This window comes from Haloactinospora alba, assembly GCF_006717075.1.
Classification (GTDB): domain Bacteria; phylum Actinomycetota; class Actinomycetes; order Streptosporangiales; family Streptosporangiaceae; genus Haloactinospora; species Haloactinospora alba.
In genome coordinates this window covers 1-114,683 of record NZ_VFQC01000002.1, presented here as the reverse complement: position 1 = coordinate 114,683, position 114,683 = coordinate 1, and the positions used below count along the sequence as shown (strand labels likewise).

Here is a 114,683-nt window from a genome sequence, read left to right as displayed (position 1 = left end):
GCGGTGCCCGGAACGCCGCGACCGGAGCGTTCCGGGACCGCGCTGACCGGTGACACAGGAAAGGGGGCCGGTGATGCGGCTTGACGGACGGACGGCGATGGTCACGGGAGCGGCGCGGTCGCTGGGACGCGCGCACGCCCTGCTATTCGCCCGTGAGGGCGCGGACCTGCTGCTGGTGGACCGGTGCGCCACGGAGGGTCCCTACCCTCTGGCGGGCCGCAAGGAGCTGGAGGAGACCGCTGAGGAGTGCCGCCGGCACGGCAGCAGGGTGGTGACCGCGGTCGCGGACGTGCGGGACCGGGAGGCGGTCGATGACGCGGTGCGCACGGGCGTGGACACGTTCGGCCGGATAGACGCGCTGGTGAACAACGCGGGACTGCTCGCTCCCGGCGGTGTCCCCTCCCACGAGCTGAGCGAGGACGAGTGGAACCTGGTCATCGACGTCAACCTCAACGGTACCTGGCGGTGCTGCCGGGCGGTGCTGCCGCACATGGCCGCCCAGCGGTTCGGGACGATCGTGAACACCGCCTCGACGGGCGGCAGGGTCGCGTTCGAGCTGTACTCCAACTACGTCGCCGCCAAACACGCGGTGGTGGGGCTGACGAAAGCACTGGCACTCGAGTACGGCCGCTCCGGCATACGCGTCAACGCGGTCTCCCCCAGCACCGTGGCCGTCGGCGACGGAACGGACGCGGTGAGCACCACCGCGGTGGCCCGAAGCCTCGGCTCCTCCTTGGCCGAGTACGAACGCGCCTCCTCCACCCAGCACGCGACCGGGCGCCTGGTGACAGCGGAGGAGGTGGCCGCGGCCTGCCTGTGGCTCACGAGCACCGAGTCGGGAGGGACCACGGGCACGGACCTGCTCGTGGACGGCGGTTTCACCGCGCGCTGACCGCTCCCGGTCCGCCCCCGTCGCAGAGAGGAACGCAATGACCGAGCAAGGCAGCCCCACGCCGGACGGTCGTAGCCTGGAGCAGCGGATCGCCGCGCTCACCCCCGCACAGCGCGACGTGCTGGACCGCCTCCTCGCGGAGAGCGGTGGCTCCGAACCGGGGATCCACCGGCGCCCGCGGACACACGGCCGGCTTCCCGTGTCGTTCGAGCAGGAACGGCTGTGGTTCATGAACGAGCTGGTCCCCTACCGCGCGATCTTCCACGTTCCCCTCGCGTTGCGGCTCCGCGGCCGGGTGGAGGTCGACGCGCTGCGGCGCGCGTTCGCGCGGCTCACCGAGCGCCACGAGGCGTTGCGCACGGTCTTCCAGGACGGGGAGGACGGCCCGTGCCAGGTGGTGCGCGAAGGGATGGCGGTGGACGTCACCGTGCACGACTGCCGGGACGCTCCAGACCCGGAGCTCGCGGCGCGCCGTCGGGCGTCGGACTCCGTTGCCGCCCCCTTCGATCTGCGTTCCGGTCCGCTCCTGCGGTGCGACCTCTACACGATCGGCGCGGAGGACCACCTGTTCCTCCTCACCCAGCACCACATCATCTCCGACTACTGGTCCCTGAGCATCCTGCTGGAGGAGCTCGGAGCGCTCTACTCCGGTGAGCTCGGGAACCCCACGGACCTGCGCCCGCTGGACCTGCACTACCCGGACTTCGCGTACTGGCAGCGCCGCGCGAAGAACCGCACCGCCCTGGAGAGGCAGCTCACCTACTGGAGGGACCAGCTCGACGACATCCCGGAACTGCTGGAGCTTCCCACCGACCACCCGCGTCCGGCGATGCGTACCAGCCAGGGAGCGTTCCACCACGTCGAGTTCCCGGCGGAGCTCGTGGCGCCCATGCGCGAGCTCGCCCGGGAGCACGCCACCACCCTGCACGTCGCGTTCCTCGCGCTGTACGCCGGGTTGCTGTCCCGACTGACGCGTCAGGAGGTCCTCGTCATAGGCGTCCCCGTGGCCGGACGCTCCCGCCCCGAAACGCAGCGCATGGTCGGCTACTTCCTCAACTGGCTGGCGATCCGGGTGAGTGTGGCGGACCGTCCCTCGCTACGGCAGCTCGTGCGCCGGGTGGGACAGACGCTCACTGACGCGATGGCACACCAGGACGTCCCGTTCGAGATGCTGGTGCACGAGCTCCAACCAGCGCGCCAACCCGGGGTCACCCCGATCTTCCAGACCTCCTTCAGCCTGCGGGACGGCGCTCCGAACCCCCCGTCGCTGCCAGGACTGGAGGTGAGCTTCGCCGACCTGGACGGCGGGGCGACCCACTTCGACCTCATGGCGGAGCTGTGGTGCGAGGAGGACCGGGTCGTCGGTTACCTCCCCTATGACGACGACCTGTTCGACGCCGCCACTGTGGCGCGGTTCGCCGACTGGATGCACCGCCTCCTCGCGGCCGGTACCGCGGACCCGGACCGGCCCGTCGCCGCGTTGCCGCTCCTTTCCGCGGAGGAGCGGAGACAGGCGGTCGGACAGGGGCCGTCGGACCTCGGCGCGGCGGACACCCCCGTGCACCAGCGGTTCGCGGAGCAGGCGCGGCGCCGACCGGAGGCGACGGCGCTTTCGGACGAGGCCACACACCTGAGCTACGGGGAGCTGGAGCGTCGGGCCAACCGCGTGGCGCACGTGCTGCGGCGGCGCGGTGTGGGCCCGGGAGCGTTCGTCGGGATCATGCTCGACCGCAACGCCGATCTGGTGGCCGCGATCCTCGGCGTGCTCAAGTCCGGGGCCGCCTATCTTCCGGTCGACCCGGACAGTCCTGCGGCGCGCACCGCCCACCAGTTCACGGAGTGCTCGGTCGCGGCGGTGCTGGTCGCCACCGACCTGATGGACCGGCTTCCCGACGCTGGGCCTCCGGCGGTACCGCTGGACTGGTCCGCTCCGGAGCTCGCCCGGGCGCAGACGACCCCGGTCGACGTCGACGTCCCGATCGACGCGCCCGCGTACGTCATCTACACCTCCGGTTCCACCGGCGCGCCGAAGGGGGTCGTGGTCTCGCACGCGAACGTCGCCCGTCTGTTCACCGCGGCTCGGCGTTACATGGAGCTGGGCGCGGACGACACGTGGACCTTGTTCCACTCCTGCGCTTTCGACTTCTCGGTCTGGGAGATGTGGGGGGCGCTCGCGCACGGCGGGCGCCTGGTCGTGGTCCCCCGCTGGGTGACACGCGCTCCCGACGCGCTGGTGGAACTGGTGCGGCGGGAGCGCGTGACCGTCCTCAGCCAGACCCCTTCGGCCTTCCAGCAGTTCTCCCGCGTCCTGGGAAACAAGGACGCCCCCGACACGCTGCGGCTCGTGGTGTTCGGCGGAGAGGCGCTGGAACACGCGGCGCTCGCCGAGTGGATGCGCGCGTTCGGTGACGAGCGGCCTCGGCTGGTCAACATGTACGGGATCACCGAGACGACCGTCCACGTGACCTTCCGCCGTGTCACCGCCGAGGACCTCACCTGCCACGACTCCCTGATCGGCCGCCCCTTGCCGGACCTCGCGCTGTACCTCCTCGATGGGGAGCTGTCACCGGTCCCCACCGGCCTTCCCGGGGAGATCGTCGTCGGCGGGGCGGGGGTGGCGCTCGGTTACCAGCGCTCCGGCGGGATGACCGCGGAGCGCATGGTGCCGGACCCCTACACCCCGGTGCCGGGGGCGCGGATGTACCGCACCGGCGACATCGGAGTGCGTCGTGACGACGGGGAGATCGTCTACCTCGGCCGTGCGGACGAGCAGCACAAGATCCGCGGGCACCGGGTGGAGCTCGGTGAGGTGCGGGCCGCTCTCGACGCGCTGGACGAGGTGGCCGAGAGCACGGTGCTGGCGGAGCGGGGACGCACCGGCCACACGGAGCTCACCGCCTACGTGGTGCCGGCCGCCGGGCGGGAGACCACCCCTACCCGCGTGCGCCGCGAGCTGGCACGGCACGTGCCCGACTGGATGACGCCCTCCTCGGTGGTGCTGGTCAACGCGCTTCCTCTCACCCGGAACGGGAAACTGGACCGGAACGCGCTGGCGGAGCTTCGCGCGCGTCAGCGGGACGACCGCTCCTCCCGCACACCCCCGGAGGGGGAGACGGCCACCGCGCTCGCACGGATCTGGTCCGAGCTACTCACCACGACGGATGTCGGGGCGCAGGACGACTTCTTCGCGTTGGGAGGCCACTCCCTCATGGTCGTGCGGCTCGTCGCGGCGATCCACGATCGTCTGGGAGTGGACGTCCCCATGGAGACGCTGTTCCGCTGTCCGCAGCTGCAGGAGATGGCGGACGCGCTCGACGCGTTCGCCGCGGCTTCCCCCCGAGGGGGGCAGGAAGAGCTCCCCGCCCCAGAGCCGGCGGAACGCGACACCTCCGCCGACATCGCGGCGGTGCGGGCCGAGATCGCCGCTCGCGTCGCCCCGCCCGACACGGGCGCGGACGCGTTTTCCCCGGCCACGGGGGACACGGTTCTGCTCACGGGAGCGACCGGTTTCGTGGGTTCCTTCGTCCTCGCCCACACGCTGGCCCGGGGCAAGACCGTGGTGTGCCTGCTGCGCGGCGGCGCCGAGCGGCGAGACGCGCTGGTACGCGGGCTGCGGGGACTCGGAGAGTGGCGGGAGGAGTACGAGGGACGGATCGAGGTCGTGGACGGCGACGTCGGCGAGCCGCACCTCGGCATGGACCCCGACACCTACCGGGACCTGGCCGGCCGGGTGGGCGACGTAGTCCATACGGCGGCATGGGTCAACCACGTGTACCCCTACGCGCCCCTTGCGGACGTGAACGCGCACAGCGCCGCTGGCGTTCTCGGATTCGCCGCCACCACGCGCCGCAAGAGCGTCACGCTGGTCTCCACCAGCGCTGTCGTCGACTCCTCCGGCTACCCGGAGGGGGCGGAGATCGACGCTGCCCCGCTCACCGCGCTACCGGCGGAGAGCAGGGGGTACGTGCGTTCCAAGGCCGTGGCCGAGCTGTACCTCGAGCACGCCCGCGCGTTCGGTGTCCCAGCGGTGGCCGTCCGGCTGCCCACGGTGATGGGGGACCGGCGGGGCTTCCAGGTGAATCCCGCCGACGCGCTGTGGAGCTGGACCTCGGCCATGATCGCTACCGGCAGCTACCCCGAGAGCTTCGCCGACCCCGAGAACGAGCTGCTGCAGGGGCTCCCCGGAGACGCGGTGGCACAGGCGGTCTCCGCGGCGGCCCCCGCGCGTGGCTCCGAACCGGGCCACCGGATCGTCAACGCCGTACCCGACGTCGTGTGCGGAACCCGCACCCTGCTGGACGGGCTGCGCGTATCCGGACACGTCCTCGCACCAGTACCGGACCGGGAATGGTACGAGCTGGTCGGCGGCCTCGACCCCCAGAGGGTGTGGGTGGCGGGCATCGCCCGCCACATCGCCCGCCAGCCCGGCGACGAGGCCCAAAGGCGGCGGCTGTTCCGTTTCGTGGCGGACGGCGACCCCGAGGTGCACCGCATCGTGAACTCCCAGGCGATCTCCTCCCCGGAGGAGCTCGCGGGCTACATCGACTCGCTCACGCGCGGCGACGCGTCCGCACGAGGAGCGGCTTCCTGACCACTCCCGCAGGGGAGCACGCGGACGAGACGGATAGGAGTGTCTCTTGGATTCCGACGGACGGACGTACCACGTGGTCGTCAACCACGAGGAGCAGTACTCGATCTGGCAGGAAGGCTGGGACATCCCGGCGGGATGGAGAGCTGAGGGGTTCAGCGGGACGAAGGAGGAGTGCCTCCACCACATATCCGGGATCTGGACGGACCTGCGGCCGTTGAGCCTGCGCCAGCGGCTGGCGCAGGGCGCGGAAGGGAGCGTTGAGGAGTGACGGAACACAACGACGGCGACGCCATCGCGATCGTCGGGATGAGCTGCCGGTTCGCTCCCGACCTCTCCTCCCCGGAGGAGTTGTGGTCGTTCCTCGCCCACGGTCGGAGCCACGTCAGCGACATGCCGGACAAGCGGTGGGACCCCTACACGGCCGGCAGCCCCGACGCGACAGCGATCCTGCGCCGCACCACCCGCAAGGGCGCCTTCCTCGACGACATCGAGGGGTTCGACGCGGAGTTCTTCCAGATCACACCACGCGAGGCGGAGTACCTCGACCCGCAGCAGCGGATCACCCTGGAACTGGCCTGGGAAGCGCTGGGGGACGCGGGCGTGCAACCACTCGCGCTCGGCGGAACCGAGGCCGGGGTGTTCGTCTCGGCGAACTCCAACGACTACGGCCGTAGGCTGCTCGAGGACATCTCCCGCACCGGCGCGTGGGCGGTGAACGGGACGACGTACTACGGCATCGCCAACCGCGTGTCGTACTTCCTGGACCTGCGCGGGCCCAGCATGGCCGTGGACACCGCCTGCGCCGGCTCCCTCAGCGCTCTGCACGTCGCCTGCCAGAACCTCCGGCTCGGGGAGAGCTCCCTGGCCATCGTCAGCGGCGTCAACATCATGGCAACCCCCGCTCTCGTGGTGGCACTGGACGCTGCCGGCGCCACCTCCCCCGACGGGCGCAGCAAAGCCTTCGACCGGTCCGCGGACGGTTACGGCCGGGGTGAGGGCGCGGGCGTGATGGTGCTGAAACGCCTCGCCGACGCCCGCCGGGACGGCGACCGCGTACGTGCGGTCATCCACGGCAGCGGAGTCTTCCAGGACGGCCGCTCCGACGGGATGATGGCTCCCGACAGCGGCGCCCAGGAGAACATGCTGCGTCAGGTGTACCGGCGCGCGGACATCGATCCCGCCACGGTCGGGTACGTGGAGGCGCACGGTACCGGGACATCCCTGGGCGACCACGCCGAGACCCGAGCGCTCGGCCGGGTCCTGGGCGAAGCCCGGCAAGGGGACGACCCCCTGCTCCTCGGCACTCTGAAACCGAACATCGGCCACGTGGAGGCCGCGTCCGGCATCGCCGGTGCGATCAAGACCGTGCTCGCGTTGGAACACGGCCGGATCCCTCCCAGCCCGCACGACCAGGTGAACCCGGAGCTCGACCTCGACGCCTCCCACCTCCGCCTGGTCGCCGAGACCACCGAGTGGCCGCGGGGCGGACACCCCCGCCGTGCGGGGGTGTCCAGTTACGGCGTCGGCGGCACGATCGCGCACCTCATCCTGGAGGAGGCACCCCCTGAGCTGGCCGAACGCCAGGACGGTGGGCCGGAGCGCGAGTCCCCCCGCGTGTTCCCGCTGTCGGCGGCCTCCGAGAGCGGGATGCGCTCGCTCGCCGGCGCGGTGGCCGAGTGGGTCCGCGCCACCGCCCGCGTCCCGCTCGACGGGGTGGCGCACACCCTGACGCGCCGCCGTTCCCATCTGGCGGCGAGGGGTGCCGTCGTCGCCTCCTCCGCCGAGGAGCTGGCCCGGGAGCTGGACCAGCTCGCCACCGGCGGCCGGTCACCGCGGGTCGCCACGGGTAAGGCCGATCCCACCCGACCGTACGACGCGGTGTGGGTGTTCTCCGGACACGGCGCCCAATGGTCGGGGATGGGGCGCGAGCTGCTGCGGACCTCTCCCGAGTTCGCCGCCGCCATCGACACCCTGGCCGACGTGTTCCGGGACGAGCTCGGCTGGACCCCACGGGAGCTGATCGAGTCCGGGGGGCCTTGGACCGTCTCCCGGACCCAGGCGATGACCTTCGCGATGCACATCGCCCTGGCAGCCGTGTGGTCCGCGCACGGCGCGCGTCCCCAGGCCGTCATCGGCCATTCGGTGGGCGAGATCGCCGCCGCGGTCGTCGCCGGCGCGTTGGACACGCGCGACGCCGCCCGGTTCGCCTGCCGCCGCGCCGCAGCGCTGGAGCGGGTCGCCGGCCAGGGCGCCATGGCCATGGTCGGGTTGGGATTCTCCGAGACCGAGGGGCGCCTCGCCGGACGTGGCGACGTGGTTCCCGCCATCTCGGCCAGCCCCGACGCCACAGTGGTGTCCGGGGACAGCGACGCGGTGGAGCGCCTGGTGGAGGAACTGGCGGCGGAGGACACCGACGCGCGGCGGGTGAACACCGATGTCGCCTTCCACAGTCCGCACGTCGACGCGGTTCTGCCCGAGGTCGCTGAGGCAGCCCGCTCCCTGACGGCGCGAACCGCACGTATCCCGCTCTACAGCACCGCGCTGGCGGACGCGCGCGCCACGGACGCGCGAGACGGGGACTACTGGGTGACCAACCTCCGTCACCCCGTCAGGTTCACCGAGGCGGTACGTGCCGCGCTGGCGGACGGCGCCCGCGCCTTCCTCGAGGTGTCCTCGCACCCGGTGGTCGCGCACTCCCTCACCGAGACCGCGCTCGACGCGGGTCAGGGGGACACGGTCGTGGCCGCCACCCTCCGCCGTGACCAGCCGGAGCGCGAGACGCTCCTGGCCAACCTCGCGCGGCTGCACTGCGGCGGCATGCGCGTGGACTGGCACTACGAGGGAGACCTGGTCACCCTCCCCACCGTCCACTGGCAGCACCGTCCCTACTGGATCTTTCCCGAGCACGCCTCCGAGGAGCGCGGCGGGGGGCACGACCCGGACAGCCACACCCTGCTCGGTGGGCGTACGACGGTGGCGGGGGCACCCGCCCAGCACGTGTGGCAGACGCACCTGGACATGTCGAACCGTCCCTACCCGCAGGACCACAAGGTCGTGGGAGTGGAGACGGTCCCGGCCTCGGTCGTCATCAACTCGTTCGTCGCCGCTGCCACCCGCGACGGGAGCCGCCCCGGCCTGTCCGACATCGTGCTTCGCACGCCCCTCGCGTCCACACCGCCCCGGGTGGTGCAGGTCGTCCTCGACCGGAACCGGGTGTGGCTGGCCAGCCGCATCCGGCGGGAGGAGGACACGGACACGGCCACTGGCCACGACCACGAGTGGATCACGCACGCTACGGCCACGGTGGACCGGTCCGCGGCGGTGTGTCCGAGCCCCGTGGACGATATCGCCGCGATCCGCGCTCGCTGCCCGGAGGAGTGGACATGGGACCGGGTCGATGCCGTCTTCCGCGCCATGGGTGTGGACGGCTACACCTTCCCCTGGGTGGTGGAGGAGCTGCGCCGCAACGAGACGGAGCAGCTCGCGGTCGTGACCATCGACCGAACTCCCAAACTGCACCCGAGTAGCTGGTCGGCGGTCATCGACGGCGCGCTCACCATCAGCGGCGTCCTGGTCACCGCGGAGGACTCGCGGACGCTGCGCACCTCCTCGCATCTCGACTCGATCGTGTTCCACGGGGAGCCCCCGGGCCGCGTCGTCGTGCACACCACCCGTTCCCCCAACGCGCCGGAGACCACCATCGACGTCCGGGTCGCGGACGAGGACGGGAACGTGGTGTGCGAGGCGAGCGGCCTCCGCTTCACCCAGGTACACGACCAGCCGGGAAGGGCCCTGCCCCCCAGCCAGCTGGTGCACCAGCTCCAGTGGCGCGCCCTCGATACCGCGGAACGGGAGGATGACGCTCTTCCGCAACGGGTACTGCTGCTCGGGGACGAGGCCGTGACTGCCCCGTTCGCGCGTCACCTCGGGCAGTGCGACGTGCCGTGCACGCGCTTGGCGCGAGCCGCGGAGCTCGCGGAGGTCCCCGCCGGAGAGGAAGGAGCCCTCGTCCTCGCTCCCGAGCCGCAACGCCCGACCGAGACCCCGGAACAGGCGGCCGAACGGTGCGCATGGGAGCTTCTGGAGACTGCCCACCACCTTGGCGCCCGTTCCACCGGGCAAGGCGGAAGGGCGGCCTCCCCCATAACACTGTGGTGCCTGGTCCGCGGCACGCGGGCTCCCCGGCACGAGTCCAGCCTCGCCCACGCTCCGCTGTGGGGTGTGTCCCGGATCATCGCGGGAGAACGCTCCGACCTGTGGGGAGGCCTGGTCGACCTCGGCGACCCCGCCGAACCGTTCGGCGCCGACACCGCGGCGTCGCTACTGCGCCTCATGGCGGAACTCGACGGAACCGAGGACGTCGTGTCCCTCACCTCCGACGACACCCACGCGGCGCGCCTGACCCAGGTGGAACAGCTGGCCGACGGGCAGCCCCTGGAGTGCCGTCCGCACGGTACGTACCTCATCACCGGAGGGTTGGGCGCGCTCGGTCTGGAGGCCGCCCGCTACCTGGTCGACCGCGGAGCGCGTCGGCTCGTCCTCGTGGGACGGCGCGGTCTGCCGCCGCGGTCCGAGTGGGAGCGGGTCGAGGATCCCGCCCTCCGCTCGCAGATCGACGCGGTGCTGGCACTGGAGGATCTGGGCGTGAGCGTCCGGGTACTCGCGCTGGACATCACGGACGCCGACGCCGTCAACGCGGCACTCGCCCCCTCGGCGCTGGGGTTTCCCCCCATTCTCGGGGTGGTGCACGCCGCTGGTGTGGTGTCGGACGCCCTGGTGGACAAGACCGAACGCCGGGACCTCCAGATCACACTGGGAGCGAAAGCCCAGGGAGCGATGGTGCTGCACCGCATGTTCCCCCCGGGCACCCTCGATTTCCTCACCCTGTTCTCCTCGTGCGGCCAGTTCGCCAGGCTGACCGGCCAGGCCAGCTACGCGGCGGCCAACTCGTTCCTGGACGGGCTCGCGGCGCTGCGGCACGCGGAGGGGCACACCGAGACCGTCAGCCTCGCCTGGACGCAGTGGCTTGGTACCGGTATGGGAGAGTCCACCGCCGACACCACCATCATGGAGGCCGAAGCACGGGGCCTGGGAGGCGTCTCCCCCGCTGAGGCGCTCCGAGCCTGGGCGTTCACGGACCGCTTCACGCTGCCGTACTACGCCGTTCTGCGCGTGCTGCCGGAACGCTCCCTTCCCGTGTTCTCGGAACTCGCTGACGCTGGCGACATCGATGCGGACGGTGGCCTGGCGGAGGGGATCGACTGGCCAGGGCTGCCCGACGCGGAGCTTGACGACCGCCTCATCGCCGAGGTCCACGAGGCAGTGGCCGCGGAGCTCAACCTGGTGGCCGCCGATATCGGGGTCGACCGTCCTCTCGTCGAACTCGGGATGGATTCCGTGATGACGGTCGGCCTCCGGGTGCGGCTGAACCGTCGGGTCGGCATAGACCTGCCTCCGACGATCCTGTGGAGCAGTCCGACGGTCCGCGCGGTGGCCGGTTTCCTGGCGGACGAGATCCGCCAGGCGCGACCACTGGCCACGGAGGCCGCGGACGAGCCGACGGAATCCACCGTCCCTGCCTAGTACCCCGGTCGGCGGGCTGTCCGCGAGGCGCGGCACTGGATATGCGCGCGGTGGAACAGGTACCCGCCGACCGGGTCCGGACCCCCGGTCCGGGGCGGGAGACGCGGCCCCGGACCGGAACCGATCACGAACCCCTGCGCTCGGAAGGGAGACGCGCGGTGAGCTGGCTGGACGTGCCCGGGGCGCGGTTGTACTACGAGACGTCGGGATCCGGGCCGCTGCTGTTGCTGATCGCTGGCGGTACCGACGACGCTCGCGACTTCGCGGGAGTCGCTCCCCTTCTCGCGCCGCACTTCACCCTCGTTGTCTACGACTGCCGCGGCGTATCGCGCAGCAGCGCCACGCGTCCGGAGCACGATGTTCCGATACCGACCCAGGCCGACGACGCGCGGCGGATACTCCAGGCGGTCGGGACCGAGCCCGCCTACGTCTTCGGTAGCAGTAGCGGCGCGCAGACCGGACTCGCCCTGGCCGCCTGCCATCCGGAACACGTGCGGGCCCTCGTGGCGCACGAGCCTCCCGCCGTCGGGCTCCTGCCCGACGGGGACCCGCGCCGTACCGTCCTGGGCAAGGTACGTGACCGGTACCGCCGCGAGGGGGTCGGCGCGGCGATGGAGACCTTCGTCGCGGGGACCGGACTGCGTGGTGCCGGTGATCCCGGCAAGCAGGTTCCGGAGAGCCCGGAAGCGGCCGTCCGCACCCGGGAGAGACTGGAACGGGTGGAGCGCAATCTCGACTTCTTCCTGGCGCACATCGTTCTGCCCACGGCCACCTACCTGCCCGACACCACCGCGTTGCGCTCCTGCCGCGTACCGGTGGCCGTTGGTGCCGGAGCGGCCTCGGAAGGCCAACTCGCCCACGACACCGCTCTGGCTCTCGCCCGTGACCTGGTGACGAAACCCGTGCTGTTCGCGGGTGGCCACACGGGCTTCGTCACCCACCCCACGTCCTTCGCCGCGACCCTGCGGGCGACCCTGCGCGGTCTTGCCCCCTAGGTAGCCGAGCGGTCGCGGCACCCCGCGCCTCCGTGCTCTGCCCTGGGAAAGCCCCTCCAGGGAGCGGGCTTTCCCAGGATGCGACCCTTTGCGGTCCGCGGCGGGCGCGCCCGCCGCGGATCCGCGCGCTCAACGCTGGAGGCGTACCCCGCAGGAGGCGGGTAGCTCGGTGAGCTGGATCTCCTGCAGCCGCGAGGTGATCTTGCGCATGCGCTCGTCGTCCCCGACCGGGACCCGGGCGAGTTCCTCGGGGAGCTCCCAGGCCTCCTCGTTCTCGTAGCGCCCGAAGTTGACGGTGGTCTGGCGCTCCTGGACCGGCAGCCGGAAGAGTCGTAGTAGGTCCAGGGGTGTTGCTGATCTGGCGCTCGTTGTTGATGATGTGGTTAATTAATCGGTCCAGTTCCCTGTGCTCCGGATCGCGTACCCGGGAACGCGCAGTCCCGAGGCCAGGGACGCTGCCGTGTAACCGTGGTAGACGTCGGGCCGGCCCCGCCAGACCACCGAGGAGGGCTGGTTGTCCGCGCCGAGCTCGTGGACCCAGTTTCCCCGGCCGTCGACAAGGTGCGTGCGGATGTGGTCCCACCAGTGCTGGGCGAGCTCGCGGTAGCGCTCCCGGCGGGTCCTGCGGTGCAGCACCTCGGCCGCGGCGGCCGCCTCCGCCGCCACCCAGTGCATTCTCAACCGCACCACGGGCCGGTCCGACCAGTCCAGGGTGTAGCAGAAACCCTCGGCCCCGTCCCGGGACCAGGAGTGGCGCACCGCCGTGGCGAACAGGTTCTCGGCGTGGTCGAGCAGCTCCCCGCCGGGGTCGGGCAGTGCCGCCTCCAGGTGCACCAGCAGCCGCGCCCACTCGATGGAGTGGCCGGGTGTCCACCCGTAGGGGCGGAACGGGTCGTCGGGCCGGTCCCGGTTGTACTCCGGGAGCACCTGCCAGTCCGGGGTGTAGTGCTCGGGCAGCCGGTAGCCGTGCGCACGGGCCTGTTCACCGATCAGGAAGTCGGCGATGCGCGATGCGCGTCGTGCCCACGCGGTGTCGCCCGTGGCGGCGGCGGTAGCGAGGAACGCCTCCACCATGTGCATGTTGCTGTTGGCCCCGCCGTAGGGCTCCGCCGCCCGCCAGGAGCGGTCCCACGACTCGCGGCACAGGCCCGCCTCCCCGTCCCAGAAGTGGTCGAGCACCACCCGGCTCGCCCGGTCGAGAAGCTCATTCGCCGACGGCACGGCCGCCGAGGTCGCGCTCGCCGCGGCCAGCAGCACGAACGCGTGCTCGTAACCGGCCTTGTCCGTGCTGACGGGGGTGCCGTCAGCGGCGATCCGGGCGAACCACCCGCCCTCCTGGTCGTCCCGCAGGGAGTCGAGCAGGGCGCGCACCCCGTGCTCGGCCAGTTCGCCGGCCGTGCTGTCCCCGTGCAGGTGGGCGAGCGCGGCGACGTGCGTCGCCCGCGCCGTGATCCACGTCTGCACGCCTTTCTCCCGGTCGGGAACGCCGTCGTCGTCCAGCCACGCGAAACCGTGCGGCTGGCGCGCGCGGTGCGTCCACCGCACGAGGGCGTCCCGTTGCCCGTCCAGCCACGGTTGTTCGGGACTCGGGGACGCCGACCGGGTGGTGTGGCTGCTGTTGTGCGCCATTCTGACTCTCTCCAGGGGGAATGCTGGTGTCGGGCCGCTGGAAGGCGGGCTTGTGCGGTTCCTGGAACCTCGTTGCCGAGGGCGAGGCGTACGGTGTTGGCTCCCGCCCGTCGGCGTTGGCACCGGTGGGGGAGAGCGCGGGCGCGGCGATGGGAGCGCATGAGTACACCCCTCCAGAGTGCTGGCCCGCCCGGGGATCGGGAAAGAGCTCCCCAACTGTCATCGCCAGTGGCTCCGGCCAGGTCCGGTTGCCCCTCAGCGCTCAACCGGTTGGCCGGGAACGTATCCCGGCTTCCCACCGGCTACCACGGGGCGGCTACCTTCCCGGGCGGCGTATGCTCTCCTCCCGACCCCGCGGGGATGGAACCGGCCCCGCGTCTCCGGTCCGCTCCGGTGCCGGTCGCGGGCGAGGGATACGTCGCCCACCGGTGCGGGTGCGAGGATGGGGCACGAGCCGAGGGCGGCGGCCGCCGGCGCGGGCGGAGAACGCCGGCACGGGGCGGTTCCCCGGCCGCCGAGCGGCCCCTGGGGCCGCCGTTGTCGAGGAGAGTCCGCGGGCGTGCGGCCGACGGTCGGCGCCTGGGAGGAAGGAGTTCTGGTGATCGTTGTCGGAGGCGAGGCCCTCGTCGACCTCGTGCCGGAGGACCCCGTTCCCCCGCCCCAGCTCGCACCGCTGGCCCCCCGGCTGGGAGGCGGCCCCTACAACGTGGCCATCGCCCTGGCCCGGATGGGGTCGCCGACCTCCTTCCTCTCCCGGATCTCCCGCGACCGGTTCGGTCAGGCCCTGCTGGAACACCTGCGCGAGTGCGGTGTGGACGTGTCGCTGGTGCAGCGGGGGGAGGAGCCCACCACGCTCGCGGTGGTCGCCCCGGAGCCGGACGGGTCCGCGCGCTACAGCTTCTACACCGACGGGACCGCGGACCGGCTGGTGGCCGACCCCGGCCCGCAGGACGCCCGGGTCGGTGCGCTGTCGTTGGGAACCCTGTCGCTGGTGCTCGAACCGGGCGCCACCACCTACGAGAGGATGCTGCTGCGGGAGTCCGCGCGGGGGGTGTTCGTGGCGCTGGACCCGAACGTCCGCGGCGACCTGATCGCGGACCCGGCGGCCTACCGCCGGCGGTTCGAGAGCTGGCTGCCGCACGTGGGGCTGCTCAAACTCTCCGTCGAGGACGCGCGCTGGCTCGCCGCGGACGGGGAGAGCGACCCCGTGTCGCAGGCGCGGCACTGGGCGGAACTGGGCCCGGCGGCGGTGGTGCTCACCCGCGGTTCGGACGGGATCTCCGTCCTCACCCCGGACGGCGCGCGGGTCGACGTCGCGGGCAGACGCTCGGAGGTCGTCGACACCATCGGAGCGGGCGACACGGTGCAGGCTGCCCTCCTGCACTGGCTCGACCGTCACGACGCCCTGGACGCCGCCGCTGTCGCGGAGCTCACCGCCGAGGACTGGCGCGCGGCCCTGGACTTCGCCGCGACCGCCGCCGCGATCACCTGTTCCCGTCCCGGAGCGGACCCCCCGTCCGCCGCCGAACTCGGCGCTGCCTGACTCCCGCGTCGTGGTGGGACCCGCGGGCGCGCGGGGAGCGCGGTGGTCGGTGTTTCCGCGGCGGAACTACCCGCACCAGGAGTTTCACGCGTGAACGCGGGCCGGCCGGTGCGTGCTGTGACGTCACAATGGCAGGGCACCCGGCGCATGGCCAATACTCACCCGGAAATTCCCATTGCGCGTGGTACCAATGCCGGCCGCCCGTACGTTTCTTTGTTTCGCGCGTGGAATAGCCCGTGAACGAAGGGGCGGGCCGCCCCACACCCGCGCCCCGTGCGGTCGGCCGCGAGCGGGGACCGCCCCAACGGCGCGGTATCCGGGGTCGCGCACCCGCCGCCGAGCGCGGACGGTCCCGCGGAACGCCGATTCGGTGTCCTCGGGGAGGAAACGCGGTCGGTTCCCTACGAACCGGGAGTACTGCGAAAACGGGTGCGTCACTCCTCGTGCGACGAATTCTCCCGGCTCAATAGGTGAATACAAAACTATCTCCCCGGGTTGCGCAATATCCGGAAATTCCGACAGACTTCATGGCGGCCTTGGGGCGCGGGTGAATTGACGGACGAAAACCCGTGCGCCGGCCAGGTTGTCGATGAGGCGCAGAGGACGGTGCTCGCATGCCCGACCCCCATGGGAGCGCTTCGGCCTGCGGCTCAGGTTCCCCTCCCCCCGATCCCCACGGAGCCGCAACGCGATGCCGCACCCGAGCCAGCATCCGAGCGACGCCCTCCGACTCGACGATCCCGAGGCGTTCGCCGACCCCCAGGCGCTGTGGGACCGGCTCCTGGAGCGCTACCCCGGAGGGCTCGCGCCCGTGTTCCTGTCCGAGGGGGTGCCGGCCTGGCTCATGCTCACGCTGGAGGTGCACCAGCGGGTCCTGCAGGACCCGGAGACCTTCGCCCGCGACGTCGACCACTGGCGCGACTTCCACAACGGCGTCATCCCGGAGACCTCGCCGCTGCGCAGCATCTACACCAAACGGCGCAACGTGTGGAACGTCGACGGCCCCGACCACAGGCACTATCGGGACATCGTCGTCCGCGCCCTGTCCAACATCTCGCAGACCCGGATCACGACCCACATCGACGAGGTCATCGACCGGGTCATCGACACGTTCTGCACCGAGGGGCGCGCCGACCTGGTCACCCGCTACGCCAGCGTGGTGCCGCTGCTGGTGCTGTGCCGGCTGTACGGCATGGACGCCAACGAGGGTGTCGCGGTGTGCTCGGCCCAGCGGCGGGTGTGGGATGGTGCCGAGGACGCGCTGCACGCCCACGCCCAGCTGCAGCGGCGCATGACGGCCCTGGCCGAGCCCCGCCGGGCGTCGCCCGGAGCCGACCTGGTCTCGGAACTCGTCGCGGCCGGGCTGGACGACGAGGAGATCCGCGACCACCTCACGTTCATCACCGCGGCGGCCCACGAACCGACGGCGCACACCATCGCGCACGCCCTGTGGCTGCTGTTGGGCCGCAAGGGCGAGCGCGTGCAGCTGCACTCGGGCCGCACGGTGCACGAGGCGGTCAACGCGAGCGTGTGGCACTCGCCGCCGATGCACACCCTCATCGGCCGCTTCGCCACCCGCGACGTGGAGGTCGGCGGCTACACCGTGGCCGCCGGCGACTGCCTGGTGATGGGTTTCGGTCCCGCGCAGCAGCTGCTGCGGCGCGACGAGCGCCTGGACACCGAGACCAACCGGTCCTACATGGTCTTCGGCCTGGGACCGCACTCCTGCCCCAGCACCGGACGCGACCTCGGTCTGGCGCTCGCCGAGAAGGCCGTGCAGCTGCTCGACCGCCGCCTGCCCGACATGGTCCTGGTCGACGAGCAGTGGCAGGGGGTGGCCGAGGGCCGACTGAGTGGCGTGGAGTCCCTACGCGTCGAGTTCACCCCCACCGATCGCATCTACGAAGGAGCCCCGTGGCAACTCAGCGCATCGCAATCGACCCCGAAGACCCCGACAGAGACGCGACCGCGCACGCCCTCCATGCGGCTGGGCCAGTGGCTGAGGTGGTTCTGGCCGAGGTGAGGGCTCTGGCCGTCACCCACCACGAGGCGCTGCGCACCGTGCTGGCCGACCGCACCGGCACCTTCGTGCGGGGCGGCGCCCGGCACAACTGGCGGGCGGTACGCGAGGGTGAGGTCGACCCCGACAGCGCGTTGGTGCGCCTGGTCGGCGGCTCCATCGGAAGCCTGCTGACCAGCAACGGCGCCGAGCACTCCCGGCTGCGCAAGCCCATGCAGACCCACTTCACCCGGCGGCGGGTGGAGGCGCTGCGGCCGCGCGTGGAGAAGCTCGCCGACGACCTACTGGACGGGATGGACGGCGCGTCGAGCGTGGACGTCAAGGACCGGTTCGCCTGGCCGCTGACGGTGGGCGTGCTGGCGGGCCTGCTGGACATCGAGGAGGAGACGCCCGTCCTCGGCGACATCGCTCGGCGCGTGTTCGAGCTGAGCGACCCCGGCGTCTACGCCGAGGCGAACGCCTTCCTGCGGGAGCTGGTGGCCAAGCGGCGGGCCGATCCCGGCGACGACCTGGTCAGCGCACTGGTGGCCGCCGACGACGCATGCGCGGAGGCCGACCGGCTCGGTGACGTCCAGATCGCCGCCAACCTCCTCCTGCTGGTCATCGCGGGTTTCGAGACCACGATGGGCACCCTGGCCAACGGTGTGCGGGCGCTGCTGACCCACCCCGGCCAGCTGGCGCGCGTCACCGGCGGCGAGGTCCCCTGGGAGACGGCGGTCGAGGAGGTACTGCGCCGCCACACGTCGGTGAGCCTGCTGCCGGCGGTGTTCACCACCCGAGACACCGAGGTGGCGGGTGTGCCCGTCCCCGAGGGGGAGATGCTGCTGCTGGCCTACGGCGCCGCCGCGCTCGACCCTGACGCCTGGCAGGACCCCGACACCTTCGACGTGGGCCGCGAGACCCGCGGTCATCTGGCGTTCGGCCACGGCCCCCACCTGTGTCTGGGCGCCCCGCTGGCGCGTCTGGAGCTCGGTGTCGCCCTGCCGCGCCTGTTCGCGCGCTTCCCCGAGCTGGCTCTGGACACTGGCCAGGAGGCGGCCGGAACCGCGGCCCCGGTGGAGAGCTGGATGATGCACCACCCCCAGCAACTGTGGGTGCGGCCGCGGGAAGCGCGCGAGTGACCGCTGCGGCACACGGTTTCCGTTCCCACGGTACGTTCGGGCCGTGCGCCTGACGCGTACGCGGCCTGCGTAGACCCGAGCGTTCCGCATGCTGACTCGCACCGGTTCCCCTGGGAGGCGGGTTGGAACGCTAGAGTCGCGCTGCTCTCGGACGGACTCTCTTCCCAGGAGACCTCATGTTGGTCGCTATGCTCTTCCCCTTATACAACTCCATTCTCGGTGTGGTCGGCGTTATCCTCGCCTTCCGGATGCGTTCGGGGCGGTGGCTGGTCATCGGGGCCATGACGCTGTTCATCCTGCAGAACCTCACCACTCACGTCCTGAATGCCGTAGAGCCAGCGATACTCGAAGCGGGACGCTACAACCAGGCCGACACGCTCGATTTGGCGCACGTCATCATCCAGCCGTTGCTTTATATCGCCATGTGGGTACTGATTCTCACCGCTCTCCTGCGCTGCGGATCCAAGGCGCGGGCTCAACGATCGGAGTAGCCCGGCAGAGCGAGTGAGACCACGGTACTGATCTCGGCAGCGGAGTCGAGGAGGGCCTGGGAGCGGGCGGTGATGCTCGCCTCCCGCTGCGCCAGCGCGTCCGCGACGGTTTCCGAGCGGTGCGCGCGCGGCAGGTGCGGTACCAGGGCACGCAGGGGGCCGATGCGGTATCCGGCGCCGCGCAACTGGTGGACGATCCGGGCGTCTTGCACCTGGGCCGGTGAGTACCGTCGCGTCCCGCGCGCGGACACGCGGTCGGGAACGACGAGTCCCTCGGCGTCCCAGTGCCGCAGCGTCGACGGGCGCACCCCGAGCGCGGCGGCGAGTTCGGAGACGCTCATCGCGTCCGAGGGGCGCACGTCGTCGAGCGGTTCGGTCGAGATCGCCGCGATGGCCTCCCTCGCGTGTCTGAGCCGCTCGCGCTCCCGGTGGAGCCGGGCGTGTGCCGCGTCGAGGAGGGAGAGCGCCTCCGGGCGCGGGCACTCGTGCACCGCCCGCAGGATGCGCTTCGCCTCGACCGGACCCGTACCGGCGGCCAGGTTCCGGTAGGCCAGTGCGGAGCACAGGTGGATCCGACCGTAAGTCCGGTAGCCGGAGGCCGTGCGCGCCGCCGGCGGCAGCACACCGTCGCGTTCGAGGTTGCGCACCTGCTGGACGGAGTAGCCGGCGCCCCGCGCCACATCGACGGTGCGCATGACCGGTGAGTTGAGGGTTCGCACCCTGGTCGTCCTCCACAGCGGTACCGAGGTCTCCATAAGCACTCTAATGTGACGCTGAAGGTATGACCGAGGACGACATCATCAGTTTCGTGGACGGCATCGACGGTGTCCTGACGGTCCGGCCGGGCCCCGAGGACGGGTGGTCGCCGGAGATCAGTTGGGGCGACACGTTCTTCTTCCACTCACCCGAGGGGGTCATGCCGGAGGCGACACAACCCTTCGCGACGATCGTGACCAAGAACTACCCCGGCGACGGGGAATCGCGACTGGACCTTCCGGACCGGTTCCGCGTCAACATCGCCGCCGGGAAGGAGGCCTTCACCCGCTGGACCGGGCACGGGCCGCGTGAACCGGCCACCGGCCCCACCCCCGGCACCACCGACACCGTGTTCGCGCACCCCGTGTACGGTTCCGTCGGCTTGCTCGCGGTGGTGAACCCGGGACCGCGAACCGACGCGGCCGTCCGGGAGCTGCTGCGCGAGGCCCATCGCCGCGCACGCGCGCGCTACGAGCGACGCGCCGGAACAGCCTCGGACTGACCGGAACGCGGTTACCGGCGGTGCGGTGCGGCCCTCTGGCGCTGCTGCGGACCTCGTTCCGCTTTGAAGATCTCGCGGAGCCCCAGGAGCAGGAATCCGATGCCGAATATCGCCGCGAGCGACAGCGGCAGGTGCGAGAGCGGCCAGTACAGGACGAACAGGAACCCCGCGATGACGAGGTACCAGGCAGCGGAGAGGACGTGGGCCATGCGGTAGAGACTCGGGGACGCGGGTGCCTCCGTGGGCTCCTCGGATCGTTGCTGGTGGAGGCGGTGCGGTCGCCTCCGGGTGCGCGTCCCGTCCGTCCCGTTGCGACGCGCCACGCGGGGAGCCGGATCCCCGAGAGCCCTCGGTGTTCTGTGGGTCCCGCCTCCCCGCGGCCCCGCCCGGTCGTCCTGCGACACCCACCCCCAACAGAGCTGGCCGGTCAGGGCACTGAGACGCCTTTCGAAAACCTGAGTAAAGACCGAGCAATCACACAGGGAAACTGTTTTGTTCTGTTGGGTTGATACACCCACGGTGGGGGTGGCGTAGTAGACGTATGAGAGGAGAGGGGCGTGCGAAGGACGTTCGCACGCGCATCCGCCACCGCTCTGGCTCTGGGGGGCGGCTGTCCTGGTCGGTCCGCTTGCCGCGCCCGCGGCCGCGAACAACCCCGAGGAGGCTGACGAGGATGTCGAGGAGATCTTCGACGATCACAGCGAGCGGCAGGAGATCAGCGGGACCCTCGGCATCCCCATTGAGGACGTGATCCTGTGAGCGGTTCCCGGTAGGGGCCGCTGCCGCGGTTGGTTCCCCTGGCGAACCGTCTCCGGGAACGGCTGTTGGCAGCGGATAGCCGTCGTGCGGTCCGGTACTTCCCGGGGAGGAGTACCGGACCATGTTTCCGGGCAGCACACGTTCCGCCACCAGCGGCGCCCCGACGGGAGGGGCGGGGTCGCTGGCGCCCGGGGCCATCCGGTCGTTCCCGGAGGCGCCTCGCCGTACCGGTCACCCGGGGCAGCGGGTTACTCGGCCGGGCTGACCGCCGCCGGAGTGAGCATCGCTCGTCGCGTCTCCACCGTCCGGAGGGTTCCGGTGACGGTGAACCGGTCCGACAGCCGGATGTCCTCGCTGGATCGGCCCACCGCCAGCGTGAACGCTCCCGGCTCGACGACGCGGCGGCCCCCGCGCCCGGTGAACGACGTCCGGTCGGCGTGCAGCCGGAACCGCACCCGGCATGCCCCGCCCGCTGGGATCTCGGCCCGGACGTAGCCCACCAGCTCCCGGTCGGGGCGGGTGACCTGGGCCGTCTCGTCGGACAGGTAGAGCTGCACCACGTCGGCCCCGTCCCGACTGCCGGTGTTGCGCACTGTCACCGCTGCCTCCAGCTCCTCGTCCGCGGGGATCGAGCCGGCACTCAGCCGCAGATCCGTGTAGTCGAAGGAGGTGTAGGACAGACCGTGTCCGAACGGGTACAGCGGCGACGGGTCGAGGTTGGAGATCCCGCCGCTCGCCCGCCCCAGGGGCGGCACCAGGTAGGGGGTGGGCTGGCCGCCGGGATGGTGGGGCACCCCGATCGGTAGCCTCCCGCCGGGGTTCACTCTCCCCGAGAGCACCCCGGTGATCGCCGCCCCACCCTCCTCGCCGGGCAGGAACGCCTGAACGAGCGCCTCGCACCGGTCGGCGAAGGCGCCGAGCGCGTAGGGCCGTCCGGACACGCAGACCAGCACGACGGGAGTGCCGACCGCCAGCACCGCGTCCACCAGCTCGCCCTGGACACCGGGCAGCGCCAGGTCGGCGGCGTCACACCCCTCGCCGGATGTGCCGCGGCCGAAGAGTCCGGCCAGGTCGCCGACCGCGACCACGCACACCTCGGCGCGGGCGGCCGCCGCTACGGCGGCGGGGATGCCGGAACGGTCCTCCTCCAGCACCGGAACCCCGTCGGTCTGCTCCACTGCGGCGCCGGGGAACTCGGCGCGCAGCGCCTCGGCCAGGGAGTCCACGCGCACCCCGGTGCTGTGGTCCCCGTAGCGGGACAGCACGTGGTTGGGGAAGGAGTAGCAGCCCAGGAAGGTGCGCGGGTCGCCGCCGCACGGGCCGACGACGGCGATCCGCCCGGTCGCGGCGGGGGACAGCGGGAGGAGGCGGCGGTTGTCCAGCAGCACCACCGACGCCTCGGCGACCTCCCGCGCCAGCGCGCGGTTGGCGGGCGGGTCCAGGTCGATCTCCTCCCCAGCACCCGGTTCCTCGGGTGCCGCCGTCCAGCCGGGGTCGAGCAGGCCCAGCTCCGCTTTCTGGCGCAGTACCCGGCGGACGGCGCGGTCCACCGTCCGGATGGGCAGCGCGCCGGAGGCGACCGCCTCGGCCAGGCGCGGGTAGGCGTCACCCTCGGGCAGCTCGACGTCGATTCCGGCGCGCAGGGCGAGCTCCCCGGAGGCGGCCCGGCCCGCGGAGACACGATGGGTGAGGTCGAGGAACGGGATCGACCAGTAGTCGGACACGACCGTGCCGCTGAACCCCCACTGGTCCCGCAGCACACCGGTGAGCAGCCCCTCGTCAGCGGCGACGGGAAGCCCGTCGATGTCGCTGTAGGAGTTCATCACCGAGCGTGCGCCGCCTTCGCGCACCGCCATCTCGAAGGGCGGGAGCAGCACGTCCGCGAACTCACGCGGCCCCATGGGGACGGGCGCGTGGTTGCGGCCCGCCCGCGAGGCCGAGTACCCCGCGAAGTGCTTGAGGGTGGCGACGACTCCGTTCTCCTCCAACCCTTGGACGTAGGCGGTTCCGACGGTGCCCACCAGGTAGGGGTCCTCGCCCATCGTCTCCTCGACGCGGCCCCACCGCGGGTCGCGGGCGACGTCCATGAGCGGGGCCAGGCCCTGCTGCACGCCCAACGTCCGCATGTCGCGGGCGATGGCCGCGGCCATGCGGTGTACCAGCTCCGGGGAGAAGGAGGCTGCCCAGGAGAGCGGTGCCGGGTATACGGTCGCGCCGTAGGTGGTGACCCCGGTCAGGCACTCCTCGTGGGCGATGGCGGGGATACCGAGCCGGGTGTCGTCCGTGAGCGGTTTCTGCAGACCGGCCAGGTGGGCGCGGCCCTCCTGCGGGGCGACGGGCGCGCTGCCGAAGACACGGGTGAGGTGTCCCAGCCCGTCCGCCGCCGCATCGCCGTAGTCGCGGTGCCCCCGCTGGAACGCGTGTTCCATGGGGGCGACCTCGCCCTCGGCGCCGGAGCCTCCTCCGGACTCCTGCCCGGGCTCCTGTTCCGGGCGCGGCCAGTACGAGGTGAGCTGGGCGAGTTTCTCTTCCAGGGTCATGGCGGTGAGCAGGGCCTCGACCCGTTCCTCTTCCTCTCCGGAGGGAGAGGGGACGCGCCGCGGAGTGTGCTCGGGCATGCTGCTCCTCTTTTTGTGGTGTTGCGGTGAAGGGGGCCGCGGTGGTTGCGGTCACCGGCCGAATCCGGCGGTCAGTCCGGCGACGAGCTGGCGGCGGGCGACCACGTAGACGGCGGCGACAGGCAGGACGGACAGCACTACCGCGGCCAGCAGGCCGGGAACGTCGACGGAGAAGGAACCCTCGAAGACCCACAGCGACATCGGAAGCACCCGGGTGCTCTGGCTCTGCGTGAGGACCAGCGGGAAAAGGAACCCGTTCCACACGGTGAGCGCGTCGTAGACGCCCACGGTCACCAGCGCGGGGCGGGTCATGGGCAGGGCCAGGCTCCACAGGATCCGCCACTCGCTCGCGCCGTCCATGCGCATCGACGCGAACAGGTCCTCGGGCACATCCCGCAGGAAGTTGACGAGGATGAGCACGGTCAGCGGGATGGCGAAGGCGATGGAGGGCAGGACGAGCGCGGCCAGGGTGTCGTAGAGACCCATCTGCACGATCAGGTAGTAGACGGGGACGACGGTGGCCTGGATGGGGATCGCGATCCCCAGCAGCACCAGCCGGAACACCCGCTGGGCGAACCGGGTGCGGCCGCGCACGACCACGTAGGCGGCCATGAGGGAGACGGCCAGGGTTCCGGCGACCGCGGCGGTCGTGACCACCACGCTGTTGGCGAAGTAGCCGAGGAAGCCGGCGTCCAGTACGCGCCCGTAGGCGGCCAGGGTCGGGTTCGAGGGCAGGGAGAGCGGGTTCTCGGTGTGGTAGTCGTCCTGCGGACGCAGGCTGGTGACCACGATGTAGTAGACGGGCAGGAGCGTCACGGCCAGCCACAGCCAGCCGCCGAGCGCCCCCGCGACGTTGCGCCGCCGCGGGCCGGATCGGATGGACGGGGTCATCACGCTCCCTCCTGTCGGCTCTCCATGCGGTTCGCTCCGGACATCCGGTTCAGACCGAGCGCCAGCGCCAGACCGACGGCGACTAGGACGACTCCGACCACGCTCGCTTTGCCCATGTCGTAGGAGCGGAACCCGGTCAGGTACATGTCCAGCGGGAGGATGCGGGTGGCGTCTCCAGGGCCACCCGCGGTCAGCACGAAGATCAGGTCGAAGTAGGTGAGTGAGCCGACGAGCATCAGGGTGGAGGAGGTCACGAACGTGTACTTCAGCTGGGGAAGGGTGATGTGCGTGAACTGTGCCAGGGGGCCGGCGCCGTCGATGCGCGCGCTCTCGTAGAGCGAGGCGGGGATCTGCCGGACGCCGGCCTGGTAGAGCAGCGTGTGGAACGGGATGAAACACCACCCGATGACGAAGACGACCACGCCCAGCGCCAGGTCGGCGTCGCCCAGCCAGTCGCGGGTCAGGGCGGGGACGTTCAGCGCGGCGCCCAACCCGAAGTTCGGGTCCAGCAGCCCCTTGAACGTCAGCGCGACTGCGGCGGAGCTGAACAGCAGCGGGAGGAAGTACAGCACCGCGAGCGCCTCGCGGTGGCGACTGCGGGAAGCGGTGTACACCCCCAGCAGCAGGCTGACGGGCGCCTGGAACAGGTAACTGAGCACGGTCAGTTTGACCGTCAGCCATACCGCGTTGCGGGTCACGGGGTCCCCGGCGGCGCGCATCCAGTTGTCCGCCCCGGACCACCGCGGAGTGCCCAGCCCGTCCCAGGAGGTGAAGGAGAGCAGCACCACCCCGGCCAGGGGGACCAGCGCGAACAGCCCGAACACCAGGAGCGCGGGGGCGGCCATCCAGGGGGTGGGCCCGCCTCGGGCGGGGCGGGCCCGTGGTCTCCCGGCGGCCCTCACAGCGTCTGGTCCATCGTCGCGCCGAACTCCTCGGGGGTGATCTCGCCGAGGAACAGCCGACTGAGGTTGGACAGCAGCTCCTGGGCCTGGTCGGGCGGCAGCGCCTGGTCCCAGGAGAGCTGGAAGTGCTCGGCGTCGCGCACCATGCCGTAGGTGAAGTCGAGGTGCTCGGAGTCGTCCTGGGCGGCGATCTCGTCCTCCAGGCCGGAGACCGGCGGAACGCTTCCCAGGTCCAGCAGCGACTGCACGTTCTCCTCGTTGTAGACCTGATCGTTCAGGTAGTCGATGGCGGTCTGCTGCTCCTCCTCGGAGGCGTCGGCCGACACCGACCAGAAGTTGGCCGGGTTGCCGACGATGTTCGAGGGGGAGCCGGATCCGCCGTCGACCACCGGGAACGTGGTGTGGCCGAGGTCGTCCCCGACGAACTCGGGGGCGTCCTCGGCCATGTTCGGGTAGACCCAGCTCCCCTGGAGGAGCATCCCGGCCTTGCCGGTGTGCAGGAGAGCGGTGTCGGCTCCGCTGTCGGCGTCCACGGAACCGAAGCTGTCGCCGAAGGCGCCGGCCTCGACGAGGTCGGCGATGGCAGTGGCGGCCTCCATGACGGCCGGGTCGGACCAGGCGCCCTCCTCACCGTCCAGAATGCGCTGGAACGTCTCGGGCCCGCCGATGCGGTCGGTGAGGTACTGGATCCACATGAGTTCGGGCCAGACGCTCTGCCCGGCCAGGGCGATGGGTACCACACCCTCGCCTTTCAGCGCCTCGACGGCGTCCGTCATGTCGTCCAGGGTCTCGGGCGGTTCGACCCCGGCGTCGGCGAGGACCTTCTTGTTGTAGTAGAGGACGATCGGTTGGGTCTGGTTGTTGGGGACGGCGTAGAGCCCGTCGCCGGTCTCGCCGTTGGCGGCCACCGAGGGCAGGACGTTCTCGGTGAGCCCGTCTACCTGGCCGGACAGGTCCACTACCTGGTCAGCCTCGGTGTAGTCGGCCAGGGTGCCACCGGACCAGTTGAAGACGAGGGTGGGGGCGTTGCCGGCACCGACCGCGGTGCGGATCTTCTCCTTGTAGGCGTCGTTGGCGAACCACTCGACGTTGATCTCGCGGTCGGGGTTGGCCTCGTTCCAGGAGTTGAAGGAGGCCCGGAAGGCCTCCTCGGAACCGCCGGTGAGAGCCCACGCGGTGGCGCCGTCGGAGGAGGACCCGCCTCCGAAGCCGCCGCATCCGGTGGCTGTGGTCACGACGAGGGCGAGGGATGCGGCCGTGAGGGTGCGTCCCGCTCTGCTCGGTCCCATGAGGTGTGTCCCTTCCGCCGGGCTCGGGAGGGAGCGAGCCGCGGCAGATAGTAGAAACTTTTTCGTTCAGTTTCCGGTTTTTTCTGTGAGTTGTTTCACGCTAAAGAGGAGGTTATTCCGTGTCAACGCCCTTTTGGGGCATTGATTTCGCCTCGGTTGAACGAAAAAGTTTCAGATAGGGTGGTCGGTAAGTGGGGCCGGCGGAGCGGCCCGCGAACGGACGGGAGGCGGACGGTGGAGAGTGAACGGCCGACTCTGGATGCGGTGGCCGCTGCGGCGGCGGTGTCGAAGGCGACAGCCTCCAAGGTGCTCAACGGGCGGCCCGGGGTGGGCGAGGAGACCCGGGCACGAGTGCGCGAAGCCATCCGGACTCTGGGCTACGCCCCGACCACCGGGCCGCGCGACCCCGACCCGGCGCCGTCGGTGCACGTCGTCTTCGACACCATGGTCAGCCTCTACGCCCTGCACGTCCTGGACGGCGTACTGTCCGCGGGCCGGGAGCTGGAAGTCGAGGTGGTGACCAGCGCGCTGGCTCCGGCCGGGGCAGCGGAGCCCGCGCCTCTCGGCGTCGACCTCATCGAGCGGCTGGCTCAGCGGCGGCGGTCCGGGCTGATCGTGGTGACCTCCCAACTCGCCGAGGAGGAGGTCGCCGCCTGCCGCCGTCTGGGGCTGGGGCTGGTCGTGGTCGACCCGATCAACCCCCTGGACGAGGGGGTGGTCAGTGTGGGCGCCACCAACTGGGCGGGAGGCGTGCAGGCCACCGAGCACCTGCTGGCCCTGGGCCACCGGAGGGTCGCGCTGGCCGGCGGGCCAGTGGGGTCGGTCCCGGCGCGTGAGCGGCTGCACGGCTTCCGGGAGGCGATGGAGTCGGCGGGGGCGGAGCCCGGCCCGTCGCCGGCTGCCCCGGCAGCGTTCACCGTGGAGGCCGGGCGGGACATGGCCGCCGGGATTCTGGACGCCGACGAGCCGCCGTCGGCGATTTTCGCGGCCAGCGACACCATCGCAGTCGGGGTGCTCCAGGAGGTGCGGGCCCGAGGTCTCTCGGTTCCGGAGGACCTGAGCGTGGTCGGCTTCGACGACACCCACGGGGCGCTGTGGACCGACCCCCCGCTGACGACGGTGCGGCAGCCGCTGCACGAGATGGGGCGTGTGGCGACGCGTACGGTCATGCAACTCGCCCGGGGGGAGGCTCCCGATTCCCACCACGTACAGCTGGCGACCCGGCTGGTGGTACGGGAGTCGACCACGCGCCCGCAAACGAGTGGGTGACCCCTGATGGCCGTCACCGTTCAGGAAACGTGTGACAGTGTTCCCGAGCCGTCGCCTTGCGGCGCGGCGTTGGCCCCGGCCGGTTGGGTCGGGGTCTTCCCGCGGCGATACCCGCCGCCAGCCAGGCTGGGCTTACGTGGGTTTCCAGCGGGCTCGTTTTCCGCCGCCCCGCAACTCGGGGAGGACGCCAGGCCCGCGAGGTTGGCCGCCGCGTTGCCGTCGCGGTCTGCGGTGTAGCCGCAGGACTCGCAGGTGAAGGTCCGCTCGGACAGGCGCAGCCTGGCTTTCACCGCACCGCCCTTCGCCCGAGCGGCCACTGAGGGGGTGGTGCCGGGACCGGGATGCTGGTACACAGTCTCCGACCGGCAGGCAACGCCGCGCCGCGGCGCCCGGACGGGCGGCCGTGCCACCAGAGGGGAGTCCGCGTGAGGTCGCTGAGTGTCGCGGTGGCGCAACCGGAGTGTCTGGCCCGCGATGCCGCGGCCAACGCGCGGGCCCACGCGGAGGCCGTCCTGGCGGCGGACGCGCGGGTGGTGGTGTTTCCCGAGATGTCCCTGACGGGCTACGAGCTGGACGCCGCGCCGGTCGCTCCGGACGACAGCCGGCTGCGTCCGATCTCCGAGGCGTGCGCCCGGACCGGGGCGCTCGCCCTGGTCGGCGCCCCTGTTCCCGGGCCGCGCATCGGCGTGTTGGCGGTGGGGGAGGACGGCGCGCGCGTGGCCTACGGGAAGGTCCACCTCCACCCCAGCGAGGCCCGGTACTTCGTTCCGGGCGAGCACGCCGTGCTCGACGTGGACGGGTGGCGGCTGGGGCTCGCCGTCTGCCGCGACACCGGCATCCCCGAGCACGCCGCGCGGACCGCCTCGTTGGGTATCGACGGCTACGTGGCGGGGGTGCTCGACGCCGACCACGAGGCCGAACTGCACGGTGAGCGGGCCCGCAGGGTCGCCGCGGAGCACGGCGTGTGGGTCGCCAGGGCGGCGTTCGCGGGGCCGACCGGTGGCGGGTTCGACCGCACATCCGGCCGCTCCGGTGTCTGGTCCGCCTCGGGAGAGCTCCTCGCCGAGGCCAGCGCCGAACCCGGTGACCTCGCGCGGGCTGTTCTCACCTCCGGTTCCTAGTTTCCCCGGTTTCCCGGCACGGGAGGCGGGCGTACGCGGATCAGGGGGTTCGGCTCCCGGGAACCGGCACCCGGGGTCGGGAGAGGTGTCGAGAGGGCTCGGCGGCCGCGATCCTCCCGTGCTCGATCCGGATGCGGTGGTCGGCGCGCAGTGCCGCCTGCGCGTCGTGCGTCGCGTGGACGACCGTGGTGCCGTTCGCGCTCACCTCGTCGAGCAGGGCCGTGATCATGGCGTCCGCGTCCGCGTCCAGTCCCGCTGCGGGCTCGTCCAGCAGCAGGAGGTCGGATCGCTGCGCGAGTCCCTGCGCGATCAGTGCGCGCTGGCGCTGCCCCCCGGAGAGCGACCCCAGCGGGCGTGGCGCCAGGTCGGTGATACCGAGGCGCTCCAGGCACTCGTCGGTGACGGCCCGGTCCGCGGCTGTGGGGCGCCTCCAGGTGCCGAGGCGGGCCCAGCGCCCCATGGCCACCGTGTCGCGCACGGTGACCGGGAGCGTGTCGGGAACGGCGCTGCGTTGGACCACCAGGGCGGGCCGCTCGGCGTGGGTGCGCTGCACGGTGCCGGCCATGGGGGTGTGGATTCCCGCGATGACACCCAGCAGGGTCGACTTTCCCGAGCCGTTCGGCCCGACGAGCGCGGTGACGCGGTGGGCCGGGACATCCGCGGTGACCTCCGTCAGCACGGTGGTGCCTCCGTAGGCGGCGCGGAGCCCGCGGAGTCGGACAGCGGCCGGTGTGGGGCAGGTCATACGCTTCCCTCCTGAAAATGACAATGATTTTCATTGTATATTCTTGGGCATGGATTGGCTGTTCGCCCCGTTCGAGGTCTCCTTCGTCGCGCGGGCACTGGTGGCAGGTGTGCTGGTGTCGGGTATCTGCGCCCTGGCCGGCACCTGGGTGGTGCTGCGCGGCATGGCGTTCCTCGGCGACGCGATGGCGCACGGGATGCTGCCCGGCGTCGCCCTCGCCTCGCTGCTCGGGGGGAGTCTGTTCCTGGGGGCGGCCCTGAGCGCTGCCGCTATGGCGCTCGGGGTGAGCGCCCTGACGCGATCGCCGCGCATGTCCCAGGACACGAGCATCGGGCTGCTCTTCGTCGGAATGCTGTCGTCGGGCGTGATCATCGTCTCGCACTCGCAGTCGTTCGCCGTGGACCTGACCGCGCTGCTGTTCGGGGACGTACTCGCGGTGCGCCCGCGGGACCTGCTCGTGCTGGCGGCCGCGCTCGCCGCGGCCGTGGCGGTCTCCCTGGCGGGACACCGCGCTTTCGTGGCGCTGTGCTTCGACTCCCGTAAGGCCCTGACCCTCGGCCTGCGGCCCCGTCTCGCCCACGCCGCGATGTTCGGGCTGGTGACCCTGGCCATCGTCGCCTCCTTCCGCGTGGTGGGCACGCTGCTGGTCTTCGGGCTGCTGATCGCCCCCGCGGCGGCGATGGTGCTGTGGGCCCGGCGGATCCCGGTGATCATGCTGGGCGCCGCGGTGCTGGGCTCCGTGTCGACGCTCGCGGGACTGCTCGTGTCGTGGCACACGGGAACCGCGGCCGGAGCCACGATCACGGCGATCGCGGTCCTCCTCTTCTTCCTCTCCGCGGGGGCGGCGTACCTGCGGGGCCGCCGCCCGCCGGCCGAAGCGGCCGCCGCGGACGAACACCCCGGAAAGGAGCTCGAGTACACGCGATGAGGATCGGATACGGCGCCGTGCTCGCCGGAACCACAGGAGCACTGGTGCTCACGGGATGCGGCGCGGGCGCCGGGCAGACAGCCGACGACCGGGAGGCCGCGCCGCACGGCTACGTCGAGGGCGCCGAGGAGACCGCGGAGCCCCAGTGGCGCCTGGTCATGGCCGACACCGGCACCGGCGCGCTGCACATGCTGGACCCCGCGGCCGAGGAGGTCACCGAGGTGGGGGAGGTGCCCGGGGTGCGGGAGGCCACCACCGACGGCCGGTTCGTCTACCTCGGAACCGGTACCACCGCCACCGTCTTCGACAGCGGTACCTGGACCGTCGACCACGGCGACCACGTGCACTACTACCGCACCGAACCCGGCACGGTGGGCCAAACCGACGCCGGGAACGGGCTGCGCGCGGCCGGGGACTCCGCCGTCACGGCGCTGACCTCCGGTGACGGCACCAGCGTGCTCGACCGCGACGCTCTCGCGGACGACGGCGAGATCACCGAGATCGCCTCCGTGGACGGCATCGCGACCGTGCCCCTGGGGGAGCGGCTGCTGGTCGCCGGCGCCGGCGGTCCCGCGTCCGTCCAGGTACGGACGCGGGACGGGGAACCGGCAGAGGAGGAGCTCGGCCAGGACTGCCCCGACCCGCGGGGGCAGGCGTCGACCCGGCGCGGAGCCGTACTCGGGTGTTCCGACGGCGCCCTCGTGGTGACCGAGGAGGACGACGAGGGGCTCGCGGCGACCCGCGTCCCCTACCCCGACGGCACCGGCCCGGTGCGGTCCCTGGACCACCGACCCACCGCCCCCGTGCTGGCGGGGGAGAACAGTGACGGCGAGGTGTGGGTGCTCGACATCGCCGAGGAGAGCTGGACCCGCCTCGACACCGACGATCCCGCCCTCGCCGTGAACGCGGCGGGCGAGGACATGCCCGTCCTCGTCCTGGCCGAGGACGGTTCGCTGCGGTCCCACGACCCCGAGACCGGGGAGGAGACCGCGCGGACCGAGCTGTTGGAGAACCCCGACGGCGACTTCCCTAATCCCCGCATCCGGACCGACACCAGCCGCGCCTACGTCAACGACCCGGCGGACCGCACGGTCCACGAGATCGACTACAACGACGACCTCCGGGTCGCGCGCACCTTCGACCTCGGATTCCGACCCGACCTCATGGTCGAGACAGGGTGGTGACCGCCATGCCCCCCACACACTCGAGCGCACGCGCCGCGACCGCTCTGTTGGCCACCGCCTGCGTGACCGCGCCCGCCGCGCTGACCGGGTGCGCCGCCCTCGGCGGCGACCGTTCCGGGATCGTCGTCACCACCAACATCCTCGGCGACGTCACCCGCACCATCGTCGGTGACGAGGCCGAGGTCACCGTGCTCATGAAACCCAACGCCGACCCCCACTCCTTCGGGATCTCGGCCCAGCAGGCAGCCGGTCTGGAGGAGGCCGAGCTCCTCGTCTACAACGGGCTCGGCCTCGAGGAGGAGGTCCTGAACAACGTGACCGCCGCGGGAGAGGCCGGCACGCCGACCCTCGCGGTGGGGGAGAGCGTCGACCCCATCGACTACGGGGAGGGCGGTTCCGAGGGGGAGCCCGACCCCCACTTCTGGACCGACCCGCTGCGCATGGCCGACGCGGTCGACCACATCGCCGACGCCGTCGTCGAACGGGTCGACGGCGTGTCCGGGGAACGCGTCCGCGCCAACGCCGGGGAGTACCGCTCCCGGGTCGAGGAACTGCACGAGGAGACCGCCGAACGCTTCTCCGAGATCCCCCCGGAACGCCGCGACCTCGTCACCAACCACCACGTGTTCGGCTACCTCGCCCAGCGTTACGACTTCGAGGTCATCGGAGCGGTGGTGCCCAGCGGGACCACCCTGGCCTCACCGAGCAGCTCGGACCTGAAGTCGCTGTCCGAGGCCGTCGAGGAGGCCGGGGTTCCCGCCGTCTTCGCCGACTCCTCCCAACCGGACCGCCTCGCCGAGGCCATGGCCGAGGAGGCCGGCATCGAGGTCGAGGTGATCACGCTGTTCTCCGAGTCCCTCACCGAGGAGGGCGGGGGAGGAGCGACCTACCTCGAGATGACCCGCTCCAACGTCGACTCCATCGCAGCGGGTCTCACGGACGACTGACCCCCGACGGCAGCCGCGCTGTGCTGCCGCCCGTCACGATCCCCCACCGAACAGGGAGCAAGAGAATGGGACACAGGAACACGCCCCGGCCCGCGGGCAGGCACGCGGCCCTGCCGGTGCTGCTCGCCGCGGGACTGGCGGTGAGCGCGTGCGGAGGCCAGGGCGGGACCACCGCCGAGGAGGTCACCGATGCCCTCGTCGCCACCTACGACGGCGGGATCCTCGTGATCGACGGCGAGACCCTGGAAGTCGCCGAGGACATACCACTGGACGGGTTCAACCGGATCAACCCGGCCGGCGACGGCGAGCACGTGCTGGTGTCGACCTCCTCGGGTTTCAGGGTCCTCGACGCCGCGGGCGCCGAGCTCAGCGGCGACGAGTTCGAGGCACCCGAACCCGGGCACGTCGTGCACCACGCGGGAAGGACGGTCCTCTTCTCCGACGGGACGGGGGAGATCACCGTCTTCGACCCCGACGACCTCGGCGACGGGCTGCCCGATGCCGAGACGCACAGCACCGAGCACGCCCACCACGGTGTCGCCGTGGAACTGGAGAACGGCGAACTGGTGACGACCCTCGGTGACGAGGAGGAACGGCCCGGGATCCAGGTGCGCGACGCCGACGGTGCGGAGCTCGCCCGCGCGGAGAACTGCCCCGGTGTGCACGGGGAGGCCGCAGCGCGGGACGAGGCCGTGGCCGTCGGGTGCGAGGACGGGATGCTCGTCTACCGGAACGGAGAGATCACCAAGATTGACAGCCCCGACGACTACGGCCGTATCGGCAACCAGGTCGGCGACGAGGAGTCGCCCCTCGTGCTCGGCGACTACAAGACCGACCCCGACGCGGAACTGGAGCGTCCCGAGGAGGTGTCCGTCGTCGACACCGGGAACGGGGATCTCGAACTGGTGGACCTGGGCACCAGCTACAGCTTCCGCTCCCTGGGACGCGGCCCCGACGGAGAGGGGCTGGTCCTGGGCACGGACGGGGCGCTGCACGTGATCGACATGGAGGCCGCCGAGGTCGCGGACTCCTTCCCGGTCATCGACGAGTGGAAGGAGCCCGTCGAGTGGCAGGAGGCCCGCCCCACCCTCTTCGTGCGCGGCGGCACGGCCTACGTCACCGACCCCCGGGAGAACACGCTCCGCGCCGTTGACACCTCCTCGGGCGAGGTGCGGGCGAAGAGCGAGCTTCCCGAGGCGCCCAACGAGTTCACCGGGCTCAAAACCGGCTGACAGCTGGACACACCCGGACAGCGGAGCCCCTCGACCCCGCACCGCGCGGCCGGGCGGGCTCCGTTCGCGGTCCCTGACCCGTGGAGCCGCGGTGTTCTCCGACCGGGCGAGGGGAGCTGGCTAACCGCCGCACGCTCGCAGCACACGAGTCGCCGGTACCGTAGCCGGGCCTGTCACTCCGTACCCACGCGTTCGGCGGATAGGGGATTCGGTACACAAGAGCCTGGTGGCCGCGCCCGACTCAGCGAGGGTTAGTTGCCGCCATCAGGTGTGATGACGGCAACGCCGCAGGATTCGCGTGCGTTGCGCGGGTCAGGTCGCGGAAGCGGGTCCGGGCGGCAGGTGGACGGTCATGATCAGGTGGCAGGTGCCGGTGCCCGCTCCGCGGTAGGTATGTGTGGTGTCGCCGTCGAACACGGCGGTCTGCCCGGTCTCGACGGCGTGTTCGGTGCCGTCGACGACCAGGGTCATCCGGCCGGAGGTGACACTGACGGTTTCCACGACTCCGGCCTGGTGGGGGTGGCTGGGATACTCCTCGCCCGGCTCCAGCTGCCAGCGCCAGACTTCGGTGGGGGCGGTCCCTGAGGTTGTCAGCATGAGGCGTGCCTGGCTGCCCTGTTCCCCGGTCCACAGCGGCGCGACGGTGTCGGCGGCCACGACGCGGACGCGGTCTTCGGATGTTTCCTGTGTCAGGGCGGACACCGACACGCCGAGGGTGTCGGCGAGCCGGACCAGGGTGGCCAGGTTGGGGTTGCCCTCGGCTTTCTCGAGCGCGACCAGAGCCCCCTTGCTGACCTGTGCACGCCGGGTGAGTTCATCCAGGGACAGGCCCGCACGGATGCGGGCCGCCCGGACGTTGGAGGCGATTGCCCGGAGAGCCGCCGCCGTCTCAACCATGTGATCACCACTCCTACAGCGGGCCATTCGAATGAACAGTATGGTCGTTTTGTTGACCCAGCGGTCATTATATCGTACTGTCTGGTCGTTCTATCGACTATCAAGGGGTGTGCTGTGATCGCTCTGCTGCTGGCTCTCGGCAGCTCGCTCGCGTACGGGTGTGCCGACTTCCTCGGCGGCCTCGGCGCCCGCCGGGCACACGTGCTGCGGACCGTGATGATCGCGGCCCCGGCCAGTTGCGCCGTCGAACTGTTGCTGTGGCCGCTGCTCGGCGCCTCGTTCAGCACCGCGACCGTGGTCTGGGGCGCCGCCTCGGGGGTGGCCTCGGCCGCCGCGTTCGCCCTGCTCTACCTCACCCTGGCGGTCGGTCCGATGAACGTGCTCTCCCCGGTGACCGCGCTGGTCTCCGCCGCGCTGCCCGTCGGTGTGGGGCTGCTGCAGGGCGAGCACCTGGCTGCCGCCGGAATGGTGGGGCTCCCGCTCGCGCTGGCGGCGGTGGTGCTGGTCAGCGCCGGTCCCGGCACGGGCGCGGCGCGGCCCTCACGGACCGCGCTGCTACTGGCGTTCGGCGCGGGCGCCGCCATCGCCGGCCAGCTGGTCTTCCTGCACCAAGCGCCGGCCGACAGCGGAGTGGCTCCGCTGATCATCGGCCGAGCGGTCTCCTCGGCGATCACCCTGGCCGCGGCGGGACTGATGCGGCGCAGGCTCGGTCCCGAGCGGCCCGCGTACGCGATCTCGGCGACCGCGGGGGCACTGGACTCCATAGCGAACCTGCTGTTCCTGCTCGCCGCCCGCAGTGGCAACCTCAGTGTCGTCGCCGTGATCGTCGCCCTCTACCCCGCCGGTACGGTCCTGCTCGCCTGTGGCGTGACCGCCGAACGTATCCACCGCGGCCAGCTCGTGGGCTTGGGCACCGCCGCCGTGGCGGTGAGCCTGCTCGCCGTGACCTAGCAACCGTTACCCCGCCGGACGAAGGAGAACAGCATGTTGGTGCATCCCTGGGACGCGACCCTGGACGAGGACGAGTGGCAGAGCTGGATCGCCGAGGGCCACGACTTCGGGCAACTGGCTGTCAACGGCTCACCGGGCCAGCCGCCCGTCGTCGTCCCGACCCACTTCACCTGCGACGGTGGTCACCTGCTCGTTCATCTCGCCCGGCCCAATCCGGTGTGGGAGGCGATCGAGCGCGACCCGAACGTCGCCTTCACCGTCGTCGGCGACTACGCCTTCATCCCCGGTTCCTGGCGGGCCAAGGCCGGCACCCCGCCCTCTGAGGGGGTGCCCACCAGTTACTACACCACGGTCCAGTTCACCTGCCGGGCCAGTGTCGTCGACGACCCCGACGCCAAGGCCGAGCTGCTGCGCCGCCAGATGGCCCACTTCCAGCCCGACGGCGACCACGCTCCCATCGCCGCCGACCAGCCGCCCTACGGCCGGATGCTCTCCGGTATCCGCGGCCTGGACCTGCAGGTCACCAATGTGGCGGCCAAGTTCAAGTACGACGACCAGAAACCCGTCGAGCACCGCGCCGCCGTCGCCGAGGCGCTCACCGAACGCGGCCAGGGACTCGACCTACCCGCCGCACGCCAGCAGCGCCGCCGCCTGGACCGCATCGGGTCCTGGAAGCCCTGACTTCCGAGGCGCGGTGCATCGCTCATGAACGTGGCTCAGGCCGCTGACGAGCTGAACCGCGGCGATCAAGGCTTCGATCCCGCCGTCCTGCGCGCGTGTTCAGCACGATCAAGGTCCCACGAGCCTTCTTCGGCTTCTTCATGAGTTGAGGTCCGCGATGATCTCAGCTACAGCCCGCTCCGGGCGGCGCCCGGAACGTATCGCTGCTACGCGGGCGACCGCCTCTCCCAGCCACGCTGGGTCCCCCAGACGGTGCGCCGCTTTCGCCTCGGTCGTCTTCCTGAGCAGTATGTCCAGGAGGGAGATGTGAAGGAACGGATAGCGGCGCTCGTGGTGAGTGTAAGTTATCAGCACGTCCTCGTACGGATGGCGCAAGTATGCCAAAACGGAGCAGGCGCGAGGGCCAGCGACCGTCCGCGTCGCGAGAGTGTCGAGTAGTACGCCCGCGGTGCGGGTGGCCGACCACGCTCGTGCGGTAGCCCATACGCTTGGGCCGTCCACGAACCTGGACCACGGGATGACGGCAAGCGGCTCTGACGCGGCGAGCTTGTGATGCTCCATGCCGTCGGCGGTGAGAACCAGGCACGCTCCCTCTCTCCGGTAAGGATCGCCGATGACCCATCGATCCCCGACCAGCTCCAGCGGACCCAACGGCTCGGTCATGATCTCCCTTCGGCTGTACTCACGATGGATCCGTTGACCCTACTCCCGGGGCGATGTCCGGTCGGAGGCGGCACTCTCATCGCGGTTCCCGCCGACGACACCGAGACCGGGGCCGTGCCGTCCACCCGGTCCATCCTGGTCCGCTGGTGCGGTGGGGTATGTGTGAGGCGAGGATGTGGTGAACCAGCCCCAGATTCGCGCTGGACGGCCGCGCGAGTACGGGCGCCAGCGCACGTGACGTGACCTTATGACCGTTGGTCATGGGGCTGCGCAAGAGTGAACTACTTGGGATGGTCCGTGACGGGGTTGACCTCAACAACGCTGACCTGGACGTGACATGGCAGTTGCGCAGGGTCCACCAAGGACTCCTGCATGACCAGTCGCTCAAGACCGAGGAATCGGAAGACGGGCTTCCCATGCCAGGGCTGTGTGTCCGTGTACTGCGTGAACGGATCGATCGCCAGGACGAGGAACGCCGGGCGTCCGGAGCGGAGTGGGTCAACTGGCGAGGACGGAACCTGGTATTCACCACACGCATCGGCACCCCGATCGACCCACGCAACTTCAACCGATACTTCCATGACCGGTGCCGCAAGGCTGGGGTGCCCGTGATCCGGGTCCACGAAGCGCGTCACACGTGCGCTTCCTTGCTGGCCGCCCTGAACGTGCATCCGCGTGTGGCTCAAGCGATCCTGCGCCATAGCCGCATCTCGACCACGATGGAGGTCTACACCGAGGTGACGTCAGAGCAGTCTCGAGACGCGCTACGACAGCTCGGGGAGAGCCTCAGCGATTCCGGAGACGAATCCCTGGATCCCGAGGACGGGACTTCGTCGGAGTGATGTTGCAGTACCTCACTGGGGTACGGGAATGAGTGAAGGCCGGTTCTGAGATCAGTCCTGACCGCACAAGTTAAGGCCCCGGCCTGCTCTCGCAGGTCGGGGCCTTAACTCCGCTGTCTCAAGGCGGTGCGCTCGGGAGGACTCGAACCCCCAACCTTCTGATCCGTAGCAAGCGGTGGATTGTCCAGTTCCATCCAAGAATATGTGTTGACCTGGGAGAAAACCGTTAGTGCGGTTCGCTGGTTCCAGGGTTATCCGGTGCTGTACGCAGCCGTTGTTAGCGCTCGTGTTAGCACTGTGTGGGATCAAGATCGCGGTTCGTTCCTGGCACTCCACTACGGACCTGTACCGGGGCTCTTCCTCGGGCCTCCCCGTTTTTCTTGTGTTCCCCTGTTGTTGCCGCGAGCCTGCCGAGAGCGGTGCGGGCCGTCAAGGATGACGCGTAGCGTCACCGCATAGCGGCGCGAACAGCGTCCTTGACGGCCCGCACCGCGTCGGCATGATGGAGGGCGGCAACAGGGGAACGCCGCCCTGGCGCGTTCGTTGGTGCCGGCGGCACCGGGCGGTGTGTCACTCTTGCCATAGGCCGGTGCTGGGGGCCGGTCGGGACCGGGCGGCAGCCCGCAGCTCGACCGGCCCCCACCTGTAGGTAAGCGGCGGCGCGAAGCGCCGCCGCCTTGATCCCATATAGCCCAATTCGGCAAATTATTACTCTAGGAGATCAGATGAAATATGAAGACAATAAAGAAGGGGTTTATGAATTTGGAGAAACAAATCAAGCATTTAAATTCCATGAAGGGAAAATATGGATAGACGGAGTGGAGTTCAACAATGGACTAATTGAAGCTAGATGGTTTCCTAAAAAAGAAATTCGCTGGTTTGCTGAAGAACCAAAAAATTCCAAAAATAATATAATTCCAATTTTTGATTTGGAAGATAAAGAATTAAATATTTTAGATTCCAAAAATAATTATTTTTCTCTGTCAGCAAAAATAACTTCAACAAACCCACCCAGCGGATACATTCCTGAAATAGAAATCGGAGATTCAAAACACCCTCTTAAAAAAGTAATTGCTCATTGGATAAACGGGCCAAATATAATACCAGGAGAAAATGTTATTTTTCATTATAAAAATCGCACGTCTTACCAAAAAGGAAGGATTTCATTTTCAGGGGCAGGATACAATATATTAATTGATCCTCGTCCGCATCTAAGCAAGGAGATAAAAAAAGCAAAAGAATGTGGAGGTTATATTCTTAGCCATGCAATGGAAATTACTCGTGAAGATGGAGGTTCTTTTACTGGCAAGGAAGCAAAAGATTTGCTATATGCATTACAATTAGCACTTTCTTTTGCGCGAGGAAATTTTACTTCACCCAATATTCCTACTGGATTTGATTTTAATAATGAAATTATGTGGCAAAACTGGAGTATTAAGCATGCTGAAAAATATGGAATTGGCGTGAGTTGGTGGGATCCACATACAAGTGAGGATCTAAAAGATTTTTTGAATTTATTCCTCAATAAATTTGTAGATTCCGATCCGGATGCATGGAAAACACTCAAATTTATAACGCAATCTGCATTAGCATCAAACAATGAAGGTTTCATAGAACAAAAAATAGTAACTGCATTTTCTGCCCTTGATCATTTGTATTGGTATAAATACGTACTAAAAGGAGATGGCAAACTTAGCAAGAAAAGGAAATATGAAGACCAAAGAATTAGAAGAATGATCTTTGACATATCGCATAAATATCAAGTTCCAAAAGAGTTAAAAACTCTATCGTACTGGGCAAAAACCAAAATATAGACTCACCAGAAATCATAAGCCAGGTTAGAGATCAAATCGTACACCCTAAGAAAAATGAAACATGGGACTGGAATGATATTCTTGTTGATACTTGGCTTTTAATAACTTATTATCTAGAGCTAAGTATACTGAACTGGCTAAATTACAAAGGAAAAATATCCCCAAGGATATATCCCGACAGATATTCAGGACAGTCCGAATGTGTTCCCTGGGTTGATAATTAAATAATTATCAACTATGATAATAAATTTCTGCTGTTTCCCATACGCGCTCGAAGCTGTCTAGGTAAGTCGCTGCCATCGCGTGATTTACCTGGTCATCGATATGCAGCACTGGAGCTGTTGATGCTGGTACTCCATAGATGTGCTGGTTGACGAACAGTTCGTCGTCTGCGCGGTAGATGGAGCTGTAGAGAACGGTGTCGTGTAGGCGCAGCTCGACACCGTCTGTTTTGAGGAGCGGCTGGTAGAGGACGAGCGCGTTGCGGATCTTGGCGGGCATCGCCTCGCCGATGTCCTCTTCCACGCCGCGTTGTTGTACGTGGGGGCTGTCGGGGTTCCCCAACAGGATGCGTACCGATACACCCGAGCGGGCCTTGCGTTCGAGAAGAGCGCGTATTCCGGGATCGTCGGCAAGGAACAGGCCGCTGTAGACGAGGATGCTGATCTCGTGCTGGGCGGACTCGAAGAGTCTCCACCATTCTTCGTGTGGGACGGCCCACCGGTGTGGATAGATCCGGCGAACTTCTGTGGTGGTGGCTGCCTGTTCCTGAGGATTCCTGTGCTCTGGCCAGAGTTCGTTTTCCGGGACGCCGACAAGGTCGGCTACTGCCCAGCGATGGCGCGGGTGTGGTTTCTGTCCGGAGATCCACCGGCGGACGGTCTTAGGGTCCACGCCCACCTGTGCGGCGACATCGGTGTCTGTGAGCTGCGAGTGGGCCAGAGCGCGGCGCAAAGCCTCGTTCACGTCGTTGACCTCCGGGATGGGATGTCAACGACGATAACAGAAGACGTCCCTAGACGTCCCTCGGGAAGTCCGATACGTGGTACACATGTCCACCCGATCAGAGGAGAGTTTCCGCAGGTAAAAACGGCCCCGCGAGTGCGGCGAACACTTCGGGGCACGGTCCCAACCTGGCAAGGCAGGTGGAACATGCGGAACACTATCGCGCGCTATCTCCGCAACCCGGGGCACCGGGTAGCTAGGCATGCGGCGAACAGCCCAGAGCGGATCCGTATCGAGGTTCCCTTAACGCCCGCCCCGGCTTCCTACCTCGTGCCGCCCCAAGCGGCCTTGGTTCGCCCCTACGTGCCGCGTCACGAGCACTCCTGGGTGAACAGCTGCGACAACCGGGCCGGTATGGCGGTGCTCCTGGAACTCGCTCGTTCCGTGGAGGTGGCCGCATGACAGAGGACAAAGCTCCGCTGCTGCGGCTACTGCAAGAGCATTACGGGCACCGGTGGCGCATTCGTTGTACAGAAGAGCTGTGGATCGCGACTGTTCTCGATACGGACACTGATAGCGCTCCAACAATCATCGAACACGAGATCGAAAAATTCGTGCGACAACTCGAAAACCCTCCTCATAGCGCTGGACAGACTTCGTTTGCCGCGCGATGGCTCCAGTCGGAGCTCGAATAACTCAAACCAGGCCCTACAGCTGCCCGGCGCCTGATCTGGACTGCTGTGTGGCCAGTGCGTGTTACGTGCCGTACTGGCCACGTAAGGTATTCAGCTTTCCTGTGGAGGCAGGGGGCGCCTTCAATATTTGCCCAATACGAGGATTTCCCCTGCTTTGAGTTGGTCCTTAAGGTCCTTAAGGAATCTGGGATCATGGTCAGCGCTAGCACTGTTACAGCGCTAGCGCTGCACAACTGCTAGTGGAAGGAACACCTGGTGAGTCCACGCGCGACCCCGTGGCGGACCTACACGCGGATCGCTGACACGCTGCGGGAACGTATCTCCAGCGGTGCGCTCACTCCGGGGGCGGCACTGCCCTCGGAGGCCGCGTTGGGCGACGAGTTCGGGGTAGCCCGCACCACGGTGCGGCGTGCGCTGGCCACGCTGGAAGCAGAGCAACTGATCCGGTCCGTTCCGGGAACCGGTCGGATCGTATGCACACCGGGAGAACAGGGCGAACGTGCCCTGCCCCAACAACAGCCTCAGTACCGCAGGATCGCTGCGGAGCTGCATGACCAGATCTCCAGTGGTGTCCTCCCCGCCGGGGCCGCCCTTCCCAGCGAGTCCGCCCTAGTCCAGGAATACAAGGTTTCACGAGGGACAGCGCGCCAAGCCTTGTCCGAACTGGAGGGATCGGGCGTAATCGTCTCCTTGCCGGGCAAGGGACGCTTCGTCCGGGATGCGGGAACAGCGGGGCATTAGAGTTGCACCTGTGGAACAGGTTCTATGGGCGCGTGAACTCGCACAACACCTCCTCGAAGAGCCATTGCCGCGCCGCTGGGCACATACGCAAGGCGTAGCCGAACAGGCGGAGTCGTTGGCCTGTGTCCTCGGGGCTGATGCTGACCTGGTGACGGCATCAGCCTGGCTCCACGACATTGGTTATGCCCCTGACTTGGCCGTCACCGGATTCCACCCGTTGGACGGTGCACGCTACCTGCGCGGGGGTGAACGCGCTGACGAACGTGTGTGCGCCCTGGTGGCCCATCACTCTGGCGCGCTGGTGGAGGCAGAGGAACGCGGCCTGCTCGACGAACTCACCAGTGAATTCGCGCTTCCCCGCCCTGACCTGTTGAAAGCGCTGACCTACTGCGACATGACAACCGGTCCGGACGGGAAGCATCTGCCGGTTGAACAGCGCCTCTCCGAGATCCTGGAGCGCTACGAGCCAGAGGATCTGGTCCACCGAGCCATCACACGGTCGAAACCGGATCTGCTCGGGGCGGTGCGCTCGGTGGAAACGCGTATAGCAACCGGGACGTGAACGGGCGTGCTCACCCGATGTAGGGGGTGGTGCGGTTCTCCACGAAGTGCTCGATACGCATTCGCATAGAGCGGTCCATGCTGTATTTCGTCAGCTCGGGTTTGGGGACCCAACGGACTTCCCGCGATTCGTCACTGGTGGACAGCTCTCCCGACACCGGTCGGGCGGTGAGAACCATGGAGAATTCCTGTCTGGCCTCCCCGTCGCTGGTGTACAGAATGATGTGTCGCGGGTCGCTGTAGATCCCGGAAACACCGGTGATTTCGCAGGTGATGCCGCTCTCTTCCCGTGTCTCCCGTACCGCTGCCTCGGGGACCGACTCGCCGAGATCGATCGCGCCTCCGGGAACAGCCCAATTCTCGTTGTCGGTACGCCGGATCAGAAGAACCTCGTCGCGGTCGTTGGCCACGATCACGTTCACGGACGGGACAAGGCTGTTGGCTGCGGGCGCCTGGGGGTCGTTGTAGTAGTCGATCCGCCTACCCATGTCTCTTCCTTAACGCAGCGGTTGTGCCTGGTTCCAGACACGTTCGAAACTTTCAAGGTAGGTGTTGACCATGCTTCCCCCCGAGATCTTGCGCAGGTGGAGTACCGGGGCGCTGGCAGCGGGGTTTCCGTAGACGTGGGTGTTCACGAGCATCTGTTCGTCAGCACGGTAAATCGAGTTGTACAGCACGGTGTCGTGCAACCGGAACTCGATTCCTTCCATGGCGCTGAGAGACTCGTACAACACGATCACGTTGCGGATCTTGGCCGCCATCGCGTCATCAATACCCTCATCCGCTCCCCGCTCGGCGACCGCGCTGCTGTCCGGGTTCCCCAAGAGGAAACGGATCCGTACACCTGACCGCGCCTTCTCGGCGAACAGCTCGCGCATGCTGCCGTCTTCAGCGAGGAAAAAGCCGCTGTAGACGAGAATGTTGATCTCGTGCTGGGCGGATTCGAACAGGCGCTTCCATGTGTCGCGGGGAACGGTCCACCGGTGGGGATGGACGGCCAGAATCTCACCTTCGGATGCCGCCGCGCTCTGCTCGCGGCTGAGGGCCTTGGGCCAGAGATACGTCTCGTCCATGGCGAGCCGGGCAGCGACAGCATAGCGATGCCGTCGGTACGGGGTGCGCTCAAGACTGATCCACCGCTCGACACTCTTCGTGTCCACGCCGACGTCTTCGGCGAGATCAGCGGGCGTCAGTCCGCGTTCAAGTAGCGCGGCGCGCAACCTCTCGTTTGGCATGTACCCCGTGTTCGCAGGACGTCCAAGGACGCGCTCACATTATCGAGACGTCCTAAACACGTCCAACCACGTAGTGATCTGGTCCCGGCCCTCTAATGGATGCTTCCTCGTAGTCCAGGAGAACAGTCGCTCTGAGTCCAGGGGCCGGTGATGCTTCCTTCCCGCCAGACAGTAGGAGCGGGAACACTGGCACAATGAATCGATACATGTTATACCTGTATCTGTTCTTGCGGTCGTTCGAAGCCCGCAAGGACCTATGGCGATAGAGACGAAGCGAGGAGTATCTGATGGCTATTCAGGGTGCGTTGCCGGTGGAGTTCGGAACGGTGTTCCCGCACGGGGCCTACGCCCTGGGGGTGGAAGCGATCACCGACTTTGAGACCAAGCGCCAACAGACCGACAAGACCTCGGGGCTGCCGCTGTGGGCGGTGGAGGTCATCGACGCCGACCCGGAAGCCCGGGGCAAGGCCAAAAGCGTGAAAGTCAAGGTCGCCGCTGAGGTGTGCCCGACCCTGCCGGACGAGGTTCCGGGGTTGCCGTTCCGCCCGGCCGAGTTCGAACAGATGTCGGTGATGCCCTATGTGGACGAGTCGGGCCGGCGCCCTCGGGTGGCCTACTCGCTGCGGGCACGCGGAGTGAAAGCCCCCAACGCCTCGGGGCGCAAGGCTGCCTCAGCCAACGCGGGCGCTGCCAAGGACGCCGCCTGAGAACACACGCGGGGCGGCCTGGTGCGCCAACACCAACGGCCGCCCCTACCTCTCCCCGTTGCACTGCTCATACATGTAGAAGAGGTGTCTCTAGCTTATGTCGAACTCTCAGGGTTCACACGCGCGTGAGATCTCGCGGTTCCTGGAGGAACTGCGATCGCGCTCCCAGCGTCCGGTCATGGCCCCACACCAGGACAACTCGGACCTGCTGGCCTGGAAGACCAACCTGTTGGAGCGCATCGCTGATGCCAGCGAGGACCCGCACACGCACGTGGTGGCGGCCTCGGCTCGGGCGGATCTGGCCGCCTACCGGGCGCGCAACGCGGCCCTACGGGCCGAGTACCAAGCCTCCCTGTTCGAGGTGCTGGGGGGTGACTCGTGATGCTGCGCGACCGCAGTGCCGGAAGTGCCCAAGTACAGCCCACCACCCCTCTTCCCGCGCACGGGGTGCGGTTCACGACCCCGGTGGTGGAAACGCCGGGCATCGTCATCGTGTCCCGGTGGGTCTATCGGCTCCTGCGCCTAGTGGTGCTCACCCCTGTCCGGTTTCCGGTCGCAGCGGCCGTGGCCGCGCTCGCCACAGCGATCGGCGTCCATCTCGGCTGGCTGGTCCTTTCTGGAACAGCCGTACTTACTGGCGTGGGATTAGGGGTGTGGTGGTGGTACTGGCCCGCCGCGTTCCACCGCCTGGTCGTGCTGCGCAGCCTGGCGTGCTGGCGCTGGCTGTGGGTGTACCGGCGTCACTGGCAACCCGTGCTCGTGGTGGCCGGACTGGCCGAGTCGTATCAGGAACGCCACTACCTGCCCCGCATCAAAACCGTGTCCTGCACCGCCTGGGCGGATCGGGTGCGCATCACCCTGGTACAGGGCACCACTCCCAGAGATCTCGAAGACCGGGTGACCGAGCTCGCCCACGGGTTCCAAGCGCCCTCGTGCCGGGTCTACACGCGCGGGCCGCGCGACGTGGTGTTGGAGTTTCCCCGCCGCGACCTGTTGGCCAACCCCCTGCCGGCACGCCCCGTCCCGGATCAGGTCGACATGGCCGCTCTCGAGGTGGGCCTGTGTGAAGACGGGACCCCGTGGGACCTGCGGCTGCACGGCACCCACGTACTCACGGTCGGAGTGACAGGTTCGGGCAAAGGCTCGGTGCTCTGGTCGGCCATCCGCGCCCTGCTGCCCGCCATTGGCGAGGGCACTGCCCAGGTGTGGGCGATCGATCCCAAACGCATGGAACTGTCCTACGGCCGGAGCCTGTTCGCCCGCTACGCCGACACCGCTGAGGCGGCCGTGGACGTGTTGGAGGCGGCCGTGTCCGAGATGCACGCCCGGGCGGATCGCTACGCCGGAATCCGGCGCACCCACACCCCCACAGTCGAGGACCCCTTCATCGTGATCATGGTCGATGAGGTCGCTTTCCTCACCGCCTACCACCCCGAGAAAGACATCCGCCGCCGGGCCGAGAACGCCATCGCCACCCTCACAAGCCAGGGGCGTGCGGTGGGAGTGTGCGTGCTGGCCGCACTCCAGGACCCGCGCAAAGAGGTCATGAACCTGCGCAACCTGTTTCCCGACAAGATCGCCCTACGGCTGGACGAAGCGTCTCAGGTTGACATGGTGCTCGGCGATGACGCCCGCGAACGCGGCGCCAACGCCCATCTCATCGACCCCGATGTTCCCGGGGTGGCGTTCGTCCGCCTGGAGGGCTCCCCGCTGCCGGTGCGCGTGCGGGCCGCCTTCGTCAGTGACGACGACATCACGGCCATGGCGAACGAGTACGGAACTCGTTCTCTGCAGCCGGTGGCGGATGTGGAGGTGGCCTGATGCCGACTCCGACCGGCAAAACCACACGGGCCGAGCGCCAAGCCCAACCCCTGGCCAAAGACGTCGCCGAACAGGTCGCCACCGACAACGGGGTGTGCATCCGTCCGGTCTCACTGCGGCGCACCAACCTGGACACCGGGGCCTCAGAGATCGTGGATGTGCCGTGCGGCTCCACGTTGGACAGCCAGTGCCCGGCCTGTGCGGCTCGTAAGCGTTCCCTGCGGCGCAGCCAGTGCGAAGAGGGCTGGCACCTGGACGAGGAACCCACACCCACTCCGGATGATCCCTCGCAGGTGCAACGCTGGTGGGTCGAACACCGCGCTCGGGCCACGGCTCGCCGTGACGATCTCGCCGCGTCCCAAGCGACCACCTCTGACGAGCTGGCCGAGCTGGACGAGGCCATGACCGCCATGGATGAGGAGATCACCGCCACCGGCCTGCGCGGGTCGGTCTCACGGGGTTCCTCCTCCTCGGGTGGTTCCTCCCCACGGCGTACACGCTCGACGAAACGCCGCAGCGACGTGCCCGACCTGCCCAAACGCCCCATGGCTCGCAGAACCGTGGGCCGTAGTTTCCAGGACAGCGCCACAGGCACGACGTTTCGCCCGTCCCTGTTCCTCACCCTGACCCTGGATTCCTACGGGCGGGTGCGCTCGGACGGCACCCCGGTGGATCCCGACACCTACGACTATCAACGCTGCGCGCGCGACACGCTTCACTTCTCCAAGCTCATCGACCGGTTCGTGCAGAACCTCCGTAGGGTGGCCGGGTTCGACGTGCAGTACTTCGCCACCGTGGAACCCCAGAAACGCCTCGCCCCGCACCTACACATGGCGATCCGGGGCACCCTGCCCCGGGCCGAACTGCGCCAGATCGCCGCGGCGACCTACCACCAAGTCTGGTGGCCCCACGCTGAACAGGTCGTCTACGACAACGATCACCTGCCCCTCTTCGACGAGGACACCGGAAACTATGTCGATCCGGATACCGGGGAGGTGCTGGCCACTTGGGAACAGGCCCTGGACGTGCTGGACACGGATCCGGAGGCCGAACCCATGCACGTGTGTCGGCTGGGTCCCCAAGTGGACGCCAAAGGCGTGGTGGCCGGCAGTGGTGATGCCAACCGGTGCGTGCGCTACCTGGCGAAATACCTGACCAAGGACATCGCCGAGTGCCACCCGGTGACCACCGCCGCCCAACAGCGCCACGTGGACCGCTTCATGGACGCCTTGCGGTTCGAACCCTGCTCACCTCGGTGTGCGAACTGGTTGCGCTACGGCATCCAACCCCAGAACCCCACAGCGGGCATGCGCCCCGGCTTCTGCCGGTCCAAAGCCCACAAACGCCAACACCTGGGCTATGCCGGACGTCGGGTGCTGGTCTCGCGCAAATGGTCGAACAAGACCCTGGCCGACCACAAAGCCGATCGGCTGACCTGGGTGCTGCAAACCCTCGGTGTGGATCCCGCCAACCCCGACCCCGACGACGGCACCGGCTCCGAGACGACCTCGCAGCCGGGTGCTCCGGTTCTCTCGGCAACCGCCACCAACGGGCGCTGTGTGTGGGAACTCGCCAAACCCACCGATCCGGACGTGGCCCCTCGCGAACACCGATTACTCCGGGCCGTGGGCGAGCGGCTCAACCGCCGCGCCCACCTGGACACCGTTCGGCAACACCACCATTCGGCAACGGAAAGAGCCGCATGACTACCTCACAACGACTTCTCACTGTTCCGGAAGCCGCTCGGGCTCTGGCGATTTCCCGTAGCAAGCTATATGAGCTGATCGCCGTTGGCTCCGTGCGCTCGTTGAAGATCGATGGTTGTCGCCGGGTTCCGGTGGAATCCCTGGATGACTACATCTCATCGCGGCTGGCTGCTGAGGGGGTTGCGGCCTGATGGCGAAGACAGCAGTGGGGATCCCGGACGAGCCGGAAGACAACGGCAACGATAGGAAACGGTCGAAGCTCCGCGATGGCGTGATGAAGCGGGGTAACACTTGGTCCTACGTCATCCGGGTCACTGATCCTGAAACCGGTGTGAGTAAGCCGAGGTGGGTTGGTGGGTTCCCTACGGAAGAGGACGCCAAAGCGGCACGCGATGAAGCTCGGGTCAAGGCCCGTCGGGGTGAGTACATTGACCGCAACCGTGTCACCGTGACCGAGTACCTTGAAGAGTGGATCGAGACGCACGGGGTCGAGATCAAGCCGAAAACGCTGCACATGTACCGGTTCCTCATAGAACGGTACGTAATTCCGCGTCTCGGTGATCAGCGGATCCAAGCGCTTCGTCCCGCTACTATCACGAAGTTCTACCGCGAGCTTTCGGCAACCGGTGGGCGCAACGGTAGGGGGCTGTCGCCGCGTACGGTCGAATACGTGCACGCGGTGTTGCGTCGGGCGTTCCGGGACGCCGTGGAAGTGGAACAGCTGATCGCCTCCAACCCGGTTGAACGGGCGAAGCGTCCGCGCAAGGAACGCAACGAACCGGGATCGGTGTGGACACCGGCGCAACTTCGGCAGTTCCTTACTGAGGTAGCGAGCCGCCATCGGCTGTACGCGTTTTTCCACCTGGCCGCGTATACCGGTGCCCGCCGTGGCGAACTACTCAACTTGCGCTGGTCGGATGTGGATATGGAATCGGAAGAGGTCCGCATTACCGGAACAGCGGCCTTCATCGATGGTCAGCGGGTGGAGGGATCGACGAAGAGCGGTCGTTCTCGTGTGGTGAGTATCGATCCTGAGACGGTGGCCGTGCTGAGAACGCACCGGCAACAGCAACTCCAGGACCGGCTAGCGGTCGGGGAGCAGTGGTGCGGAGCAGAGGACTACGTGTTCACCACCGGATGGGGCGCTCCGGTGCATCCGGATACAGTCTCATCGCTGATGTCGTCTCTGATCCGCCGGTACAACAAGCCAGGGGAGGGGAGACCGGCACCGGAGGAACCGCTTCCGTCCGCTCGATTGCATGATCTCCGGCATATTCATGCGACCACGTTGCTTCTCTCCGGTGTCCCGGTGCATGTGGTGGCCGCCCGGCTCGGACACGGTGATCCCTCGATTACCTTGCGGGTCTATGCCCACGTGATCGACGAACAGGGGGCTTCGGTGGCCGATACCTTCGCCCGCGTCCTGCGGAACGCCGGCTAGCGCGTGTTAGCAAACCTGTTAGCACACAGGTTGGTTCCACACCCGAACTCCGACCGCACAAGTTAAGGCCCCGGCCTGCTTTCGCAGGTCGGGGCCTTAACTCCGCTGTCTCAAGGCGGTGCGCTCGGGAGGACTCGAACCCCCAACCTTCTGATCCGTAGTCAGATGCTCTATCCATTGAGCTACGAGCGCGTGTCAGCGAGCTTTCCCGCGGATTCCGGGGGTTCGCCCTGAAGACGTCTTCTACTGTAACACGGGTATGGCGGGGTCAGCGCACACGCGGCGAGGAGCAGCCCGCACGCGGCGCCCCGGGGACGCGTGCGGTAACCGGGCGCGGGGCGGGAACGCGTTCGAGGAACCGGCGCGCACCGCGCCGCGGGGCTTTTCGCCGGTGGGCGCCCCGCTGTGCGTACGCTCACACCACCATCGCGTTCAGAGTCGCTGTCCTGCCGGTCGCGCTGGTGTGCTCCTCCCAGGCGCGGCTGAGCCGGTGTACCGCGGTGTCCAGCGTCTCCTCATCCGGGAGGAAGGGGAGACGTAGGTGGTCGGCACCCTCCGCGCCGGGTGCCAGAACGTCACCGGAGAGCAGGGCGACGCCGTGGCGCAGTGCTACCTGGGCGAAGGACGCACCGGTGGTTCCCGGCAGCCGGACCCACAGGGTCTGACCGCCCGAGGCCCGCCCGTACTCCCAGTCCGGCAGCCACCGGTCCAGCAGAGCGCACAGGTGGTCGTGCCGCCGCGCGAGCTCCTCCCGCCGCCGCTGGGCCAGACCGTCCAGTGTCCCCAGCAGGTGGCACGCGGCCACCTGGCCGACGACGTTCGTCCCCAGGTCGGTGATGGCTTTCAACCGCGCGAGTCTGGTGACCGTGGCGGCGTCCGAGCGGATCCACCCCACACGCAACCCGCCCCAGGCCACCTTGCTCAGCGAGCCGACGGTCACGACCCGTTCCCCTCCCGGGTACGCGGCCAGCGGGGGAGGCGGCGGACCGTCGAAACCGAGTTCGCACACGGTCTCGTCCTCGACCAGGGGCACCTCGTGCTCCGCCGTGATCCGGACCAGACGCCGCCGCTGCAGCGGCGGCATGAGCGCCCCTGTGGGGTTGTGGAACGAGGGGACCACGTAGGTGAGGGCGGGACGCGACCGCCCCATGCCGTGCGCGTACGTGTCGACGTCCCTGCCCTGGGCGGTCACCGGAACCGTGCGGGTGTCGGCCGCGGCGTCGGCGAGGAGGGGAAGGATCCCCGGGTAGGTGGGCCGTTCCGTGAGCACCGTGTCGCCGGGGGAGACGTAGTGGCGCACGAGGAGCGCGAGTGCCTGCTGCGCCCCGGTCGTCACCAGGACCTGTTCCGGGGCGGTGGCCAGCCCGCGGGCGGTGAACCTGTCCGCGACCGCCCTCCGCAGCTCAGGGTGACCCGTCGGGTGGTACCCGATGTCGTTGGTCAGCTCTCCCAGGCCGTCGGCCGCGCGGTGGAACGCCGGTCGAAGCTCCGGAGGCGGGGTGTCCGGGGCCGCGCACGTCAGCACGAGCGAGCCCGGAACGTCGTCGAGCATGCTGAGGAAGTACGCGCCGCCGGTGTGCTGGGTGGGGTCCGAGGGCGCCACCGGCAGCCCCCGGGAGGCGACGCGGGTTCCGCTTCCCCGGTGCCGGACCACAACCCCCTCGTCGCGCAACAGGTCGTAGGCGGCGACCACGGTCCCCCGGCCGACCGCGAGGTGGCCGGCCAGCGTGCGGTCGGGGGGAAGAGTACTGTCCGGCGCGATGGCGCCCTCGTCGACGAGGGCGCGCAGCCGTGCGGCGAGCAGCCGGTACAGCGCACCCCGGCCCGCCGCCCAGCGTCCGAGCAGCGTCACGATCTCCGCCGCGGGAATTGGCTTCGACATCGGACCAATCGTGCCGGATTGGCTCTGTCGTGTCGTCGCCGGGGGACGCACCGTTGCGGGTATGACAACGACATCCGCGAACCCCGCTCCCCAACCCGAGTCGCGCACGGTCCACACCCCGGCGTCCGAGGTGCACGGCAGCCGCCCGGTGGGCGTGCCGATCCACCAGAACCACACGTTCACCTTCGACTCCGCGGAGGACATGGCGGCGGCCTTCACCGGGCCGGACGGTGCCTACCTCTACGCCCGGTTCGGCAACCCCACCACCAGCGCGCTGGAGACGGCCGTCGCCGACCTCGAGGGCGGTGCGGCCGCGCTCGCCTCGGCCTCCGGCATGGGAGCGATCACCTCGACCGTGGGGGCGCTGGTGGGAACCGGCGACCACGTCGTGGCCCAGAACTGCCTCTACGGCGGCACGCTCGCCTTCCTCGCCGACCTGGAACGGCGGTGGGGTGTGGAGGTCACCCGCGTCTCCGGTGAGGACCCGGACGAGGTCCGCGCCGCGCTGCGTCCCAACACCCGCGTGATGGTCCTGGAGACCATCACCAACCCCACGGTCCGGGTCGTGGACCTGTCAGCCCTGCTGGGCATCGCGCGCGAGGCCGGCGTCACCAGCGTCGTCGACAACACCTTCGCCACCCCGATGCTGTGCCGCCCGCTGGAGCACGGCGCGGATGTCGTGATCCACTCGGCCACCAAGTACCTGGGCGGCCACTCCGACGCGATGGGCGGGGTGGCCGTGTTCGCCGACTCCCGGACGCACGGGGCGGTGCGCGAGCACAGCGTCGAGTCCGGCGCCACCCTCGACCCGTTCGCCGCGTGGCTGACCATCCGGGGGATGCAGACGCTGGCGTTGCGGGTGCGCGCGCAGTGCGCCAACGCCCAGGCTCTGGCGGAACGGCTGTCGGCCCGTCCGGAGGTGGCCGCCGTGCACTACCCGGGGCTGGACACCCACCCCAGCCGGGAGACCGCGCGGCGGGTGCTGCCCGGAGGGTGCGGGGGTGTGCTCGCTTTCGAGCTGGCTGGCGGGAAGGTGGCGGGGGAGGCGTTCGCCGGTGCGCTGCGGTTGTGCGTTCTCGCTCCGTCGCTGGGCGACGTGAAGACCCTGGTAATGCACCCCGCCAGCACGTCGCACCGCCAGCTCGGAAGCGAGGAGCTCGCCGAGGCGGGGATCACGCCGGGACTCATCCGGATCAGCGTCGGTATCGAGCAGCTCGACGACCTCTGGGGCGACATCGAGCGGGCCCTGGAGGCGGCGGCCGGATGACCGGTGGCAACCGGTGAGTGCCGGGCGGGGCGGTGGTGCGCGCGGCCGTCCCGCCCGGCCGCCGGGAACCGGGCCGCGTGGTCCGCTGGTGTGCCGCGGAAACCGTCCGGGAACGTGTCCGCTGGGAGTGGCCGCGGGAGTACCGGGCCCGAAACCGGGCAGTGGCCACCGTGGAACGGGCACAGCACGCGACGCTGCGGAAGGAACGTGAGGCCCCATGATCACGGCTGGTGACGAGACGCGGGTTGTCGAGCGGGTCGCCAAACAACTGTTCGTCGGTGGGCAGTGGCGCGACGCCGCCTCCCGGGCGACGTTCGCCGTGGAGGACCCCTCCACCACGGAGACGCTGTGCGAGATCGCCGACGCCGCCACCGGGGACGCGTTCGCCGCGTTGGACGTAGCGGCGCGGACCCAGGGGGAGTGGGCGTCCACGGCGCCGCGCGAGCGCGCCGAGATCCTGCGGCGCGCCTACGAGCTGCTCATGGAGCGCCGGGACGACCTCGCGCTTTTGATGACCCTGGAGATGGGCAAACCGGTGCCGGACGCGAAGGGGGAGGTCGCCTACGCGGCGGATTTCCTGCGCTGGTTCTCCGAGGAGGCGGTGCGGATCGAGGGCGGGTTCTCCCTCGCCCCCTCGGGCCAGGCGCGGTTTCTGATCATGCGCCAACCGGTGGGCCCGGCCATGCTCATCACCCCGTGGAACTTCCCGATGGCGATGGGCACGCGCAAGATCGGCCCCGCGATCGCGGCGGGCTGCACGATGGTCCTGAAACCGGCCCAGCAGACGCCGCTGTCGGCACTCGCGCTGGCCGGGATCCTGCGCGAGGCCGGGCTGCCGGACGGGGTGCTGAGCGTGCTGCCGACCTCGGACGCGGGCGGGGTGACCGAACCATTGTTGCGGGACGGGCGTATCCGCAAGGTGTCGTTCACCGGCTCGACCGGTGTGGGCCGCGCACTGCTGGAGCAGAGCGCCCCGCAGGTGCTGCGGACCTCGATGGAGCTGGGCGGCAACGCCCCCTTCCTGGTGTTCGACGACGCGGACCTGGACGCGGCGGTCGAGGGCGCGGTGCAGGCCAAGATGCGCAACATCGGGGAGGCGTGCACGGCGGCCAACCGGTTCTACGTGCAGTCGGGCGTCGCCGCGGAGTTCGCCCGCCGGCTGGGCGAGCGCATGGGGGAGATGGTCGTGGCGCGCGGCACGGAGGAAGCCTCCCAGGTGGGGCCGCTGATCGACGCCGACGCGCGCCGGAAGGTCCAGCACCTGGTGGACGACGCGGTGCAGCGGGGAGCCCGGGTGCTGGTCGGCGGCAACCCCAGCGGGGGGCCGGGATACTTCTACCAGCCGACGGTGCTCACCGACGTCCCCCAGGAGAGCGAGCTGTCCAGCACGGAGATCTTCGGGCCGGTGGCGCCGATCATCCCGTTCGGCGCGGAGAGCGAGGCGCTGGCCGCCTCCAACGACACCGAGTACGGGCTGGTGAGCTACGTGTACACCACCGACCTCAGCCGCGCGTTCCGGGTGTGCGAGGCGTTGGAGACCGGCATGGTCGGGTTGAACCAGGGGGTGGTGTCCAACCCGGCGGCCCCCTTCGGCGGGGTGAAGCACTCCGGGATCGGCCGCGAGGGCGGCCGGGTCGGTATCGACGAGTACCTCGAGACGAAATACGTGGGAATCGGCGGGGTGTGACCGGACCGGCCGGGGTCACACCCCGCTGCCGTGCGCCAGCGCGGCCACCCGGGCGGGGTACTCCTCGCCCGCCAGGTGGCCGGCTTCCGGCAGGATCTCCAGGTGCGTGCCCAGCCTCCGCCGGACCGCCGGAGCGAGGCGGTGCGGCGGGAGGAACGTGTCATGCTCCCCCGCGGCCACGGCGGTGGGCACGCGGCTCGTCGTCGGCGGTGCCAACCCCGGGTCCGCGGTGGTGTGGACGTGCCGCCCCGCGAGGGTCATCCACTGGGCCAACTCGGTGCGGGGCGGGCCGCTGGCCGGTGCCAGCATGGTCCGCAGCAGTCGGGTGCTGCTGGCGTCGCCCGGCGCCAGGAACCACGCTGCCGACGCCGCCAGCACGCGTGGGGTGGTCCGCAGCCGCGTCACCCCGGCCGGGGCGAGGAGGACGCGCCGGCCGATGCGCGGGGAGCCGCTCGACAGGGCGACGGCGGCGCCCAGCGAGTGCCCCAGGACGACGGCCGAGCGGATGTCGAGCGCTTCCAGCGCATCGGTGAGCCACGTCCCGTACCAGGCCAGCCTCGCCGGGGATGGCGGGCGTTCGCTACTGCTCAGCCCGGGCTGGCCGGGGAGGTCGAGGGCGACGGTCCGGCCGCGGTGGGCGAGCGCGGTCAGCAGGGGAAGCGAGGCGGCGGCGTTCATGTTCGTCCCGGGGAGGAACACCACGGTCGGGGAGCCCGACCCGGCTGTGACGGCGTGGGTACCGGTGCCGCCGGCGGACACCGTCGTCCGGGTGTGCGGGGTGGTCCAGGCGGCGAGCCGGTTGGTGCACCAGTACCGGATGACCGACCGGCCGGTGCGGCTGCGGTAGAGCTGCGTCATGCCGCAAGTGTCGCGCCTGACCGTGCCGCCCGTACAGGCCGCACCGGTGTTGGCGGCCACCCGCGTCACCGGCCTCACGAGGCGGAACACCTACCGTGGGGGTTCCTCCCCCCGGTGGGTGAGCCGGTCCAGTTCGTCGCGCAGCTGTTCGGCCAGCTCGCGGGCGTGCCGGAGCTCGTCGGCGGGGGCGCCGCTGCCGTCCCGGGGCTCGCCGAGGACGCTCTGGTCCGGTTGGAGCCGGAGTTGTTCGGTGGCCTCGTCGGCCTCCACGTCGAAGGTGACCCGGTCCGAACGGTGCCAGCTCTCGAACCACTCCACCGGAGTGCCGTGCGCGTCGAGGCTGCTGCCCTCGAGCAGGAGCAGCGGCGCTGAGGGCGCGGTGTCCAGCTCGCGCGCGATAGCGGTGTCGGCGGGTACGGCGCGGATCTGGCGCCGGCCGCTGACGAGCCGGATGCCGAACCGCGACACCAGCACCTGGTGCAGGGAGGCGTCGGTGAGTTCGCCGGTGGTCAGGCCGGCTGTCCGGTCGGCGGGCAGCCAGGTGCGTACGTAGGACAGCGGCTCGTTCTCCACGGAGCGGACGCGTTCCAGCCGGAGTACCTCGCGGGTGCCGAGCTGGTGGGCCACCCGTGCGGGCGCGCTCGTGTCCTCGAGGCGCACCACACGGGTGGACAGTCTGAGGCCGCTGCGGGAGAACTGGTCGAACAGGCCGGTGACCCGCTGCACGAGCCGCCGGTGCTCGACGCTGGCGGCCGCGACCGGTGCCCTGCCGGGGACGCGCTGGACGGTGCCTTCCTGGTCCAGGGTCGCCAGCGCCTGGCGGACGACGCTGCGGGAGATGCCGAAGCGTTCCCGCAGCGCCTGCTCACTGGGCAGGGTGTCGCCTGGCGCTATGACGTGGTCGCGGATCTCCGCGCGCAGGGTGTCGGCGATCTGGGCGTGCAGCGGGCGGGAGGCGGACCGGTCGATGGACATGGCGCGAGTCTAGGACGGTGCGGCCGTTTCCGGCGCGGTGTTCGGGGTTCACGCGGCCCGGGTGGCCTCCCACACGTGGTGCCACCCGGGTGCCAGCTCGGCCGCTCTCCGCATGGCCAGTACCAGGCTGGACTCGCGGGCGACGCCCTTACCGGCGATGTCGAAGGCGGTGCCGTGGTCGACGGAGACCCGTACGACGGGCAGGCCCACCGTGATGTTCACCCCGTCGTCGCCGTAGACGGCCTTGAACGGGGCGTGGCCCTGGTCATGGTAGCACAGGGTGATGAGTTTCCAGTCGCCGCGGACGGCGGCCGGAACCAGGGCGTCGGCGGGCAGCGGCCCCTGGGCGTTGATGCCGGCGGCGCGGGCGCGTTGGACGGCGGGTTCCAGCACGTCGGCGTCCTCGTCGCCGAAGAGCCGGTTCTCCCCGGCGTGCGGGTTGAGCCCGGCCACACCGACCGCTTCCCCGGGGGTGCCCAGCGCGGTGGCGACGGCGCCCGCCAGGCGCAGTACGGCGTCGGTGCGGTGCGGGGTGACGAGCTGGATCGCCTCGGAGAGCGAGACGTGCGTGGTGAGGTGGAAGAAGTAGAGGTCCCCGGCGGAGAGGACGAGGCTGAAGTCCTCCACCCCGAACTCGTGGGCGAGCAGTTCGGTGTGGCCGGGCCACATGTGGCCGCCCTGGTGCATGGCGGCCTTGTTCAGCGGTGGTGTGACGATGCCGTCCACGCTGCCGTTCCGGGCGAGTTCGCAGGCGGCCTTGACGAACCGGGCTGCGCCGTCGCCCGCCTCGGGGCTGAGCTCGCCGGGCGGGATGTGGCCGAGGGAGGGGCCGGTTTGGACGATGTCGACGGTCGCGGGGTCGTTGCTCGCCTCGTCGGGGGAGCTGACAGTGCGGACCCGCGCGGGGTCGCCGCCGCTGGCGCTCAGGCCGGCGCGTAGCGCGTCGGCGTCGCCGACGACGACGGGGCGGCAGACGTCGCGCAGCTCGGGGTGTTGCGTCAGGGCTCTCGCGGTGATCTCCGGGCCGATTCCGGCGACGTCGCCGAGGGTGACGGCAAGGGTGGGAAGGCTCATGTGTGTTTCCTCCTGTGTCGGACCGCGGAGGCGGCCGTGCGTAGGGCGGCGGGGTCCCCGAACCCGCCGGCTTTGGTGACGATGGGGTGGCCGGCCAGCGGGCCGCCGGACAGGGTGCCGATCGGGATGCCCGCCGCGACCTCGGAGTTCAGCTCGATCCCGGTGGCGCCGAGTTCGTCGATGAGGGTGCGGGCCCCGTCCCCGCCGGTGGCGACGAACCCCGCCAGGTGGTGGCGCTGGGCCAGGTGGGCGGCGAGCGCGCCGAACCGTCGGGCGAGGGTGTCCGGGTCGAGACCGCGGGCGCGGTCATCGGGAGCCAGGAGCACCAGCACGTCGCTGGTGCGGGCGAGCCGGGCGTCGACCTCGGCGCTCCACGCCCGCCAGGCGGTGTCGTCGGTGAGGGTTCCGGCCGTGGGGGCGGCGACGGCCTCCGGGCTCTCTCGCGCGATGTGTTCCACCTGGGCGCGGGTGGTGGCGTGCAGCGAGGTCACCACGACGAGCGCCGGCGCGCAGGTCCCGCTGTCGGCCCAGGCGCCGGCCATGGCGCCGGCCAGTCCCGCCGAGCCGACGGGGATGGCGTCCGGTCCCAGGCGGGCGACGGCCGCGGCCAGCCGGTCCAGATCCTCGGTGCTGGCGGCGTCGACCACGACGGTGGGGCCGGCCGCGGCCAGGGCGCGGGCGTTGGCGGCGGGGGCGGCACTCTCCAGTCGTACGTGCGGGGCGCCGAGCAGGGTGGGGATGTGGCTCTCCCGCACGGGAGTGACCGGGTCCGAGGCCAGGGCGGTCTCGTGCGCGGGTCGGCCGTCGACGAGGAGCGTCCCGCCCTCCACCGTGCGTCCCGCCGCGGGGAAGGCGGGACAGACGACGGCGGTGGCGGTGGGAGCCCAGGCGGCCCGGGCCGCCTCGGTCTCGGCGGCGAGGGGTCCGCGTAGCGTCGAGTCGATCTTCTTGTACAGGTGGCGGGCGCCGTTGTCGCGGGCGTGCCGGACGTGCCGGGCCACGGTCCGGCCGGCGTCGGCGGGGCTGAGGGAGCGGGAGTCGGTGCTGACGGCGACGACCTCGGCGCCGGTGGCGTCGGCGGTGGTGTCCAGCTGGAGCCGGGTGGGCCAGCCGGAGCGCAGGAACCGGACGGCGGCGTCGTTGGCACCGGTGAGGTCGTCGGCGATGAGGGAGACGGTGGGTGTCATGCGGGCGCCTCGCTCGTGTCCTGGCGTGGGGTGAGGGCTCCGCCGCGTTTCAGCGCCCAGGAGGCCAGCGTGGGGGCGAGGACCGCGGTCACCAGGACGCAGGCGGCGGCCTGGGAGGTGGCCGCGCCGACGTAGGGGCCGAAGGCGGGGTCGGCGGAGGCGACGATGGCGGGTGTGGCGATCGAGTTCCCGGAGGTGGTGCCGGCCGCGAATCCGAGGCCGCTCTCCGCGCCGCGCCGCAGCAGCAGCCGGTAGCCGAGGTAGACCAGGCCGCCGGTGACGGGGGTGATGAGCACTCCCAGGACGATGCCGGTCAGTCCGCCGGAGGCGACGTCGCCGAGGTCGATGCCGGTGCCGAGGGCGAACGCGAAGAAGGGGATGACGATGTCGGGCACGGGGCGCAGGGTGGCGCGCCACTGCCCGTCGAGGTTGCCGACGAGGACTCCGAGGAGGAACGGGACGATCGCGGCCAGCAGTGCCAGCAGCGGGATCTCGCCCAGGCCGGAGGCGCCCAGGAACAGCAGCGCGAAGAAGGGGCCGTCGTTGACGGCTCCGGCGATGTAGGCGCCCCGGTCGCGTTCGTCCCCGTACTGGCCGGTGACGGCCAGCCACAACCCGCCGTTGGCGTTGGTGGCGGCGGTGAGCAGGGCCAGTATGGACACGCCCAGGATTCCGTCGGGTCCGACGACGGCGCCGAGAGCCACGATCGCGGCGCCGGGGACGATGCTTTTGCACAGCAGGACGACGCCGGTGGTGGCGAGCACCGGACCGCCGGTGCGCAGTGTCACCTGGGTTCCGGTGGCGAAGATGAGCAGCGCGATGAGGGGGAGCGCGCTGTCCTTGAACAGGGCGGTGGTGAAGCTGCCGATGTCGAGGGCGCCGGGCGCGAGGGTGCCGATGAGGGATCCCAGCACGAGCGGGATCAGCATGAGTCCTCCGGGGAGGCGCTTCATCGTCCGGAACAGCGGCACGACGGCGGTATCGCCGTTGGGCATGGTCGCTCCTTCCGTGCGGGGCGCTCGTTCTGTGGCAGCTCACCCGCGAGCGGAATCTTGTACGTACTGATGGTACGTACAATATGCGTTCGGGAAAGATGTGTCACATCCCGTCCCGAAACCCCCTGCGCGCCGGGCCTGGGGAAAGGCGAACAGGGGCGGTGACACGCGTGGGGGCTGTGACCCGGCGCCAGCCGGTTCACAGCCCCCACGTAGCGGTCGGGACCAGGGTCAGGAAAGACCGGTGATCTCGCCGTTCTCGTCCATGTCGATCACCGCCGCGGCGGGGTTGCGGCTCAGACCGGGCATGGTCTGGATCGGGCCGCAGAGCAGGTAGACGAAGCCCGCTCCGGCGGAGGCCCGGACCTCCCGTACCGGCAGGCGCCACCCGGTGGGCGCACCGAGCAGGGACGCGTCGGCGGAGATCGACCGGTGGGTCTTGGCGATGCACACGGGCAGGTTGCCCAGCCCGTTGCGTTCGCACGAGTCCAACTGCCGCTCCGCCTGCTGGCTGTAGTCCACACCGCTCGCCCCGTAGACCTTGCCGGCGATGGTCTCCACCTTCTCGCGCAGCGGCGCTGCGTCCGGGTACAGCGGGGCGTAGTTCGTGGACTCGGCCGACGCCTCGTCCACCGCCCGGGCCAGTTCGGCGGCTCCCTGACCCCCGTCGACGACGTTGGTGCACACCGCGCTGCGCACCCCCGCCTCGTCGGCGACCTGGCGGATCGCCTCCAGCTCGGACGCGTGGTCGGTGGGGAACGCGTTGATCGCCACCACCGGCGTGACCCCGTGCAGCCGGCAGTTCTCGATCTGCTTGCGCAGGTTCGCCGCGCCGGCGTGGACGTCCTCGGGGCTCTCGGCGAGCATCTCGTCCGGCAAGGGTTTGCCCGCCGTGACCGTGTACTTGCCCGAGTGCGTCTTCAGCGCCCGCACGGTCGCCACCACCACGGCCGCGTCCGGGGACTCCCCCGAGGTGCGGCACTTGATGTTGAAGAACCGTTCCGCTCCCATGTCGGCGCCGAACCCGGCCTCGGTGACGAGGAAGTCCCCGGTGCGCAGGCCGATCTGGTCGGCGACGATGGAGGAGTTGCCGGTGGCGATGTTGCCGAACGGGCCGGCGTGGACGAGGACGGGGGTGTGCTCCAGCGTCTGCAGCAGGTTGGGTTTGATCGCGTCCCGCAGCAGTACGGACATCGAGCCGGCGGCGTCGAGCTGTTCGGCGGTCACCGGCTTGCCGGAACGGTCGGAGCCGACGATGATCCGCCCCAGCCGTTCGCGCATGTCCCGCGTGCCGGTGGTGAGCGCCAGCAGCGCCATCACCTCGGAGGCGGCGGTGATGTCGAAGCCGGTCTGGCGCGGGACACCGTCGGTGCGCGAGCCGAGACCGACGATGATGTTGCGTAGCGCGCGGTCGTTGACGTCCATGGTCCGGCGCCAGGAGATGGCGTGCTGGTCCACGTCCAGGGCGTTGCCCTGGTACAGGTGGTTGTCCAGCATCGCCGACAGCAGGTTGTGCGCCGAGGTCACGGCGTGGAGATCGCCGGTGAGGTGCAGGTTGAGGGTCTCCATCGGCACCACCTGGCTGTACCCCCCGCCGGAGGCTCCGCCCTTGATGCCGAACACCGGCCCCATCGAGGGTTCACGCACCGAGATGGTGGCCCGTTTGCCGATGTGGTTGAGAGCGTCGCCGAGGCCGACCGTGACGGTGGTCTTCCCCTCACCGAGCGGGGTGGGTGTTACCGCTGTCACGACGACGTAGCGCGCTCGGGGGCGTTCGGCGAGTTCGTCCCGGGCGCTGAGCCGGACCTTGAGCACGCTTTCGCCGTATGGTTCGAGTAGGTCGGAGCGGATTCCCATCCGTTCCGCGATGCGGGTGAGCGGTTCGAGTTCCGCTGCCCGTGCGATATCCAGATCGCTGAGTGCCCCCATGGCCTCTCCTGTTTCCGCGACACTGCACAGTGTAAAGATCCCAGGTGAACGCGGTGTTTTGACCCCGTAATCGGATTCTCCGCAGTCGCGTGGGTCCGGCGCAAGGGCCACGCCGAAATGAGTGGGCCAGTGTGGCGGGGGAAGGAAACGCGTGTGGCGCCCGGGTCAGGCGGGTGTGTCCTCCGGGGGACTCGGGGGTGGGGACCCGCGAGTCCCGGTTCCGCGCGCAAGGCCCGGTCGGCGCCGTCCGCGGCGCCGCGGACGGGCGGTGCTGCCGCCCTCCACGTGTGGGGTTGGGGACTGTTGACAACCGTGTGGGATGTCCCTAGCGTTTGGCCACGTTTCGTGACACCCGGGCGGGTCAGCGCAACCGAGGCCGGGTAGGGGAGGTGCCGGACGGCCAGAACCGGCCGGCGAGGCCGCGATCCGGGGAGCAGCGCACGTGTCCGACCAGTCCCGCAGCCCCGTCCACCTGACCGTCCTGCACGGCGGTGACCTGCCTCCCGGTCGGGAGGAGATCGACAACGACCCCCGGCTCGCCTCTGTCACCTACGCCACCGCCGACCAGCTGCCCGCCGCCCTCCCGGGGACGCACGCCCTGCTCGTCTGGGACCTGTTCTCCGGCGCCCTCGCCGACGCCTGGCCCAAGGCCGACTCACTACGCTGGGTGCACGCCGCCACGGCCGGGGTGGACACGCTCGTGTTCGGTGACCTCGCCGACAGCGACGTCACCGTCACCAACTCCCGGGGAGTGTTCGACCAGCCGATAGCCGAGTACGTCCTCGGACTCGTGCTGGCCTTCGCCAAGGACATCCCCGCCACCCTCGCGTCGCAGCGCGAGCGGACCTGGCGGCACCGCGAGACCGAACGCGCCGGCGGGAAGCACGCTCTCGTCGTCGGAACCGGCCCGATCGGCCGGGCGACCGCCCGCCAGCTCGCGGCCGTCGGTATGACGGTGGAGGGCGCGGGACGCACCCCCCGCAGCTCCGACCCCGACTTCACCACCGTGGCCGCCGCCTCCCTCGACGCCCCCGAGCCCAGCCTCGCCCCGGCGCTGGAGCGCGCCGACTACGTCGTCGTCGCGGCTCCCCTCACCCCGGCCACCCGCGGTCTGGTCGACGCCAGGGCGCTGGAGCGGATGAAACCCACCGCCCGGCTGATCAACGTCGCCCGCGGGCCGCTCGTCGTCGAGGACGACCTGGCCCGGGCCCTCGCCGCGGGGGAGATCGCCGGAGCCGCGCTGGACGTCACCGAGACCGAACCCCTGCCGGACTCCTCCCCGCTGTGGGACACACCCGGCGTGATCGTCTCCCCGCACATGTCCGGGGACGTCACCGGGTGGCGCACGGAGCTCACCACCCTGTTCCGCGACAACCTCGACCGGTTCCTGAGCGGGGCGGAGCTGCGCAACGTCGTCGACAAGCGGCGCGGCTACGTCCCCGGCACCTAGACGTTGCCGGGAGTTCCAGCGAACCCCCGGCAACGAGGCTCACCCGGTCCGCGCTCCGCCGTCCCGTCCGCCACCGGAAGAGAGGCCCGCCACCGTGAGCACCGAACCCCAGCAGACGAACCGGACCGCCGCCGGGGCGAGCACCTTCCCGGGAGCCCCGGACGGCGACACGGCGACCTCCCCGGCGGACATGACCGCGACCCGGCTCGTGGCGGGCTTCTCCCGCGGGGAGCTCTCCCCGCGGGAGGCCACCGAGGCCGTGCTCGAGCGGATCGCGCGGCGCGACACCGAGCTGAACGCCTACTGCCTCGTCGACGCGGACCGTGCCCGTGACGCCGCCCGCGCCTCCGAGGAGCGCTGGCACCGCGGCGAACCGTGCGGCCGCCTCGACGGCGTCCCCACCTCGGTCAAGGACGTCATGCTCACCCGCGGCTGGCCCACCCTGCGCGGTTCGCGCACGACCAGCCGGGACCAGGACTGGCGGGAGGACTCCCCGGCCGTCGCCCGCCTGCGCGAGCACGGCGCCGTCCTCGTCGGCAAGACCACCACCCCCGAGCTGGCCTGGAAGGGGGTTACCGACAGCCCGCTCACCGGGGTCACCCGCAACCCCTGGGACGCGTCCGTGACACCGGGCGGGTCCAGCGGCGGCGCGGCGGCCGCTGTGGCCGCCGGTATGGCGCCGCTGGCCACCGGCACCGACGGGGGAGGGTCGGTGCGTATCCCGGCCAGCTTCACCGGGACGGCCACCATCAAACCCACCCGGGGGCTGGTGCCGCACTATCCCGCGAGTCCCTTCGGGAGCCTCGCCCACACCGGCCCGATCACCCGCACCGTCGCCGACACCGCGCTGATACTCACGGTGCTCGCCGGGCCCGACGACCGTGACTGGTCCGCCCTGGCGCCTCCGGGGGTCGACTACACGACCGTGCTGGACCGGTCGCTGGACGGGGTGCGCATCGCCTACAGCGCCACCCTCGGCGGGGTGGAGGTCGATCCCGAGGTGTCCGGCGCCGTCGCCGCGGCCGTCGCCCTGTTCGAGCGGCTGGGGGCGCGGGTGGAGGAGGTCGACCCGCCGGTCGGCGACTGCCGGGAGGCGTTCCAGACCCTGTGGTACAGCGGGGCCGCCAAGGCCACCCAGCACCTCACCGGTGAGCAGCGCGAGCTGTTGGATCCCGGGTTGCGCGCCGTCGCCGACGAGGGCCGCGGACACTCCGCGCAGGACTACCTCGCCGCCGTCGCCGTCCGGGCCGCCCTCGGCGAACGGATGGGGCGTTTCCACCGCGCCCACGACCTCCTCGTCACCCCCACCACCCCTGTTCCCGCGTTCACCGCCGGGCGGGAGACTCCTCCCGGCCGCACCGAGCGGCGGTGGACCGGGTGGGCCGGGTTCAGCTACCCCTTCAACATGACCCAGCAACCGGCCGCCAGCATCCCCTGCGGCCTCACCAGCGGCGGACTCCCCGTCGGTCTGCAGATCGTCGGGCCCCGTCACGCGGATCCGCTCGTGCTGGCGGCAAGCCAGCGGGCCGAGGATCTCCTGGCCCGCCGCGATCCGCTGTGAGGCAGGCGGTCCGGGCCGCTCACCACCGGCCGCACCCCGGGCCGGTCGGGTACGGGCGCGGGGAAGATTCCGCCGTTCCCGGTTGCGCTGAGAAGCGATCGTGCTACGGTCCCACCCAGACGGGAACCGCACATCAGCGGCCTTCTCTCCGCGTGTTCGCCCCTGCGGCGGGTGTGACGGTCCTGTCGGTTCGATTTCTCGTGTCAGCGGTCCAGGGAGGTAGTTCCGTGCTGCGTACCGGCGAAGCGGGGCGTGTGCGCCACGCCGTCGCCGCCGCGCGCCTGCACGGACGGAACCTGCTGGGCCGGGTGGCCGTCGTCGCCGGAATCCTCGTCGCCGGCTGGCTTCTCGGTACCGCAGCGGCCAGCGCCGACACGGTCGGTACGGCCAACGAGACCGCTGACGAGGCCGCCCACGCGGCACCGGCCTCAGCTGAGCAGTCCCCCGGCGAACTGTCGGAGGACGCGGGCGAGCCGGTGGAGGATCCCGCCTCCGCCAGCGCGGAGGCCGACAGGGCAGCCGAGGAGGCGACCTCCGACAGCGCTGCCCGGCAGAACGCCGCCCAGGAGACGGGAACGGATCAGCAAGCGTCCGAGGCGGCCGAGCGGTCCGCCGAGGCTCAGCAGCACACGCAGCGGTCCCTGCCCGCCTCCTCGCCGGAGGCCGCACCCGTTTCCGCGGCCCTGGGCACCGACGTTCCCGATGCCCGGGACGCGCTGGAGCACGCCGACCGCGCGGTCAGCGACCTTCCCGGAACTGTGGACGAGGTGGTCTCTGCGGAGCCTCCCGCGTCCACGGAGCCCGGTGGTGGGACCGGCACCGGGGACGACTCCGAGAGCCGCGACGACACTGGCGCTGAGGACGACGCCAGCGGGAAGGGCGAGGACTCCGCACGGACTCCCGCCCCCGACACCAGCGGCGAGCGGGACGACAGTGTCCGCTTCGCGGTGGACACGCCCCGCGAGCCCGCCCAGGCGGACAGCGAGGAAGTTCCCACGGCCGAGCCGGCGCCCGCCGACACCCCGGTGGAGCACGGCAGCAGTGACCGGAGCGGAACCTCCGCCGTGCTGAACTCGGCGTCCTCCGGTTCCTCCCCGGCCGCGGGCGCTGCCGGCTACCTCGGCGACGTTGTCACCGTGTCGCCCGGTGTCGGCAGTGTGCAGCAGGCCCGCAACGCACTCGACACTCTCCCGAACGGTCCGGCCGACGAGCCGACCGTCTCTCCGGACTAGCGTCCGCCACCACCGGGAACCGTGCCGCAGCGCTCAGTGACGCTCCCGTACGGGCCGGTTCCCCTCTGGCGTTGACGCCCCTTCCCAGCCGCCACCCGAATTCTGGGGGCTGACGTGAGCCCCGTGCCGCCCAGCGTCACGCGGTTCACGTCAGCCGGCGGGGTCCGCCAGACCCGCTCCGACTGACCGGCACTCGCTGGCCGCGCTCACCAAGCGTGGCGGTGGAACGCCGGAGGAACCCTTCCATAACCACCACGACCGTGCACCGATGCCCCCGGCCAGGGCACTCACGGTCAGGGCGGAGAGATTCGCCTGTTCCCTGACAGCAGCAATCGAGACACAGATCCGGAAGGAATTCCCATGTTCCAGTTCGCTCGCACTTCCGCCAAGACCGCCATCGTCGCGGCCGGCGCCGCCGGGTTCGTCGCCTTCGGCGCCGGGATCGCCGGAGCGGACGCCGTCGGCCCCGCCGGGCCGCAGGACGTCGCTCCGACCGTGACCGGTCTGCCGGAAGCGACGGCGGGTGCCGCGCACATGCTGCAGGAGAACCTCGAGTCCCCGGAGCCCGCGCAGACGCTGCCTGCCCCGGCCGCGAGCAACCTCACCACCCCCAGCGGGGATGTCTCGCCTCTGACCAACGAGGTGGACGACGCGCTCACCACGGTCGGCGAGGCGGCCGACGTGGAGAACCCGGTCCAGCACACCGCCGCCCCGGCGCCCAACGGCACCGTGCACAAGGCGGTCAACACGCTCCCGGTCCAGCACGTCGCCCCGGGGGCGAACGGGACCGTGCACAGCACCGTGAACAAGGTGCTGCACGGTGACGGAGCCCGGACGCTGCCGCAGAACGCCGAACTCCCCGAGACCGGAGTGGCGGACAAGGCCAGCGCGGTGCTGCCGCGCACCACCGAGGCGGCCGGCGAGCTCGCCAACGAGCTGCCCGACGCCTCCCCGGTGGTGAAGAACCTGCCCCAGTCCCCCGTGACCACGGAGGACGTCGGGAACGCGCTGCCCGCCACCGGCACGGACAACCTGCCGGAGCCCACCGGCGAGACCCGGGACCAGGCCTCCGAGGTGACCGAGAAGGCCGAGGACGTCACCGACCGGGTGGACGAGGTCAAGGACGAGGTTCCCACCGACAAGCTCCCGCAGGACGCCCCCGCCCCGGCGGACGTCCCGGACTCCGCTGACGAGGTGGAGGACTCCGCCTCCGAGGTGAAGGACGAGGTCGAGGACACGGTCAATGACAACGACCTCGCCGACGTCGAGGACGACGCCTCGGTTCTGTAAGACCCTTGTGGAACCGTGCGTTCCGTTCCACCGCCTGCGACGGAACGCACGTCGGCCCCCGGGTGGCGCGGCACGGGCCGGTTTCGGACAGCGGGGCGTCCTGGGATCTGTGGGGGTTCCCGGGGCGAAGAGTCCGGAGCCGGATTGCCCCGCCCGGGGGCGTGGTGGCCCGGACATGGTGGTGTCCGGGCCACCTTTCCGTGCCGGTGCCGCCCCCGTGCGCGGTGGTCGTCACCGGGAACGGTGCCCGGCGCTCCACGCGCCGTCGATGAGGTACACCCCCAGCGCCGCGATGATGAGCTGGATGATGATCGTCAGGATCATGCCGACCGCGATGGCACCGGCGATCCAGGTACCGAGGAGTGCCGCGACGATCCCGATCACGATCGTCAACCAGATGGGCAGGTGCTGCTTGCCCGGCACGATGAGCCGGGCCACCGCCCCCAGGACCAGGCCGATGACGATGGCGCTGATGATGCCGGTGATCTCCACGGTTGTCCCCCTAATCTCGCGGATCGTGTGGGGGGATTATGCCCTGTCGGGGCCCGTGTGACGCGCGGAACGTGCGGTGACAGCAGAGCCGAACTGTATTCCATCCGATGTGGCCGAATCCGGCCACGCTCGTGATGTTTAAATACATTATGAATACTTTTTTTGACTTTTCGCTTTTGTAACTCCGCACTGCAGACCGGAAGGAACCGACCGGAGCACTAGGAAATAGGTACCCCGGTGGTTCTCACGCTGCGGAGTCGGCGGGGGAGGCCCCCACGTACAGGGGCTGTCGCTCAGCGTCGCGCTCGTTTATGGTTCCTGGCGTTTACCGCTTAGGTAAATAACGGCGGGGCCGGTCCCACAAGGCCCGGTTCCGCTGACGGATCAAGGGGTGAGGCGCCCGTCTCACCAGCACAGTGCCTTGTTCCACCCCCGATCAAGGAGAAAGACACGTGCGAAAATCCCCCAAATCCCCCGTTATTCATATCCTCGGTAGCGTCGGACTCGCGGCCGGCCTGGTAACCACCGGTGCCGCCGCCGCTTCCGCCGACACCGCCGCCGACGTCAGTGACCCCGCCCAGCTCGAGGCGATGGAACGCGACCTCGACATTTCCGAGGGCGAGGCCGACGAGCTGCTACAGCAGCAGAACCAGGCCCAGAAGAAGGAGCAGAAACTCCGCGAGGCTCTGGGCTCGGACTTCGGCGGTGCGGTCTTCGACACCGAGTCCGGGGAGCTCACCGTCTCCGTCACCGACAAGGACGCGGCGAAGACCGTCCGGGACGCCGGTGCCGAGGCCGAGGTCGTCACCTACGGCGAGGACGCCCTCAACAGCGTGGTCGACACCCTGAACGAGCACGCGTCCGACCACGACAAGAGCATCACCGGCTGGTACCCGGACGCCGACGAGGACACCGTCGTGATGACGGTGAAACCGGGCGCGACCGGAGAGGCGGAGGAGTTCGTCTCCGAGGCCGGTGTGGACGCGGACGCCGTCTCCGTCCAGGAGAGCAAGGAATCCCCCCGCAAGCTCGAGGACATCGTGGGCGGCGACCCCTACTACATGGGGAGCGGCGGACGTTGCTCGATCGGCTTCGCCGTGACCGAAGGGTTCGTCACCGCCGGCCACTGCGGCTCGGTCGGTGAGAGCGCCAGCGGCAGCTCGAACGGCAGCGGCACCTTCCAGGGCTCGGACTTCCCGGGCAGCGACATGGCCTACGTCGGCAACACCACCAACTGGAACCCCACCTCGCGGGTGAGCGGCAGCTCGCAACCGGTCGCCGGCTCCACCGAGGCCAGCGTCGGCGCCTCCATCTGCCGGTCCGGCTCCACCACCGGCTGGCACTGCGGCACCGTCGAGGCCAAGAACCAGACCGTGTCCTACCCCTCGGGCACCGTCCACGGCCTGACCCGCACCACGGTGTGCGCCGAGCCCGGTGACTCCGGCGGCTCCTTCATCAGCGGCGACCAGGCCCAGGGTGTGACCTCGGGCGGTTCGGGCGACTGCACCTGGGGAGGTACCACGTACTTCCAGCCGGTGAACCCGATCCTCGACCGCTGGAACCTGACCCTGGTGACGAACTAACCCAGGTGTGAGGCGTTGCCCGCCCGCGGGCAACGGGCCCTGATCCGGGCGCCCCCGGCCATCCCCCAGCCGGGGGCGCCCGTCGTGTGTGGGGGGCTCCCCCGGGGAGCCCCCCACACAGTGGCTAGCCGTCCCCGGGTTCGGCGTCGTCGCGTTGGCCGCCGGTGTCCGCACCGGCGGTTTCCTTCTTGCCGCTCTCCTTGCCCGCGGTTTTCCGCCCGCTCGAGCCGCGGTTCCCCTTACCGGAACCGCCGCGTTGTTCGCCGCCGCCGGTCGGGGAGGTCTCCGCGCGCTCGGTCCCGGTGGCGGAACCGGAGGAGGCCGCGGCCGTGCTGTCCGGTGCGCCGCCGGCGTGGATGCTCAGCGCCTCGTCCTCGACGTCGAGCATCCGCTGGACGTCCTGCGGCACGGCCGGGAGCCGTTCGCCGCGGAAGTGGGCGCCCAGCACCTCCAGCGCGTGGTCGCACAGCGTGCGCCGCGCGCGTTGCGGCTCCGTCCCGCTGAGCTCCCGGAGCTCGGGCAGGTCCAGCTCGCGCAGCAGCCGGACCAGGGTCTGCACGCGTTCCCGGGTGCGGCGGTCGGCGATCGCGACCGAGGTCACCTCCGCCTCGGTCAGGGACGTCCCGTTCTCGGGGGTGTCCCGTTCGGTGATGAACAGGCTGGTGAGCTGGCGCGTCGAGCCCCGGGCGGCGGCGCGCGCCTCCGTCTTGCGGGTGTGTCTGGCCTGCAGCCACGTGACGGTGACGCTGCTGACGAGGCTGACACCGGCTCCTGTCAGTACGAGGAGGAATTCGTTCACATGGGCCTCCGGGGTGCGGGGATGCGGGGGAGCGCGGGGGAGCCCCGCGCATGACCCGCGAGGATTCGCGAGAGATGGGCGGATTGTCAAGCGCGGGTGATCCGGCTCACCGCCCCTGTCCGGCCCTTTCCCGGATTGACATATCAATCGTCGCTGATATCAAAGTGCGTGGATGTGTTCCCGCGAGTGGTCCGTGAAGGAGACGCCGAGTGGTGCGACAGGCTGAGGCGCAGCCGGCTGCGCGCGAACGGCCCGGGCGGCTGTCGGCCGTGGACCGGTTCCTCCCCGTGTGGATCGGTCTGGCCATGGCCGCCGGGCTGGTCCTGGGGCGTGTCTTTCCCGGACTGCACGACCTGCTCGCGGTGGTCGAGGTCGACGGGGTGTCCCTGCCCATCGCCCTGGGGCTGCTGCTGATGATGTACCCGGTGCTGGCCAAGGTGCGCTACGACCGGCTGGACACCGTGACCCGCGACTACCGGATGCTGATCCCCTCCCTCGCGCTGAACTGGATCGTCGGTCCGGCGCTGATGTTCCTGCTGGCCTGGGCGCTGCTGCCCGACCTGCCGGAGTACCGCACCGGCCTGATCATCGTGGGGCTGGCGCGCTGTATCGCGATGGTGGTGATCTGGAACGACCTGGCCTGCGGCGACCGGGAGGCGGCCGCGGTGCTCGTCGCGTTGAACTCCGTCTTCCAGGTGCTGCTGTTCAGCGTCCTGGGCTGGTTCTACCTCGAGGTCCTGCCCGGGTGGTTGGGGCTTCCCCAGTCCGGTATCGACGTCTCCGCCCTCGACATCGCCAAGAACGTCCTGATCTTTCTGGGGATACCGCTCGCCGCGGGCTACGTGACCCGTGTCCTCGGCGAACGCACCAGCGGCCGGGAGGCCTACGAGGGGCGCTTCCTCCCCAGGATCGGCCCCGTCACCCTCTACGGTCTGCTGTTCACCATCGTGCTGCTGTTCGCCCTGCAGGGCGAGTCGGTCACCGAGCAGCCGCTGGACGTGGCGCGCATCGCCCTCCCGCTGCTGGTCTACTTCGCCCTGATGTGGGGGCTGTCCCTGCTGCTGGGGCGGGCCATCCGCCTGCCGTACGCCCGCGCGGCCACCCTGTCCTTCACCGCCGCGGGCAACAACTTCGAACTCGCGATCGCGGTGGCGATCGGCGTGTTCGGCGCCACCTCCGGCCAGGCACTGGCCGGCGTCGTCGGCCCGCTCATCGAGGTGCCGGTGCTGGTGGGGCTGGTGTACGTGTCCCTGTGGGCACGCCGGTTCTTCGCAACGTGAAGGGGACCATCATGTCCGACAGACCCAGTGTGCTGTTCGTCTGCGTGCACAACGCCGGACGTTCCCAGATGGCCGCGGGGTTCCTCGCCCACCTCGCCGGGGACGCCGTCGAGATCCGCTCCGCGGGTTCCGATCCGGGCGCGGCGGTCAACCCGGTCGCCGTCGCGGCGATGCGCGAGGTCGGCGTCGACATCTCCGGCAACGCGCCGAGCCCGCTGTCGGCGGAGGCGGTCGAGGCCAGCGACGTCGTCATCACCATGGGGTGCGGCGACGCCTGCCCGGTGTTTCCCGGGAAGCGCTACCTCGACTGGGCGGTACCCGACCCCGCCGGGCTTTCCCTCGCCGACGTGCGTCCGATCCGGGCCGAGATCGAGGAGCGCGTGCGCGGACTGTTGGACGAGCTGGGAGCTGCCGCGCGGGCGTAACCCCCACGCACCGCGAGGTTTGACGGCTGTACGGGAAGGTGGTGGCATCCGGTTATGGGGTCGGTGCTGGACGCGTCGCTCGACGGCGCCGTGGTGAAGCTGCTGGGTGATCCGCTGCGCGTTCGCATCGTGCGGCTGCTGGCCACCGAGCGGATGTGCACCTGCCACCTGATCGAGGAGACGGGCGCGCGCCAACCCACCGTCAGCCACCACCTGCGTGTGCTGCGCGAGGCGGGGTTCGTCGCTGCGGAACCGCACGGGCGCTTCACCTACTACCGGCTGCGCGCCTCAGCGCTGCGGGAGCTCGCGAGTGTCCTCACCGGCCTGGCCGAGGCGGCCGAGACGGCGGAGGTGACTCGCCGCCCCTGCGAGTAGCGTACTCACGTGACCGTGCCGCCGGCTGTTTTGTTCACCCGGGGAGGAGGATCGCCTCCACCACGGTGGCGATGTCCGCACGGCTCAGCGACTCCGGCGCGGTGAGGCCGTGCAGGACCAGCCCGTCCAGCGCGGCGCTGAGCGCGGCCGCCCGGGCCGGTGTGGTGAACCCGGACAGCACCTCGATGGTGGCGGTGGTGTACCTGTTCGCCACCTCCCGTAGCGCGGGGCGCCGCAGCGCCGCCACGTACAGCTCGCACTCCACGATGTTCTGCTCCCGGTCCGGGCCGAGGAAGTCGGCGATGAGGTCGGTGAGCGCGTCGGCCAGCTCCGCCGGCCCGGGGGTGGTGTCGAACCGGGCGGCCCACTCCCGTAACAGCGTCGTGTAGCGCTGGGCCGCCCGCTCCAGCGCGGCGTGGAGTAGTTCCTCCAGGGTGGCGAAGTAGTAAGTGGTCGAGCCGAGCGGGACCCCCGCCCGCTTCGCGACCGCGCGGTGGGTCAGCCCGGCGACGCCGCGTTCGGCGACCACCGTCTGCGTGGCGGCGATGATGCGGTCCCGCCGGTGCGGGTCGTTGGGTCCCCGGCGTGTTCCCATCAGTGCGCCCCGGCGAGGTTCAGCAGCATGACTCCGGCGATGATCAGTGCGAGTCCGACGAGTTTCGTCCAGTCCATGGTCTCACCGAAGGCGAACACACCGATGACCGCCACGAGCGCGGTTCCCAGGCCCGACCACATGGCGTAGGCGGTACTGACCTCCAGGGTGCGCAGGGTCAGGGTGAGTAGCCCCAGGGCGACGACGTAGCCGACCACCATGCCGATGCTGGGCCACAGACGGGTGAACCCCTCGGACATCTTCATGCTGGTCGTCGCCAGCACTTCGGTGATGATCGCGCCGATCAACAGCAGCCAGCTCATCGAACCTCCACTTTTATGTACATCAGTACACAAATTCTACCCGTAACGGGCGGCGACGGGGGCGGTGGGTTCGCTCACACCCCGACGGGCGGGGAGAGCGGTGGAAGACGGGAGGCGACCGCGCGCGGCGTGCTGGTGGGACCGGGCTTCCCGGTGGTTCCGGTGCCTTCGGCCCGGCCCGCCGGCCCTCGGCCTCACCGACCGCGTCGGTGCCGAAGCCGATGGCCGGGCGTGGTCTCCTGGAAGGCGGCACCGACACCGTCGCTGGGAGCAGCCGCCGTATGCGCTGGACCGTCTACTCCGAGAAGCCGCTGTACACCGACCCGTGGCTGGACCTGCGCGTCGCCGACGTGGAGATCACCGGCGGCCGGCGCCTGCAGCACCGGCTGATCCGGTCGGCCCCCGGCGCGGGTGCGGTCGTCATGGACGACCAATGCCGGGTGCTGTTGGAGTGGCGGCACCGCTTCATCACCGACACCTGGGCCTACGAGATCCCGATCGGCGGGGTGCACGAGGGCGAGGAGCCGGTGGAGGCGGCGGCCCGGGAGGTCGAGGAGGAGACGGGGTGGCGTCCGGGGCCGCTGCGCCCCCTGCTCTACGTCCAGCCGTCCCCCGGGATCAGCGACTCCGAACACCACGTCTTCCGCGCCGACTCCGCCGAGTACGTCGGCGCTCCCACGGAGGACTGGGAAGCCGAGCGGATTGTGTGGCTGCCGCTCGCGTGCGTCCCCGACCTGGTGGCGCGGCGGGAACTCGTGTCGGGGACCTCGGTGAACGCGTTGCTCTACCTGTACTCCCAGGCGGCACCGCGCGGGTAGCGCGGTCGGGAGGGAACCGTCCGGCGTGTTCGCGCCCGCCGGCCGCACCGGGCCGAATCCGGGGAGGCCCCGCTCCGCGGGGCGCACTGTTGCGCCCCGTTCCGTACGTCCGCGTGGCCGTAGCACGTGTCCCGCCCGCCGCCGCTAGGTCCTGTTTTTTGGGCGCTGTTCGTCGCGAGCGGCGTCTCCGGTGCCGTCCGGCACGGCCGGCCAGGGAGGCGGAGCGGACCCTCCGTCGACCGGCGGGAACGCCGCCGGGCGGTGTCCTGGGGCGGCGCGCAACAGGACAAGCGTCCGAAAAACAGGACCTAGGCTCAGCGCCATCGTGGAGGCCGTTCGAACCGGGAAGGACGCTGTGATGGAGGATCCCACCCCCGACACCGGAGCCGCCGGCCGAGTTGATCCGGAGGTGGCGCACAACGCCCGCGTGTGGAACCACTGGCTCGGCGGGAAGGAGAATTATCCCGCCGACCGGGAGCTGGGAGACAGCATCCGGCACCTCTACCCCGAGATCGTGGACAACGCCCGGGCGGACCGGGCGTTCCTGGGCCGCGCGGTGCGCTACCTCGTGGCGGAGGCCGGTGTGCGCCGGTTCCTGGACATCGGTACCGGGCTGCCCACCGCGGACAATACGCACGAGGTCGCCCAGGCGCTCGCCCCCGAGTCCCGGGTGGTCTACGTGGACAACGACCCGCTGGTCCTCACCCACGCGCGGGCGTTGCTCACCAGCAGTGGGGAGGGCGCCACCGACTACGTCGACGCGGACCTGCGCGACCCGCGGCGGGTGCTGCGACAGGCCGCGCGCACCCTGGACCTTTCGCGACCGGTGGCGCTGATGCTGCTGGGGGTGGTCAACTTCCTGGACGACGACCACGAGGCGCGCCGGGTGCTCGACCACCTGTCCGGAGAGCTCGTCTCCGGGAGCTACCTGGTGATCTCGCACCCCACGGACGTGGTCGCTCCGGAGCGCGCTCACGAGGTGGCGCGCGTGTGGAACGAGCGGGGAACCCCCGCCATCACGGTGCGCACCCCCGAGGAGATCACCGCCTTGTTCGCCGGCTGGGAGCTGGTGGAGCCGGGGCTCGTGTCCTGCCCGCTGTGGCGTCCCGAACCGGCCTCGGCGGACGCCGTCTGGCCAGTGGACGAGTACGCCGGCGTGGCGGTCAAACCCTGACCTCTGCGGCGTTCCCCGACCGGCGCGGAGGCCGCTCGTGCGGGAATCGCGCGAAGACGTGATGTCACGGCGGCCATGGTGGAGGAAGCTGGTTCCCGCCGGTGGCGTGGAGACCAGCGGTTCGCGCGTTGTTGTCACAACACCACGAAGGAGACGCTCGCATGTCGGAGAACGTGAACGTGGTCGGTCCGGACTTCCTCACCCTGCAGGTGCGGGACCTCGAACGGTCCCGCCGGTTCTACACGGACATCGTCGGTTTCCACACGGTCCCGACGAAGGTGCCCAACGCCGCTGTCCTGGGGAGCGAGCCGATCAAGGTGGCTCTGCGCCAGGCTACGGACGATCTCGACGCCGTGTCGAAGGTCGCGTGGGGCGTGGTGATCTGGATCAAGGCGGAGGACCCGGACAAGGTCGCCGCGAAGCTCGCGGAGCACGACGTGCCCATCGTCAAGCCGTTGTGTGACGGCTCCTGCGGGCGCGAGTTCATCTTCGAGGACCCCGACGGGTACCGGATCACGATCTACGAGGGGCAGCCCTCTTAGGTCCTGTTTTTTGGGCGCTGTTCGTCGCGAGCGGCGTCTCCGGTGCCGCCCGGCACGGCCGGCCAGGGAGGCGGAGCGGACCCTCCGTCGACCGGCGGGAACGCCGCCGGGCGGTGTGCCGGGGCGACGCGCAGCAGGGCAAGCGTCCGAAAAGCAGGACCTCAGCCGTAGCTCGGCTACCGCGGCGTTCGGGTGGCGGGTAGGGGAGCGGAACCAGCTCCCTTCCCGCCACCCGACGTTTGTGTGACGGGGGACGTGTCCGAGGGGCGGAGCTCTGGGCATTGCATCCGGAATCTCTTCCGTTTATGCTCTGGAGGTGAGCGGGGGCGCGTGCCCTCGGTGGAGTTGAACGTGAGGTTGGAGGCTTCCATGGCACCCGTCGACGTGGCTCCGGGAACCATCGTCATGTACGGCGACCTCGGCTGTCCGTGGGCGCACGTCGCGCTCCACCGGCTGTACGCGGCGCGTCACCGCTTGGGCATGCAGGAGACGGTGCGGTTCGACATCCGTCCCTTCCCCCTGGAACTGATCAACGACATGGCCACACCCAAGCTGATCCTGGACGCGGAGACCCCGGTCGCCGGCGGAACGGAGCCGGAAGCGGGATGGCAGATGTGGCAGGGGCCGGCGCACGACTATCCGGTCACCACCGTTCCGGCGATGGAAGCGGTCGAGGTCGCCAAGGCTCAGGGGCTCGAAGCGAGCTCGGGCTTCGACCGCGCCCTCCGCCGCGCGTTCTTCGGGGAGAGCCGGAACATAGCGATGCGGCACGAGGTCCTCGCTGTCGCCGGCTCCTGCGAGCTGGACGTGGACGCGGTCCGGTACGGGCTCGTCCACGGGACGGCCCGGCCCTACATCGAGGAACAGGTCCCGCTGTGCCGGGGCGAGGCCGTGCAGGGAAGCCCCACCCTCTTCTTCCCGGACGGTGGCCCCCCGGTGCACAACCCCGGGATCGAACTGCACTGGGAGGGCGGCGTCGGTGTCGGGTTCCCGGTGATCGACCGGGACACCCCGGAGATCTACGACTCCCTCCTTCCCCGCGCGCTCGGTTAGCCGCCGGCGCGCACCCGCCGGAGGTCGGAGACCCTCCGGACAACCCGTCCACCCCTGCGAAACGACGGCTCGGATTCGAGCCGGTTACGGCGAGGAGTTCCCATGTCAGTGAAAGTCGCGGTCATCTACTACAGCTCGACCGGGCACGTCCACCAGCTCGCGCGCGAGGTCGAGGACGGTGCGCGGCAGGCCGGGGCCGAGGTGCGGCTGCGCCGCGCGCAGGAGTTGGCCCCCCAGAGCGTGATCGAGAACGAGCCGGACTGGTACGAACACCAGCAGGCCACCACGCACATCCCCGAGGCCGAGCTGGACGACCTGCTGTGGGCCGACGCCTACGTGTTCGGCTCGCCCACCCGCTACGGCAACATCTCGTCCCAGCTGAAGCAGTTCCTGGACACAACCGGCGGCCTCTGGTTCGAGGGCAAGCTCGCGGACAAGATCGTCAGCGGTTTCACCAGCTCCGACGAGGCCCACGGCGGGCAGGAGACCACGATCACGAGCATGTACCACGTGTTCATGCACTGGGGGTCCATCATCGTCCCCCTCGGCTACACGAACGAGGCGGTCTCGGCGGCCGGCGGCAACCCCTACGGGGCGAGCAGCACCCACCGGGAGAAGAACCCCAGCAAGGAGGAGCTGGCCGTGGCCAACTACCAGGGGACCCGGGTGGCAGAGGTCGCCGCGCGGTTCCTCCGGGGCGCGCAGTGACACGTTCCCGCACCCCGCGTCCCGGGCGCGGTTAGGGACGGAGCAGCACAGCAGCCGGGGGCCGGGCGTTGCCCGGCCCCCGGCGTGTGTCCTCCCCGGCCGGGGTCACGGTTTGCGGGCGATGACCACCCCGTTCGCGCCGACGGCGTCGAAGTACTCCACGCGGGGATCGCGGAAGCCGGCGTCGGTGAGCCAGTCGAAGTACTCGGCGCTGGTGTAGTTGCGCCCCTCGGTCTCGACCAGCTTGTTCAGGCTCATCAGAGCCGCGGGGGCCGGACCCGTCTTCTCGTCGTTGACGAGGAGTTCGCACAGCAGGACCGCACCGCCGCTCTCCAGCGACGCGAAGGACTTGCGCAGCAGCTCACGGTTGCGTTCCTCGGTCCAGTCGTGCATCACCATGGAGAACAGGTGCAGGTCGTGCCCGCCGGGGAACTCCCCGTCCGCGAAGAAGTCGCCCGGGGCCGCCGCGACCCGGTCCGCGACATCCGTCTCGGCCACGTACCTCTTCGCCATGTCGGTGACGAAGTCCAGGTCGTAGACGCTCGCCCGCAGCTGGGGGTACTGACGGCACAGTTCGATGTCGAAGGCCCCGGAACCACCGCCGACATCCAGCAGTTTCCGGAACCGGCCGAGGTCGACGGACTCGCCCAGGGTGCGGGCCGTCAGGCTCGACATGGCGTGCATGGCCTCCCAGAACATGTCGAGCAGTTGCGGGTCGGCGCTCTCGAACAGGGAACGTTCCTTGTCCGGGTCCCAGGTGGTGGGGCGGTTCGTCCGTACGGCCCGGGTGAGCTGGTCCCACCCCGCGTACAGGCGCTGGTCGAACATCGAGACGAGACCGCCGAAGTGGCGTTCCCCGCCGGGGACGAGGTAGTGCTCGCTCATGGCGCTGTTGCGGTAGCGGCCGTCGACCTTCTCCAGAAGCCCCAGGGAGGCGCAGCCGGTGAGCAGCATCTCCACGGGCCGGGGGTGGAGCCGCCACTGTCGGGACAGTTCCTCGCTGGTGACGCCGTCGGTTCCCGAGAGGTGGGAGAACAGTCCGAGTTCGTGGGCGGCCGCCAGCGTCTTGAACGACCAGAAGCTCGTGGCGAGCTGCATGAGCGGCATCGGCGACGGGGCGGCGGACGAGTCGTTCGCGGTCATGGGCACTCCTGTCGTGTCGTTTCGTTTCGTGGGGCAGGCGGTGGGTTGTTCGGGCGCGTCCGTGGTCCCGGGGCGTCGCGGCACCCCGGGAGCGGCGGGACGGGAGTCACCGCGGGCCGGACGCGGAGGGGGTGTCGTTGGCGAGGACGTGGCGGGTGAGCTCCACCCGGCTGATCACGCCCAGCTTGCTGAAACTCTTCCGCAGGTGGCTGTCCACGGTGTGCGGTGACACGAACAGCTCCTTGGCGACCTCCCGGTTGGTGAACCCCTGGGCGACCAGCCGGGCGACCCGGAGCTCCGCGGCCGTGAGGTCCGCCCAGCCGATACCGGTCCCGGACGAGCCCTCCGGCGGCTGTCGGTCGGCACCCAGCTCGCGGAGCCTCTGCCGGGCGCGTTGTGCCTCCCGGGGCGCGCCGCAGGCGGTGTAGCCCTCCAGGGCCCTCTCCGTCAGCGTGACCGCCTCCTCGCGCTGGCCGGCCTCGTCCTCGGCCGCGGCCACGTGCTCCATGGCCAGCGCGCCGGCCAGCCTCCGCGGGCTCGACCCGTACTCCCGCACCGCGGCCCGCAGCGTCGCCAGGTCGCCGCGCAGGACTCCCTCCGCGTGGCGGGAGGTGGCGTTGAGCAACGCCGTTCGGGGGTTCTTCTCCGCGAGGGCGCGGGACGCCGCCACCAGCTCCCGGGACTCGTCCGTCGCGCCGGCGCGCACGGCGAGGTCCACGATGTAGGGAACGGCTTGCGGTTCCTGGATGATGAGGCGCGTCCGCTGGTTACCGTGCAGGAAGCCCGAGAGCGCGGCAAGGGCCCCGTGCGGGTCGCTCTCGGTGTCGGCGAGGAGCGCGCTCGTCCAGGCCAGGACGCTGGGGGACTGTTCGTTGCGTTCGATGACGAGCCGTTGCGCCTCCTCGATGTGCGTGCGGCAGGCGTGGAAATCCCCACGGTGCAGGGCGACCCGGGCGAGGACGCCCCGGAGCTTGATGTTCTGGGCGGGCGCGGTGAGCTGCTCCGCTTTCCGCAGGCCGACGGTGGCCTCGGCGTCGGCGCCGTCGAGCTGGCCGAGCGCGAGACGCAACGCCGCCCGCTGGTAGTGCCAGAGGGGCTGGGACCAGGCGGTCCCCAGCTGGTTGGCTTCCTTCTGGTCGACGAGCAGGGTCTGTTCCGCCTCGTCGAGTTCGTCCGCCGCGATCAGTGCCGAGGCCAGCCAGATCCGGGGGTGGCGCTGGCGCGCTTCCCCGCCGTCCTCGTCGGCGATGCGTACGGCCCGCCTCCCGAAGTCCGTGGCGGTGTCCAGGTCTCCCGTCTCCCGGGCGGCGATGCAGCGTCCCGCGTAGCCGCACGTCATGGCTGAGGACTCGGTGGTGCCGCGGGCGCTCTCGATCGCTCGGGAGGCGGACAGGTCGGCGTCCCGCACCGGCCGTGTCCCTCCCCACCGGTCGAGCAGGCCGAACGCGCGGATCGCCTCCAGCTGGGAGCGCGTGGTGACCGGAACGTCGGCGATGGCCAGCGCCCGGTCGGTGTACTCGACCACCCCCGTGTGGTTGCCCCGGATGTAGGCGGCCTCGGCGAGGCCGAGGAGGAGGCTTCCCTCCTCACCGGGTGTGCACGTGCTGCGCAGCGCGCTTTCCGCCAGGAACTGGGCTTGGCCGACCCGCCCCACCAGCGCCAGTAGCCGCACGGCCTCCGCGGCCAGGCTGGGGCGCCGCGCGTCGCGCGGGGCGAGGGACTCCAGGGCGTGCAGGATCAGGTTGGCGGCGGTGTTCGGCGCGGTCGGTCCGGCCTGGGCGGCCGCGTGCCACAGCACGACGAGGGCCTGTTCGGTGTCGTCGAAACCGCCGTGCAGGAGGTGTACCGTGCTCTCCTCCACCGGCCGCCCCGCCTGTTGGGTGAGCGCGAACGCCTCCCGGTGCAGGGTCTCGCGTACGGGCCTGGCCAGGGCGTTGTACATGGCGGTGCGCACCAGGTCGTGCCGGAACGAGAATTCCCCCTCGTGTTCGACGAGGGCCCCGGCGGCGACCGCCTCCTCCAGCACGGGGAGTACGCTCACCGGGGACTGGCCCAGGAGACCGGCGATCTCGTGTGAGCTGAAGGGGCGGGCGAGGACCGATCCGGCCTGGAGCAGCCAGCGGGTGGCGTCCGAGATGTTGTACAGCAGGTGGTCCTCCCCGCGCAGGAACTCGGGAGGGAGCTCCTCGCGGCTCAGTGTCGCCGTGGTTCCGGTGAACCGGATGAGGTCGCTGTCGCGCAGGTAGCGCATGGTGCGTTCGGCGAGGTAGGGGTTCCCGCCGCTGCGGCGCGCCAGTTCGAGCAGTTTCCGGTCCGGTTCCGCTCCCAGGAGTAGGGTGCACAGTCGGGTCACGTCCGGGTCGGACATCGGCGTTACGGGGATCGCGCGTGCGCCGTTGCCCAGCAGCCAGTCGATGGACTCCTGGGCGTAGCCCTGGGCGCGGCCCGGCCGCCGCGTGAACACCCACAGCACGGGGAGGTCGGCCAGTTCCGGTACCAACAGGCGTATCGCCAGGGAGGTCAGCTCGTCGGCCCACTGGGCGTCGTCGAGTGTGACCAGCAGCGGCCGGTTGCGGGAGAAGGTCGCCAGGCGTTTCTTGATGTTCTCCACGATCTGCAGGCCGTCCGTTCCGGTGGACCGCCCGCGTGAGGCCTTCCGGCCGAGGGGGAAACTTCCCAGGGTCGCCATCGGGATGACGCGGTCGAGTTCGGTGGCGCGTCCCGAGACGGCGGGTACGCACCACCGGTGCGCGTAGGACTCGGTCTCTTGGAGGAGGCGGGTTTTCCCTATTCCGGGTGGGCCCTCGAGGACGAGGCAGCCCCCCTTTCCGTCCCGCAGGGATGCCACGGCCCCGAACAGGTCGTCCGCGACACCGTTCCTGCCGATCAACGGTATAGGGGGAGCATTTCCGCTCATATATGTTCCTCTGGTGAAATATTTATTTCAATTAATTTCAGGCGAGGACGGGGTATTGTCGTGTGACGTGGTTTCTTCCGCTCGTGTGTGGCCGGAAGCTGGAGTTTCGCGCCTTTGCGGAGATTTTTCGCGCGGGAGGAACATCCGGAATCGCGCGCTATTCGTTACAGATACTAGGCAAGACACCTGTTCGTAACGAGCTCTGCGAGAATGATGTGGATCACATTTTCGTTTTTGCTGGATAGGGACGTGCCGGGTTCTGTCCCCTCGGGAATGGGAATGTGAACGGCTACTGACGAGCAATTTCGTTCCTGAAGTGCGACGACACCGGGAGCGTTCGGAATTCGCGGGGTGCGGTCGAGGGAACGGTGGTGGACCGTGGTCGGGCCGTGTGGTGGTCGGGGAAGGGGCGGGGCGGTCCGGCTTCGCCGCCGGACGGGGCCGGAGGCCATGGGGGGAGCGGCGCCCCGCCCCGAGTGGCGTCGTTCCGTCGGGCCTGGGTCCTGTTTTCGGACGCTTGTCCTGCTGCGCGCCGCCCCGGCGCACCGACCGGCGGCGTTCCCGCCGGTCGGCGGAGGGTCCGCTCCGCCTCCCTGGCCGGCCGTGCCGGGCGGCACCGGAGACGCCGCTCGCGACGAACAGCGTCCGAAAACAGGACCTAGCGGGCGGGCGGGATGTTGTGCGTTTTCCGGAACGTGTTGTCCGGATCGTGGGTGCGTTTGACCTCCGCCAGCCGTTGGTAGACCGAGGGGTCGTAGGCCGAGCGCACCAGTTCGGTGTCGGTCTCGCTGCTGGACAGGAAGCTCAGGAAGGGGCCGCCCGAACCGTAGGGAGCCAGGTCGGTGATCATCCCGTCCTGGTAGTTCCGCACGGTCTCCCCGTCCGGCTCGGGCACGGCCACGGCGAAGACGGTGAACGCCCTGTCCCGGTTGGAGACCGCGTTGCCCCCGGCCGGCGCGTGGGACAGCGCGCCGCCGAGGTGGCGCAGCTCCACCGCGACCAGGGGGCAGTCGGTGCCGGGTCCGGCCCAGGACAGCACCCGTTCGATCGCCGGCGGGGTCAGGTCGTCCAGCACCGTGGAACGTTCGATGTAGGGGCCCGGAGTGGTCGGGTCGTTGTTGATCGTGGCGACCGAGGTGAACGGCATGTCGGCCACCGTGTCCATGAGGAGGGGGGCGGCCCGGCGTATCGGCTCCAGCAGCTTCCTCCCCTCCTCCTCGGTGCCGAGGTAGGCGATGCGGGCGTGTACCGCGAACCTCCCCCGGATCTCGTCGGGAACCCCCTCGGCGTCGGGGAACCGGACGAGAGCGAGGGCGGAGGCCATCTCGACGGGCAGGGTCGCCGTCCACTCCCGGTAGGTGCGCAGCAGCGTCTCCGCCTCCTCCCCCGGGAAGAACAGGCCGCCGCCGTAGAGGCGGGACACGGGGAACAGGTTGATGGTCATCGACGTCACCACCCCGAAGTTGCCCTTGCCGCCCCGCAGGGCCCAGAACAGGTCGGGGTTCTGCGCGGCGGAGGCGGTGCGGGCGGCGCCGTCCGCGGTGACGAGCTCCAGCGAGTGGACGTGGTCGGCGGCGTACCCGTAGGAGCGTCCCAGCGGGCCGATTCCGCCGCCCAGGGTGTAGCCGACCGCGCCGACGGTCGCCGACGATCCGCTCGGCGGAGCCAGTCCGAACTCGGCGGCGGCGGTGATGACCTGCTCCCACCGCGCGCCCGCCTCGACCCGCGCGGTGCGGGCGTGCGGGTCGATCCGAACCTCGTTCAGGCGGCTGGTGTTGACCAGGACGGCCCCGTCCGCGGGTGCGGCGGGGCCGTGTCCGGTCGCCCGCACGGCCACGGGAAGCCCGTTGTGCCGCGCGAAACGCACGGCCTCCCGCACGTCCCCGGGGTTGTCGGCGACGACCGCGACCTTGGGCCGGTGCTCCACCGTGGTGTTGTGGCCCGAGCACGCCGCCGCGTAACCGTCGTCCTCGGGCAGGAGTACGTTTCCGCGGACATGGGTGAGTAGCCGTTCCATCGTGTTGCCGAGTTCCGCAGGTGACGTAGCCACAGGGTCGTGTTCCCTTCGTGTCCGTGTCTCAGTGGGTGAATATCTCGTCGCTGGCGGTCGCGTGCAGGACCCGGTAGCCCCCCGTGTAGAAGACGAGGGGGTCGCCCTCCCCGGAGTCGAGGTACTCGACCCGGCCGAGGTACAGGACGTGGTCACCGGCCTCCACCCGTTCCGCGATGCGGCATCCGACGTGCGCGAGAGCCCCGCCGAGCAGGGGGATGCCGTCGGCCTCGGTGAACTCCGGCCGCACGTCGACGGTGGGCTGTCCCGCGAAGAGGCGGGAGTAGGCCTCCTGGTGTTCCGCGAGGACGCTGACCCCGTAGTGGCCCGACTCGTCCAGCGTGGCGGCCATGCGGGTGCGGCGCCCCAGCGAGACCAGGACGAGCGGCGGATCCAGCGACACGGACAGGAAACCGTTCGCCGTCATCGCGTGCACCCCCTCCGCGCCGTGGGTGGCCACGACGGTGACGCCGCTGGCGAAGCGCCCCATCGTCCGCCGGAAGAGCCGCGTGTCGATGTCGGGGCTCGCCGTGTGCCCGGTGGCGGGTGCCATCACTGCCTCCACTCCTGGCCGGCGAGGTAGGCCCGGGTCCGCTGGGGGGTGGACAGGATGTCCCAGATCCGTTCCGGCCGGTTGAAGTGGTCGACGAACTCCTCCGCCAGCTCGGGGTCCCCGTCCATGGCCGAGAACAGCTCGATCAGGTGCGGTGCGGCCTCGCGCCGGAGCATGAAGTTGCTGAACGCCGCGGCGGAGAGGGTGCGGTCGGCGCGGCGGCGCGCGACCTTCTGGCAGAACCGCTCGTCGAGCGTGAGTTCCTCGAGGATCGTCTCGCCCGTCACCCAGGCCGAGTAGGACGCCGAGTTGGCGCCCTGGCCGACCAGCGGGTCGAGGACCGTGTGCATGTCGCCCAGGGCCAGGGCGAAGCGGCCGTTGGGCAGGCGGGTGTAGTCCTCGCGCACGACGGGGGTGAGTCCCCCCTGCAGGAGGTCCTCCGGCCGGGTGAGGTGGAACCGCGCCGCGTCGGCCCGTTCCCGGACCTGGGGGAAGTGGGACTCCAGTTTCTCCAGGACGGTCTTCTCGAACCCGGTCGGGTCCGAGGCCTGATCCATCCCGGACACCTGTTCCAGGTCGCCCCCGGGTATCCCCTCGAACAGCAGGGCGGTCACGGGGCCCTCGAAGGAGTGCAACGGAAGTTCGAGCAGCTCCCCGTGGCCGGGGGAGACGCTCAACGACATGCCCTTCGGGTCCGGGTAGGAGACCCCGTGGTACAGCCCCACGCACAGGCGGCGCTGCGGCGTCTCGTAGGGGCTCCTGTCGGCCCGCCTGGGGAACATGCCGGCGATCTCGCCCTTGCCCGCCGCTACGACGATGAGGTCGTGCTGTTCGGAGAGCGAGACGATGGTCTCCGGTTTCACCGCCCGGATGTCGAACGTGCCGCCGCGTTCCTGGAAGTCCGCGATCAGCCGGGGGAGGTAGATCCGGTAGTCGAGGGCACGGGCGGGACCGCGGAGGTCGCCGCGGAACTCCAGCGGGGTCGGTCCGTTCACGTGGTGGTGGTTGGCGAAGTACCCGTACTCCTGCGGGTCCCAGTGCTCGACTCCCAGAGCCCGTTCCCGTTCGAGGGTCGAACGGTGGTGGGCGACGCTGTTCGGCAGCCGGGAGGCGCCGATGTCCTCGGGAGTCCGGTCGCTGTAGATCGTGACGGGGATGTCGTGCTGTCGGAGGAAGAGGCCGAGGTGGAGTCCGGCGATTCCGCTTCCGATGATCCCGATGTCGGGCATGTGGGGTGCTCCTTTTCGTGGTGGGCCGGGGACGCCCTGTGACCTCTGGTGACGGTCGAGGGCCGGGCGGATCCGCTGTTCGGGCCTGGCCCGCTGTGGGGTGGGCACCCCGCGGCGCGTTGGACGGTTACAAACGGAAGCTCTTCCGTTTACAGTAGCGTCACGGAGGAACCGAGGCAAGGCCGAGGCGGACGAACTTCCGATTAATCTCTGATGAGGGGAGGAATGCCAGCACAGCGTGCGACCACCCGAGCCGCACCGGGGTGCTTCCGTCAGAACGGGGGTGGCCGTAGCGATCACCGACGCGCGAAAGGAGATCCCGCGGTGGGAAAGACCGGAGGGGACGGACCCGAGATCCGAAACGAACTGCCCGTGCTCGGCCACGGAGGAACGGAACGGGCGGACGCCGCGCGCAACCGGCGCAAGATCCTGGACGCGGCCTCGCGCATCCTGGACACCGCCGGTCCGGACGGTCTGCTGATGGAGGAGGTCGCCGCCGCCGCCGGCGTCGGCGTGGGTACGCTCTACCGGCGCTTCGGTGACCGGGCCGGACTGACGTACGCACTCCTGGACGCGGAGGAGCGGACGCTGCAGGAGTCGATCCTGCACGGCCCGCCCCCGCTCGGACCGGGGGCCGAACCGATGCCCCGGTTGCGCAGTTTCCTGCGGGAGCTGCTTTGGCGGGTCGTGCGCCAACGCGCCCTGCTGGTGAGCGCGGAGAGCAACAGCGCCCGGGCGCGTTTCACCGCGGGCGCCTACGGCGTGCACCACGCCCACGTGGCCGGCCTGCTCCGGGAGGCCCGCCCGGACCTGGACAGCCACTACATGGCCGACGCCCTGCTCGCCCCGCTCACGGCGACGCTCATCACGCACCAGCTCGACGCCTGCTCGATGAGCGTCGAACGGATCGAGGCCGGACTGGACACGCTCGTGGACTCCCTCGAGGCCACCGCTCCCGCACCCCGTACCTAGGGCCCACCCGGCGGCCGGAACCCCCGGACCCCGGAATCGCGGGATGCGCCGTTCCCCCGCTCCCCGTCGTCCCCCCGCAGCGGGCCGCCGGTCCGCTACGGCACAACATCGCGCGAACACGGGACGTGCGCCGCGGACCGCGCGGCGCACACTTGGACCCGTCAACGGCCGGCTGTGGTGACACGGCACGCCCCGGACCCGGTCCGGGATCCGCTGCCGCAACCGCGCGGGCGTGGGATGGAGCCATGAGGTGTCCCCGGCTCATGGAGGGCCGGGGACCGGAATGGGGGACGACATATGACGGGATTCCGACACCGCCTCGACATCGCCGTGATCGGAGCCGGAGTGCTCGGCCTGGCCGCGGCCGACGCGTTGGCGCGTCGCGGCGCGGACGTGGTGTGCTTCGACGGGCGCCAGCCGGGCCAGGGGCAGTCCGGCGGACTGACCCGCACGTTCCGGCACCGGCACGACGACCCGGACGTGGTCCGGCTCGCGGCGGAGTCACTGGAGCACTGGCGCACGTGGGAGAAACGCTCCGGCCGCGTCCTCATCGGCCCGGAGGGCACGGTGTACGCGGGCATGGACGACAGCGACGCCGAGGGGATGCGGCTGCAGGGGGTCCGGCACGAATGGACGGACGGGGAGAGGGCCGGGGACGTCTTCGGGCCGCTCGCCCCCGTGTCGGGGCCGCTGCTGGTGGATCCGGGCTCCGGCGCGATCCGGGCCCGCAACACCATCGACGCGCTGAGCGAGTGGGTGGGCGACCGGATCACCCCCCAGGACGTGCACGGGGTCTCGGTACCCGAGGACGGCGACGGTGTGGAGCTGCAGACCGCGGACGGCATCTACCGTGCCCGGCACGTCCTGATCTGCGCCGGGACGCACACCCCGAGGCTGGCGGCGGGGGCCGGTATCGGGATACCGCTGGACTGCGCGTTGCACGCCCGCCCCCACTACCCGGTGCGGGACCAGTTCCAACGGACTCCCCTGCCCTGCTGGGTGGACCGCTCCGGAGCCTTCGGGGAGACCGTCTACGGTTCCCCGATCGGCACGACGGGGCGTTACGTGGTGGGCCTCATCGGCAACGGCGTCGACGTCGACATCAACAACGGGCTTCCCACCGGAACCGAGATGGAGGCCCACGTGCGCCGCCTCTCCGCCTATGTCGAGCGCGCCCTTCCGGGACTCGTCCCCGAACCCGTCGGCATCCGGGTGTGCGTGATGAGCAAACTCCCCGGCGGGAGCGACGCGCTGGGAGCCTGGCACACTCCCGGTGTCACGGCGGTCACCGGCCACAACCTGTTCAAGCTGGCCCCGGTCCTGGGAGAGCTGCTCGCCGACTCCGCCCAGGAGGACCGGCTCCCCGACGAACTCGCGCGTGTCACCGAACGGGCGCTGGAGCCGGCATGAGCGACACGACACTGGCACCCGGAACCGGCCCGTGGGGGCCGGGAGAGATCACGGTGACCGGCGCCACGGGAACGGTCGGCGCCGCCGTCGCCGCGGAGCTGGCCTCGCTGGGGCACCGGCCCCGCCTCGTGACCCGCCCCTCCTCCGAGGCCGCCGTACCGGCCGGAGCCCAGCGGGTCCCCGCGGACCTCGGCGACACCGGGGCGGTGCGACACGCGCTGCGCGGGTCGCGGGCGCTCCTCCTGCTGACCCCGCTGGCGCCCGGCCAGGGCCACTGGCAGGCCGAACTGGTCGGCGCGGCGAAGGCGGCGGGCGTCGAACGGGTCGTGAAGATCTCCGCGCTCGGTGCCGACCCCTCCTCCACCGTGTCCGTGCACCGTGAGCACGGACGCGCGGAGCGGGCGCTGCGCGCCTCCGGCCTGTCCCACGCGAGCCTGCGCCCCAACGCCTTCATGCAGAACGCCCTGCAGTGGCGGGCCTCGATCGCGCGTCGGGGGACGATCGAACTGCCCATGGGCGGGGCGAGGGTCAGCATGATCGACGCCCGCGACATCGCCGCGGTGGCCGTTCACGCGCTGCTCGAACCGGAGCGTGTGGACGGGGAGGTGGAACTCACCGGTCCGGAGGCGTTGAGCTACGCGGAGATCGCCGCGCACCTGTCGGACGGGACGGGCGGGGAGGTCCGCTACGTCGACGTCGACCCCCAGGTGAGCGCGGCCAACATGCGCGCCGCCGGGGTGCCGGAGTGGGCGATCGAGGCCCGGCTGGGCCTGTACGGCACCATCCGCGCCGGCGAGGCGGAGCGGGTCAGCTCCGAGGTGCGCCGGATCACCGGTCGCGAACCGTGCCGGTTCCCGGAGTTCGTGGCGCGCGCGGGGGCGGCGCTGCGTTCCGGGACGTGACCGGGTTCCGGACGGACGGAACACGACGAGCGAGGAAGGCGGGTATGCGGGTATTCGCGGTGGGAGCGACCGGAGTACTGGGAGGCGCGCTGGTGCCGATGCTGGTGGAGCGCGGGCACCGGGTCACGGTGCTGGCCCCCGACCGGCTGGAGGCACTGCCGCCGGAGGTGGCACGGGTACGCGGTGGCCTGCTGGACGACCACATCCGGCTGGAGGAGCTGATCGCGGGCGACGACGCCGTGGTCAACCTCGCGACGAGCATGCCCCGGAACCCCGCGGCTCCCGGGGCGTGGCGGGAGACCTCCCGCATCCGCGGCGAGGGCACGTCCCGCCTCGTCACGGCGGCGCGGGCGGCGGGAGTCCGTCGCCTGGTGCAGATGAGCATCACGATGGCCTATCCCGACGGGGGCGACACGTGGCTGACCGAGGACACCCCCCTCGACCCGGACCCCGCCCGGCGGGCCGTGGTGGGGCCCGTCGCCGAGCTGGAGTCCACCCTGGGCGCTGTCTCCCCCTCCGAGCTGGCGTGGACCGTGCTGCGCGGCTCCCGGTTCGCCGGTTCGGGGACCGTGCAGGATACCCAGCGGGAGCTGCTGGCGCGGGGGGAGATGCGCATTCCCGGGGACGGGGGATCCTACGTCTCGATGGTCCATGTCGCCGACTACGCCAGGGCCGTGCTCGCGGCGCTGGAAGGGGATGCGGCGGGCCGCGTCCTCAACGTCTCCGACACGCCCGTGACCACGGGTGAGTACCTCACCGAACTGGCCCGGCGCACAGGGTGCCCGCCGCCGGAACACGACCGGGACGCGGCACCGGACCTGCCGTCGCAGCGTGTCGACAGCGGCGCGGTGCTGCGGGAGTTGGGATGGCGCCCGCGCCACGGGATATGGCCCCCGGCCGACGGTCGGGACGGATGGTAGGAACACGGGCGCCGGACGGCGGACACCGGCGCCCGGCACCCGGCGCGGAACCCGTCTGGAGGTGGTCCGCAATGTCGTTGCGCGTGGGGCCGGGGGCGGCGTACCCGCCCGGCCCGCCCCCCGCGACACCGCCGCCGGCGGGCGCCGTGCCGCCGGCGGCCCGCCGCGGGAAGCCGGTGTCGCCATGACCGCCACGCACTGCCCCTACTGCGCGCTGCAGTGCGCCATGCACCTGGAACCGGGGGCGGACGGGAAGCTCACCGTGCGGCCCGCGGACTTCCCCACCAACCGGGGCGGGCTGTGCCGCAAGGGGTGGACGTCCGCGGAACTGCTGTCCACCCCGGACCGGATCACCGCGCCGCTGCTGCGTACGGGCCGCGGCGGCGGATTCCGCGAGGTGGACTGGGACACCGCCCTGGACCACGTGGCCGGTCGCCTCCTGCGGCTGCGGGAGCGGCACGGGAACGACACCGTGGCGGTGTTCGGCGGCGGCGGGCTCACCAACGAGAAGGCCTACCTGTTGGGGAAGTTCGCCCGGCTGGCGCTGGGCACCTCCCGGATCGACTACAACGGCCGGTTCTGCATGTCCTCGGCCGCCGCCGCCGGAACGCGGGCGTTCGGTCTGGACCGGGGTTTGCCGTTCCCACTGAGCGACCTCGGCGGGGCGGACACGGTGCTGCTGGCCGGGGCGAACCCGGCCGAGACGATGCCGCCGATGATGGGCCACCTCACCGCACCGCGGCTGGTCGTCGTCGACCCGCGCCGCACCGCCACCGCCGAGCACGCCCTGGAACACGGCGGGACCCACGTGGCCCCCCGCCCCGGGACCGACCTCGCGCTGGCGCTGGGACTGCTGCACACGGCCCGCGGCCAGGGGATGCTGGACACGGACTACATCGCCGACCGCACCACGGGCTTCGACGGGGCATGGGAACAGGCGACCGTGTGGTGGCCGGAACGCACCGAACGCGTCACCGGGGTTCCCGCCCGTCAGATCCGCGCCGTCGCGCACCAGCTCGGCACCGCCTCCCGCGCCTACGTCCTCACCGGCCGCGGCACAGAACAGCACGTCACCGGCACCGACTCCACCTCGGCGTGGATCAACCTGGCGCTGGCGCTGGGCCTGCCGGGACGGCCCGGTTCGGGCTACGGCTGCATCACCGGGCAGGGCAACGGCCAGGGCGGCCGGGAGCACGGCCAGAAGGCCGACCAGCTGCCCGGCTACCGCCGTATCGACGACCCCGACGCCCGCGCGCGCGTCGCCGACGCGTGGGGCGTGGACGCGCAGACACTTCCGGGAGCCGGACCCAGCGCGACCGAGCTGCTGAACTCCCTGGGCACGGAACACGGCTCGCGCGCGATGGTGCTGTTCGGCGCCAACCCGGCCGTGTCCGCGCCGGACTCCGCCCGCGTCCGGGAACGCCTCGCCGCGCTGGACCTGCTGGTCGTGGCCGACTTCGTGCTGTCGGAGACCGCCGCCCTGGCCGACGTGGTCCTTCCCGTGACCCAGTGGGCGGAGGAGGACGGCACCATGACCAGCCTCGAGGGCCGGGTGCTGCGCCGCCGCGCCGCGACCCTCCCACCCGCGGGCGTACGCAGCGACCTCGAGGTCCTGCGGGGGATCGCCGAGCGCCTGGGGCAGCCCGCCCACCGCTTCCCCTCCGACCCGGACACGGTCCTGGCCGAACTGCGCGACGCCACGGCGGGTGCGCCGGCCGACTACTCCGGTGCCACCCCCGAGCGGCTGTCCGACGGGGAGGAACTGCACTGGCCCGTGCCCAGCGGCGCCCCTCCTACACCGCGACTGTTCCTCGACCGGTTCGCCCACCCCGACGGCCGCGCGCGTTTCTCCCCGGTGGAGTACCGGGACCCGGTGGCGGAAACCGGGGGTGACTACCCGCTGATCGCCACGACCGGCCGGCTCATGGGCCACTACCAGTCCGGGGCGCAGACCCGCCGGGTGGCCGAACTGGCCGAGGCCGAACCCGAGGCGCGGGTGGAGGTGCACCCCGACACCGCTGCGCGCAACGGGCTGGGTGAGGGGCAGTGGGCCCGCGTCACGTCGCCCGTCGGCACCGCGCTGGCCAGGGTCCGGCTGCGCCCCGGGGCGCGCCGCGACACCGTGTTCCTCCCGTTCCACTACGGCGGTGAGGCGGCGGCGAACAACCTCACCGGCTCCGCCGCGCTCGACCCGACCAGCCGTATGCCCGGGTTCAAGGCTACAGCGGTCCGGCTGGACCCGGTTCCCGACGACTAGGACCTGCTCGGTGGAACGCTGTGCGTCACGACCGGCGCGGCAAGCCGCGCCGGCGATGCCGAGGAAGGGGGCGGAGCGGACCCTCCGCCGACTGACGAGAACACCGCCGCCGCGGCACCGGAGCGACGGCGGGTGGCAGGACAAGCGCCCGTCGAACAGGACCCAGGGAGGGACGCGATCGTGAACCAACCCGCGCGTCACGTCGTGACCGTCGGCAACGGCATGAGCGGGGCGCGGTTCGCCGAGGAGGTCGCCCGCCGTGATCCCGAGGGGAGGCGGGTGCGCCTGACCGTGCTCGGGGCCGAGGAGGAGCCGGCCTACAACCGGGTCCTGCTGCCGGGGATCGTCGCCGGGACCTACGACCCCGCCGACGTTCGGCTGCCGCGCCCCGGCCACCCCGCGACGACCGTGCGCACCGGCGCGGCGGTGCGTTCCCTCGACCTCGGGGACCGTGCCGTCGTGTTGGAGGACGGCACCCGGGTCGGCTACGACGACCTGGTGCTCGCCACCGGCGCCCGTGCCGCGTTCCCGCCGGTGGCCGGGCTCGTCAGCGAGGACGGCGCCCCCGCCGCGGGGGTGAGCCCCCTGCGCGACATGGCCGACTGCCGCCGGGTGGCGGCGCTGGTCCGGCCCGGGGCGCCCGCGGTGGTACTGGGCGGGGGAGTGCTGGGGCTGGAAACCGCGCGCGCCCTGGCCGAACGGGGGATGCGGGTGTCGGTGGTGGAGTCCGCGCCGTGGATCATGTCCCGGCAGGTCGACGCGGAGGCGGCCGGTATCCTCACCGCGTCCTACGCGCGTATCGGCGTGGCGATACACGCCGGCCGCGGCGCCGTGCGCTGGTGGCCCGGCTCCGGACTGGAGCTGGATGACGGCCGCACGCTGGCGGGCGACCTCCTCGTCGTGACCGCCGGCACGCGCGGTAACACCGGACTCGCCGCCGACGCCGGGATCGCCACCGACCACGGCGTCCTCGTCGACGACACCCTGACCACCTCAGCGCCCCGCGTGCATGCTGTCGGTGACTGCGCCCAGCACCCCGGCGGCGGGGCGGGCCTGGTGCAGCCGGGGTGGGAGCAGGCCGCGGTACTCGCGGACCTGATCACCGGGGTCGCCCCCGGCTCCCGCTACACGGGCACACGCCCGGTGACGCGCCTCAAGGCCGAGGGGGTCGAGCTGACGTCGCTGGGAGAGGCCAACGCCGACCCCGGCACCACTGACACGGTGACGGTCTCCGATCCGTACGGGGGCAGGTACGCCAGGCTGGCGGTGCGCGCGGGCCGGGTGGCCGGAGCGGTGCTCCTCGGGTTCCCGGAGGCGGTGCCGGAGGTGTCCCGCCTGTACGACACCGGTGAGCCGGTGCCCGAGGACCGGCTCACCCTGCTGCGCGACGGGCGGCCCGCCGGGCGGGAGGAGCCGGAGGAGGGCGCCGCGCCGCTGGTGTGCCGGTGCAACGCCGTCACCCGGGAGCGGATCGAGGCGGCCTGGTTGGACGGTGCCCGCACCCGGGAGGCCGTCGCCGAGCGGACGCGGGCCACCACCGGTTGCGGCTCCTGCATCCGCGACGTCGACGCCCTGCTGTCCGGGTGGCGTCTCGAACCGTCCCGCTAGGAACCGTCCGGGAACCGTCGGGCGGGTGTTCGCCCCGCCGGGGTGGGGAGAACACCCGTGCCGGTCTCACGGGAGCGCGACGGACTGGCCGTGGTGGAATACGTCCCCGGGGTCCCAGGTGCCTTTCGCCTCCTGCAACCGCCGGTAGTTCTCCTTGTAGTACAGCCGGTACCAGGGAACGCCGGAGGTGTTCAGCTCCGGGTCGTTGAGGTCGATGTCGCAGTAGTTGACGAAGCAGCCGTCGGTGTCCCGGTTGGGTACCGGAACGCCTCCGGTGTCGGCGTACACGGCGCGGTAGAACTCCTGGTGCCACCGCAGGTGGGTGTCGTCCTCGGCGGGGTCGTTCCAGGTGGTCCCCCACAGCAGCAGCATCACCGAGTCGCGGTGCGGGTTGGCGGTGTCCGCGGGTTCCAGCGCGTTCACCCGACCTCCGAAGGAGGCGATCGACACCGCGAAGGGCGGCTGGTCGTACTCCGTGTCGGTGAGTCGGGTGTAGAACGCGTCGATCTGCGACTCCGTGAAACCGCGCCGGTGGTAGCTGGACTTGTACTTGTAGCGCTCCGTGGGGCTGCTGAACCACATGCCGCGCCACCCCGCGGCGTGCAGCCAGGGGAGCTTCCGGTGCTCGGTGACGGTCGGCTCGACCCCGACCCCCTCGTTGACGGCGGCGCGGAAGTCGTCCAGCAGCCGCTCCGCGTCGGGCCTGTCCGCGTCCATCTGCACCACCAGGTGGAAGGAACCCACGGGTTGGGGGGCGAGTTCCAGCCGGGCGAACAGGCCGGTGTAGGGGCTCTCCGGGAAGCTGTTCTCCTCCAGCCAGGAGCCGTAGTTACGCAGCAGCGCGCCGAAGCGCTCCCGGGTCATGTCGTCCCAGGACCACTCGGAGCGGTGGATCCACACGCTGGCGGGCGGGGCCGGGAGGGCGGCGTCCGGCGTACACCCGGACTCGGCCCGCGGCGAGCGGAACCAGTACCGGGTGACGACGCCGAAGTTGCCGCCCCCGCCGCCGGTATGGGCCCACCACAGTTCGCGGTTGGGGTCGTCCTCCTCCCGAGTGGCCACCACGGGCCGGGCGGTTCCGTCCCCGTCGACGACCACCACCTCCACGCCGTGGAGGTGGTCACTGATCAGGCCGTGCTCCCTGCTGAGCGCACCGTACCCGCCGCCGGGCACGTGGCCGCCGGCGCAGACCGGGTAGCAGGAGCCGCCGGGAAGGGTCACCCCCCAGCGTTTCAGCAGGGTGTCGTAGACGTCCCCGAGGGACGCGCCGGCCTCGACCATGAACGCCTCGCGGTCCTCGTCGTAGGTGACGGCGTTCATCTGCGTCATGTCGACGATGACGTCGACGTCGGGCCGGTCGACGAACTCCTCGTAACAGTGGCCGCCGCTTCGCACGGTGAGCCGGGAGCCGTTGCGGACCGCGTGGCCGACCGCGGCCACCACCTCCCCGGTGGTGGTGGGGAGGTGGACGTGGTCGGGGCGGCTGACCCAACGCTGGTTCTGCCCGCGGGTCAGTCCCGGGTAGCGCAGGTCCCCCCGGCGGACGGTGGGGACCGCCGGCGCGTCGTGCTCCGGTCGCGGCGAGGGTGTGGTCATCGGCAACCTTCCGGGTGTGCCCTGCCCGCCGGGGCAGGGGTGTCTCACGTGTCACTGGCCCCGCGGGGCGCCGGGGGGACGGGGCGTGGCGCCTCCGGGGCGTGCTGCTCATCGTGGCGGCTGGGGAGAGCGGGGAGGTATGGCGTGTTCACGCCAGATTCGGACCGCACGTTTGGGTTCCGGTGCGTGCGGTAACCCCGGGAGCCGCTCCGTGCCGCGGGGCGCGGCGTCCCGCCGCGCGCTGCGGGAACGCGGCCGGGGGCGGTACGGGAGTCCTCCCGTTCCGTACCGCCCCCGGATCCGTGCTTTGGATCGCTGGTTCTCGGGATGGTCGGGCGGGGGGCCGGCGGGGAGCATGGCCGCGGGCAGCCGCCGCAGGGGCGGCCGAGGCGGAGGAGGAACGAGTTGGGAACGTCCGACCGAGACGGTCGCGACCGGGCGATGTACGTCGCGCCGGGCGCGGGGCCGAGCGTGTGGGCTTTCGGCGGGGACCGCTACACCCTGAAGGCCGGGACCGGGGACACCCGGGGCGCTCTCGGGGTGATGGAGGCCGAGATCCCGCCGGGGAACGGTCCGCCGCTGCACATCCACCACAACGAGGACGAGATGTTCTACCTCCTCGACGGGACGCTGGAGATCGTGGACGCCGACCGGGCGTTCACCGCGGAGGCGGGGTGCTTCCTGCTGCTGCCCCGCGGTTCCGCGCACCGGTTCACCAACGTCTCCGACCGGCCGGCGCGCATCCTGATGCTGTTCTCGCCGAGCGGGTTCGAGGAGTTCTTCCTGGAGGTGGGAACGGAGGCGGTGCGGGGGCAGGCGCCCGCGGCGGAGCAGTCCCCGGCCGAGATCGCGCGCTCCATGCGCGTGGCGGAGGAGCGGTACGGCATCGAGTCGGTTTAGGGCCTGTTCGGTGGAGGTTGTGGCGGACCGGGCCGGGTGGTTGTGGACGAGGGCCGGTGCTCGGGGGAGACCAGCGCGTCCCACGCCGCCATCGCGCAGTCGATGACGGCGTGCGCCGTCGCGCGGGTGCACCCGTCCCGAGCCTGGATCGACAGTCCCTGCAGCACGGTCAGGTAGTAGGAGGCGAGGGCCGTCGTGTCCGTTTCCTGGGGGAGGTCGCCCTCGGCGACGCCGCGCTCCAGCCGCGCGAGGACCGCCTCGTGGTCCCGGCGCCGCAGCTCGGCGAGGTGCTCGCCGACGGTCTCGTGCGCTTCCGTCAGGTTGAGGCCGGCCAGCACCACCATGCACCCCCGCGGGGTGTGCGGGTCGACGTAGGCGTCGGCGTTCTCCCGCAGCATGCCCTCGACCGCGTCCCGGGCGGTGGCGGTGGTGTCGAGGGGACCGTTCGCGGTGCCGCCGTCTGCGGAGTTGTACAGCTCGACCGCCTCGCGGAAGAGCGCCTCCTTGGAGTCGAACGCGGCGTAGAGGCTCTTGCGCGTGATGCCCATGGCGTCGGTGAGCGCGCTGAGCGACGTTCCCTCGTACCCGCGTTTCCAGAAGAGTTCCATCGCCGCGCGCAGGGCTGCGCCCCTGTCGAACTCGCGTGGCCGTCCCCGTGCTGGCATGGCGCTCCTCGTTCGCTCTCCCTTGACACCCTCTGGGGCCGATGCTATCAATTAAGCACCGATTGGTGAATAAATAACAGTGGCACAAGGAGACGAGAATGAGCGCACTGCACGGGAAGGTGGCCCTGGTCACCGGAGGAAGCAGGGGGATCGGCGCGGCGGTCGCGCAGCGGCTCGCCCAGGACGGCGCGGACGTCGCGCTGACGTACAACGCCTCGGCGGAGCGGGCCAAGGGCGTCGTCGCCAAGGTCGAGCAGGCCGGCCGCCGGGGCGCGGCCATCCACGCCGACATCGCGGAGCCCGCCGCGGTCACCGCCGCGGTGGAGCAGGTCGTGTCGGAGTTCGGACGCATCGACATCCTGGTGAACAACGCCGGCATCTTCCCCTACGGGGACATCAGCGAGTTCACCCTCGACGACTACGAGAACACCATGGCGATCCACGTCCGCGCCGTCTTCGTCGCGGTCCAGGCCGCCGTGCCGCACATGCGCGACGGGGGACGGGTGGTCAGTGTCGGCAGCAGCCTGGTGGAGCGGGTGCCGGCACCGGGGATCAGCCTCTACTCGATGAGCAAGTCCGCCCTGGTCGGCTTCACCAAGGGACTGTCACGCGACCTGGGCCCGCGGGGCATCACCGCCAACGTCGTGCACCCCGGTTCGGTCGACACCGAGATGAACCCGGCGGACGGCGAGGGGGCGGACGAGGAGCGCGCCCTGACCTCGCTCGGCCGGTACGGCAGCACCGAGGACATCGCGGCCACGGTGGCCCACCTCGCGGGTCCGTCGGGGAGCTACATCACGGGGACGTCGGTCACCGTGGACGGCGGCGTCACCGCGTGACCGGACCGCGCCAGCACGCGCTCCCTCGGGTGGGGGAGCACCGGTGACAGCACACAACGGGGGACAGCCAATGGTTCTGGCCTGGGTCATTCTTGTCGTTGCGGGGCTTCTGGAGATCGTGTGGTCACTCGCGCTGAAGGAGGCGGACGGGCTTACCCGGTTGGGGTGGTCGGTTCTCGGTGTGGGGGTGGCCATGGTCAGTCTCGGGATGCTGTCGTATGCGTTGAAGAGTCTTCCGGTGGGCACCGCGTACGCGGTGTGGGTGGGTATCGGCACCGTGGGTGTCGCAGGTGTCGGCATGGTCGCCCTGGGGGAGCCCGTCACCTGGCCCCGGATGGTCTTCCTCGGTCTGATCGTCGCCGGGGTGATGGGGCTCAACCTCGAATCGAGTCCGCAACAACAGGCCGACGATACGCCGGCCGTACCGCGTAGCTGAGGACGGTTCCTGTGGCCTGGGTCATTCTTGTCGTTGCGGGGCTTCTGGAGATCGTGTGGTCACTCGCGCTGAAGAAGGCGGACGGGCTTACCCGGTTGGGGTGGTCGGTTCTCGGTGTGGGGGTGGCCATGGTCAGTCTCGGGATGCTGTCGTATGCGTTGAAGAGTCTTCCGGTGGGCACCGCGTACGCGGTGTGGGTGGGTATCGGCACCGTGGGCGTCGCCGTCACCGGCATGGTCGCCCTGGGGGAGTCCGCGTCCCGCGGGCGGTTGGCCTGCCTCGGCCTGATCGTCGCGGGGGTCATGGGACTCAACCTCGTGGGGGGCTGACCGCCGTTCCCCCGCGGGGGCTCACCGACCGACCGAGATGCCGCTCTGTACCCGAACAGAGCGGCATTTTTGTGCATAACATACTTTGTTCCGCCGCGCTGTAGAAAAGTATCACCTGTCCGATATCGGACAGGTTCTTATCACAAAGAAAGATCATATATATGATGTTTTCGTTTCTGATGTGAGACGGGGGAACACCGAACCGTGAATTGTTCGACAGGGTCGAAGCTGTTTTCCTCCGTTCCGGCGCGCTCTGCTCGAATTCGGCCGCACCGTGGAACGTGACCCCGCGGAGCCGGGGAAACCCGGGTGGGCCGGTCCGGGCGTCCGCGCCGACCGCAGTGCTATATCAGGGGGACACGCATGATGGAGCACGCGCCTCGGAGGACGCTGAACGGGAGAAGGGAGATTCTGGACGACCTGTTCCGGGAGGTTGACGCGCTGCGGGACGGGACGGGGGGATGCGTCGTCGTCGAGGGCGACACCGGTCTCGGCAAGACCTGGCTGCTCGGGGAGGTGCGGGAGCACGCCGTGCGGCAGGACGTCCCCGTGCTCTCCGCGGCCGCCACTGAGCTCGACCACCTCATGCCGATGGCCACCCTGCGCGGGTTCCCGTGCGCCGCGCACCGGTTCGGACGGAGGGGCGCGGAGGAGGACGGGCTGCGCGTCGTCGAGAGTCTCAGGGAGCGGATCTCCACGCTCGCCCGTGACAACCCCGTGGTCATTCTGCTCGACGACGCGCAGTGGGCGGACAAGATCACCGCACTCGCCATGCGCGTTCTCGTCTCGGAGCTGAGGCCGGCGCCCGTTCTGTGGGTTTTCGCCCGACGCCCCGGCAAGTCACCGGGATACGCGCAACGGACCCTCGACTGGCTGGTCCGCGAGGAGGCCCGACTCGTCTCCCTCGACCCGCTGTCCGACACCGAGACGGTCGGGCTGCTCACCACACTGGTCGGCTCGGAACCCGACCGCAGGCTGCGGGAACTCACCGCACGCAGCGGCGGGAACCCGTTCCTGGTGAAGGAACTGGTGCGGTCGCTGCGCGACAACGGCCTCGTGGGGATCGACAACGGTGTGGCGGTCCTCGGGGACGCGGAACTCTCCCCGGAGCTGCTTCCGGAGGCCGAACAGCTGCTGTCCGGCCTGTCGGAGAACACCCGGTGGCTGCTCCAGGCCGGCTCCGTGCTGGACCGCCCCTTCACCGTGGCCGAGGCCGCCGGTCTGGTCGGCCAACCGCCCATCGACATCCTGCCCGCCCTCAACGAGGCGGTGGAGGCGGGTGCCCTGGTGGAGAAGGGGCGGGAGTTCTCCTTCCGGCACGACCTGATCAGGACGGCCCTGCACAACTCGTTGGCGCGCGGCGTCCGGACGACCCTGCAGGAGGCCGCGGAGGCACTGTCCCAGCAGCGCGGTGCGGAACCGGGTGAGACCCGGTCCCCGGGGGCGAAGGCCGCCACCGGGGAGACGGCGGTGGCCCTGTTCCGGGAAGGGGAACGGAACAGGCCGACCACCCCGGGAGCCGCCGCCGACCTGATCCTGTACATGCTGCGGAGGATGGGCGCCGGGGACGGGCACCGGCCCCTGGTCGTCTCCGACGCGATCCGGCTGCTGGCGACGGCGGGCCGGTGGGAGGAGGCCCAGCAGCTCGCAGAGGAGGCCATGCGGGACGGCGCATCGCCGGAGGAGGGGGGAGAGATCCTGCTCGCCCTGGCCGACGTCTCCTACCTGAACGGCCGCGTCCGGGAGATGATCGCGACCACGGGCAGGGCGCTCGCCAGCCCGGGCATCTCCGAGACGACACGGGGGCAGCTGCAGGGGATCCGGGCACACGGCCTGTTGGACGAGTCGAGCGGTCCCGACGGCCTCGGCGAGGCCGCGGTCGCCGCAGGCCAGGCCGTCGACTCCGCGCGTCGTACCGGGGACACCCGGTCCCTGGTCGGCGGGTACGCGGCGCGGAGCCGGGAGGCCCTGGAGCGGGGCGAGCTGGGCTCCGCCGTGCTGTTCGGGTCGGTGGCGGCGCGCTCCGCCGACGAGGCGGGCGACCAGGACCGCCACCGGCACCCCCGGCTCTGGCTGGCCGCGGCGCTGGCCGCCACCGACCGGCTGGAGGACGCCGAGGAGGCACTGGTCACCGACCAGGCCGACCTCGAACAGTTCGACACCGCGTGGTCGCAGCCGGTGTGGTACTCCCACCTGGCCGAGCTGCGGGTGGCCGCGGGACGGCTCGCGGAGGCCCGGATCGAGGCCGAGATGGGCGCGCGGATCGCGGAACGGCTGAGCACCACACCGCAGACGGTCCGGCTGCTGACACTCCTGGCGCGGGTGGCTCTGCACCGGGACGAGGTCGCGGCGAGCCGCTCCTACACCGAGGAGGCGTGGTCCACGGCGGTGGAGGCCGGCCAGCGTCCGAGCGCCGAGCTCGCCTGGACGGCCGCGATGGTCGCGGAGGCGGAGGGGTACCCGGACCACGGGGCCGCCGTGCTGGCCCGGCACCTGAGCTCGGGGCACGCACGCGTCCGCCTGCTGGCCCGGACCCCGCAGGCCGCGCCGCACATCGCGGGCATGGCACTGGCCGCCGGGGAGGAGCGGCTCGCGGAGGCGGTCACCGGCTCGGCCCGGGAGCTGCGGGAACGCAACCCGGAGGTGCCGACGGTCGTGGCCGCGGCGCTGCACGCCGAGGGAGTGCTGTACACCGACACGGAGCGGCTCCGCTCCGCCGCGGAGGTGTACCGGAGCGGTCCGCGGGTACTGGCCACGGCCGTGGCCGTGGAGGACCTGGCCCTGGCCGAGGAGCGGGAGGGGCACGGCGCCGCGGCGGCCGAGCACCTGCGCTCGGCGCTGGCCAGTTACCGGTCGTGCGACGCCGGGCGCGGGGTGCGCCGGGTGGAGGAACGGCTCGGGCGGCTGGTGGTGCCGCAGCCGGAGAGCGCGGCCGAACCCGAGTGGGAACGCGCCGACGCCACCGGTCTGACTGATTCGGAGCTGCGTGTGGCGCGGCTGGTGGCCGAGGGGCTCACCAACCGGGACGTCGCGAACAAGCTCAACCTCTCTCCCCACACCGTGGACAGCCACCTGCGGCACAGCTTCACCAAGCTCGGGATGAACAGCAGGGTCGAACTGACCCGCTGGGTGCTCTCCAACGGCGGTCATCCCGTGTCCGGGCTTCCGGACGGCGACTCCTCCCGGGGCTCCGATAGCGCGAACACGTGATGATCCACCGCGGCCGCCCCCGCCATTCTCGGTGGTGCGTGACCGAGACCGCCGCCGGCGCGCCCGTCGGGCACCACCCCCGGGTCCCGCGCCGGCGGCGGTACCGCGGCATCGCCGAATCTCGCGGAGGAGGGCTCCATGAGCACCGATCAGCACCAACACGTACACGCGTCCCCGCCGTCAGCGGGAACCCCGCTGGAGGTCCGCAGGCGGCTGTTCGACGACGAGAGCCTGGGGATGGGCACGTTCCTCGACCGGGTCCTCGAACTCCACCCCGCACCCGACACCCCCTTCCTGTGGGCAGCGCCCCCGGGCGGTGACACCGCCGATGCCCCCGAACCGTTCAGCCTGAACCGGATCGCCGGGATACGGGACGCCTACGCCGCCTGGTACCACGAGAACGGGGTGCGCAAGGGCGACCCCGTGGGGGTTTACCTTGACGAGGGGATCGGGTACTTCCTGCACTACCTCGCCCTCAGCTCGCTGGGCGCGGTACCGGCCCTGGTCAACGGCAACATGGCCGCCGGTGTGGCGGCTGACTACATGGCGCGGATCGGCGTCGTCGGAACCGTCGCCTCTGCCCGCCACCTGGCCGCGCTGCAGGAGAGCGGAGCGCTCCCCCGCGCGACGCGTTTCCGGGCCGAGGCGGACCGGCTGCCGCACTCTCCCTCCCCCGAACACCGGCTGCCCGCGCTCTTCCCCTACCCGCACGCGGACCAGGACCCCGTGATGCTCTGCCACACCTCCGGCACCACCGGAGCTCCCAAAGCCGCGATGTTCGGGCACCGGCAGTTCTTCCTCGGCAAGCGTGAACGCCTGCTCGAGTTCCCGCAGGCCGCCGACGGCGACCGCCTGCTCACCGCTCTTCCCCAGGCGCACTCCGCCGGCATCAGCTACCTGATGACCGCCACCCTGCTGGGGCTGCCCACCCGGGTGATGGCCGACACCGGCGGGGAGGCGGTACGGGAGGCCATGCGCGTGTTCCACCCCACCCTGGTCGTCGCCTTCCCCCAGACCTACGTGGAACTGGCCGGGCTCGACCTGGACGGCGCGGGCGCGGACGCGGTGCACACGTGGATCAACACCGGCGACTCCGCCCACGAGGCGCACATCCGGGAGCTGGTCCGGCACGGGCGCCGCCCGGACGGCGAGGGGGGAGAACTGCCCGGCTCCCGGTTCGTGGACGGGCTCGGCTCCTCCGAGATGGGAATGGCCCTGTTCCGCAAGGTCAGCGCTCCGGAGACCGGCGACTACGGCCGCTGCGTCGGAGTCCCCATCGACGTCGTCGACGAGGTGGCCGTACTCGACGAGGAGGGGCGCACCCTACCGGACGGGTACGTCGGCCGCCTCGGTGTGCGTACCCCCACCGTCACCCCCGGCTACTGGAACGACTCCGCGCGTACCGTCCAGTCGTCGTTCTCCGGCTACTGGCTGACCGGCGACATCGTGTACCGGTCCGACGAGGGGCGGCTGTACCACGTGGACCGGGTTCCCGACGTCATCCACACCACCGGCGGCCCGGTCTACAGCCTCCCGATGGAGGAGGTGGTGCTGGGGTGCGCCGGGATCGCCGACTGCGCGGTGTTCGCGGTGGACGACCCCGAGTCGGAGGCCTCCGTCCCGTTCGCGGTTGTGCGGCTCGCCGACCCCGTGGACGCCCCACGCGACCTCCTGGCGGCGTGCAACCGGGCGCTGTCCCGCCAGGGGATGGCACGGCTGCGTGGTGTGACCGTCGCCAGCAGCCCGGAGGACTTCCCGACCGGCCCCACCGGCAAGGTGCTCAAACGCCGGCTGCGGGAGCGGTTCGCGACGGCGCTCACCGCCGGCGGACGCGTGTCCTCGGAGACAGCCGCCGTCTAGGGCCTGTTTTTCGGACGCTTGTCCTGCCGCGCGTCGCCCCGGGACACCGCCCGGCGGTGTTCCCGCCGGTTGGCGGAGGGTCCGCTCCGCCTCCCTGACCGGCCGTGCCGGGGCGGTACCGGAGACGCCGCCCGCGACGAACAGCGCCCAAAAACAGGACCTAAGCGCCGTACTCCACGCGCTGCCCGCGCAGACGGGCGACCCGAAACAACGAGACACGAGGAGAGCATGGTGACCGACACCGCCCACCAGCCCGCCACGAACGGCGCGGGAAGCGCCGCAGGCACCCCGGACATGCCCGGCGGGGCGCTCAGCACGGCGGAGACACCGCCGGACGTCCGGATGTACCAGATGCTGTACAGCTCCATCGTGAGCCAGCTGCTGATCACCGCGGCCGAACTGGGGCTGCCCGACGAGCTCACCGGCGGCCCCCGGCCCGTCGGGGAGCTCGCCTCGGCCACGGGGACGCACCGGGACTCGCTCTACCGGGCCATGCGGGCCCTGGCCAGTACCGGCGTCTTCACCGAGGTGGAACCGGGGGTCTTCGGCCAGACACCGCTGTCGGAGACGCTGTGCAGCGACGTCAACGGTTCGATGCGCGACGTCGCGCGCTACGTGGGCCTGCCCGAGCGTCAACGGGCCTTCGCCGCGGTGACCCACAGCGTGCGGACCGGAGAGCCGTCGTTCGAGCACGCGAACGGCGCGGCGTGGTGGGAGTACTTCGCCGAGCGCCCCGAGCTCGGGACGCTGTTCAACCGGGCCATGGGCACGATGTCGCGGCGCGTCAACTCCGAGGTGCTGGACACCTACGACTTCACGGGGGTGCGCCACCTGGTGGACGTCGGCGGTGGGCAGGGCCACCTCGCCGCCGAGATCGCCCAGCGCCACCCGGACCTGACCGCGGTGGTCCTCGACCTGCCCCGGGTCGTTCCCGAGGCCGAGGAGGTGGTGCGCCGCGCCGGGGTGGCGGACCGGGTGCGTTGCGCCGGCGGGGACTTCCTCGAGGCGGTTCCCGAGGGGGGCGACCTGTACGTCATCTCCTGGACGCTGCACGACTGGAACGACGAGGACGCCACGCGGATGCTGTCCAACGTCCGGCGCGCCATGGCCCCGGACGGGGCGCTGGTCGTCATCGACGAGGTGCCGCCGGCCGGGGACTCCCCGCACTTCGGCAAGTTCGAGGACATCGTGATGCTGGCCCTGCTGCACGGCCGGATCCGGACCGAGCGGGAACTCGACCCCCTGTTCCGCACGGCGGGGCTGCGCCTCGACGAGATCCGCGACACCCCCTCCCCGACGAGTGTGCTCATCGCCCGGCCCGAGTAGCCGCAGCACCCGACCGGCAGACAGAACGGGGCGGGTCCGGGGAGGGAACCCCGGGCCCGCCCCGCCGTCGCGCTCACTTCTCCAGGCAGAACTCGTGGATCGGGTAGCCGACGTGGCGGTCCTCCGCGGGGAGGTAACCCAGAACCCGGTCGCCGGGGCGCAGTTCCGTACTGTTCAGCACGGCGCCGCCGGGACCGAGCACCCGCACGTGCCAGTCGTCCTGCAGGATCAGGTTGACGCTGCGCCCGTCGGAGGCGGCGGCGTCGATCGAGATCAGCGGACGCGACTCGATCTTCACCCGGCCCACGGGCACGTGCCTGCTGCGTCCCTCCACGTCCACGGCGAGCACCGTGCTGTTCGTCCGGAGCTCGCTCAGGTACCGGGTGCGCCTCCCCTCGGCCAGGGTGTAGGAGTGGATCGCCCCCGCGTTCACCCGGAAGGGCCGCGTCGGCATGTACGGCAGCGGGTGGGTCTCGCTCACGCACAGGATCATGCCCTTGGAGTGCGACCCCACCAGGATTCCCTCGTCCTCGCGGAAGTGGGAGCAGGTGTCCACGCAGGCGCGCTCACCCATGCCGATGTGCTCGGTCGAGCGCACCTCCAGCTCGACCAGTTCGAGCTTCCCGGGGGCCTGGGCAGAGGCGGCCCGCAGCGCCGTCGCGTCGCCGACCGCGCGCGGTGCCAGCAGCACCCCGTCGGAGCCGTGTTCCAGGACCCCGAAGACGATCTCGGCCTCCTCGACGTCGGCGACCTCGGTGATGATCCCGCCGTCCGCCTCGGCGGCGGCCGCGATCACGATCTCCAGGGGGATCTTGGTGGGGTCGCGGAACCGCAGCACGCTCCACCGCTCCGTCCGGGCGGCCTCGCAGGCCTCCTCCAGGGTCTGGGCGTCGGAGACGTCCACGAACCGCCCGAACTCCACCTCGGGGTGCTCCTTGCTCAGCACGGTGGTGTCCCCGTGCAGTGCGGGGTCGACGATGACGACCCGCGCCGCGCCGAAGTCGCCGGGCAGCTCCGGTCCGTCGGGGAACAGGACACCGGTCACGGTCGGGGGCAGGTCCGCCAGCAGGGCCGGGTCGGAGGCGACCACGCTGTCGACGCGCTGGTGGATCGCCTCCTCCAGGATGGCCGAGGTGGCCTCTCCGCGTTCGCGTAGGTCCAGCCAGGTCAGTTTCACTGTCTCTCCTCTTCTCTCCAGGGGTGTGTCTCCGGGACGTGCCGGGACGGGGCGCCCGCCGGGGGCGGGCACTCAGCGGTTGAGGCTCAGGGCGGGGGTGTCGGGTGCGGGAACGGGAGCGGCGGGGGAGGGGTGGACCACGTCCGCCACCCGGCGGGTGATCCCTCCGGGGTCGGGGGCCTCGAAGATGTTGCGCCCCATCGCCACGCCGGCGGTGCCCGCGTCCAGCAGCCGGGAGACGTGCGCCAGCACGTTGGCGGGGTCGGGGTCGGGGGAGCCGCCGGCGGTGATGACCGGGAGGGCGCTCCCGCGTACCACGTCGGCCATCTCCTGCTGCGTCTCCGCCCAGGGGATCTTCACAATGTCCGCGCCGAGGTCCGTGGCCAGCGAGGCCGCGTGGGCGAGGAGAGCGGGGTCGCGCGGGTTCTCGACCCGCGGCCCCCGGGGGTACATCATCGCCAGGAGCGGGATGTTCCACTCGGAGCAGGCGTCGGCCACCGTTCCCAGGTCGGCGATCTGCTGGCGCTCCTCCTCCGAGCCCATGTTGACGTGCACGCTCACGGCGTCGGCCGCCAACCGGATGGCCGTCCGCACACTGGCGACGAGGTACTTCGCGTCGGGGTCGGGCGCGTGCATGGTGCTGGCGCTCAGGTGCACGATGAGACCGATCCCGGTGAACCGGCGGGGGTCGACATAGGGAACCCGCCCCTTGTGCAGGACGACGGCGTCGGCGCCGTTGTCCGCCAGGGTGCTGACCAGCGGGTCCAGGCGGTTCCCGGCGGTGATCGGGCCGTCGGCGACGGAGTGGTCGAGCGGAACCACGAAGAGCCGGTCGTCTCCGTGGCGGTGCAGCCGCAGCATGCGCAGCCGGGCCGCCGGCGATTGGTACGGAGTCATTGCTGTATCCCTTCTCTCGTGGGCACTGCCATGGATCCGGCGGTGTCCGGTTCCCCCAGGCCGAACTCGTCGTGGACCGCCGCGGTGGCCTCACCCGTGCGTTCGGCCGGGACGAGCACGGTGGTGCGCGACTGGGTGGTGCTCACCCAGTCCGCGGTGATGCCGAGGCCGTGCAGGCAACGCAGTATCCGGGCCGTGTAGTCGGGGCGGTTGAGCAGCCCGATCCCCACCAGTGAGACCTGGCCGAGGCCGGTGCTCACGGAGTAGGAGAGGTCGAACTTCCGCGCGGCCTCGCTCAGCGCGTCCTCGGTGTCACGCAGCCGCTCGGTGCGGACCGTGAACCCGGTGTTCGCGCCGCGGGGGCCGTTCCCGACCCACCCGAGCAGGTCGATCGGCAGGAGGCGTTCGGACAGCAGTTCCAGGACGATCTGCCCGAGATCGTGCGCCGGGCCCTCGCGGTGGACGAGAACGCGTGCGATGTTCGTGTCGTGTGTGACGGCGACGGTGAATCCGGTGTTTTCGAGCATCTCCTCACCCCGTCCGGGGATCGTGGTTCCGTGTGTGCGGGTGGCAGAGTTGTGGACGGAAATGTCGACCCCGTTCGCGGCGGCCAGCTCGGCCGCGCGGGCGTGGATCACCCGCGCCCCGGATATCGCCATCTCGTGCATCACCCCGGGCGGGATGGCGGGGATGAGACGGGCGTTGGGAACGATGCGCGGGTCCGCGGTGTGGATCCCGTCCACGTCGGTGTGTATCTCGCAGGCGTCGGCGCCGAGCTTGGCGGCGAGCGCGACCGCGGTGGTGTCCGAACCGCCCCGTCCGAGCGTGCGGATGTCACCGATCGTGTCCATGCCCTGGAACCCGGCGACGACGACCACGGTTCCCTCGCGCACGTGGGCGAGGATCCGCTGCGGTTCGATGTCGGATATCCGGATCTCGTCCCGGGAGCCGGTGGCGGACACGCCGGCCTGCTGCCCCGTCAGGGACACGGCGGGCACCCCTCGGGCGGCCAGGGCCATCGCCGTGTAGGCGGCCGAGGCGATCTCCCCCGTGGAGAGCAGCTGGTCCAGTTCCCGCTTGTTGCCCGCGTGGAACCGGGCCGACTCCGCGATGAGGTCGTCGGTGGTGTCTCCCCGCGCGGAGACGCAGACCACTGGCACGACCCCCTTCTCCCGGGTGCGGCGTATGGTCTCCGCGGTGCGCATGACGTGTTCGTGGCCGCTGAGGGAGCTGCCGCCGAACTTCTGGACGACGGTGCCCATCACCGGGGTGTCCTGTTCTTCCGCCGGAGCACGTCCCCGCGCGGGAACCGGCGGGGGTGGTGCCCGCGGGTCCCCCGCCCGTCCGGGAGGGGGTGCGGTGCTGGGCGGTTTTCCTTCGCGACCGGGACCGGAGCGTCGTTGTGCATCATGATCGCCTTGTTGTGGTGAGCGTGTGCGTCGAGTTCGGACTCGGGAGTCGTTCGGGAACGGGGACGGGAGCCACCTCCCGCCCGGAGATAGGAAGCGGGGATCCGGACGGACGATCGCGGGGATCGGAGCGTCCCGTTTTCCCGGGGAACCGTTCGCTGGTCGGTGCGCGCACGGGAACAAGTGTCGTTCGCGGGAGAGGCGCGATGCTTCCCGTGTTCGCGGGATTCCCTCCGCGGGCCGGAACGCGGTTCCCGGCCGGCCGGGAATATCGCATATACGCGTGTTCCCGGCCGGGGTGTCGTTCGGGGGAGGGGCCCTCGCGCGCCGGAGCGTCGGGGCGCGGTTCCGAGAGGCGGGCCCGGGGCCGTACGCGGCCCGCTGTGTTCGTCCGTTCGTCAGTGAACCGTGCGGCGGGTGGGATTACCGGTGCGCGGCGGGGTCTCCCCGGACGGGCTTACCGCGCCAGCGGCACTCCGGCACGATCCGGCGGGCCGGGACCCGCACCCCCTCCCCCTGTCCCTCCCGGCGCCGAGCGCCGGGAGGGACAGGGGGAGGGGGCGGAGCCGCTGCCGCCGGTCGTTACTGCGGGACCGGTTCCGCGGGCTCCTTACCTGACTCCTCGGGCGGGTCCGGCTGTTTCGCGGCCGCGCGGCGCCGCCGGACGAGGACCGTGACGAGCACGACCAGCACGGCCGCTGCCAGGACGACCCAGCTCGCCTTGCCGAGGACCTCCTCGATCGTGCGGGCCGCGGCCCCGGCGGCGGCCCCCACCCCGACGTGCAGACCGGACCACCCCAGCGCGCCCACGGCCGCGGCCGGAAGGAACCGCAGGAACTCGAGCTGGCTGGCGCCGGCCGCCGCCGGTGTCAGGGTGCGCACGATCGGGAGGAACCGCGCGGCGACGACCGCCCACGCGCCGTACCGGTAGAGCAGCCGCGCGGCCCGGTCCCAGTGGCTCCGTCCCACCCGGGCCACGACCCGGCTGTCGCGCAACCGGTACCCCCAGCGCCGTCCCACCACGTAGCCGATGGTGTCGCCGGTCAGGGCACACACCGCGACGAGCAGCGTCATCACGGCGTAGGCGCCGACGCTGTCGACACTGGCCGCGGTGACGAGCAGCGCGGTCTCACCCGGAACCAGGAACCCCAGGCCGAACGTGCACTCCGCGAGAGCGAAAGCCCCGGCGACCACGAGGACCAGTGGGAAGGGAAGGTCGGTCAGCGCGGCCAGGGCCTCGGCGATGTTCGGCACGGGCGCTCCTTCCACACCAGGGGCGGGTGACCGGCGGCATACGGCCTCCCACCGTAGCCGAGAGGGCACCATCCTCCCGCCGGTTCGCGGAGCCACGCGCGGGGACGTCCCGTGGCCGCATCCGGCCAACCGGTGCCGCGCGGGACCCGGACCTGTCCGCCCGGGAGGGGGCGACCCTCCCGGGGTGCGACGGCACGGTTCGGGCGCCGCCGGCGGGTGCCCGCGGTGCGGGAAAGGTCCCCACATCCCCGCGTGTGCGGTACTTTCGGCGGTTGGTTCGGATATCGTCGCCAGCCGGGTGAAACCGGAGTCCCCCGCGCCGGGAAACGCGAGCCGCACCCCCGGAACCGGGCGGGCCGCGGCCGGAACGGTCCGGCCGGTGGGGCGGGAACCCGGCGACGCTCGTCCGGCCGCTGCCCTTACCCGAGGCGGTGCGGACCGTCGGGAGGCGCGTTGCGAGCGCTGGCCCCCGGGCACGTGGCAGGCTTTCCGCGGGGAGAACGGTGCGGCGCGCGGCTACGGTGCGCGTCGGTGAACGGAGGAACGGCATGGAGCAGGAAGACTGGGACGAGCGGTACCGCTCGTCCGAGCTGGTGTGGGGCGCGGAACCTAACCAGTTCGTGGTGGAGATGGCCACCGAACTCTCCCCGGGGCGGGCATTGGACCTGGCCGCCGGGGAGGGGCGCAACGCGGCGTGGCTGGCCGAGAGAGGCTGGCGGGTGACCGCCACCGAGTTCTCGTCCGTGGCCATCGACCGGGGGAAGCGGCTCGCCGCCGCCCGGGAGGTGGACGTCGACTGGGTGTACGCCGACGCGCGCGAGTACGCACCGGAACCCGGAGCTTTCGACCTCGTGCTGCTGGCCTACCTCCACCTCCCACCCGAGGAGTGGGACCGGGTCCTGCGCGGCGCCGTGCGCGCGTTGGCACCGGACGGGAGGCTGATCAGCGTCGGCCACGACCGGGACAACCTCGTCCACGGGACGGGCGGACCCTCCGACCCCGACATCCTGCACCGGGCGAGCGAGATCTCCGACACCATCACCGACGCCGCCGTCAAGGCCGGCTACCCCGTGTGGATGCGCCGCGCCGGCAGGGTGACCCGGGAGGCGATGGGCGAGAGCGGCCCGTGGATCGCCATCGACACGCTGGTGACCGCCGACCGGGCGACCCCGCCGGCGCGTGCCCTGTAGGTGCCGGGTGCGGTAGGGGCGGCGCCCCTCCGTCCGCGAACGGGGCGGATCCCGCCGGTGAGTGGGGTCACCGCGTGCCGCAGGCCACCCGCACGTAGCCGCTGCCGCTGTCGCGCCGCGCCTCGACGCGCAGTTCGGCGGCTCCGCTGACGTCCACCATCCGCGTCTCCCGGACGGTGGACGCGGTCACGGGAACCACCGGCCCCACCCGGTGTCCGTCCAGGGTCAGCCGCACCTCGCCGCTGGTGCCGCTGTCGGCCACGGCGGACAGCAGGAGCCCGACCCGCCCGGTACCGCGTTCCCACCAGGTGAGGCCCACGGCCTCCCACTCGGGCGCGTCGCAGCGCCACCAGTCGCCTACCCGCGCCGGTATCAGTCCGCCCGGTGCCGGCGCGGGTGCGGCCACCGCCGCGGACTCCGCTGCTCCCGCCGGGGGTGTGCGGTGCGAGGACGCCTCCAGCCTGCTGATCCTGCGCCGGAGGTCGCGCAGCTCGTCCAGCAGGCTGGGTCTGCGGTCGTTCCTGGTCACGTGGCATCGACCTCCCCAACGGGGCGTACGGTGAGCCGGACGAGCTCCTCGCCCGCGTCCGCTCCGGGAGCGACCTCGAACTCCGTGATCCGTGTGCTGACGTCCCGTCTCTGACCGAGGAACGGGTCGTCGATGAGAATCCGCGCGCGGTCGCCGACCTCGTAGGAACCGAGGCGGGGGTGCCGGTCGGCGCGGACCGTCAGTTCGGGAAGGACGATCGGCCGTTCGGCGCCGCGCCGGTGCCGGTCGGCGTGCGCCTGGAGCAGAGCGGGGTCCCCGATGTCCAGGACCGACAGGGTGTCCTCCAGCAGCGGGCGCTTCGGGGGGACCTCCCCGTCCTCCGGCGACACCGCGATGAGCTGTTCGGACTCGCTTCCGGCCCCCTGGGCGAAGACCCGGGTCGCCATGTCGGCACCGTCCACCGGCCAGGTGAAGTCCACCAGTCCGGCTCCGTACTCCCACAGGTGCGGTTGCCCCTCCTGGCCGAGCCGGGGGGAACCGACGAGGAGGGCCGGTTCCGGAACCCCGCGACTCCAGCTGACGGTGCAGGTGTAGTCGAACCCGTCCTCCGCCGCGGCGAGGTCGTCGAGGGCCTCCGCGACGGGTTTGAACTCGTAGGGCCGGTACTCCACCGACCGCGCGACCCCGGAGGGGGAGTCGTCCCTTCCGGCGCGCCGGAACCCCATACCGGGGGTGATCCCGCCGCCGCGCTGCCCGAGGCGGACGAGTTCGGCGGCGATGTCGAGTTGGTCGGCCCTGCCGCCCCCTTCGGGGATGCGCACCGGGGGCCACTGCGCCACCGGCGTCGCCCGGGGCGGCTGAGCCGGGAGGACGTAGCGGTGCTCCAGGTAGGAGAGGAAGTCGGCTGCGCTGATCTCCAGGGTTCCGTCGGCGGCGGCGTAGCGGGTGGTCCAGATGATGCCGCCCCACACCAGCCGGTCGTCCCGGTCCACGTACACGGCGCTCCGCCCCGGTTCGGTGAGCCTGCGGGGCTCCAGCGCCCGCACACCGGGAGCGCGGGTGGGCAGGTTCGCCCGCAGCTTTCCCGTACCGTTCAGCACCCGGCTGAAGGAGACCCCGGTCAGGGGGAGGTCGCCGATGATGCGGCCGTCGGCGAGGTCCACGACGTAGTAGGTGTAGCGCGTGCTCATGGGAGCCGCCGTCCGGCCGGGGAGCACCGCGGTGGCTGCATGGGTGCCTCACTCTCTGGGTTCCGGTCCGTGCCGGGGCGTTCGGGTTACCAGTGGTCAGGTCCGCCATAAGGCCCAGGAAAATCAGGGGCACCAGGCGGCGGCGGTTTCGGCCCGGGGGACACGTCGGGCCACGGGTCGTCGGTGAGCCAGGAGACGTGGACGTACTGGTCGCGTCCGGCTGGTAGGGGGGTCTGGCGTTCGCCGTCCACGTCGATGCCGGACAACCGCGCTCCCCGCACCTCCCCGCTGGGGAGGATGTAGAGGCGGCGCGGACTGCGGGGGGTGTGCAGCAGGGCGTGGTACTGGGCGTCCGGACGGAATCCGGGCCCGTCCTCCACCCGGAGGGTGTTGATACTGGTCAGGTCGGTGATGTCGGGGCGGCCCTCGTCGACGGTCTTCTGCACCGAACCCCGCATGTGGACCGTCTCGCCGATCCGGCGCACGGCGAGCTCGCCGGCGTCGCCGTGCACGTAGTCCTCACCCAGGTTCTCCACCGTGATCCAACCGGTGTCGCGGTGCCGGCGGTAGGTCACCCACGTACCGTCGTGCAGGCACTCCAGGTCTCCGGTGTCCAGCCGGTGCACGTACATGCCCTCGTAGGCGTTGCCGGGGCGGGCGTCCGCGCCGCGCACCGGGAGGACCCCGCCGACGGCGCAGGTGAACGGGTGCTCCCGCCAACGCGGGGTGATGTCGTCGGGACCGATCCCGGTGGCCTCCGGAGCGATGGTGATCTCGGCGAGCGGCAGAGCACCGGGTTCCGGCTCCGGCGGCCGCGGGTCGGGCGCGGCGTCGCCGTGCCGGACGGTCACCTCGAACCGCCGGTCCTCCACCCCGGTGACGCGCGCCGTGACCAGGTCGATCCGGGGGTCGGTCTCGGGGGGTTGGGCACCGCCGAACACGTCGAGGTCCTTGTTGTTCTCCAGCGTCACCAGGAACGGCCCTCCCGTGTCGGGCAGCTCCAGGACGGCCTGGAACGGGGCCACCGTGACGAGCCCGGAGCCGCCGTCACCGTCGGAGGGAGTGACCCGGCCGGGTTCGCCGGGGGCGGGTCTCATGCCCGTCCGTGCGGCGCCGCTGTCCCCCTCCCCGGTCGCGGAGGTGACGAGCAGCCCGGTCGCGAGGCGGGCGTCGTCCTGGTTCATCCCGTTGACCCAGCCGGGGCGGCTCTCGGCCATCGTGTGTCTCCTTCGTGGGAACGTCGGGGTTGTCGTCACAGCCAGGCGTCCCGCCAGCGCGCGTGCAGCCCGGGCCGGTCGTCGGGCCGCGGGTCGGGGCCGCCGCGCGTGGTGCGGAACAGGATCGTGTTGTCACCGGGACGCAGCGGGAACCAGCGCGAGTACGCCCGCAGCGACGCGCGCCGGGAGGTCGCGCTGCCGAGCACGACCGTGCGGGCGTCCACGTCCACGGTGAGCCGCTGCCGCGCGGTGAGGGAGATGTCGAACTCGAGCAGGCCGTCGCCGTTGAGCTCCTGGATGGCGGGGTTCTCGCACGGGCCGTCGATGTGCCACACCGGGGCGGTGGGGATGGTGCCGGCGTTGGTGAGGGTGAACCGTCCTCCCGAGGTCCGCCCGAAGTCCAACGGGAAGGTGAGGGGGAAGTCCACCCCCGGCCCGCGGGTGGGTACCGGGGTGAAGCGGGTGTGCTGCCGGGCGGAGTAGCGGTTCGGGTCGGGCGCGGTGACCTGGAGGGACCACTCGAAGGCGTGCGGGGTGGTGTCGCGTAGCCGGCTCTCGTCGGTGAGCCGCACCTCCACCCTGCGGGTGGCGGTGTGCTCCCGCACCACGAGCGGCCGCAGCGCGGAGCCGTCCGCCAGCAGCGCGGCGAAGCGGTCCTTGGCCTCCTCCTTGGTGCGCCGGTCGGGAGCGATGGCCACCCCCTCCAGGGTGATGACGCGGGGCGACCGGTAGGAGGCGGCGTCGAAGGCGCCGTGCCGCTGGGGCCGGTCGGTGAGTTCGACACGTGGCGGCGGGGAACCGGTCCACCCCTCGTCGCCGGTCACCCACCACTCGACGCCCCGGTTGTCCCGGGTGTTCCCGGACCAGTCGTCCACCGTGTACACGGGTAGCTGCAACTGTTCGTTCATCGTTTTCCCGCCCAGGCCAACTCGCGTTCCACCATGCGGCCGATCTCGTACTCGGACTGTCCCTCCCGGGGGTGGACGTTCACCGTCACACCGGCGGCGGGGTTGTCCGCGCGCCGGCCGGCCCCTGGTTGGAGCGTTCCGCCGCCGGCCGCCGCGGGGGCCGCCGCGATCCGGGCCGCGGCCTGGCGGGGGTCGGGGACGAGGTCGTCCATGGCCCGCTCGACGTTTCGCTGACTGTCGTGGATCCCCGTGGCGAGCCCGCTGCCGATCGCCTCGCCCAGCTGGGCCATGACTCGGGAGGGCGAGCTGATGCCCAGCGCGTCCTTCACGAAGCCGGGGATCTTGTCGGTGATGAAGTTCTTGATCGTGGTGACGATGCTTCCCGCGGCGTTCCTGATGCCGCGGACGAACCCGGAGATGAGGTCCTTGCCCTTGTTGAGCAGGAGGCGCCCCAGGTTGCCGAGGGCGCTGACGGCGCGTCCCGGCAGTTCCCGGACGAAACCGACGGCGGAGGAGATTCCCGAGCTCACCGCGTCCACCGCCCGGCCGAAGGCCGCGCGGACGGTTCCG

The 114,683-nt window shown here is 70.7% G+C and carries 100 protein-coding genes and 1 tRNA gene (1 of these 101 running past the window's edge); 59 read left to right on the top strand and 42 right to left on the bottom strand.

The window, feature by feature from the left end; translation table 11 throughout:
* The 6 genes from FHX37_RS18105 to FHX37_RS18080 all read left to right on the top strand — a co-directional run.
* Positions 1–84, top strand: the end of a protein-coding gene (locus FHX37_RS18105; protein ID WP_141925427.1) for a M20/M25/M40 family metallo-hydrolase. The gene continues 1,041 nt to the left of window position 1, outside the view; only the last 84 of its 1,125 coding nucleotides appear in the window; its start codon lies beyond the left edge, outside the window; it ends in the stop codon at positions 82–84.
* A complete protein-coding gene (locus tag FHX37_RS18100) occupies positions 74–892 on the top strand; it encodes an SDR family oxidoreductase (protein WP_141925426.1) in 819 nt (272 codons plus the stop codon). The genes FHX37_RS18105 and FHX37_RS18100 overlap by 11 nt, the downstream gene beginning before the upstream one ends.
* Positions 893–929: 37 nt before the next feature.
* On the top strand, positions 930–5,483 hold the full coding sequence (locus FHX37_RS18095; protein WP_141925425.1) for a non-ribosomal peptide synthetase: 4,554 nt from the start codon (positions 930–932) through the stop codon (positions 5,481–5,483).
* A gap of 46 nt (positions 5,484–5,529) precedes the next feature.
* Entirely contained in the window at positions 5,530–5,751 is a 222-nt protein-coding gene (locus FHX37_RS18090; protein WP_141925424.1) for an MbtH family protein, read from the top strand.
* Positions 5,748–11,066 carry a type I polyketide synthase gene (locus FHX37_RS18085; protein ID WP_211351947.1) on the top strand — a complete coding sequence of 1,773 codons (5,319 nt, stop codon included), beginning with the start codon at positions 5,748–5,750 and terminating at the stop codon, positions 11,064–11,066. The genes FHX37_RS18090 and FHX37_RS18085 overlap by 4 nt, the downstream gene beginning before the upstream one ends.
* 158 nt (positions 11,067–11,224) lie before the next feature.
* The gene (locus tag FHX37_RS18080) at positions 11,225–12,061 is read left to right on the top strand and encodes an alpha/beta fold hydrolase (RefSeq protein WP_141925423.1); all 837 of its coding nucleotides are present in this window, start codon (positions 11,225–11,227) and stop codon (positions 12,059–12,061) included.
* Positions 12,062–12,448: 387 nt separating this feature from the next.
* Here the strand turns inward: FHX37_RS18080 and FHX37_RS18070 are convergent, their stop codons facing one another.
* The gene (locus FHX37_RS18070) at positions 12,449–13,690 is read right to left on the bottom strand and encodes an AGE family epimerase/isomerase (protein ID WP_141925422.1); all 1,242 of its coding nucleotides are present in this window, start codon (positions 13,688–13,690) and stop codon (positions 12,449–12,451) included.
* Positions 13,691–14,288: 598 nt separating this feature from the next.
* Here FHX37_RS18070 and FHX37_RS18065 point away from each other — a divergent pair.
* From FHX37_RS18065 to FHX37_RS18055, 4 genes are all read left to right on the top strand, one after another.
* A complete protein-coding gene (locus FHX37_RS18065; RefSeq protein WP_141925421.1) occupies positions 14,289–15,233 on the top strand; it encodes a carbohydrate kinase family protein in 945 nt (314 codons plus the stop codon).
* Between the two features lie 691 nt (positions 15,234–15,924).
* Positions 15,925–17,256: a cytochrome P450 family protein gene (locus FHX37_RS22990; protein ID WP_170181633.1), complete on the top strand. Its 1,332-nt coding sequence runs from the start codon at positions 15,925–15,927 to the stop codon at positions 17,254–17,256.
* On the top strand, positions 17,229–18,374 hold the full coding sequence (locus tag FHX37_RS22985) for a cytochrome P450 (RefSeq protein WP_170181632.1): 1,146 nt from the start codon (positions 17,229–17,231) through the stop codon (positions 18,372–18,374). The genes FHX37_RS22990 and FHX37_RS22985 overlap by 28 nt, the downstream gene beginning before the upstream one ends.
* Before the next feature lie 176 nt (positions 18,375–18,550).
* On the top strand, positions 18,551–18,865 hold the full coding sequence (locus tag FHX37_RS18055; protein ID WP_141925420.1) for a hypothetical protein: 315 nt from the start codon (positions 18,551–18,553) through the stop codon (positions 18,863–18,865).
* Here the strand turns inward: FHX37_RS18055 and FHX37_RS18050 are convergent.
* Entirely contained in the window at positions 18,850–19,584 is a 735-nt protein-coding gene (locus FHX37_RS18050) for a MerR family transcriptional regulator (protein ID WP_246062427.1), read from the bottom strand. The genes FHX37_RS18055 and FHX37_RS18050 overlap by 16 nt on opposite strands.
* A 62-nt stretch (positions 19,585–19,646) precedes the next feature.
* On the opposite strand from FHX37_RS18050, the gene FHX37_RS18045 reads away from it, so the two are divergent.
* Positions 19,647–20,123, top strand: coding sequence for a DUF6194 family protein (locus tag FHX37_RS18045; RefSeq protein WP_141925419.1), 477 nt, complete (start codon positions 19,647–19,649; stop codon positions 20,121–20,123).
* An 11-nt stretch (positions 20,124–20,134) separates the two neighbouring features.
* Here FHX37_RS18045 and FHX37_RS18040 read toward each other — a convergent pair whose 3' ends face one another.
* The 5 genes from FHX37_RS18040 to FHX37_RS18020 all read right to left on the bottom strand — a co-directional run bounded on the left by FHX37_RS18040 (position 20,135) and on the right by FHX37_RS18020 (position 26,582).
* On the bottom strand, positions 20,135–20,332 hold the full coding sequence (locus FHX37_RS18040) for a hypothetical protein (protein ID WP_141925418.1): 198 nt from the start codon (positions 20,330–20,332) through the stop codon (positions 20,135–20,137).
* A 798-nt stretch (positions 20,333–21,130) separates the two neighbouring features.
* The gene (locus tag FHX37_RS18035; RefSeq protein WP_141925417.1) at positions 21,131–23,500 is read right to left on the bottom strand and encodes a beta-glucosidase family protein; all 2,370 of its coding nucleotides are present in this window, start codon (positions 23,498–23,500) and stop codon (positions 21,131–21,133) included.
* A 51-nt stretch (positions 23,501–23,551) separates the two neighbouring features.
* Positions 23,552–24,391, bottom strand: a complete 840-nt coding sequence (locus FHX37_RS18030; protein ID WP_141925416.1) for a carbohydrate ABC transporter permease — start codon at positions 24,389–24,391, stop codon at positions 23,552–23,554.
* Positions 24,391–25,236: a carbohydrate ABC transporter permease gene (locus tag FHX37_RS18025; RefSeq protein ID WP_170181631.1), complete on the bottom strand. Its 846-nt coding sequence runs from the start codon at positions 25,234–25,236 to the stop codon at positions 24,391–24,393. Before FHX37_RS18025 ends, FHX37_RS18030 begins: the two co-directional genes overlap by 1 nt.
* Before the next feature lie 53 nt (positions 25,237–25,289).
* Entirely contained in the window at positions 25,290–26,582 is a 1,293-nt protein-coding gene (locus tag FHX37_RS18020) for an extracellular solute-binding protein (RefSeq protein WP_141925414.1), read from the bottom strand.
* 234 nt (positions 26,583–26,816) lie between these two features.
* Between FHX37_RS18020 and FHX37_RS18015 the strand changes: the two genes are divergently transcribed.
* Positions 26,817–27,851 carry a LacI family DNA-binding transcriptional regulator gene (locus FHX37_RS18015; protein ID WP_141925413.1) on the top strand — a complete coding sequence of 345 codons (1,035 nt, stop codon included), beginning with the start codon at positions 26,817–26,819 and terminating at the stop codon, positions 27,849–27,851.
* Positions 27,852–27,871: 20 nt separating this feature from the next.
* Here the strand turns inward: FHX37_RS18015 and FHX37_RS18010 are convergent, their stop codons facing one another.
* On the bottom strand, positions 27,872–28,204 hold the full coding sequence (locus FHX37_RS18010; protein ID WP_170181630.1) for a zinc ribbon domain-containing protein: 333 nt from the start codon (positions 28,202–28,204) through the stop codon (positions 27,872–27,874).
* A 72-nt stretch (positions 28,205–28,276) separates the two neighbouring features.
* Between FHX37_RS18010 and FHX37_RS18005 the strand changes: the two genes are divergently transcribed.
* On the top strand, positions 28,277–28,972 hold the full coding sequence (locus FHX37_RS18005) for a carbon-nitrogen hydrolase family protein (RefSeq protein WP_246062426.1): 696 nt from the start codon (positions 28,277–28,279) through the stop codon (positions 28,970–28,972).
* Between the two features lie 40 nt (positions 28,973–29,012).
* On the opposite strand, the gene aztA is transcribed toward FHX37_RS18005, so the two are convergent.
* Positions 29,013–29,717, bottom strand: coding sequence for a zinc ABC transporter ATP-binding protein AztA (gene aztA, locus FHX37_RS18000; protein ID WP_141925410.1), 705 nt, complete (start codon positions 29,715–29,717; stop codon positions 29,013–29,015).
* Between the two features lie 49 nt (positions 29,718–29,766).
* Between aztA and aztB the strand changes: the two genes are divergently transcribed.
* The 4 genes from aztB (at position 29,767) to aztD (ending at position 34,008) form a co-directional block, all read left to right on the top strand.
* On the top strand, positions 29,767–30,645 hold the full coding sequence (gene aztB / locus FHX37_RS23290; protein WP_141925409.1) for a zinc ABC transporter permease AztB: 879 nt from the start codon (positions 29,767–29,769) through the stop codon (positions 30,643–30,645).
* Positions 30,642–31,829: a hypothetical protein gene (locus tag FHX37_RS23285; protein WP_141925408.1), complete on the top strand. Its 1,188-nt coding sequence runs from the start codon at positions 30,642–30,644 to the stop codon at positions 31,827–31,829. Before aztB ends, FHX37_RS23285 begins: the two co-directional genes overlap by 4 nt.
* A gap of 5 nt (positions 31,830–31,834) precedes the next feature.
* Positions 31,835–32,776, top strand: coding sequence for a zinc ABC transporter substrate-binding protein AztC (aztC, locus tag FHX37_RS17985; protein WP_141925407.1), 942 nt, complete (start codon positions 31,835–31,837; stop codon positions 32,774–32,776).
* 65 nt (positions 32,777–32,841) lie between these two features.
* Positions 32,842–34,008 (top strand): zinc metallochaperone AztD, encoded by a 1,167-nt coding sequence (gene aztD, locus FHX37_RS17980; protein WP_141925406.1) that lies wholly within the window; start codon positions 32,842–32,844, stop codon positions 34,006–34,008.
* Between the two features lie 312 nt (positions 34,009–34,320).
* On the opposite strand, the gene FHX37_RS17975 is transcribed toward aztD, so the two are convergent.
* The gene (locus FHX37_RS17975) at positions 34,321–34,905 is read right to left on the bottom strand and encodes a helix-turn-helix domain-containing protein (protein ID WP_141925405.1); all 585 of its coding nucleotides are present in this window, start codon (positions 34,903–34,905) and stop codon (positions 34,321–34,323) included.
* Between the two features lie 114 nt (positions 34,906–35,019).
* Here FHX37_RS17975 and FHX37_RS17970 point away from each other — a divergent pair, with 114 nt between their 5' ends.
* Together FHX37_RS17970 and FHX37_RS17965 are read left to right on the top strand one after the other, a co-directional pair.
* Positions 35,020–35,856 (top strand): EamA family transporter, encoded by an 837-nt coding sequence (locus FHX37_RS17970; RefSeq protein ID WP_141925404.1) that lies wholly within the window; start codon positions 35,020–35,022, stop codon positions 35,854–35,856.
* Between the two features lie 33 nt (positions 35,857–35,889).
* Positions 35,890–36,537 (top strand): FMN-binding negative transcriptional regulator, encoded by a 648-nt coding sequence (locus tag FHX37_RS17965; protein ID WP_141925403.1) that lies wholly within the window; start codon positions 35,890–35,892, stop codon positions 36,535–36,537.
* A gap of 138 nt (positions 36,538–36,675) precedes the next feature.
* On the opposite strand, the gene FHX37_RS17960 is transcribed toward FHX37_RS17965, so the two are convergent.
* Positions 36,676–37,200, bottom strand: a complete 525-nt coding sequence (locus tag FHX37_RS17960; protein WP_141925402.1) for a hypothetical protein — start codon at positions 37,198–37,200, stop codon at positions 36,676–36,678.
* Positions 37,201–37,460: 260 nt separating this feature from the next.
* Here FHX37_RS17960 and FHX37_RS17955 point away from each other — a divergent pair, with 260 nt between their 5' ends.
* Positions 37,461–38,042: a site-specific integrase gene (locus FHX37_RS17955; protein WP_141925401.1), complete on the top strand. Its 582-nt coding sequence runs from the start codon at positions 37,461–37,463 to the stop codon at positions 38,040–38,042.
* Between the two features lie 725 nt (positions 38,043–38,767).
* Positions 38,768–39,856, top strand: coding sequence for a hypothetical protein (locus tag FHX37_RS17950; protein WP_141925400.1), 1,089 nt, complete (start codon positions 38,768–38,770; stop codon positions 39,854–39,856).
* A gap of 231 nt (positions 39,857–40,087) precedes the next feature.
* Here the strand turns inward: FHX37_RS17950 and FHX37_RS17945 are convergent, their stop codons facing one another.
* Entirely contained in the window at positions 40,088–40,822 is a 735-nt protein-coding gene (locus FHX37_RS17945) for an XRE family transcriptional regulator (protein WP_246062425.1), read from the bottom strand.
* Positions 40,823–41,008: 186 nt separating this feature from the next.
* On the opposite strand from FHX37_RS17945, the gene FHX37_RS17940 reads away from it, so the two are divergent.
* From FHX37_RS17940 to FHX37_RS17925, 3 genes are all read left to right on the top strand, one after another.
* On the top strand, positions 41,009–41,263 hold the full coding sequence (locus FHX37_RS17940; protein WP_141925399.1) for a hypothetical protein: 255 nt from the start codon (positions 41,009–41,011) through the stop codon (positions 41,261–41,263).
* 488 nt (positions 41,264–41,751) lie between these two features.
* Positions 41,752–42,237, top strand: coding sequence for a GntR family transcriptional regulator (locus tag FHX37_RS17930; protein ID WP_141925397.1), 486 nt, complete (start codon positions 41,752–41,754; stop codon positions 42,235–42,237).
* Between the two features lie 10 nt (positions 42,238–42,247).
* Positions 42,248–42,799, top strand: coding sequence for an HD domain-containing protein (locus FHX37_RS17925; RefSeq protein ID WP_246062424.1), 552 nt, complete (start codon positions 42,248–42,250; stop codon positions 42,797–42,799).
* Positions 42,800–42,809: 10 nt separating this feature from the next.
* On the opposite strand, the gene FHX37_RS17920 is transcribed toward FHX37_RS17925, so the two are convergent.
* Together FHX37_RS17920 and FHX37_RS17915 are read right to left on the bottom strand one after the other, a co-directional pair.
* Positions 42,810–43,286, bottom strand: coding sequence for an NUDIX hydrolase (locus FHX37_RS17920; protein ID WP_141925395.1), 477 nt, complete (start codon positions 43,284–43,286; stop codon positions 42,810–42,812).
* A gap of 9 nt (positions 43,287–43,295) precedes the next feature.
* On the bottom strand, positions 43,296–44,033 hold the full coding sequence (locus FHX37_RS17915; protein ID WP_141925394.1) for a DUF5919 domain-containing protein: 738 nt from the start codon (positions 44,031–44,033) through the stop codon (positions 43,296–43,298).
* Between the two features lie 287 nt (positions 44,034–44,320).
* Between FHX37_RS17915 and FHX37_RS17910 the strand changes: the two genes are divergently transcribed.
* The 6 genes from FHX37_RS17910 to FHX37_RS17885 all read left to right on the top strand — a co-directional run bounded on the left by FHX37_RS17910 (position 44,321) and on the right by FHX37_RS17885 (position 49,708).
* Positions 44,321–44,740: a plasmid replication, integration and excision activator gene (locus FHX37_RS17910; RefSeq protein ID WP_141924103.1), complete on the top strand. Its 420-nt coding sequence runs from the start codon at positions 44,321–44,323 to the stop codon at positions 44,738–44,740.
* Between the two features lie 97 nt (positions 44,741–44,837).
* Entirely contained in the window at positions 44,838–45,122 is a 285-nt protein-coding gene (locus FHX37_RS17905) for a hypothetical protein (protein WP_141925393.1), read from the top strand.
* Positions 45,122–46,561: an FtsK/SpoIIIE domain-containing protein gene (locus tag FHX37_RS17900; protein WP_141925392.1), complete on the top strand. Its 1,440-nt coding sequence runs from the start codon at positions 45,122–45,124 to the stop codon at positions 46,559–46,561. The genes FHX37_RS17905 and FHX37_RS17900 overlap by 1 nt, the downstream gene beginning before the upstream one ends.
* Complete coding sequence (locus FHX37_RS17895) at positions 46,561–48,267, top strand: replication initiator (RefSeq protein WP_141925391.1); 1,707 nt, start codon at positions 46,561–46,563, stop codon at positions 48,265–48,267. The genes FHX37_RS17900 and FHX37_RS17895 overlap by 1 nt, the downstream gene beginning before the upstream one ends.
* Complete coding sequence (locus FHX37_RS17890) at positions 48,264–48,458, top strand: helix-turn-helix domain-containing protein (RefSeq protein WP_141925390.1); 195 nt, start codon at positions 48,264–48,266, stop codon at positions 48,456–48,458. The genes FHX37_RS17895 and FHX37_RS17890 overlap by 4 nt, the downstream gene beginning before the upstream one ends.
* The gene (locus FHX37_RS17885) at positions 48,458–49,708 is read left to right on the top strand and encodes a tyrosine-type recombinase/integrase (RefSeq protein WP_141925389.1); all 1,251 of its coding nucleotides are present in this window, start codon (positions 48,458–48,460) and stop codon (positions 49,706–49,708) included. Before FHX37_RS17890 ends, FHX37_RS17885 begins: the two co-directional genes overlap by 1 nt.
* A gap of 119 nt (positions 49,709–49,827) precedes the next feature.
* Here FHX37_RS17885 and FHX37_RS17880 read toward each other — a convergent pair.
* Both FHX37_RS17880 and FHX37_RS17875 read right to left on the bottom strand, forming a co-directional pair.
* Positions 49,828–49,900: transfer RNA gene (locus FHX37_RS17880), tRNA-Arg, on the bottom strand.
* Positions 49,901–50,123: 223 nt separating this feature from the next.
* Positions 50,124–51,590: an aminotransferase-like domain-containing protein gene (locus FHX37_RS17875; protein WP_141925388.1), complete on the bottom strand. Its 1,467-nt coding sequence runs from the start codon at positions 51,588–51,590 to the stop codon at positions 50,124–50,126.
* 61 nt (positions 51,591–51,651) lie between these two features.
* Between FHX37_RS17875 and FHX37_RS17870 the strand changes: the two genes are divergently transcribed.
* Positions 51,652–52,857: a trans-sulfuration enzyme family protein gene (locus tag FHX37_RS17870; RefSeq protein WP_141925387.1), complete on the top strand. Its 1,206-nt coding sequence runs from the start codon at positions 51,652–51,654 to the stop codon at positions 52,855–52,857.
* Positions 52,858–53,074: 217 nt separating this feature from the next.
* A complete protein-coding gene (locus tag FHX37_RS17865) occupies positions 53,075–54,544 on the top strand; it encodes an NAD-dependent succinate-semialdehyde dehydrogenase (RefSeq protein WP_141925386.1) in 1,470 nt (489 codons plus the stop codon).
* 15 nt (positions 54,545–54,559) lie between these two features.
* On the opposite strand, the gene FHX37_RS17860 is transcribed toward FHX37_RS17865, so the two are convergent.
* From FHX37_RS17860 to FHX37_RS17835, 6 genes are all read right to left on the bottom strand, one after another.
* A complete protein-coding gene (locus tag FHX37_RS17860; RefSeq protein WP_141925385.1) occupies positions 54,560–55,402 on the bottom strand; it encodes an alpha/beta fold hydrolase in 843 nt (280 codons plus the stop codon).
* 90 nt (positions 55,403–55,492) lie between these two features.
* The gene (locus tag FHX37_RS17855; RefSeq protein WP_141925384.1) at positions 55,493–56,377 is read right to left on the bottom strand and encodes a GntR family transcriptional regulator; all 885 of its coding nucleotides are present in this window, start codon (positions 56,375–56,377) and stop codon (positions 55,493–55,495) included.
* 48 nt (positions 56,378–56,425) lie between these two features.
* The gene (gene pdxA, locus FHX37_RS17850; protein ID WP_141925383.1) at positions 56,426–57,451 is read right to left on the bottom strand and encodes a 4-hydroxythreonine-4-phosphate dehydrogenase PdxA; all 1,026 of its coding nucleotides are present in this window, start codon (positions 57,449–57,451) and stop codon (positions 56,426–56,428) included.
* Positions 57,448–58,638 (bottom strand): four-carbon acid sugar kinase family protein, encoded by a 1,191-nt coding sequence (locus tag FHX37_RS17845; protein WP_141925382.1) that lies wholly within the window; start codon positions 58,636–58,638, stop codon positions 57,448–57,450. Before FHX37_RS17845 ends, pdxA begins: the two co-directional genes overlap by 4 nt.
* Complete coding sequence (locus FHX37_RS17840; protein WP_141925381.1) at positions 58,635–59,633, bottom strand: 2-keto-3-deoxygluconate permease; 999 nt, start codon at positions 59,631–59,633, stop codon at positions 58,635–58,637. Before FHX37_RS17840 ends, FHX37_RS17845 begins: the two co-directional genes overlap by 4 nt.
* Before the next feature lie 231 nt (positions 59,634–59,864).
* Entirely contained in the window at positions 59,865–61,562 is a 1,698-nt protein-coding gene (locus FHX37_RS17835) for a formate--tetrahydrofolate ligase (RefSeq protein WP_141925380.1), read from the bottom strand.
* Between the two features lie 442 nt (positions 61,563–62,004).
* On the opposite strand from FHX37_RS17835, the gene FHX37_RS17830 reads away from it, so the two are divergent.
* The 4 genes from FHX37_RS17830 (at position 62,005) to FHX37_RS17815 (ending at position 67,095) form a co-directional block, all read left to right on the top strand.
* Complete coding sequence (locus tag FHX37_RS17830) at positions 62,005–63,012, top strand: D-2-hydroxyacid dehydrogenase (protein WP_141925379.1); 1,008 nt, start codon at positions 62,005–62,007, stop codon at positions 63,010–63,012.
* Between the two features lie 94 nt (positions 63,013–63,106).
* Positions 63,107–64,573: an amidase gene (locus FHX37_RS17825; protein WP_246062423.1), complete on the top strand. Its 1,467-nt coding sequence runs from the start codon at positions 63,107–63,109 to the stop codon at positions 64,571–64,573.
* A gap of 227 nt (positions 64,574–64,800) precedes the next feature.
* On the top strand, positions 64,801–65,805 hold the full coding sequence (locus FHX37_RS17820; protein WP_141925378.1) for a hypothetical protein: 1,005 nt from the start codon (positions 64,801–64,803) through the stop codon (positions 65,803–65,805).
* A gap of 360 nt (positions 65,806–66,165) precedes the next feature.
* Positions 66,166–67,095 carry a hypothetical protein gene (locus FHX37_RS17815; RefSeq protein ID WP_141925377.1) on the top strand — a complete coding sequence of 310 codons (930 nt, stop codon included), beginning with the start codon at positions 66,166–66,168 and terminating at the stop codon, positions 67,093–67,095.
* 231 nt (positions 67,096–67,326) lie between these two features.
* Here FHX37_RS17815 and FHX37_RS17810 read toward each other — a convergent pair whose 3' ends face one another.
* The gene (locus FHX37_RS17810; protein WP_141925376.1) at positions 67,327–67,587 is read right to left on the bottom strand and encodes a GlsB/YeaQ/YmgE family stress response membrane protein; all 261 of its coding nucleotides are present in this window, start codon (positions 67,585–67,587) and stop codon (positions 67,327–67,329) included.
* Between the two features lie 452 nt (positions 67,588–68,039).
* Here FHX37_RS17810 and FHX37_RS17805 point away from each other — a divergent pair, with 452 nt between their 5' ends.
* The gene (locus FHX37_RS17805; RefSeq protein ID WP_141925375.1) at positions 68,040–69,170 is read left to right on the top strand and encodes a S1 family peptidase; all 1,131 of its coding nucleotides are present in this window, start codon (positions 68,040–68,042) and stop codon (positions 69,168–69,170) included.
* A 124-nt stretch (positions 69,171–69,294) separates the two neighbouring features.
* On the opposite strand, the gene FHX37_RS17800 is transcribed toward FHX37_RS17805, so the two are convergent.
* A complete protein-coding gene (locus FHX37_RS17800; RefSeq protein ID WP_141925374.1) occupies positions 69,295–69,969 on the bottom strand; it encodes a hypothetical protein in 675 nt (224 codons plus the stop codon).
* Between the two features lie 209 nt (positions 69,970–70,178).
* On the opposite strand from FHX37_RS17800, the gene arsB reads away from it, so the two are divergent.
* From arsB to FHX37_RS17785, 3 genes are read left to right on the top strand one after another with little or no spacing between them, the layout of a single operon-like run.
* Positions 70,179–71,249, top strand: coding sequence for an ACR3 family arsenite efflux transporter (gene arsB, locus FHX37_RS17795; protein WP_281288324.1), 1,071 nt, complete (start codon positions 70,179–70,181; stop codon positions 71,247–71,249).
* An 11-nt stretch (positions 71,250–71,260) separates the two neighbouring features.
* Positions 71,261–71,674, top strand: a complete 414-nt coding sequence (locus FHX37_RS17790) for an arsenate reductase ArsC (protein ID WP_141925373.1) — start codon at positions 71,261–71,263, stop codon at positions 71,672–71,674.
* A 54-nt stretch (positions 71,675–71,728) separates the two neighbouring features.
* On the top strand, positions 71,729–72,049 hold the full coding sequence (locus tag FHX37_RS17785; protein WP_141925372.1) for an ArsR/SmtB family transcription factor: 321 nt from the start codon (positions 71,729–71,731) through the stop codon (positions 72,047–72,049).
* A gap of 34 nt (positions 72,050–72,083) precedes the next feature.
* On the opposite strand, the gene FHX37_RS17780 is transcribed toward FHX37_RS17785, so the two are convergent.
* Both FHX37_RS17780 and FHX37_RS17775 read right to left on the bottom strand, forming a co-directional pair.
* The gene (locus FHX37_RS17780; RefSeq protein WP_141925371.1) at positions 72,084–72,644 is read right to left on the bottom strand and encodes a TetR/AcrR family transcriptional regulator; all 561 of its coding nucleotides are present in this window, start codon (positions 72,642–72,644) and stop codon (positions 72,084–72,086) included.
* Positions 72,644–72,964, bottom strand: coding sequence for a DMT family transporter (locus tag FHX37_RS17775; RefSeq protein WP_141925370.1), 321 nt, complete (start codon positions 72,962–72,964; stop codon positions 72,644–72,646). Before FHX37_RS17775 ends, FHX37_RS17780 begins: the two co-directional genes overlap by 1 nt.
* A 281-nt stretch (positions 72,965–73,245) precedes the next feature.
* Between FHX37_RS17775 and FHX37_RS17770 the strand changes: the two genes are divergently transcribed.
* The 5 genes from FHX37_RS17770 (at position 73,246) to wrbA (ending at position 77,259) form a co-directional block, all read left to right on the top strand.
* Entirely contained in the window at positions 73,246–73,782 is a 537-nt protein-coding gene (locus FHX37_RS17770; protein ID WP_141925824.1) for an NUDIX domain-containing protein, read from the top strand.
* Positions 73,783–74,140: 358 nt separating this feature from the next.
* Positions 74,141–74,956, top strand: a complete 816-nt coding sequence (locus FHX37_RS17765) for an SAM-dependent methyltransferase (RefSeq protein ID WP_141925369.1) — start codon at positions 74,141–74,143, stop codon at positions 74,954–74,956.
* Between the two features lie 161 nt (positions 74,957–75,117).
* Positions 75,118–75,498 (top strand): VOC family protein, encoded by a 381-nt coding sequence (locus FHX37_RS17760; RefSeq protein WP_141925368.1) that lies wholly within the window; start codon positions 75,118–75,120, stop codon positions 75,496–75,498.
* A gap of 369 nt (positions 75,499–75,867) precedes the next feature.
* Positions 75,868–76,551 carry a DsbA family oxidoreductase gene (locus FHX37_RS17755; RefSeq protein WP_141925367.1) on the top strand — a complete coding sequence of 228 codons (684 nt, stop codon included), beginning with the start codon at positions 75,868–75,870 and terminating at the stop codon, positions 76,549–76,551.
* Between the two features lie 102 nt (positions 76,552–76,653).
* Entirely contained in the window at positions 76,654–77,259 is a 606-nt protein-coding gene (gene wrbA, locus FHX37_RS17750; protein WP_141925366.1) for an NAD(P)H:quinone oxidoreductase, read from the top strand.
* 105 nt (positions 77,260–77,364) lie between these two features.
* Here the strand turns inward: wrbA and FHX37_RS17745 are convergent, their stop codons facing one another.
* The 5 genes from FHX37_RS17745 to FHX37_RS17725 form a co-directional block, all read right to left on the bottom strand.
* Positions 77,365–78,402, bottom strand: a complete 1,038-nt coding sequence (locus tag FHX37_RS17745; protein WP_211351946.1) for a methyltransferase — start codon at positions 78,400–78,402, stop codon at positions 77,365–77,367.
* 106 nt (positions 78,403–78,508) lie between these two features.
* On the bottom strand, positions 78,509–81,319 hold the full coding sequence (locus FHX37_RS17740) for a helix-turn-helix transcriptional regulator (RefSeq protein WP_141925365.1): 2,811 nt from the start codon (positions 81,317–81,319) through the stop codon (positions 78,509–78,511).
* Positions 81,320–81,977: 658 nt separating this feature from the next.
* Positions 81,978–83,369: an FAD-binding oxidoreductase gene (locus FHX37_RS17735; protein ID WP_211351945.1), complete on the bottom strand. Its 1,392-nt coding sequence runs from the start codon at positions 83,367–83,369 to the stop codon at positions 81,978–81,980.
* 28 nt (positions 83,370–83,397) lie between these two features.
* A complete protein-coding gene (locus FHX37_RS17730; RefSeq protein WP_141925364.1) occupies positions 83,398–83,922 on the bottom strand; it encodes a flavin reductase family protein in 525 nt (174 codons plus the stop codon).
* Positions 83,922–85,151, bottom strand: coding sequence for a styrene monooxygenase/indole monooxygenase family protein (locus FHX37_RS17725; protein WP_141925363.1), 1,230 nt, complete (start codon positions 85,149–85,151; stop codon positions 83,922–83,924). The genes FHX37_RS17730 and FHX37_RS17725 overlap by 1 nt, the downstream gene beginning before the upstream one ends.
* A gap of 324 nt (positions 85,152–85,475) precedes the next feature.
* Between FHX37_RS17725 and FHX37_RS17720 the strand changes: the two genes are divergently transcribed.
* The 6 genes from FHX37_RS17720 to FHX37_RS17695 all read left to right on the top strand — a co-directional run bounded on the left by FHX37_RS17720 (position 85,476) and on the right by FHX37_RS17695 (position 93,220).
* Positions 85,476–86,123 carry a TetR/AcrR family transcriptional regulator gene (locus FHX37_RS17720; protein ID WP_246062422.1) on the top strand — a complete coding sequence of 216 codons (648 nt, stop codon included), beginning with the start codon at positions 85,476–85,478 and terminating at the stop codon, positions 86,121–86,123.
* Positions 86,124–86,420: 297 nt separating this feature from the next.
* A complete protein-coding gene (locus FHX37_RS17715) occupies positions 86,421–87,533 on the top strand; it encodes an NAD(P)/FAD-dependent oxidoreductase (protein WP_141925361.1) in 1,113 nt (370 codons plus the stop codon).
* On the top strand, positions 87,530–88,435 hold the full coding sequence (locus FHX37_RS17710; protein ID WP_141925360.1) for an NmrA family NAD(P)-binding protein: 906 nt from the start codon (positions 87,530–87,532) through the stop codon (positions 88,433–88,435). Before FHX37_RS17715 ends, FHX37_RS17710 begins: the two co-directional genes overlap by 4 nt.
* A gap of 44 nt (positions 88,436–88,479) precedes the next feature.
* Positions 88,480–89,355, top strand: coding sequence for an NAD-dependent epimerase/dehydratase family protein (locus FHX37_RS17705; RefSeq protein WP_141925359.1), 876 nt, complete (start codon positions 88,480–88,482; stop codon positions 89,353–89,355).
* Positions 89,356–89,539: 184 nt separating this feature from the next.
* The gene (locus FHX37_RS17700) at positions 89,540–91,612 is read left to right on the top strand and encodes a molybdopterin oxidoreductase family protein (RefSeq protein ID WP_141925358.1); all 2,073 of its coding nucleotides are present in this window, start codon (positions 89,540–89,542) and stop codon (positions 91,610–91,612) included.
* A gap of 180 nt (positions 91,613–91,792) precedes the next feature.
* Positions 91,793–93,220 (top strand): FAD-dependent oxidoreductase, encoded by a 1,428-nt coding sequence (locus FHX37_RS17695; RefSeq protein WP_141925357.1) that lies wholly within the window; start codon positions 91,793–91,795, stop codon positions 93,218–93,220.
* A 66-nt stretch (positions 93,221–93,286) separates the two neighbouring features.
* Here FHX37_RS17695 and FHX37_RS17690 read toward each other — a convergent pair whose 3' ends face one another.
* A complete protein-coding gene (locus FHX37_RS17690; protein ID WP_141925356.1) occupies positions 93,287–94,816 on the bottom strand; it encodes an FAD-binding oxidoreductase in 1,530 nt (509 codons plus the stop codon).
* Positions 94,817–95,221: 405 nt separating this feature from the next.
* Here FHX37_RS17690 and FHX37_RS17685 point away from each other — a divergent pair, with 405 nt between their 5' ends.
* Positions 95,222–95,716, top strand: a complete 495-nt coding sequence (locus tag FHX37_RS17685; protein WP_170181629.1) for a cupin domain-containing protein — start codon at positions 95,222–95,224, stop codon at positions 95,714–95,716.
* Here FHX37_RS17685 and FHX37_RS17680 read toward each other — a convergent pair.
* Positions 95,713–96,381, bottom strand: a complete 669-nt coding sequence (locus tag FHX37_RS17680) for a TetR/AcrR family transcriptional regulator (protein ID WP_141925354.1) — start codon at positions 96,379–96,381, stop codon at positions 95,713–95,715. The two genes, FHX37_RS17685 and FHX37_RS17680, sit on opposite strands and share 4 nt — an antisense overlap.
* 98 nt (positions 96,382–96,479) lie before the next feature.
* On the opposite strand from FHX37_RS17680, the gene FHX37_RS17675 reads away from it, so the two are divergent.
* From FHX37_RS17675 to FHX37_RS17650, 6 genes are all read left to right on the top strand, one after another.
* A complete protein-coding gene (locus tag FHX37_RS17675) occupies positions 96,480–97,220 on the top strand; it encodes an SDR family NAD(P)-dependent oxidoreductase (protein WP_141925353.1) in 741 nt (246 codons plus the stop codon).
* 76 nt (positions 97,221–97,296) lie between these two features.
* Positions 97,297–97,656, top strand: coding sequence for a DMT family transporter (locus tag FHX37_RS17670; protein ID WP_170181655.1), 360 nt, complete (start codon positions 97,297–97,299; stop codon positions 97,654–97,656).
* An 11-nt stretch (positions 97,657–97,667) separates the two neighbouring features.
* Positions 97,668–97,985, top strand: coding sequence for a DMT family transporter (locus tag FHX37_RS17665; protein ID WP_141925352.1), 318 nt, complete (start codon positions 97,668–97,670; stop codon positions 97,983–97,985).
* 363 nt (positions 97,986–98,348) lie between these two features.
* On the top strand, positions 98,349–101,195 hold the full coding sequence (locus FHX37_RS17660; protein ID WP_141925351.1) for a helix-turn-helix transcriptional regulator: 2,847 nt from the start codon (positions 98,349–98,351) through the stop codon (positions 101,193–101,195).
* 138 nt (positions 101,196–101,333) lie between these two features.
* Entirely contained in the window at positions 101,334–103,055 is a 1,722-nt protein-coding gene (locus tag FHX37_RS17655; RefSeq protein WP_141925350.1) for a class I adenylate-forming enzyme family protein, read from the top strand.
* A gap of 228 nt (positions 103,056–103,283) precedes the next feature.
* Entirely contained in the window at positions 103,284–104,381 is a 1,098-nt protein-coding gene (locus tag FHX37_RS17650; RefSeq protein ID WP_211351944.1) for a methyltransferase, read from the top strand.
* 73 nt (positions 104,382–104,454) lie between these two features.
* Here FHX37_RS17650 and FHX37_RS17645 read toward each other — a convergent pair whose 3' ends face one another.
* The 4 genes from FHX37_RS17645 to FHX37_RS17630 form a co-directional block, all read right to left on the bottom strand.
* A complete protein-coding gene (locus FHX37_RS17645; RefSeq protein WP_141925349.1) occupies positions 104,455–105,558 on the bottom strand; it encodes a 3-dehydroquinate synthase II in 1,104 nt (367 codons plus the stop codon).
* Positions 105,559–105,630: 72 nt separating this feature from the next.
* Complete coding sequence (locus FHX37_RS17640; RefSeq protein WP_141925348.1) at positions 105,631–106,455, bottom strand: 2-amino-3,7-dideoxy-D-threo-hept-6-ulosonate synthase; 825 nt, start codon at positions 106,453–106,455, stop codon at positions 105,631–105,633.
* Positions 106,452–107,717: an aspartate kinase gene (locus FHX37_RS17635; protein ID WP_141925347.1), complete on the bottom strand. Its 1,266-nt coding sequence runs from the start codon at positions 107,715–107,717 to the stop codon at positions 106,452–106,454. The genes FHX37_RS17640 and FHX37_RS17635 overlap by 4 nt, the downstream gene beginning before the upstream one ends.
* A gap of 729 nt (positions 107,718–108,446) precedes the next feature.
* Positions 108,447–109,118: a DedA family protein gene (locus FHX37_RS17630; RefSeq protein ID WP_141925346.1), complete on the bottom strand. Its 672-nt coding sequence runs from the start codon at positions 109,116–109,118 to the stop codon at positions 108,447–108,449.
* 548 nt (positions 109,119–109,666) lie between these two features.
* On the opposite strand from FHX37_RS17630, the gene FHX37_RS17625 reads away from it, so the two are divergent.
* Positions 109,667–110,308 (top strand): class I SAM-dependent methyltransferase, encoded by a 642-nt coding sequence (locus FHX37_RS17625; protein ID WP_141925345.1) that lies wholly within the window; start codon positions 109,667–109,669, stop codon positions 110,306–110,308.
* 67 nt (positions 110,309–110,375) lie between these two features.
* Here the strand turns inward: FHX37_RS17625 and FHX37_RS17620 are convergent, their stop codons facing one another.
* The 5 genes from FHX37_RS17620 to FHX37_RS22975 form a co-directional block, all read right to left on the bottom strand.
* Positions 110,376–110,837 carry a hypothetical protein gene (locus FHX37_RS17620; protein ID WP_141925344.1) on the bottom strand — a complete coding sequence of 154 codons (462 nt, stop codon included), beginning with the start codon at positions 110,835–110,837 and terminating at the stop codon, positions 110,376–110,378.
* The gene (locus tag FHX37_RS17615; RefSeq protein WP_141925343.1) at positions 110,834–111,988 is read right to left on the bottom strand and encodes a hypothetical protein; all 1,155 of its coding nucleotides are present in this window, start codon (positions 111,986–111,988) and stop codon (positions 110,834–110,836) included. The genes FHX37_RS17620 and FHX37_RS17615 overlap by 4 nt, the downstream gene beginning before the upstream one ends.
* Positions 111,989–112,074: 86 nt before the next feature.
* Positions 112,075–113,205 carry a hypothetical protein gene (locus FHX37_RS17610; protein ID WP_141925342.1) on the bottom strand — a complete coding sequence of 377 codons (1,131 nt, stop codon included), beginning with the start codon at positions 113,203–113,205 and terminating at the stop codon, positions 112,075–112,077.
* 35 nt (positions 113,206–113,240) lie between these two features.
* Positions 113,241–114,113, bottom strand: a complete 873-nt coding sequence (locus tag FHX37_RS17605) for a phage distal tail protein (protein WP_141925341.1) — start codon at positions 114,111–114,113, stop codon at positions 113,241–113,243.
* On the bottom strand, positions 114,110–114,683 hold a 574-nt coding region (locus FHX37_RS22975; RefSeq protein ID WP_211351943.1), incomplete at its 5' end, for a phage tail protein. The genes FHX37_RS22975 and FHX37_RS17605, both read right to left, overlap by 4 nt.

What these genes read in the sequence shown, in the direction of transcription:
- FHX37_RS18100 (WP_141925426.1), top strand. Translation starts at nt 74, where the DNA reads ATGCGGCTTGACGGACGGACGGCGATGGTCACGGGAGCGGCGCGGTCG.
- FHX37_RS18095 (WP_141925425.1), top strand. Translation starts at nt 930, where the DNA reads ATGACCGAGCAAGGCAGCCCCACGCCGGACGGTCGTAGCCTGGAGCAG.
- FHX37_RS18070 (WP_141925422.1), bottom strand. Translation starts at nt 13,690, where the DNA reads ATGGCGCACAACAGCAGCCACACCACCCGGTCGGCGTCCCCGAGTCCC.
- FHX37_RS22990 (WP_170181633.1), top strand. Translation starts at nt 15,925, where the DNA reads ATGCCGCACCCGAGCCAGCATCCGAGCGACGCCCTCCGACTCGACGAT.
- FHX37_RS18055 (WP_141925420.1), top strand. Translation starts at nt 18,551, where the DNA reads ATGTTGGTCGCTATGCTCTTCCCCTTATACAACTCCATTCTCGGTGTG.
- FHX37_RS18045 (WP_141925419.1), top strand. Translation starts at nt 19,647, where the DNA reads ATGACCGAGGACGACATCATCAGTTTCGTGGACGGCATCGACGGTGTC.
- FHX37_RS18040 (WP_141925418.1), bottom strand. Translation starts at nt 20,332, where the DNA reads ATGGCCCACGTCCTCTCCGCTGCCTGGTACCTCGTCATCGCGGGGTTC.
- FHX37_RS18035 (WP_141925417.1), bottom strand. Translation starts at nt 23,500, where the DNA reads ATGCCCGAGCACACTCCGCGGCGCGTCCCCTCTCCCTCCGGAGAGGAA.
- FHX37_RS18030 (WP_141925416.1), bottom strand. Translation starts at nt 24,391, where the DNA reads ATGACCCCGTCCATCCGATCCGGCCCGCGGCGGCGCAACGTCGCGGGG.
- FHX37_RS18025 (WP_170181631.1), bottom strand. Translation starts at nt 25,236, where the DNA reads ATGGCCGCCCCCGCGCTCCTGGTGTTCGGGCTGTTCGCGCTGGTCCCC.
- FHX37_RS18020 (WP_141925414.1), bottom strand. Translation starts at nt 26,582, where the DNA reads ATGGGACCGAGCAGAGCGGGACGCACCCTCACGGCCGCATCCCTCGCC.
- aztA (WP_141925410.1), bottom strand. Translation starts at nt 29,717, where the DNA reads ATGACCTGCCCCACACCGGCCGCTGTCCGACTCCGCGGGCTCCGCGCC.
- aztB (WP_141925409.1), top strand. Translation starts at nt 29,767, where the DNA reads ATGGATTGGCTGTTCGCCCCGTTCGAGGTCTCCTTCGTCGCGCGGGCA.
- FHX37_RS23285 (WP_141925408.1), top strand. Translation starts at nt 30,642, where the DNA reads ATGAGGATCGGATACGGCGCCGTGCTCGCCGGAACCACAGGAGCACTG.
- aztC (WP_141925407.1), top strand. Translation starts at nt 31,835, where the DNA reads ATGCCCCCCACACACTCGAGCGCACGCGCCGCGACCGCTCTGTTGGCC.
- aztD (WP_141925406.1), top strand. Translation starts at nt 32,842, where the DNA reads ATGGGACACAGGAACACGCCCCGGCCCGCGGGCAGGCACGCGGCCCTG.
- FHX37_RS17975 (WP_141925405.1), bottom strand. Translation starts at nt 34,905, where the DNA reads ATGGTTGAGACGGCGGCGGCTCTCCGGGCAATCGCCTCCAACGTCCGG.
- FHX37_RS17965 (WP_141925403.1), top strand. Translation starts at nt 35,890, where the DNA reads ATGTTGGTGCATCCCTGGGACGCGACCCTGGACGAGGACGAGTGGCAG.
- FHX37_RS17960 (WP_141925402.1), bottom strand. Translation starts at nt 37,200, where the DNA reads ATGACCGAGCCGTTGGGTCCGCTGGAGCTGGTCGGGGATCGATGGGTC.
- FHX37_RS17955 (WP_141925401.1), top strand. Translation starts at nt 37,461, where the DNA reads ATGGGGCTGCGCAAGAGTGAACTACTTGGGATGGTCCGTGACGGGGTT.
- FHX37_RS17950 (WP_141925400.1), top strand. Translation starts at nt 38,768, where the DNA reads ATGAAATATGAAGACAATAAAGAAGGGGTTTATGAATTTGGAGAAACA.
- FHX37_RS17940 (WP_141925399.1), top strand. Translation starts at nt 41,009, where the DNA reads ATGCGGAACACTATCGCGCGCTATCTCCGCAACCCGGGGCACCGGGTA.
- FHX37_RS17920 (WP_141925395.1), bottom strand. Translation starts at nt 43,286, where the DNA reads ATGGGTAGGCGGATCGACTACTACAACGACCCCCAGGCGCCCGCAGCC.
- FHX37_RS17915 (WP_141925394.1), bottom strand. Translation starts at nt 44,033, where the DNA reads ATGCCAAACGAGAGGTTGCGCGCCGCGCTACTTGAACGCGGACTGACG.
- FHX37_RS17910 (WP_141924103.1), top strand. Translation starts at nt 44,321, where the DNA reads ATGGCTATTCAGGGTGCGTTGCCGGTGGAGTTCGGAACGGTGTTCCCG.
- FHX37_RS17905 (WP_141925393.1), top strand. Translation starts at nt 44,838, where the DNA reads ATGTCGAACTCTCAGGGTTCACACGCGCGTGAGATCTCGCGGTTCCTG.
- FHX37_RS17900 (WP_141925392.1), top strand. Translation starts at nt 45,122, where the DNA reads ATGCTGCGCGACCGCAGTGCCGGAAGTGCCCAAGTACAGCCCACCACC.
- FHX37_RS17895 (WP_141925391.1), top strand. Translation starts at nt 46,561, where the DNA reads ATGCCGACTCCGACCGGCAAAACCACACGGGCCGAGCGCCAAGCCCAA.
- FHX37_RS17890 (WP_141925390.1), top strand. Translation starts at nt 48,264, where the DNA reads ATGACTACCTCACAACGACTTCTCACTGTTCCGGAAGCCGCTCGGGCT.
- FHX37_RS17885 (WP_141925389.1), top strand. Translation starts at nt 48,458, where the DNA reads ATGGCGAAGACAGCAGTGGGGATCCCGGACGAGCCGGAAGACAACGGC.
- FHX37_RS17875 (WP_141925388.1), bottom strand. Translation starts at nt 51,590, where the DNA reads ATGTCGAAGCCAATTCCCGCGGCGGAGATCGTGACGCTGCTCGGACGC.
- FHX37_RS17870 (WP_141925387.1), top strand. Translation starts at nt 51,652, where the DNA reads ATGACAACGACATCCGCGAACCCCGCTCCCCAACCCGAGTCGCGCACG.
- FHX37_RS17865 (WP_141925386.1), top strand. Translation starts at nt 53,075, where the DNA reads ATGATCACGGCTGGTGACGAGACGCGGGTTGTCGAGCGGGTCGCCAAA.
- FHX37_RS17860 (WP_141925385.1), bottom strand. Translation starts at nt 55,402, where the DNA reads ATGACGCAGCTCTACCGCAGCCGCACCGGCCGGTCGGTCATCCGGTAC.
- FHX37_RS17855 (WP_141925384.1), bottom strand. Translation starts at nt 56,377, where the DNA reads ATGTCCATCGACCGGTCCGCCTCCCGCCCGCTGCACGCCCAGATCGCC.
- pdxA (WP_141925383.1), bottom strand. Translation starts at nt 57,451, where the DNA reads ATGAGCCTTCCCACCCTTGCCGTCACCCTCGGCGACGTCGCCGGAATC.
- FHX37_RS17845 (WP_141925382.1), bottom strand. Translation starts at nt 58,638, where the DNA reads ATGACACCCACCGTCTCCCTCATCGCCGACGACCTCACCGGTGCCAAC.
- FHX37_RS17840 (WP_141925381.1), bottom strand. Translation starts at nt 59,633, where the DNA reads ATGCCCAACGGCGATACCGCCGTCGTGCCGCTGTTCCGGACGATGAAG.
- FHX37_RS17835 (WP_141925380.1), bottom strand. Translation starts at nt 61,562, where the DNA reads ATGGGGGCACTCAGCGATCTGGATATCGCACGGGCAGCGGAACTCGAA.
- FHX37_RS17815 (WP_141925377.1), top strand. Translation starts at nt 66,166, where the DNA reads ATGTTCCAGTTCGCTCGCACTTCCGCCAAGACCGCCATCGTCGCGGCC.
- FHX37_RS17790 (WP_141925373.1), top strand. Translation starts at nt 71,261, where the DNA reads ATGTCCGACAGACCCAGTGTGCTGTTCGTCTGCGTGCACAACGCCGGA.
- FHX37_RS17785 (WP_141925372.1), top strand. Translation starts at nt 71,729, where the DNA reads ATGGGGTCGGTGCTGGACGCGTCGCTCGACGGCGCCGTGGTGAAGCTG.
- FHX37_RS17780 (WP_141925371.1), bottom strand. Translation starts at nt 72,644, where the DNA reads ATGGGAACACGCCGGGGACCCAACGACCCGCACCGGCGGGACCGCATC.
- FHX37_RS17775 (WP_141925370.1), bottom strand. Translation starts at nt 72,964, where the DNA reads ATGAGCTGGCTGCTGTTGATCGGCGCGATCATCACCGAAGTGCTGGCG.
- FHX37_RS17770 (WP_141925824.1), top strand. Translation starts at nt 73,246, where the DNA reads ATGCGCTGGACCGTCTACTCCGAGAAGCCGCTGTACACCGACCCGTGG.
- FHX37_RS17765 (WP_141925369.1), top strand. Translation starts at nt 74,141, where the DNA reads ATGGAGGATCCCACCCCCGACACCGGAGCCGCCGGCCGAGTTGATCCG.
- FHX37_RS17760 (WP_141925368.1), top strand. Translation starts at nt 75,118, where the DNA reads ATGTCGGAGAACGTGAACGTGGTCGGTCCGGACTTCCTCACCCTGCAG.
- FHX37_RS17755 (WP_141925367.1), top strand. Translation starts at nt 75,868, where the DNA reads ATGGCACCCGTCGACGTGGCTCCGGGAACCATCGTCATGTACGGCGAC.
- wrbA (WP_141925366.1), top strand. Translation starts at nt 76,654, where the DNA reads ATGTCAGTGAAAGTCGCGGTCATCTACTACAGCTCGACCGGGCACGTC.
- FHX37_RS17745 (WP_211351946.1), bottom strand. Translation starts at nt 78,402, where the DNA reads ATGACCGCGAACGACTCGTCCGCCGCCCCGTCGCCGATGCCGCTCATG.
- FHX37_RS17740 (WP_141925365.1), bottom strand. Translation starts at nt 81,319, where the DNA reads ATGAGCGGAAATGCTCCCCCTATACCGTTGATCGGCAGGAACGGTGTC.
- FHX37_RS17730 (WP_141925364.1), bottom strand. Translation starts at nt 83,922, where the DNA reads ATGGCACCCGCCACCGGGCACACGGCGAGCCCCGACATCGACACGCGG.
- FHX37_RS17725 (WP_141925363.1), bottom strand. Translation starts at nt 85,151, where the DNA reads ATGCCCGACATCGGGATCATCGGAAGCGGAATCGCCGGACTCCACCTC.
- FHX37_RS17715 (WP_141925361.1), top strand. Translation starts at nt 86,421, where the DNA reads ATGACGGGATTCCGACACCGCCTCGACATCGCCGTGATCGGAGCCGGA.
- FHX37_RS17710 (WP_141925360.1), top strand. Translation starts at nt 87,530, where the DNA reads ATGAGCGACACGACACTGGCACCCGGAACCGGCCCGTGGGGGCCGGGA.
- FHX37_RS17705 (WP_141925359.1), top strand. Translation starts at nt 88,480, where the DNA reads ATGCGGGTATTCGCGGTGGGAGCGACCGGAGTACTGGGAGGCGCGCTG.
- FHX37_RS17700 (WP_141925358.1), top strand. Translation starts at nt 89,540, where the DNA reads ATGACCGCCACGCACTGCCCCTACTGCGCGCTGCAGTGCGCCATGCAC.
- FHX37_RS17690 (WP_141925356.1), bottom strand. Translation starts at nt 94,816, where the DNA reads ATGACCACACCCTCGCCGCGACCGGAGCACGACGCGCCGGCGGTCCCC.
- FHX37_RS17680 (WP_141925354.1), bottom strand. Translation starts at nt 96,381, where the DNA reads ATGCCAGCACGGGGACGGCCACGCGAGTTCGACAGGGGCGCAGCCCTG.
- FHX37_RS17675 (WP_141925353.1), top strand. Translation starts at nt 96,480, where the DNA reads ATGAGCGCACTGCACGGGAAGGTGGCCCTGGTCACCGGAGGAAGCAGG.
- FHX37_RS17660 (WP_141925351.1), top strand. Translation starts at nt 98,349, where the DNA reads ATGATGGAGCACGCGCCTCGGAGGACGCTGAACGGGAGAAGGGAGATT.
- FHX37_RS17655 (WP_141925350.1), top strand. Translation starts at nt 101,334, where the DNA reads ATGAGCACCGATCAGCACCAACACGTACACGCGTCCCCGCCGTCAGCG.
- FHX37_RS17650 (WP_211351944.1), top strand. Translation starts at nt 103,284, where the DNA reads ATGGTGACCGACACCGCCCACCAGCCCGCCACGAACGGCGCGGGAAGC.
- FHX37_RS17640 (WP_141925348.1), bottom strand. Translation starts at nt 106,455, where the DNA reads ATGACTCCGTACCAATCGCCGGCGGCCCGGCTGCGCATGCTGCGGCTG.
- FHX37_RS17635 (WP_141925347.1), bottom strand. Translation starts at nt 107,717, where the DNA reads ATGGGCACCGTCGTCCAGAAGTTCGGCGGCAGCTCCCTCAGCGGCCAC.
- FHX37_RS17625 (WP_141925345.1), top strand. Translation starts at nt 109,667, where the DNA reads ATGGAGCAGGAAGACTGGGACGAGCGGTACCGCTCGTCCGAGCTGGTG.
- FHX37_RS17615 (WP_141925343.1), bottom strand. Translation starts at nt 111,988, where the DNA reads ATGAGCACGCGCTACACCTACTACGTCGTGGACCTCGCCGACGGCCGC.
- FHX37_RS17610 (WP_141925342.1), bottom strand. Translation starts at nt 113,205, where the DNA reads ATGGCCGAGAGCCGCCCCGGCTGGGTCAACGGGATGAACCAGGACGAC.
- FHX37_RS17605 (WP_141925341.1), bottom strand. Translation starts at nt 114,113, where the DNA reads ATGAACGAACAGTTGCAGCTACCCGTGTACACGGTGGACGACTGGTCC.